A 115343-nucleotide genomic window follows, 5' to 3' on the forward strand; every position below is an offset into this window, starting at 1 on the left:
CGTGTATAGCACCATTATCACCATCGGGTATTTGTTCACAGGCTTCAATGAGGTGTCTTTTTATATCGCGTGCCTTCATTCCTATAGCTTCTTCTGCATCACATCCCCACTTAACCCCATATACTTGTTTGACGTAATCAATGTACTGCCCGTTTCCGGTTCCTGAACCGCGATTAATAAAATGCCCATAACAACCGATTGTGTAGCCGGTCGAATCAACATCTTCACCTGTGATTAGGCGTTTAAAAGTCTCTGATGGGTATTTAACATCCCACCTGGATAAGTGATCATTAACACGACCCACGTCAACAAAATTGAGCTTTACAATCCAAGTATCATTATCAATTAATATTCCTGCTTGCGTAGCTAATGGTATTTTAAGAGAGAGTTTTTTTTCCAAAAAGTCATCAGGTAAGTCCGATAACTCAATATGAAAAGTAATCTCCATCAATGCATTGTGCGCCCTTAAAATCTCACGTATTGGTGAAATTAAATTGAGCCATTTTTCACGTTCAAGTTCACTGTATTTGGAACTTTTGCTGAGCCGTTTACATTCGATATAATAGTGGGTCTTGTCTTTTTCAGCAAACAAATCTGGTGATTTCCCCTTTTTTTTATCTTCCGGTATAATTTTAACCTTCCAACCATTTTTCGTCCATAACAAGGCAACAAGCAGTTCAAATAGAATATTATCGGCGGCAGGTCGCCCGTCTCTCACAAGAAAGCGCATCTTTTTTTCCAAACCCTCAACTTGTAACAATAAGTCAAGATCGGCTCCAATGCGTTTGAAAATCGGAATTACCCGTGCACCTTGGATTGGTTCGTACTGTGCACGATCTGTTAAATATTTTTCCGTCAAATATAGATACCAGCCAATTGTATCCACCTTATCTGACAGGCTTATCATCTTGCTCAAGGGTTGATCATCCGGACCATCGAAGACAAAGTCAATTTTTTTTTCTATGGCTTTCTTCCTTTTTTCCCAATCTTTAGGATTAAAATAAGAAAGAAACCAATCTAAAGATCTTTTTATATCATTATCGATCTTCCCGAAATAAGGATTTCCTTCTAAATCTGTTATCATAGTGTAAATAAATGAAAAAACACGGACGATATCTGCATATCAAGATGATAGCCGACAAACAGATCAAAATAGACTTGCTTGTGCCTCTGAAGGCGAATCATTGCTATACACCGGCAACTTGCCTCCCCAATCATAATAAGCGTCCCGTTCTTTTCCTTCAGGCTGCTCTTTGCCGCCACGAATAGAAAATACCGGATGATGTACGATATCATCTGATGGAATGCTGTAATTGAAAATTTCAGTCATATCGTTGTCACTCAAATCGCCCAATACCCAGGCGTGTTCCATTTCTGGGGTAAGAAACAGCGGCATCCGATGCTTGTTTTCGCCGTCATTGTGTATCCACATCATCTTTTCGTTGGCACCACGCGTGATCATTGTGAAACTGGCGAAGTTGAATATTTCTCCGGTTGACTGATCTACCTCCTGGCTCACCTGGTATAAAGCAGGCACATAGAAGCCCTGGCGGTTGGCCAGACTTATGTGGTAAGGTATTTTGTTTTTGAAGCCTTTGACTTTCTGGTGCTCATAAATGCCGGTAGCAGGAATAAGGCAACGATTGTTACGCAATCTATACCAATATGATTTCTTGTCTCCTATAATCCGTTCCGATCTGGCATTAACCATATTCCGGCGCTGTAATTCCCGTTCCCTTGGATCATCAATGTAAGTAGGCACAACGCCCCAGCTCATATTGGCCAACACGAGGTCTTTCCGGTTGACTACAATTGGGTGAGTAGGCAATATTTCGCAGGTCACATGCACCATTTTTTCCGGGTAATGAGCCAGGCTGGGTGCCAGTTTAATTCCTTGGAAATCTTTAGTGATGATCTGAATTTCTGAATGAAAGCTGATATCTCTGCACATAACCGATCTTATATTTAGTTGAAGATAGTACAATTTGTTGACTCTTCAGTTTGTTGGTTACCAACGATTTCATGAATTATATACGTCACATTTGAAATTGGTAACTGCATTGTATTCTTAAAATATGAAAGTCTTAACGGAGCAACGAATAAATGTTTAACTACTATAAGGCAATAACAAGATTGTTTCTATCAACTCTTTATGTAATTTAGTTTTTTAATAAAACGGAAACCAAAACCTCTAATGGATAAAATAATTGTACCTGGTAAATTAGATGATAAAATTTTGGAGGGTATATTTTTAGAATTGGTAAATGCGCCTGGCGATATCAATTTAGAGTTGCCACTAGAAATTGACTACCGCGGTTTTGGGATATTACCGAAGTTATTACTTGTTGTGTTTACTTGGACAAGAAGAAAACGGGGGAAGCTAATATTGCCAATTGACTCGAATAGCCAAAATGAACTGTCCCAATTCGCGCAAAGTTATTTTGGTTATGTGGTGCTTTTGACTATTTGGAAAAACACCGAGATAGAGAATCAATTAAATGAGCCTCTTAAAAAATCGTTTCGGCCCTATACTTCACAGTTCCATGATAAAATAGATTTTCTTAAAGGCTTGCCACACGAGGCAATATTGATCCCAAATTTCGATCATTATTCAAAATCGCAAGGATGGTCACATTGGTTTTATACTTTAGGACAGGAGCTTTTCGAAGTACCTTCCGGTTTAAATAATACTGTTTATAGGGTTTTTGAGTGTCTCAGTATCAATTTAAAAAGTAAAATTGTTAGCTCAAATAGTGACATTATCGAAGACTTGCAATCTATATTATGGGAATTGATGCGAAACACTCATGAGCATGCCATCAAAGACCATTTAAACCTTGTAAATCTATCTCCGAATACGCGTGGAGTATATTTTAGAATTCAAAGAAGTTCAAAACGAAATTTCATCAAGGCCGCGAAAACACATCGAGGATTAATAAACTACTACGAGAATGCATTAGAAGAAGGTGAAAATTTTATGCTGGAAGTATCTGTATTTGATAGTGGCCCGGGCTTGGTCAAGCGTTTTTTAGGAGCAAAATGGGAAGATGACCTAAATATTCGTGAAGACATTAATACAATAAAGAAATGTTTAATAAAAGGCCAAACCTCTGTTGTTACTTCTAAAGGGGCCAGTAAAGGATTTGGATTAGATCACGTTTTAAAGTTGTTAAATAAAAAGCGTGGATTTCTAAAAATACGTACCGGACGTGCTAGTTTATATAGAGATTTAATTCAAGCCCCATACCTTGAAACTCAGAACCTTTCAGAAGTCGTTTTGAATGATTGGACAAGCAGTTCAAATAGCACGTACGTTAATATGAACAGTACGGAAGGAACTATGATTACTATGGTTTACCCTATAAATGAGATTAGATGAAAAAATGTTACATTTTTAGTTTCATTCATGAAATTTCAATTCCCAAACAAGGTAAGAAGCAAATCAACTCTTTAATTTTATTTTTTCCGTATAAAAACATAGAGCGCGACAGAGAGGACATACAAGTTCAATTAAGAGAGTATTTTTATAAAAATGTGCCGCCAGATAGGATTATCGTTATATGCCCGGAATTTAATCGGCCAGATGTTACTAGTATATTTAATAAAACCTCGACAATCTATTCCTATATCCCACATTTTGATGGTGACACATTTGATGATAATGTAACCGCTGTTTCGATTGACAAAAACGGTATTTTCACCACTTTTATTGGTGCTGAATTACCAGTCGATCAAATCAACGAGATCTATGACCGCGGATTAACGAAGATTTTTAACGCTAATGGTGGATTGATAATATCTAAGTCGGCGCACCATTTTGTTTTTCCTTCCGGCAAACATTGTGACAGATTTTTAAGGACCGGTAACGTACTTATTCATGGCGCAGATATACTTTTTATAGTATCTGCGTTAATTAAGAAATTTCAGGGGCGGAGATTTGAAAATATTTACTGCGATACTTCATCAATAAACTCTTTAGCCTATTCATACATTACCTTTCTCAAGGAGTTAGACAATGACTACACGACCTGTGTGAGGGTAGAGAGTTTTGGGAGCTACAAATTATTTGAAGAATCAAAATTTACTTCTGAACGAGGTAGCTTGTTTTTAATTTCAAGCAGCACATCTGGTAGTATTATCAGAAGAATGATAGACGATAAGAGACGAAATATTGAGCTTGAAAATATCGCTATTATTTACGGGCTAAGCGTTGAAGATAGTTTTAGTGGACAGGTGATATGCGATCTGTCATTCGACAAGATAAAAAATCCAGAAGGCTTAGCTGAGTTTAAAAGCTTTAACCCCTTGAAAGGTGTACAATGTGATCTTTGTAAGGATAGTTCGAAACCAATTGAAGTCCAAGGGGATGTGTTCTTACTTGAAAAACCAAATGTAGTTGGACAATTGGTTTCAAAACCTGACGCTCCGGCATTCTTAAGTAAGATGAGTCCATTCTTTGAGAAGCCGCCAAAGTCTAAAAACTCTATACTGAAGTGTTATTTTAAAGACGACGGAGAGGATAAAAAATATGATGTCTATATTGATGTGGCCCAAATGCTTGATGAATGGAAGAATAGAAACACGGATAAAGCATTATTCACAAAAATATTTGATAAGCTAGAAAAGTATGTTTTACAAAATGTACCCGCCTCTATAAAATATATGATTGTTTTGTCGGACAAGGCTTCAACTACGCTTGCCGAAATTATTTCTGAAATATTAAATCAAAACGGGCTAGCTTTTAACAACGATAATATAATCAAAGATTATGATTTGACAAAAATTGATAAAACGCAGAAAGGCACCATTGCTGTAATAAGTTCCTCAATAGTCTCTGGCAGGAACCTATTATTCTTGAGCAGAGCATTAAGAGAGTTTGAAACCACCTACCAACGTATGTTTTTTACGTTTGTAAACCGTACACAAAACCCGAAGCATTTTGACTTTTTAGAGTCTAATTTGGGTTTAGGAGAGTTTGGCAAGGGGACAAATCGTATAATAAACGTAGAAAAAATGTTCTGCACCGATCAGGCCTATGAGACTTCTTGGCATGCGGAATTAGATTTTATTAAGGAAATCGAACAATTTTGTGATTCAAAAGATGACGAGTTTTCCAAAACGTTAGAGTATTGTCGCCAGAGAGTGCGGCTTTTGAACGAAAGTGGTTTGTACAGGGGGCTAATTAATAATCTTTTTTTCCCTTCGACCGTTAATGATAAGATATTAGAAATTCGTAAAGGATTTGCATTCGCGCCCAGCTATCAATATTTTACCTCTAGGTCAACTCAATCTGAGATTTACTTTATTATTTCTTGCATAATAAACGAATTACGAATTCAGGGTAGATTAGATCAAAGCGAATATGTCAGAAACGTGTTAGATCCCGGAAACTTCATTAGATATAATGATGGAATAATACAAGCTTGCTTTTTGAGAGCGGCAACAAATGATGAGTTAAGATATGACCTAAATGATGAAATGGGCGCTCAAATGAAAAGGGTATTGGGTGATATGATCATTCATTTTGGTGACAGCCACTCAGAGGGACTAAATGAATTTTTTTATGCTATTGCTATAAAAAAGCTAAGGCTAAAAGAAAGTATATTAATAGACTGTATCATGCTACTGCAAGACCAAAAAACTTATCTCAATAAAGATTCGATTTTAAAAGGGCTAATCGGTTTTATAAAAGAAAAAGTATTAGCAGGAAAAAATGTAACAGAAGAATATGCAGATTTTAGAGAAAAACAATACGTCGCAGAATAATGCCCTTTAATTTTTTTTTGAAAACGGAATATCGATTTACGTCATTCTCTATTTTTAAAATGGTAAAATTTAACATCCACTCCGCTTGTTGAATTTGCGTCTAATTTGAAACAAATTTTAGTTAAGTTTTCATTTGCTGTAGATAACCACCATATCAGATCAGCTGTTTTTGTTTTAAAATCCGGCGAGTGCATCCAAAAGAAATCTTTTATTCCTGGTTGAGTTTTCATGGTTTTCAGTTTGTCCGAAAAAGCACCTGCTGCTAAATCTGGTATAGCGCATAGATCTTCTATTAAAAGCGTCCCATCATCCGACTTAGTGGTGCCAACACGAATATGTCCCATATCGTGCGGTATATATTGAGAAAGTACGCTTCCAAAGAGTTTTGTCAGATCCCCCAATCTTTCAGCGTTTGGCGTGATTTTATCATCATCCGTTATCCAGAAAACGTTTTGTAATTCATTTGATAAGCCAGCGATACAAAAGCCAATTAAATGTAAAATTCTGAATGTCTTTTCTTTTGTATCTGGAGTCCAATTTTGAGAATTAACTCCAAGCCCAAGTGTGTCGTTACGCGGTGCTTGTGAAGCAAATATTGATTTGATACTTTTATCAAATGCGAAAGTAAAAAGAAAACCATGCAGTTCATCTGCCAACCCCAAATACTTTTTTATGTAATTGGCACTTAGCTTATCTCTATAGTTTTTAAATGAAACCCGACGGCCATCTGCTAAAATTTCGCTTCTTAGCTTCTTTCTCTTGCCATCCCACTCCTGAAGTTGTTCGCCGCTAATAATAATGAAAGAGTACATGGCATAGTCTGCTTCGGCTTCTTCGCCACTATAATCAGAAAAACAAAATAAAGTTTTTGAAGATCGCAGATTAGAAATTTCAGCTTTATATGCGTCGCAATAATTATTGACCTGGCGGTTAATTATATCAAATAAACTACCGGCTGTCACAGTTGGGTTGTTCCAAATATTGCTCAAGCCTTTACGACACTAATGATAACTTTTGAGGCAGTTGCCTGAAAATCTGCCCGTTTAATTCACAACCACCTTTCGCGTGTTGAGGATGTTGGGGACTTATGGTAGGGTCATTTTGATTGACATTAAATTTAGGTTTGCCCCATTGTTTGAAAAAAAATGGTGTTTGCGTTTCTAAACATACCTTTTGAATAGATTCAATCCATATTTTTTTTATCGGCCGCGCTTTATGCCCTGATTCTCCACCTACGATTACCCAGTCAATTTTATTTATGTTTAAAAATTTAATAGCGCCAATTAAAGGTTCAATTGAAACAAACTTTATATACGCACCGGTTGATGTTAAATCCTGAATTCTAAAAGTGTAATCGTCTGATTCTACAGAAACTCCCATCCAAATATTAGGTGTCCAACTAAGCTGATCGGATAATTCTAAAAGCCTGTCTGAACGTTTTGTTAATATTTGATAGGTGTGTTTTTGGGTTTGGTTCATCACCAGAAATACCGCCTTAATAAATTCTACCGGTACATCCGGATGAAAAAGGTCGCTCATTGAGTTCACAAATACCACTTTAGGTTTTTTCCAAGTAAACGGAATATTCAGTGAGTCTGGATGAGTTCGAATATTAAAGCCCTCTTTATATTTTTCGATGCCCATTGCTTTAAGTCTTTTAGACATAACTTCTGCATAGCAATACTTACAACCAGGACTTATCTTGTTGCAGCCAGTGACCGGATTCCAGGTCAACTCGGTCCATTCTATGTTTGATTGTGCCATACTTAAGTGCTAAAAATTAGGCTAAAAATTAAAAGCTAACAAAATTAGCATAATATAACAAAGATATATAACTTATTTGCTTAGGACTATGTAATTTAAAATACGTGATTTTTGATATACATTGACATAATTGGCTAATGGCGATGGGCTGTCAAAGGTTATTTGTTTGTCTTTCTTCAGTCCTTTCAGAGCATCTGAGGAATGGCTGCTAATATGACCTTCTTCCAAGGTGAAATCATATAACTGTTTATTGTTAACTATTTGCTTGCTCAATATTTTGTCACAGACTAATTCCTGAAAAGCTTCAATCCGTTTTTTTCTTTTAGGTGCGAAAAATTCCAGTTGATCTTTCGAGGCATCATCGTCAATATCAAAATTTGCCTGACCATTAGTTGTGTTTTTTTCCCAAGCAACTCTAAGAAATTTATCTACAGCTCTGGGATGTGAAGCTCCAAATATTATTCCATGGATATTTTGGTCACGTTTAAGGGAAAAAGGATATAGTTTTAATTTGGTATTGATTGGAAGCTTTTTCCTGATTTGGGCAATTACGTTACGATGTATAAATTTATATTGATCTTTTTTTGCCTCTTCCATGTCAATTTCCAAGTGCATGGTAAATTCTCTCTTTTTTCCAAACCGCCAAAAATAAGAGGATGATATAAAATATAAAAAATCTGTCTGAAACGTTTTTTCTAATTCGAGAAAATATTTTTCCGAAGTGAACTTAATTCCATTTTGATCCAGAAAAACCAATGACGGAGCTTTTTTTATCTCAGGTAACAATTTGGGGAACAGTGTTTCAAAGTCTTCATTGTATAATTTTATCTCGACTGCGCTTTTTAGACCGGGGTTCTCATTTTCAAAAGTCTGGCATGCAGCTTTGAGCAGCTCAAATTTTTCCTGCACCTTTTTTACGGGCTCAAACTCATTCAAAAACAAGGTAATATGAACGCTTTTTTGAAATATGTGACCACGTTGTTCTTTGATTTTATTTAATATTCTAATTGGGCTACCTGGTATGCCGGCCACATCATATCCGGTTCCTGCAAAGAAATCAAATATATAAAGATGTGGGATGCCTTGCATTATAAATGTTGGTAACCATTCTTGGGCATAATTTTCAAATATTTCAAGTTTGAATATGGTTTCTTCGTCAAAAGGCTTACTATGAAGATTTTTCGCTGCCATTGGTTTTTCTGCGAATTTGTATAAGGTTAAGGAATTTATTCCAGTTGGTTACGATAGCTTTATAAAGCTATGTAATTCCGTTGATAAACAATTATAAATGACAATATTAAAACTGTTGAAGGGCTTACAAGTTTTGAACTCTCCACCTAGACTACAGAAGTATCCTTATTTGACCATGTTATAAAAAAGAGCCGTATGGCTTTGATCACCTGATGTGATCTCCGCCTTTAGCCGGCCGTATTCAACAAAGATACGCACATCGTAGTGATCCTCCTTTTTCATACGGATTGCATAAATATACGCAGAAACGGCTTTCGCATACGCCTTCTGTAATCTTTTTTCATGGCGAGTGTCCAGGGTGCCATTAAAGAAAACCGAAATGCCGGATTCGTTTTTCAAAAGGTTTACAACCGTCTGATATTGGCTCAAATCCAGCAAATTTTGCGCTTTCCCTTCTTTAGGTGCTAATTCCTGTTCATGGTAACGTGCTTCCTGCTCATCTGCATAAGCAGACAGTAAAAAGGTTTTTTGCAGTGGTTGGCCGGGCCATTGAAAGCGCTGGATGACCACATAAGGTTTGCTTGCACCCATCAGCTTTCGGAGGGTATCTTCTTTTATACGCAGAAAAGGGTTATAAAACAAGCTATCAGTCATTTAGCCCAGCTTTAAAAATATTTTCAAATATAAACAAAATGCTAATATTTTTAGTATTAGTTTTGTTGTCCGTTTTCGAAGCGAATAAAAGCAAAATCTTGATGTGATTTAAATTGATGGTTTACTAAATATTTTTCAAGGCATAATGAGCACAGACCGCCAAATCATCCACATGGACCAGGATGCATTTTTTGTATCAGTAGAAGTCCGTAAAAATCCAGAGCTGATAGGTAAACCGGTGATCATTGGTAGTCTGTCAGATCGTGGTGTGGTGGCATCTTGCAGCTACGAAGCTCGGAAATTTGGTATCCATTCGGCTATGCCTGCCCGGATGGCGCGGATGCTTTGTCCGCACGGAATTTGGATACGGGGAAACATGGATGAATATTCAAAAGCCTCACACGAAATCACGGAAATACTAAAAGAAAATGTGCCGCTGATTGAAAAAGCCAGTATCGATGAACATTATATCGATATGACCGGCATGGACAGGCATTTCGGCACACTCCGGTATGCCAAAGAACTACGCGCAAAAGTGATGAAAGAAACAGCCTTGCCTATCTCTTTCGGTCTTTCAGTCAACAAGACTGTCTCCAAAATGGCTACGAATGAATGTAAGCCGAACGGTGAACTGAATATCGAAAAGTCGGTTGTTCGGCCATTCTTAAATCCATTATCTATCCGTAAAATCCCAGGGTTAGGTGAAAAGACCTTTATTAAGTTGAGCGACATGGGTATCAAACGTATCTATGAGCTTTCACAGGTACATCCTGAATATATGAATAGCATACTCGGTAAGAATGGCATTTGGTTGTTGCAAAAAGCAAAAGGCATTGACGATTCTCCGATCATTCCTTATCAGGAACAAAAATCCATCGGCACGCAAACGACTTTCAAAAATGACAGTATTGATTTGGTGTCCATCAATTATCTCCTGACCTCTATGGTGATGGAGCTGGCCTTCGAATTACGTCAGAAAAAAAAGCAAACCGCTTGCTTGACGGTGACCGTCCGGTACTCTACGCGAGAGGATGTAACCAAGCAAGCAACCATCCCATATACATCGTTGGATGGCCCGCTTATCAAAAAAGTAAAAGAGCTATTTAAACAGGCTTATCAAAAAAGACTACTAATCCGTCTGGTTGGCGTTCGCTTATCTAATCTGGTGAATGGTTTTGAGCAGATTGACCTTTATTCGGAATCCGAGGAACAATATAGCCTCTGCCAGGCGATGGATAAAATCCGCAGGCGCTTCGGCCCGGACTCCATTAAACTGGCTTCAGGTATCAATCTTAACCTTTAAGTAGCCATGTATCTGAACGTTCACTCCCAGTACAGCCTCCGCTATGGTACCATGTCGATCCCGGCACTGGTGGAGGAAGCTATTGCCTGTGGTGTGACCCAAATGGCGTTGACCGATATTAATAACTCCACCGGCATCATGGAATTTATGCGGGAGTGCGACGAGAAAGGCATTAAGCCCGTCGCGGGGTTGGAATTCAGGCGGGATAAACGCTTCATTTACTTTGGCATCGCCCGAAATAAAGAAGGTATGAAGGAGCTAAATGATTTCCTGTCGGAACATAACCTGGAACAAAAACCCTTACCTGATCTCGCGCCGGCATTTGTAAACGCTTATATTGTTTATCCCTATGGTCATCAGGAGCCACTGAAGGAAAACGAATATCTGGGCATCCGGTATGATCAGCTCAATAGTTTATTTAACAAAGACCTCAGCGGCATCCGGGAAAAACTCCTGGCTTTACAGCCTGTCTTTATCGCCGACAAAATTGAATACAGGTTACATGAATACCTGCGGGGTATCGATTTGAACGTGGTACTGACAGAGGTTACCGCTGAAGATAAATGCGCGCCGACTGATAAGTTTTTGGCACCGGGCCAATTAGAAGCTAAATTTTCACGGTATGCCTTTATACTGGACAATACCCGGAACCTGATGAACGGCTGTGTGATGAATTATCCCAAAGGCAGGGTTAATTTAAACCGCAGGACCTTTACTGGTAACAAGAAAAATGACCAGGAGCTTTTGCAAAAACTGGCGCTAAGCGGTATGGAATACCGTTATGGCAAATCGAACAAAGAAGCGCTGCGCAGGGTCAAACATGAACTGAAGGTTATTTACGAACTCGACTTCTGTGCTTATTTCCTTATCACCTGGGATATTATCCGCTACTCCAGCTCGCAGGGCTATTATCATGTGGGCCGGGGTTCCGGGGCCAATAGCATCGTGGCCTATTGTCTCAAAATAACGGATGTTGACCCTATTGAACTGGACTTGTATTTTGAACGGTTCCTGAACGCGCAGCGAACATCACCGCCCGACTTCGATATTGATTACTCCTGGGATGAGCGGGAAGATGTGCAGGATTATATTTTTAAGCGTTACGGCAGCCAGCATACCGCATTACTTGGTACCATGTCCACTTTTAAGGATCGCAGCATTATCCGCGAAATCGGCAAGGTGATAGGTTTACCTAAATCTGAGATCGACGGATTTACAGACACCACGCGTCTGGCTTTTAACCGAAACAACGATGCCTTCAGAAAGATCACGGCTATCTATGAGCGGATGGCCAATATGCCCAATCAACGCTCTATTCATGCCGGTGGTGTGCTGATTACCGAAGAGCCGATCACATACTATACCGCGCTTGACCTACCGCCAAAAGGGATGGCAACCGTACAATGGGATATGTATGAAGCCGAAAAGATCGGTTTCGATAAATATGATATCCTGAGCCAGCGTGGTATAGGGCATATCAAAATGGCTGTCAAGCTGGTCGAAGAAAACCAGCAGCGCAAGATCGATATACACCAGGTCAAAAACTTTATGAAAGACCCGGCACTAAATGCCAATTTAAAGATCGGGAATACCAAGGGGTGCTTTTATATCGAGTCACCTGCGATGATCCAGCTCAACCGGAAACTGGGTTGCGATAATTACCTGGTGCTGGTCGCGGCCAGTTCTATCATCCGACCGGGTGTGGCCAGTTCGGGAATGATGGGAACCTATATCAAATACCACCACGCCCCTGATACCGTGAAATACCTTCACCCAGTGATGGAAGAAATATTAAAGGAAACTTACGGCGTTATGGTTTACCAGGAAGATGTGATCAAAGTTTGTATCCATTTTGCAGGGATGGATGGGACGGATGCCGATATTTTAAGGCGGGGAATGAGTGGCAAATACAGGTCTAAAAAAGAATTTGACAGGCTCGTTGAGCGATTTCATCAGGAAGCAATTGCTTTAGGCCGGCCGGAAGATATCGTTAAAGAAGTATGGCGACAGGTATCATCTTTTGCAGGTTACAGTTTCTCCAAAGCACATTCTGCAAGCTTCGCGGTAGAAAGCTACCAAAGCCTCTATTTGAAAACCTATTTTCCGCGGGAATTCATGGTCGCGGTATTAAATAATTACGGGGGATTTTATGACCGGGCGCTATATGTGCAGGAATTACAGCGTTCTGGAGGGATCGTACATCTGCCGTGCGTAAATAACAGCGATAGTATTGTCAACATTATCGGAGTGGATGTTTACCTCGGCTTTGTAGGTATCCACGGTTTAAATGAGACATTCATTGAACTGATCCCGGAGGAACGCAGGCGAAACGGGCCGTACCAAAGCCTGGAAGATTTTATCAAAAGAACCGCTATAGGTTTGGAGAACGGCATCACGCTTATCCGCGTAGGTGCGCTGCGGTTCACAGGAAAAAGTAAAAAGGAATTGTTATGGGACATACATCTTTTATTGGGAGCCAGGACAAAACCCAACAATAACGCAGAATTGTTTTGTATGGAAGTAAAAAACTATTCCTTGCCTGTGCTGGTCAATACCACTCTGGAGAACGCCTATCATGAACTGGAACTACTGGGTTTTCCATTAAGTATGACCATGTTCGATTTGTTGCAAACAGATTACCGCGGTGAAATTTGCACTAACGACCTGAGCAATCATGTCGGGCAGATCGTTCGGATGGTCGGGCAGTATGTATGCGAGAAAACCGTTCAAACCAAAAACAATCAGAAAATGTGGTTCGGCAATTTTTTGGATGTGGAGGGGAATACCTTTGACACGGTACATTTTCCTAACAATACACCAATTTACCCATTCCGTGGCGCAGGGTGCTATTTGATCCTCGGTAAGGTTGTTGCGGAGTTCGGCTTTGCCAGTCTTGAGGTACTCAAATTTGCCAAGCTGCCCATTTTGCCCAATCCTGTAATTTCTTAATCACAATAAGATGGATAGAATAAATTTAAAATGTTTAGTTTCTGGCCGGGAGGTAGAACTGCAATTAGATAAAAAAGCGATGCCAGGCGAAGTTGGGCCATGTTTTATGATTACCGAAGGAGGATGCTTTAGAGGGTATATATCATTACAAAAGAATAGCATATTTAAACATTTGGGAGTGTCCTATTTTACCGATCAGGATCTTCAAGCAATAGGCACACAATTTAAAATGCAAACTATGTTTTGATTTTAAGCCGCGCAAATAGGTTGGGTCCGGCAAATCTTATTCTATTCCAACAATAGATGACCCTCTTATGTCCAAAATTTAATTATCATAATTGTTTTTTATCTCTCTATTCCAAATCGTTAAGTATTATATCGACTCCTATACTCATCATTTTAGAATTGCGGCCCACTTGTTATTTTCCAATTTTATACGGAACTTTCAGCATCCTTGACCTAAAATTGCGATGTCCAACAGGAAAGCCTCTTTTGATTTTATACGTTTTATATTGCTATTGATCTCCATCATTGGGATCTGGTACCTGGTTAAAGATTGGCGCAGAAAAAAAGCTTTTAAACGAGCTTTGCCGGATATTATCTTTAAGGTCAGAAAAGCTAATACCCTTTTTCCTAAGTTAACCGGTTTTGAAAGGTATTTCGCCAACGCAGATGAAAAGGCATTCTTAAATAGTTACCGTGTAACTCGTGAAGCGATTGTTTCGGACTTTGATAGGATGGGTTTAGCCGACGCAGAAATTGAAGTATTAAAATTATTCTGTAATAACTTTGATTTATGCGCCGCCAAGCGGAAGGATTATAACAATGAATTTGTAAAGTTTGAACAAGCAAAATATGCCACCTTTTTTGCCGGCCTTGAAGCTTACCCTTTATCACCCGATCAAACTGAAGCAATCATCCGGGACGAGGACAACAACCTTGTGCTTGCCGGAGCAGGCACCGGAAAGACAACGACAATTTCAGGAAAAGTCGCCTACTTACTGGAAAAGAAAATTGCTACCCCCGATGAATTATTAATAATCTCTTTTACCAATAATGCTGCCCTGGAAATGCGGGAACGGTGCAGGGAATTTTGCAAGAATTTATCAGGAGCAGATAATTTAGAAGTACGCACATTTAACAGTTTTGGCTTTTTAGTTTGCCGCACTTGTTCTGATCAGGAAATACGCCTGGCCTTTGATGACAGTGATAAAGCGAAATCCTTTTTGCAGGAGAAATTTGATGAATTGTTCATCAATGATCTGTCCTTTCAGCGAAAGGCGATCAATTACCTTTCTTTCTTTAATCGGCCTCCTAAAGACGAATCGGAATTTGGGACAAGGAATGATTACCTGATTTACGAACAGGGCTTTAAAAATATTACGCTGGATGGCAAAAAGGTAAAAAGCCAACAGGAAATGGAAATTGCCAATTTCTTTTGCCTTTTTAACATCAATTATGAGTATGAACGGCATTACCCGCTCGAAGGTGAGGATCGGAACCCAACCTTTGGTGTCTATCAACCCGACTTTTATCTGGCAGACTACCAGATTTGGCATGAACATTACGGAATCGCCAGAAATGGTGATGTGGCAAAAAGTTTCACTACCAGGCCTCCATATAAGACTGCACGTGAATACTATCATGCAGGTATGGCTTGGAAGGATGGGATTCACGAGAAATACAAAACCCGATTACTAAAATCGTATGCTTACGAAGCATCCGAAGGTAACCTGATTCGTAACTTAAAAGAAAGACTGCTTGCCGAAGGAGTGGAAATGCGTGAGCGTAGCCCCGAGGATATATTGGAACTCATCAAAAAATCGGCTGATTATGAAGATTTCATAAACCTGATTCACGTATTTCTTGGTTTAATGAAATCTTGTGGCAAATTACCGGACGAATTACTGCCTAAGAAAGGCGATAAACGCTTTCGTGTATTCCTGGATGTGATCGGGCCACTTTTCCATGCTTACGATAAACATTTGAAAGGGATACCAGCGGTGGATTTTAACGATATGATTAATCATGCAGCCCGGCATTTCAGAAACGGAGCGTTCAATAAGCCCTATAAATATATCCTGGTAGATGAGTTCCAGGATATGTCTCTCGGACGTTATGAGTTACTCAAGGCTATCCGCGTACAAAATCCCGGTGTTAAACTTTATGCAGTCGGTGACGACTGGCAATCCATCTTCCGTTTTACCGGAAGTGATTTATCAATTATTACTCAGTTTGAAAAACAATTCGGGGTAACGAGCCAGACGGCTGTTTTGAAAACCTATCGCTTTAATGATCAAATACTAAATGTAAGCAGCGCATTTGTACAGAAAAATCCGTCCCAGATCTCAAAGCAATTAACGGCTCACCAGCCGACTCCGGAGGGACATATGAGTTTTGAATTCATTAAAATCACAGGGGCAGGCGGACGGGAACATTATCTACGGCACAGAACGCAGCACCTTTCAGAAATATTAGGAAAGATAAACGCCCAGAAACCCAACGCCAGTGTTTTTATGATAGGCCGGTACAAACTTAATGCCCCCAGGGACATGCGCTATCTGCAAAATCAGTATCCTAAGCTTAGCATTAAATTCTTTACCGCTCATGGCGTAAAAGGCATGACTTGTGATTACGCTATACTACTGGATCTTGATTCCGGTATACTTGGATTTCCTTCAGAAATGGCAGATGACCCTATGCTTAACTATTTACTTCAGGAAGGAGATGATTTTGAAAATGCAGAAGAACGACGAGTCTTTTACGTGGCCATAACAAGAGCGCGGTATCAGAATTACTTGATTTACAACGAGAACCAGCCGAGTAAATTTATAACGGAATTGCTTCTGGCTAATAATACGACAAATCAGGCTGCAATCAAATGCCCTGAATGCGACGGGCCAATGATTAAACGTACTGGACCTCACAGCGAATTTTATGGTTGCCTTCACTACCCGAAATGCACAGGGAAAGTTGCTTTAAGCAGCGTTGTTATTTCTTAGATGAGCATCTGGAGAAGGTAATTTTATCTATCCAAAGTCCCTCATGTCAGTTTTAGATGGTTATTTATCAACATGAGTTTCAATTCGATGCCAGTTCACCTTAATAATCGGATCTGTCATAATATTCAGTTTTAAGGTAATTTGAGTATAATATGGGTTCGTTAGAAAAATATTTTACACTGCGCAGATAGGTTGCGCAGTGCGAATTTACCTTTGGTTTATAATAATTTTAAGAATGATAATGGATATTGATATTTGGCCACCACACGAGGTTTTTTACATTGAAAGCCTCCTTTCCATAACAAGGACAGCTTTAATAAATCTTTCTCAGTTACAATACTGCCTGGATGAATTATATTACGAAAGGACTGTCAATGAAGACCAGATGCTTGACTTTGTTCAAAACATTATCAGTAATGCTGGTGCTCTATCGCGGTATTTCTGGCCATCGTCAAACAAGCCAATTCATCAGAAGCGTGCTGCAAAATTACGGGAGTCCTGCGGTATAGCTGACGATAACCCGTTGAAAGACCGTAAGGTTAGAAATTTCGTTGAACATTTCGATGAAAACCTCGATAGCTTTTTGGCAAAAATGCTTGCTGGAATGATTGTCCCATCTTATGTTGGTACCGAACCTCAAAATCAACAGGTGCCGCCAAAATTTTTCAGGGCTTACTACCTAGAGAAAGCTACATTTTGCTCTTTGGATATGGAATATGATATGTTGCCCATAGTTAAGGAAATTAATGACCTGCATAAAAGATTAGAGCAATTTAAGAATACCGGAGGCAGGCTCCCGGCAAAGAAAGAACCTGAGATGAATAATAATACTCCTAATTAAAAGGCTATGTCGAAAGTAATTGAAAAATTTGTATCTGATTTTAATGCGGAATATGATTTTACTGAAGTGAAAGTTCCGAAAGAATTTACCGGTTCACTGATCACGAAAGTTAGCTTGTCACCAACCAAAGTTTTTGAATTGATGGAGGTAATCTTCGACCATTATGACGATCCTCATGGGGATATCACCTTCCTTGATAATAAGACTAATTGGGAAAGGTATATCGTTGGCAAGCATGGTACCTACCGCGTTTATGAATTCCGTGGTTCTACTTCCATCGGTTCCAATGGTTCAACTTTTTTAATCCAGCCTTCGGAGGAATACCGTAATGAAGGCATGGAGTTGAAAAAAGCACTTGAAGCATCGTGGCCGAAATATGAGGTTGCTAAGGCGGACCACCTTAAAGAAGAGTTAGCGGAACGGCCTATGGCAAACTTTAGCAGGGCTTTTCTTTCGACAAAAATTTTATTGGAGCGGGCAACTAAAGCCGGATCGTTATTGGAATTACTGGTAATGAACGCGGCCTTACTGGATGGTACACTCAGATTAGGAATTATTCTCGCTACTCAGCTCAGAGAAAGAAACGACCATGTTAACCAGGATCTCATTTTTCAGGGCGGCAAAAAACATATCAGCGAGCGGGAAATTTACCGGATGGCTAAAGATGAAGGAATTTTAACGGAGGATGATTCTACAGAAATTAACGCCTTGTATGATTTCAGGAATATGGCTATACATAGGTTTTTTATTTCCGGGATTGAATACAATGAAATCAATCCGGTTTTAAAACGCTATGAAGCTGTTCTTGACAAAATTCGCGTTCCCATTCATGCCATGGAAGAACGGCAGGTAAAGGAAGGCATTGGTATGACTAAAAAAGAACATTTGGAATTGGATGATGAAACGGTTAAACAGATATATCGTGAACAATATCTGAAAATTGACTCTAAAAAGCCGGTTGCTGTTGTACCCATCAGAAAATTTCTGTTCGACAAGGGCGAGTAATACTGATCAGGGTATATTGTCTTGGCTGTTTCTTTTACTTTTAAGGTACATCCAAAGCAAAAGCATGGCATTGATAAGTACGATAACACTGATCAGTACGGCTTTTACGGGCTCTTCTTTTAATTGCGCTGCGTATCCAATTGCGGCTGTCCAAAATGGTATTGATGTGGTAAATATTTTATCAGGTTTCATACCCTTATATTATGTTATCGGTCCTTTTTAAATTCAGTTAAGTCAAAACGAAAGGCCTATAAATCTTCGTCCTGTTCGCCGATGCTGCAATGATAAAATAGAATAGGCACTCCGTAAACGACAAGTAGCGCAGTGACTAAATGGGTGTAGAATTTTGTTGTACTTTTAGTAAAATATCATACGCTAATCGTTCTTCCATTTTTAACTTTTTGCTTCATCCAATGATAGGAATGAATAACATGGTAATAAAGGACAGGGTATTGCAGTTGACTGCTGTCTTAACAATTTTGATTTATTATTAGTAAAATAAGAAATATGCTAAAGGCTTACCGTAGTTTAAAAGATATTGAGAAGGATTTTTTTAACGATGAACGCTGCCTGGATTACATTAAATCCGTCAAATGGAAAAACGGTGTTGTATCTCCCTTTGATCCCTCGGCTCCTGTTACCCGTGTGGATGACCGATGGTATTTATGTAAATCAACCCAAAAGCGGTTTACAGTTACCACGCAAACGATATTTTCAGGTACAAAATCGGCTTTACAGGACTGGTTTAAGGTTATTTGGCTAATGACCGCTAACCCGGATATGTCTTCATCTGAAATAGCCCGAAGGGCAAGGCTCAATCAAAAAACGGTTTGGAATTTTAAGAGGAAGATTGAAATGGCTCAGAATGCTCAAAAGACACAAATTGATTAATTTATGCAAGTATTTGAAATTCAATCAGAAGGGTATTTAAAAATCGGGGTATTTCGCCTTCCTGTCTTTTTATTGAAAAACGGACGTCGCGCGGTGAGCCAAAGTGCAGTTTATGAGTTTTTAACGGGGAAGCCTGGAAGAGCCGGTGTGCGCCATTCTCTTAAACTTTCTAACCTTGCAAAACATATCCCGACCTCCATGCTGATTGCAGATGAATTTGCCGGCAAATTAGAAGATAAAGAAATCAGGCTGTTCTTTGCTGATGAGTTGGTATTACTAAGTAAAGCGGTCATGCTGGCCAGCTTTAATAAGCATCTTAGCCAAACCTGGCAGGCAGCACTTCCTAAAGCACAACAAATATTAATGGCATTTGCACAGGATGGGGTTAATTCGGTAATTGACCATGCCATTAAAAATAGCCCCGTAGTATCCGCCGCAGATTTTAAATCACAATTGTCGAAAATTCTTGATTTTAAATATTTTTAATAAACCTAAGCCCTGATTATGCAAACTAAGTCTATTCAATTAAAAACTGCGCGGCTACGGAACAATGCCATAACCAACCAAATCTATTCGCTGCTTGGTGATGGACTTTTTGATCTTAAATCCTGGGATGATCTTATATTTCATTCACTTAAGTTGATTTCACCAATTAACCGATGGATAAAGAATACGCCTGAATCCCTAGAAAAAGGTTGTGACATGGTTAATACAAAACTTGGCTTAAACCTGGAAGCGACCATTTATAAAATAACCGAAAAAGGCCAGGAAAAAATAAACAGGCCAAAACTTGATCCCGTAAGAAAGTATCGGCAAATGGTTCTTCAGCTCGACCAGTTGCCTTATGTAACTTTTTCTCTATTGAATAGTCATGTTAAGGAAGACCTTCTGGATATTAATGCGCTCATTGACCGATATGAGCAAAAACCTGTGATTAGTGCTTTTTTGAAAAAAGGCGAGGTATCCCGCAAGCATGAGGAAAGGATGCTGGTTGACTTTTATGAGCGCTGCACAGAGGAACGTGTCGTGATTTTGAAATACTACCTGGAGGGTATTAAAAAAAGGGCTTTGGATAAGGCATGGCATAAATTCCCATTAATGCCACCTGACTTTTTAAGCTTTCTACTGGACTACCCTTATTATTACGCCAGGCCTTATGGCCGGGAGTATTTTGATATCGATCAGATTGACCTCGTTAGCCACCGTCTGGGGACTTTTCCGATCCAGCCTGACCGAAAGCTTGAAATGTTATATAAAAATAACAAGGCAGGATTTTATCGCTTGTATTTTAAGCGCATTCCAGTGGAACAGCACTTTCAAAGTTTTATGTGGCACCTCGCTTATTTGCCACTTAAAAATGATAGAACATTAATTTTTAAAGAACTCAGGCTTTTATTTAACGCACGTCGCTGGGTGGGCTTCTATGCTTTAGCGCTACCTCAGATTGAAGGCTTATTTTCAGAAATGTGTACGGTTATTCGGCCTGACAGTAATTTGAGTCAGCATTCCCTAACATCTAAGGTTGAAATTGTCCGCCCGTTTTATTCCTTGAGCAGAAGTTACTTCGATTATTACCAGTATGTCATCCCCATTATGCGGAATAAGTTTGCGCATACCGGATATGATGATGACTTTAAATTAAAATCGTTTGATCTGCTAAGCGATTTACATTACCTCTTAACAGTCTTTTATGAACTGGATAACGCGATGGTTAAAGTAAAAAAACTCCATACCAATCGCGACTTCAGGAATTTTATCAATATCGTAGACTTTGCTGCTTATTTTGAATTGTTGGATCAACTTATGCCAAGTCAAAGAAATGATATTAAAGTTGAAATAAGCGATTTTGAACAGGTTTTTCTACTCAAGGAATGCAGCATAGAATACATCATCGACGATTTTAACCAGAATTTACTGGAGAAAATAGATGAATTTTTGACCGAGTTGGAGGGCAATTTAGCATATTATAAATATGATGCAAATCTATATACCCTAAAGCCAAATGAGATAACGGGAGCACTTAAAGATGAAAATCTTAAGAATAGGATAGCTATTTTTTGGGGTTCTAAATCAAATGAAATATCACAATTGCATGCCGCTCGGAACTTTCTAAAAGGTTATTCCAAACATTTGAAAAGTTTAGCCGGTGCACAAAAAACAATTTTGAAAAAACTGTCTGATGCCTTTATGAACAGCCTTGCTCAAATTACTGAGCTGGATAAATTGTTAAAGGTACTGGGTCAGGAATAATGGCATCCCTTTCGGGTGGGCTTTACGCTGTATCTTCTACGAAGGATGCCGCTGCAATCCCTGATCTGATGTTATAATAGCGCCATATAATATTTACTGAATTAAAACAAGTTACACATGAAAGACGAAGAATGGGAAGAATATAAATCACAGGCAGAATTTATTAACCTCAATGATACCGAAAAGGTATTAGAGTTTTTAACTGGCGGTGTGGAAAGTGAAATCCATTCTGGATATCCAACGATTCATACTTTAAAATGTAATATCAAAGATGATGGCGAGGAACTTGTTTATAATAGCAATGGCTTGCTTATGCCGGAAGGTGCGCCGGCACCGGCTACATACCAAAAAGATGGCTATGGTTTAGGCAAAAAGTTCTATTTAAAAATAAACGATCTCCCGTTCCTCGTACCCGAAGGCCTTTCTACGGTAAGCTTTAATTTTGGAACGGATACTATTGAAGGAAAGTTTGACAAGTTGCAAGCTGTTGTCGAAGAAGCACCTTGTTATTTACGCTCTATTCATGCTATGGTACCGTCACATACTGCTCATGCAGCAGGATTTTTTAAAACCCATCCATTTAGAGCAAAATCAAGTTACAGGGGTGCCGGCATGTTAAAGTTTAAGGTCAACGATGTTCCCTATAAACTTTTTGATTATGAATTGAACGGAACCCGATATTTTATTTTTGATGCAGAAAGCAAGCTATTAAAAAAGGAATTTGATCGCGTAATTTCAAATTTGATCATCGCCTATGCTTTTATTACAGGTTTTTATATACGTGGCAGGACCTTTACTTTTTATTCTCTTAAATCGGATTTCACAAATATTAACTGCTTTGATTATGTAAAACCGGATGCAGGAACAAAAGTGGGCATTACAGTTTTGGCCCCCCGGCATATCAAAGATTATAAGCCGAATTTTGCTGATGACCCTTATTTAGAGCCTGAAATACTAAGTAACCTAGTGGAACGCGCGATGAATAATGTCGGAATATCCAGGGCTTTAGAAATATTGGCGGAAAGCCTTGATTATCCAGAATCGGTCAGAGGTGCAGTTTACTCCGTAGTTTTAGAAACTTTGAAAGATCAAATTCTTACTAAGGAAAGTGAAAAATTTAATCCTATTAAGGATAAAGCTACGACGCAATTAATCAGGGAAGCTTTCAATAAAATAATTAATGAATTACCGGACGATGCCTTTAATGATAAAGCGTCAATTCTGAAGAAAATTACGCAGATAAACCAGGTGGGTAATCTCGATGGTTTCTACAAGATCTTCGAAGACCGGCGTATCATATTAAACGAACATGACCGGGAGACGATCAAGCACAGGAATAATTTCCTGCATGGCCGGCTTCCGGAGGATAGTTTAAAAATCCAGAGAAAAGAATACCTGCCAGGCGTGATTTTAAAAATGCATTTCCTTTTATCTGTGTTGATACTGGCAGATGCCGGATACGATGGCTATTATTTTAATAATTACAGGTTCAGGCTTAAAGACGATTCTACTGAACCATTATACCGTAAAATGAATGAATAAATCAGGTGTTCTTACATCCACGCATTATATGTATTTTCTAAAGGCATCCTATTCAACTCTCACAATATGAAATACTTTACCGACCCGAACGGACTTTTTATCATACAAATCCCAACTGACTGGCAATATATGTTTAAGCCTCTCTTTATCACTCCGCTTATTTTGGGATTAAAGAGTTGTATTTTTAAGTTTTATTAATCCGTGGCCGATGAGCATGTATAGTTTACTTGAAAACGCTATTTATAAAATTGACGCTGGCCCATTCCAAAAAATGGTAGAGTACTATTTGCTCCGAAATTTTAAAGGCGAGCTGGCTATGCCGGGCGGCATGGAAGATAAGGATAAGACGCGCACAGGACGGCCTGATATCTACATGTTGCTGGAAAATAAGCGCTATTTGCTTTGTGAAGTGACGACGCGCGATGACCAGGGTGGTCAATATGAGGGGAAGCTGAAGCAGGATTTACAGGATTGTTTGGATTTTGAAAAGCTGCGGTTGGAGAATGGAGAGGTAGAAAGAATTGTACTGGCGACCAACGGCTCACCAGATATTACCTTGCGTAAAGAACTGGAAGACATTATAAAGCCACATGGTGTTACCTTACAGGTGCTTATGTTCAAAAGGTTGGTCGAGTTCTTTTTCCACGAAGGAAGAGTTTGGGCAAGGGATAATTTAAGTATCCCATTTCCCACCGGGCAAATACTTAATAAAACCGATTTTTTGCGACTGTATGGGAAGAAACAGATCGCCGCTCCACTGGACAATCCCCTGCATGGCCGTGAAACAGAGCTGGAACATTTGTTCGGAGCAATTGAAAACCATGAGATAGTCGTTTTATCTGGAAAGCCCGGTGTCGGCAAATCAAGACTGGCCCTTTCGTCCATCGACGCTTACACCATGAAGTACCCGGAATACAAAGCGCTTTTCGTAGTGACCACGGGTGAATCGATCTCGGAAGACCTTGCTTCATTTATTGAACCAGGCAAACGTTATATTGTGCTGATTGACGACGCAAACCGGCAGTTGGAATCGCTGCGTCCGGCACTAGCGAAGGCCATGAACGATAATATCCACGTCAAATACTTGCTGACAGTAAGAGATTACGCAAAGCAAGATTTAAGGCCCTTTTTACGTGATCGGGATACAGAGACACTAACCTTAAACAAGCTGGAGGACGATGTCATTCACCGGATTCTGTATCAGGCGCCGTTCGGGATGACGGATAATACCGTGCGAAACCGGATAGTTCAGGTTGCCAAAGGCAACGCCCGTCTTGCGATCATGGCAACGGACGCCTATGTGAATGCGCAGGACATCAGTATATTAGACGATACTTCGAAAATTTATGAAGAGTATTTTAAAAGTGTGATAGAAGATAAGGATATTTTAAATGATCGGCAAACAATTCTTGTACTCGGAATGCTGTCGTTTTTTCAGAGTTTTGATAGTGAAAAACCAGAAACTGATCTCATTTTGGCCGACTTCGGCCTTACTGCCGCGGACTACAACCGGATTGTACATACCCTGAATGAGCTGGAACTCATTGAGCACCGTTTCGGCAATATTGCGAAAATTGCCGATCAGGTAATGGGTACTTACTTTTTTTATTTATGCTTCATCCAAAAGAAATATTATGCCGCGGACAAATTGCTGCAAACCTATTTTAACGGCTACGATTGGCGGGTAAAAGACACATTTATACCGGCCATCTTGGCGTTTGGTAAACAGAAAGTGATCGGTTCGCCGCCCCGCTTGCTGATGAACTTTTTAAAGTGGGCTAAAGGCAACCAGGAACTGGAGAACAAGTTCCTCGACATGTTTGCGCTTTATCTTCCGGAGCATCTTTTCGCCCACATCTATGAGACCCTGGAGCATACGCCTGAGTCGACGGACGAATATCAGTTTGACAACCATTATAAAAATTCGCAGCCAATGATCTATGAACAGCCATTGCGCCAGCTTGAATTATTCTATGAAGGCAACAACAAACATTTCATTACTGCGCTTGATCTCGCCATTGCCTATATTGATAAGCACAGGGCTTTGCTGGAAGTGTTACTGCATGAGTTACGCAATCACCTGAATTTAGGAGATGACGAGGTTCGCACAAAATTTCAGAAAATCATCGGTTTGTATGATCACCTGTTACCTAAAATTCCGGCAAGCTTTCCGCATAAAGTTTTGTTTTATTATGGTATGCAAAGGGTATTATTGACCGATTCATTCCCCATCGTCGTTTATGAGAGGCGGCAGGGTAAATTCGAGTTCCGGCCGGCATTTTCTGAACTTCGCAGCCGGTTTCTCAACGTTTTACAACAAAATTTTGTAACCGACCGCGAACTGATCTTTGGCTTGCTCATGGACTACATAGAACCCATGGAACGGAAATACCTGAAGTATCTCGAATTAGACCAGCCGCAGATCATCGGCCTGATCCAAAAATGCTTAAGCCCGGCGCGCTTGGATGACACCTATTTCGTACAGGAATATATCAATGTTTTGTTGGATAGGGGTATTCCGCTCTTACCGGCGTTAAAGGCTCTACAAAAAAAATTTGTTAACAGGGATTATGCTGTCATCCGTGATCTTGCTGCGGACAGAAACTTGGAAAGAAAACAGTTTCGGGATTACGACGACTTTAGTACGGTTGGCGAGCGCCGGATCAATTATGTAAAAAAACATGTGCAGCTCCGTTCGCAGAAAAACGTGGAACGGGTACTTACATCAATAAAACGTTTTAAAGAATTTAAGTATTGGCATAAAAAGCATGTTGAACAGGGCTTCGCCTGGGCTTTGGAGGGTGCGTTTGATCACGATATTTCATTGGGTTTTGAACTGCTGGAGGCGTACTTACGCCAAGGTAACATGGTCAGGTTTAATCCCGTGCGGCTCTTCAACACCATTTTCAATGCAGATGTTGAACATGCAGCCAGGCTTTATGATATCATTACAGGCCACGTTTACTTGGAAAAGGAAACCTGGCTGGATAATTTTTATGAATTTCACCCACTTTCAGCAGTTACTACAGACATCATTGAAAAAATGATAGGGCATTTCCAAGCCAGGGAAAAAGGCTACGACCTGCACCTGACTTGGTTTGAAAAGTACGAAAATATACAGGCGGGAACAGTTTGCCGCATTGCAGAAATCCTTTATGGTAAACACCAAAAAGATAAAGAGTTTATGTACAAGCTGGAGTATAACTTTTTCAGCGAATACCCTTTCCTTGCTGAAAATAAGCTGGAATTCGCCAAAAAATTATACCTCGATCAAGAGGATGTAAACCCATCATTTGACCCTTACGCGAGCGGTTTGTTTTTTATCATGAAGTACGATAGCAACTTTTTCACGGACTATATTGACCTCCGGGTAGAGAAATATAAAAAATATTTCACGGCTCCCCGGAATATGTTGAACAAAGTATGGGAATTTGAGGAAGCACCGGTATTGACGTATGACGCGCTCTTAAAAATCAGCCACGTTTCCCTGAGCAGCATCGGCATGGAGGATTTCGGCGGCGTATTATTTATGCAGTTGAAACCGGAAGCACAATCAATAGCTATGCCGGTGTTGGAAAAACTGCTGACCGAGTTTCCGAAAGATCGGAAAATGGTCGATCTGGTGATGAGTATCGGAAGGCGGTACCTGCCGAAAGATTTATATGCGATGCTTATTCAAGTGTGGCTAACGGTAAATAATTCACTGGAGGATTTTGAACGTATTGACTGGACGAACCATCATTTCGACTATGCGAACGGTCTGCCGGGAAATCAAAAGAAAAGAAATTATGAATGGGTGGTAAATGCAATAGAAGCTATGCCGGAGAACTACAAGTATTCCAGGCATAAATTGAGTTTGCAGGCCTGGATCGAACGCGAAGAACGCAGCGTTGCMGAAGAAGTTAAAATGATGTACCGGGGGTTGTGGTAGAGGAATATCACCTATTTGCGGACAAAGGGCCGGTGTTGTTCATAAAGGGCCTTTCGTTCATCTACCTTTGAAAAAAGCAATTGGTACAGTTCTTCAAACTCCTGCATCTTTCTTGACTCCGTATTTTCAGGAAAAAAAGCGATTCGATGTCGCTCCAAAAATACTTGAATTCCTGTGGTGATAGTATAATCCATGAAAATGCTATGTTCTGGAAGATCAAACCGTGCGCGTTTCATTAATCCTTTCAAGCGCTCGTCAGTATCAGGATGCCGAAAGCCTCCGCGCAAATCATCATCCGTCCTTAGAAAAAACATCGACAATAGTGCGATTGCTCCGCCAAGTAAATTCATGTAACGAGCTGGCTCTTTCGGAAAAGCATTCAATAGACTGTCAATTGCGTAATCGTCCGCCTGTCGCTCCATATTTAGGAAACGTCTTCGGTCATCTGCACTGTTAATGCCGTTTTTATATCGTTGCAACAGATCTCCTGAATCGTTATGTAATATGAGATGTGCAACTTCATGGTACATGATATAACGAGTCGCAAAGAGAAACAATGCATCGGTTTCCTCGCACCATTGATTTTTACTTCCAGGGATCGGTAGGCCTTGTGGCCAATCTTCGTGCGCTGTGCTAAGACCAATTGCCCAATCAAACAACTGATTGATCACCGGCGCTTCCGATGACCGGCTTAGACTTATAATATCATGATCTATAGACTGTTCAAACGCCATTCTGTTAAAGGCATTAAAACAGTAGCAGATCGCCCATAAATAGGCAAGAAAATTTTCCTGCAAAACTATTTCACGAGTCGCCAGATCTGCATAAGGTGTTTTGATGGGTTCATTCAGGACATCAATTTTTATTCCCGGATTCAATGCGCCGCTTTTGATCGCGTCATTTAGCCTCATACCCATTTCGCCCTGTGCGAAATGATTGGTAATTTGGTCATAAAGAATGGCGATTGGAGAATTCACTTTTAAATATACAAAAAATAAAAGATCACTTTTTCGGTTGATGACAGCAGACCTTGTAGCAAGATTTTTTGTAAATTCGTCTAAATGAGTATCCCGATCAACCATCATTATGTTAGCGAATGCCTGATCAGAAACTTTTATAATAACGCAGAAGGCAAGATATATCTTTACGATAAGCAACAACATCGACACTTCTTTAATTCCGGTACAAAACGAATATTTTCACAACTCCATGATAACACAACAGTCGTCGATGGTAAACTGAGTTTTCATATCGAAGCCGAATTAAATTCCCATTTTGAAAAGGATTTCCCTCATCATTACGGACAACTTTGTAAGTTCGCTCAAGGCGAATATCATTTAAATATTCACCAAGATGTCGCCTATATAGCGAAAATGGGTATGATTGGCGACATGCGTAATACCCATACAAAGGCGGGAATGGACAAAGCTATCTTTGAAACGTTCGAAAAAATATTTGACCACGCAACCCCTGAACTTAGCGCACAATGGGAGGCTGCAAAAAAGGATCGTATAGGCTTTAAAATGCGCACAAACTCAAGCTATCTTGAAATCGCCGAACAAATGTTCGAAAGAATGGGTAACTGGAATTTCTGCCTTATCGCTTCACCACCCGAACATTATTTTTTGCTATCAGATTGCACTGGTTATATTATCAAAGGTCGCATAAACGAATATTTCAATCCCGATGCATTAGACACAGTTGAGATTGGTATTCCACTGAATGGTCATTTATTTTTGGTGATTAACGCCGAGAGATTTAGAAAATACGAAAATCGTTTTATTACGGCAGATTATTCAACTTGCGAACGCATTAACAGCAATTTATTCAGATTCTCAAAAAAATGGATAGCTTGTGAAAACGAAAGCTTTCTTAAAGTCTTTATCACCAATTTAAACGACACAAAATGAATATTTATGATAATAAGAATAGTTAATTAAATAAATGCGTACACAAATAGAGGAAAAAACGGTAGTCCTATTTGGCGCCGGTGCCGTACTTGACTGGGGTGGGCCCCTTACACTGTGTTGGCGAGATGCATATACCAAGATTCCCGAACATAATACAGGTGATATCTATAATCGGCCTTGCTGTCTAACCCATTTGTTGCTTGTAATCGGTTTCAAAACTAAAACAGGAGAAAGGATCACACAAAAGATATTCGACCGACTAAAAGAGAAAGATGCTACAGCATACGTAAATTTCGAGACTATTCTGAATGTAATCGAGGACTTATATGCATATTGGTCGGCGCGAACTTCGAAAGAGAAAACAAATATTTATGCTTTGGTCGATTTGGACAAAACTCTGGCAGACCTGCATGATTTCGAGGTAACACCTCATCAACTGTCTCATTTATATAAGTTAACTGTTCCTGATTTTATTTTGCATGATAATGAAATGATATCAATCGAGATTGATCCCCATGTCAAATACTATGAACTATTACTTAACGAATTATTGTCAGGTATCATCGGCCATGTATCAAAATACGCATATGCGACACCTACGCATAAAGTTTTTGAAGCAGATGTCAACATAGCAAACAATGTCAATTTTAAGCATTGGATAAAATCTTTCACTGGTGAGGGAAAGGTAGTGAGGATGTACACGCTTAATTATGATGATATTTTTAGACAAATGCTGCAGCAAGAAGGATTTGAAGTCTTTGACGGTTTTGATGAAATTTCTGCCCCAAGTCCGTATTATGCAGAGACTGACCTAAAAAGAATTGTTACAGATTTAACCGTTGCTTGTCATTATAATTTACATGGTTCTGAGTTTTGGAAAGTTGAAGAATTGAACACGAGCCAATTGCCAGGATATCGCTACTTGAAATGCTTACCGGGAGTAATCAATAACTCCGCCGCCTCAATTGAAATAGAGAAAGGAAAACGACTATTATTGACCAACATCATATCGGGTTATCAAAAAGTTCAAAAAACTGCTATTTCACCATTTCGACAATTTTTTTCCGCGCTTGACAGAGATTGCCTTGAGGCTCAAGAATTATACCTTGTAGGTTATTCTTATGGAGATGAGCATGTTAATGATATCATTCGTAATGCTCGCCGTAATAATCCAGATTTGCGAATCACGCTAATCAATCCTGGTTTTGATGATCTTAAGTTTGCTCTGGACTTTCTATCGAATTGGGGAGAACTTGGGCCAGGGCTATATGAGAAGATGGCGGACAATGTGGATTTCTCCAAATTATTTAAGGTTTTGGCTATAAAGGATAAGTTTTCGGATTTTCTGGTTTCATTCGCTAATCGTACCATAGATCAATATTGGTAAAATGTCAAACAACTCTAAAATACAATTAACAAGTAACAAATATGTAACAACGACTTCTTGACTAAATCACAAAATAGTCTTAAATTAGCCTTTGTAGATCGTAGGACACGATTTTCCACTCACGTTACTAATAGCGAATAAAATACTCATAATCTTTTGGTCCCTGGTTCGAGCCCAGGTGGGCGCACAAAATGCGATTTTTCGCAGTGTAAAAACCCTCTAAATCGCTGATTTAGAGGGTTTTTTGTTTTATTCTGATACTTTTCAGCCCTCAAGAATTTGTTTTTAATTTTAGGCGCATTATGGATTAACGAACTGCTAAACAGTTAATTAAGTCTTGAAATACAGATCAAAAAAGACTTAAAAAGACTGCATGCAAATCTTTCCTGCCCCTTTTTGCGGCCTGAAAACTGAGGGTTTCAGGATGTAATTAATCATTAATTCAATAAAAACTGTAAAAGGATGAAGACATTGCAGTCATTTGATGTGCATTTCACCATCAAAAAAAGGCAAAAGGCGGTATCACGAATGTATGCCTTGCCGTGGCTGTTAACAGGCATAAGATACTTTTTGGCTTAAAGCATTATGTAAAGGTCAACAACTAAACAAGGGTAGCCAAGTTCTGAAGATCAAAGTTTCGGAGCCGAGGGAAACTAACGCATACCTGGAGCAGGTTAAATTTATCAGCACTATCCACTACCAGCAATTACAGATTGCCGGTAAGAAGATACCTAAAAAGCACAGGTTACTGTGCGAAGGCGAGATTTCGCGCCATATATTTTTTATCTGTAAAGGTTTCGCCAGGGCTTTCTACCTGGATGCTGACGGCCGGGAGCATACCACGTGGTTTATGGGACCCGGGGACCTAATGATCTCGGTTCGCAGCTTTTATACCCAGCAACCGGCAGCAGAAAATATCGAATTACTCGAATCCTCAGTTTTACTGTCCATGACCTGGGGCCAGCTACAGACCATTTACACTGAGTTTCCGGAATATAATTATCACGGCCGGCTATTAACCGAAAAGTATTACATCCTATCGGAGGAACGGGGCATCCTGCTCCGCACCAGGAGGCCCGCGGACCGGTACAGCCTGCTGTTGAAACAACTTCCGAAAATCACCCGGCAGGCCTCGCTCGGTCAAATCGCGTCCTTCCTGGAAATCACGCAGGAGACACTCAGCCGGGTTCGTTCAGGAAAGAGAAATTGACCAGGATCAAAACCTGAAAGCATAAACCCGCAGCTTCCGGCTGCACCATTTCGATCGCGAATCGTTTGGCAAAATTGTGATCGGAATGGCTTAGTTCAGGTTGCGAAACTCAACAGGTGTTCTACCTGTCTTTTGTTTAAATAGCTTATTAAAATATTGGGGGTATTCAAAGCCCAGCAAGTAAGCTATTTCACCAACTGATTTATCAGTGCTGACCAGGATGTTTTTGGCTTCTTCGATTAAATAATAGTGGATATGGTCTTGCGCATTCTTCCCCGTTTCTTTTTTAAGTAGATCGCTCAGATAACCCGGCGATAAATTGACTTTATCTGCCAGGTTTTTTACACTTGGTAAGCCTTGCTCTTTAAGTTCGGCCTTGCTAAAATAATCGCGTAGTATTTTTTCCACTTGCATAACGACCGAACTATTCACACCTTTTCTTGTAATAAATTGTCGCCCGTAGAAGCGTGCGCAATAATTTAAAAGCAGCTCGATATGGGAAACAATGACGGACTGGCTATGCGTATCTATATTCTCGTGTAATTCATTGTCCAGTTTCTGCACGCAATCATAAAAGATGTATTTCTCTTTTTCGGACATGTGAAGCGCCTCCCACACTTCATAAGAGAAAAAGCTATAGTCTTTCATTTTATCATGAAGACCGGTTCCTCTGATCAGGTCGGGATGAAAAAACACGCCCCAGCCTTCCTTTTCGGTGTATGCACCAGTGTCGGCTTCCAGATCCAATACCTGGTTCGGTGCCATACACATCAGGCTGCCGTTATTGAAATCAACAACCTTACGCCCGTATTTTACATTATTGCCATCATACCGCTTAAACAATAAGCAGTAGTAATCGCCGGAAATCCTGGTATCTTCTGCCACCTGCTCATCAACATTGCTAAAGTCGATCACAGCAACAAGTGGATGTTTAAGCGTCTGATCTAAGTTAAAGAACTTATAAACGTCGGTTATCCCGGAAAAATGAAGCGATATGCTCATGGCGTATTGACTATTAGCTTTAAAGTTAAGTGATTTTTGGCAATAACACAGGGCCGCAGCATTGCAGCAACCCTGTGTGCCTTATACTAATCAAGTTTAAACAAGCCTTTGATTCCCTGCAAGAAAGTTTGATCGTCAGCTTCCTTGCGTTGGGCAACGATTTCTTTTGCATCTTCTCCTGCTGTGTATCGCAGCTTATTGGTGCCATCTGTTGCTGCTTCGTAAATAACTTCGGCAACTACGCGGGCAGGAGAAGCGTTCTCAAAGAAGGCAGGCATTCCTTCGTTTACTTTCTCCACAATACCTTTGTATTCAGTCAACGATTCATCGTTACTGAAGTCAAGCGAACGGCCGACAAAATCTGTAGCGATGGCGCCAGGTTCAACGATCTTAATTTTCGCACCGAATTGTTCCAGTTCATAGCTCATAGCCTCTGATATCCCTTCTACGGCAAATTTGGTACCATGATATAAGGCACCCAGGGGGAAAGCCATCTTGCCGCCGATAGACGATATATTGACGATTACGCCGCTTCTATTGCTGCGAAAGTGAGGCAATATCGAACGGGTTACATCCAAAAGCCCTATCACATTGGTATTAAACTGGCGGGTAATATTTTCCCTTGAAAATGCTTCCAACGGTCCGAATGCGCCATACCCTGCGTTATTGACAATGACGTCAATCTTTCCGAATTGTTTAATACCTTCAGTTATTGCAAGTTCAATACTATCAAGATCAAGAACGTCCAGCCTGGTCAGCACCACATTATCCAGGTCTTTAAGTTCTGATTCACCTTCGGGATTTCTCATGGTAGCTATCACATTCCAACCTTTTTCCTGAAACAATATAGCTGTGGCTTTACCTATACCGCTGCTTGCACCGGTAATTAAAATTGTGTTTTTCATGTTGTAATTATTTGATGAGGTAAAGGTCAGCGTAAATTGATAGCGGCAGATAACACAAATTGCGGTAAGTTGTATACTTATTACGGTTCGCTAAACCAGGTAAAGAAGTATTCATTTCGGTTACAACTCTCCTTGATTCGGTTACAGCTGCATAAAATCAAACGCAGACATTTGTTTCATAACAGTTAATCAAAATCTTATGGAAGATCAAATAACATCTGCGAACAAACCGGTTGCCTTAGTGACCGGCGCCAACCAGGGTGTGGGTAACGAAATTGCCAAAGCGCTTGCCGCTAACGGTTATGCAGTGTATGTAGGCTCGCGTAAACTCGAAAACGGGGAGAAAGCAGCCGCTGCGATCGGGCAAAATGCAAAGGCCATACAGCTGGATGTTACGCAACAACAAAGCATCAATGCAGCAATAGCGCGCATTGAAAACGAACACGGCCACCTCGACCTGCTGGTGAATAACGCAGGTATATCACATGGCGGAACATCTCCTAAAAACCCGGAAGAACTTATGAGCACCGGGCGTGCCGTTAATGTATCGCTGGACGAAGTGCACACCGTATGGGAAACCAATGTTTTCGGCGTTATAGCCGTAACACAGGCTGCTTTACCTTTGCTGCGTAAATCGTCGGCTGCACGCATAGTCAATGTATCAAGCGGGCTGGGTTCACTCACCTGGATAGCTGACCCGGCTTGCTGGGCAAGAGAACATTTCGGTATTGTTTATGCTGCCTCTAAAACTGCACTTAACGCGGTTACACTTGCCTTTGCCCTGGAGCTTGAAAAGGAGAATATCAAAGTGAACGCTACCAGTCCGGGCTATACAGCTACTGCACTGAATAATTTCCAGGGAACCGACAGCCTGGAAGTCGGGTCGCGTGAGCCGGTTAGGGTAGCCCTGGAAACAGACGGCCCCACTGGCGGCTTTACCGGCCCCGACGGTCCACTGCCCTGGTAATTCCGCTTATTCGGCACCAAAGTATTCTTATTTACAAATCAATTATGACCGGAAGCTGAAACAGCATCCGGTCATAATTATTATCTTTCAACATGAAAAACGACATGCCAAAACTTGTTAAACTCGGATCGATAACGGAAATACACCGTTTGCTCGGTATCCCGGGGCCTGCTCATCCGCTGATCAGTTTACTGGATACCAGGGATGAACGGATCAACCTAAGCCGCCTGCCGGTTAGCTACGTAACAACGCTTTACAAGATCTCCTTTATAAATAAATTAGGCGGTAAATTCAGATATGGCCAGGGCTTTTATGATTTTGACGAAGGAGGTATGGTTTTTACAGCACCGAATCAGATTGTAGGAAGCACAGCGATTTACAAGGGAAACGAGGGCTATTCTTTGATCTTTCATCAGGATTTCCTCCATGGTTATCCGCTCGCGGCTAAGATCAAACAATATGGATTTTTTTCCTACGCTTCAAACGAGGCCCTGCACCTTTCTGAGCAGGAAAGGTGTACCGTTTCCTCTGTTTTTACCATTATCCAGGAAGAATTGAGCAATCGGATAGACGATTTTAGCCACGAAGTAGTTATCGCACAGATAGAATTGCTATTGAGTTACGCCAGGCGCTTTTACAAACGACAATTTCTGACCCGGCAGGCAGCCAGCAGTGATCTGCTACAGCGACTGGAAGAATTGCTCGACGCTTATTTCAAGGAAGATAAGCCAGCCAATCGGGGTTTGCCTACTGTACAATACCTGGCAGAGCAGTTAAACTATACACCCAACTATTTAAGTGATATGCTGCGTTCGCTCACCGGACTGAACGTACAGCAGCATATCCATGAAAAGTTGATCGGGCGATCTAAAGAATTGCTCTCTACTACTACCCTTACCATTAGTGAAATAGCCTATCAATTAGGTTTTGAGCATTCCCAATCCTTCAGCAGACTTTTTAAAACCAAGACCAGGCTTTCGCCGGTACAGTTCAGGCAAACTTTTAATTAATTTTTTAGATGAGTGAATCAATGGTAGTGAATATTCGGCAACGGGCACGACACTTTTTGTTTCTTCCAGTAATAAGGCCGCTGGCTATTTTGATTTCCAACCAAACGACGCTCATTAAAACGCTATCTCAAGTTTATCGGCAATAAATTTGCAAACTGTTTTTGATGGTACCGCAATACTAACTGCCCTGCTGTATCGCCCTATATTAACACCATAAAAACGACCATAGTTATCAAATACCGGTCCACCGCACCTTTGGGGAGTTAGCCTTGAATCATGTGCAAATACTTCTTTAAAACCATCCCTCCTGCCGCTTTTGCCACCTGTAAACAATTCTGCCGGGTGGTCAAAATGTATCGCGGGGACAGTGCCAAGCGCCAAAGTTTTAGTGAACAAAGCGCCTGCTCTTTTTACCTTTAACGTTAAGGTATCTCCCGGCCAGTGATTTTGCATCTCAACTTTAAAATCACCTGCGGTAGGTATGGCTAAACCGTTTATTTCGGTTACCTCGTCTTTTGCAAGCAAACCATTTTGGGCCGCGGGCGAAAGTGGCTTTATCCATAAAGCAGATGCAGCCGCGTTGTTATCACCCACAAATACACCAAGATAACCTGCATTTACTACCTTTGGCAACAAAAACAGCTTGCTTCCCAAAACTCCGGTAATGTCTGCAGTGTCGGGCTGCGGCGAGCGCAAAAAGGTGCCAGGCGCTAAATCAGACGATGTATCTTTTCGTATTGCCTGATAGCTTATTCCTCCCTTAATATCAGCGGCAAGCGCTAAAAGTACAAGGTCGTTTTCTTTATCACGGGAAATAACCGTAGCGCCAACCATTTTTTTGCCTATCATCACCATCGGTGCATCAGCTACTATGGAACTTTTACTTACAATGATGGTATGGCTTTTAATTTTTTTCAAATGCAATCCATCAACAGAAAAAAGCGCACCTAAAGCCTGTTGGCTAACACCATTAAAACTGCTGCGGATAGCTACACAGGTACCGGTATGTTTTGATGAATTAGCAGTGGGAAGCTCTTTAAACAAGTTTTTATTAACAGGCGTAACAGATACCAGCACGCTATCGGGCAACGCATGATAAACCGTTGGGAGCATTAAGCTTTTCCAATATTTTTTATAAAGATCAACCGGTACATCGTAGTTGGCATCTTCAGGAACTTCTATCGCGCTGTGCAAACCAACTACTTTTCCTGAAAGATCAAACAACGGGCCTCCAGAATCTCCTGGTTCCATCATACAGGTTGATTTGATAAATCCACGGCTATTTCTCGCTTCGGTTACATGACCAAATCTTATGGTAGGTTTGTTCTGGTTCAAAGTTTCGGGATAGGCAATGCTGATTAATGGTTCAGATATGATAAGCGCGGTTGAACTCCCCATATCGGCATATGGCCAGTCGCCTTTGGTAACGATCTGCATTATTGCTACATCGGGGCGGGCTTTATCGGCTGCTAATTCTATCTTACCTAAAGCTACAGCAATGGCCTCTCTCCCATCGGGGAACATTACTTTATAGGTAAGGCCGGGCCAGGTAACATGCGCGGCTGTTAGGATATGGCGATCTTTATCCACCACAACCCCGCTAAACTGCCCGCCGGTACGCTTATTGGCCGATGTATCGTAACTCCACATACGTACACAGGCCGGGTAAGCTTTTTGAATACCCGCTTTCAACGCTTCTTCGGTTTTGTTGGGTTTGTTTTGCTGAGCATAGGCATATTGCGTTAGCAACACAGCTGCCAGGAAAACGAAATGAAATTTCTTCATTAGTTGTTTATAAGATTGCACATCGGGTATGTGTTAAAAACCCAGGTATACAATTTTCAAAGCAAATCATAAACCTTGCATTGTTGTATAGCCTGGGTTTTAAATTAGTTTTTAAATGTTTCGGCCAGTTTTTTATTTAGTTCTTCTCCTATCAGGTTAACACCTATTACTTTACCATCTTTATCAAGTAAAAAGTTTTGCGGTACTGCCCTTACACCATATAGGTGGCCAACGGCATTGTTCCAACCCTTTAAATCTGATACGTGGGTCCACGTAAGATTATCGGCAGCAATGGCATTTACCCACTTGCCGTGATCGCTATCGAGGGATACAGAAAGGATCTCAAAACCTTTGGCTTTGTATATTTTATACTGATCAACCAGGTTAGGGTTTTCGGCGCGGCATGGCGAGCACCAGCTTGCCCAAAAATCTACCAACACATATTTACCTTTGTAGCTGGCTAAAGAAACCGGTTTACCGTTTACATCATTTTGAGTAAATGCCGGGGCCTGCGCGCCAATAACAATGTTTTCCATTGCCTCAATACGTTGTTTTAGTTCCTTACCGGCATCTGTTAACTGGTATTCTTTTTTGAGGGAATTGAAAATAGGTTTAACTGTTTTAGGATCGAATTTATTTCCTATACCTTCAGACAACCCCACCAAACCGAAGTAAGAATCAGGATGATCTTTTGCAAACTGGATTTGCTTAGCAAAATGCTCGTCCATTTTTTTATGGTACCGCTCGCCTACTTCCTTTACAAACTCCTGGTCGTTTTGTAATTCCGGCGAGCTGCTGATCTCGGCGTTGGCTTCTTTTGCAAACTGCATTACCGTGCCACCAGTGGTTTTTACGTATGCCTGGAACTCGTCATAAACTTTTGATCCGGTGAAAACAGCATTGGCCAGCGAATCTTTAGAGGTGATCTCAACATTTTCTTTACCAAAGTAAATATAGATCACGTCGGAAGTTGGCATGTAAATAGCCCGGTCTTTACCGCTGCCATCGTGAGATAGCGCCATACGTGCAGTAGCATAGCCCGAGTTATGACCGGTAAACTTAAAAGTACCGTTAACCACCAATGCCGAATCGGTATGATTTGCACCATTGTCCATGTTATCCATATAGTCAAGATAAGCTTTGGCTGGCGCGTTTAGCGTACCGATATGACCGGTAATTGTAAAATTGTTGGTTGCTTGGGCCGATGCCAGGCATGGTGCCAAAGCGGTAAGAATCATTAAAATTCCTTTTTTCATTTTTATGTGTTTTAGATGTTTCATTTTGATATTTTTTTAAACAAACTAATGGATGGCCGCCAACGCTTTCCGTCGACAATATTTCGTTCTCACCGAAACTGCTTGCCGGGAGCTTTTTTGACGGCCTTTCCAAAAGCTAACTATTACTGATTTTTAGTTTTCAATAAGGGTATTTTACAGCAGGAAAATCTTCCTGCGCATTTTTAAACTCCTGCTCCCACTCCATGCTCCAACCAAATGCCAGGGTAGCCTGCGCTTTTAGGTTTACACCGGCGGCTCCGCTCCAGAAGTGAATAAACTCGCCCCAGTTTAAGTTGCGGGTGTATTCATAGCCGATGGCATTTTTCTTTTTGGGGAAATTTGCAGCCAACAACTTGAAATACTTGCTCAACACTGCCGCGTGGCCGTATTTTGTATAAATAGGGTAAAACCAGTTTTTAAACCACTGCGAGTTTGCCCGCGGAAAATTATCATACTGTGACTGCATTTGCGTAAATACACGGCCGGCTTCATCCTCCATCCCGACATTCATCAGTACATCGTAGTTATATATCTCCATAAACTTACTATCGCCCCAAAGCACATCAGAGGGCGAGCCCTGTACGCCGTTGTTGGCACCGCAAATAATGTGACCGGTTTCATGTACCGGGATGCCGATAATTTGCCCCGTTGGGGTCGACCAATCACCCAGGCCGCAATCAATAGCATTACGGTAATCGTGACTGGCGTCAAAATACGATGCCGGGTGACCGCCTCCTAACGCTTCATCAAAAGGGGTTACTATACCGTGTAATACCACATATAGGCGCGATGAATCGCCAAAAGCACCATACGTTTTCTTGGCATATTGCCAAACTTTCGACATTGTTTTGTATGGCCAGGTAACCGTAGTGTCCATATTGGCGTCATAGTAAATGGCGTCGTCAGCGTCATAATACACTCTTTTTAACAGGTAAACATGTGGGCCACCCCAATGCTCCTGCCATGTTTTTGGCGGCGCCCCCCCATAAGCTATCCCTGTGCTTTTAGCTAAGTCTTTTTTACAGGCGCTTAATAAGGCAAGACATGCCAGGCATATTAATATGCTCAAATTATTAATGGCTTTCATTGTTATAATTTCTTGTTATTAAAAATCTAATACGTGTACTTCACATTAGGAAAATCTTTTTGGGCCTGCCTGAATTGCTGCTCCCACTCATCAGTCCAGCCGAAGGCAAAAGTTGCCTGGGCTTTCATGTTATCGCCGGTAGCACCGCTCCAAAAATGGACAAACTCGCCCCAATTTAAATTCTGGGTATATTCTGCGCCGTGTGGATTTGGTATTTTAGGATAGTTGGCAGCCAGCAGCTTAAAGTATTTGCTAAGCACAGCAGCATGGCCATATTTCGCATAAATGGGGTAAAACCAATTCTTAAACCATTGCGAGCCGGCACGGGGAAAGGTATCCACCTGTGCCTTAAGCTGATCATATACCCTTGCGGCCTCATCCTGCCTGCCGATGTTCATGAGCACATCATAATTGTAGATTTCCATAAACTTACTATCACCCCACAACACATCCGACGGAGAACCTTTTACCCCATTATTAGCGCCGCAAACAATGTGACCCGTTTCATGAATAGGAATCCCTATTTGCTGGCCTGTAGGATATTTCCAATCGCCCAGCCCGCAATCTATCGCATTGCGATAGTCATGGCTTTCATCAAAATAAGATGCCGGATGGCCACCGCCAAGAATTTCTTCAAATGGCGTAGATATCCCGTGTAAAACCACGTATAGCCTGGCCGAATCGCCGAAAGCCCCATACGTTTTTTTAACATACTTCCAGGTATCTGACATGGTTTTGTAAGGCCAGGTTACCGATTTATCCATTGACGGATCATAGTATACCGCTACATCGCTATCAAAATAAACCCGGTTCAGCAAAAATGTGTGCGGCCCTCCCCAGTGCTCCTGCCAGGTTTTAGGCGGTGATCCCGGGGGATCATTTTGTATCACATTGGTAGTTTGTTTATTTTTTTTACATGAAGCAGCCAAAAAAAGCAAAAGCACAGCCGAAACACAGAATATGTTTTTTAAAAATTTCATGATCTTAATTTTTTGTTTACTTGATCACGATATCAACCGGCGAGCCGGGAATGCCATCAAGCTGTTTAATTATAACACCGTTTTTACCTACACTAACATCAAGGGTATACAGGCTCCCGGCCACACCGGCTGTAAGCGTATTACCATCCGCACTTAGCTTTATCATGCTTACTTTTTTGCCGCCCATGCTGGCATCCAAAGTCCGCAAATCCTGATTTAAGGGATTGTAGCGATATATTTTATCATCAGAGGTGAAGTAGAAGATATCAACCGCCGATTTTTGCCATTTGGTATCGGCTTTTACATACGCCTCTGCTTTAAATTCCCGCTTATAATAGGTTTCTATAGCCCGTTGCGAATAATCGTCCATATCGATATAAAAGGAAAGCTCATAGATCTTGCCATCGGTATCCCTGAAATAAGCGTAAGACTGCCCCGGCTGTGCCAGCATAAACACCAGGTCGGTCATACCCGTGTTAAGCGGGCTAAAGGCTTTGCCTTTTACGGTATAGTCGGCTCCCATATAGTTACCGCCGCCATCAAAAGAAACAAAGGCTTTGGTTGTTAAGTCGAACCCAAAAAAGTAACCGGGCGTACGGGTAAAAAACTTAGATAGTGTGTATGTTCCGGATTGCGGGTTTGAAAACTTCCCAAAATCGGGTGCAAACGGCGCAGTTGAAGTAATGGACAAATAAAGCTTATTATTGATAACACCTGTTGGTACCCCCATTGAGGCTTCAAAACCCTGCGGGGTTATGGTAGCAGGTGCAACAAAGAATTGTTCATTAAAATACCTTTTCCTTAGCATGGTATTGCCATCAATAGTAACGCTATTTTTGGTTGGGTCCTGGCAAATAACCCAATAATCTTCGGCCGTACCGGGCTGATAAGCCAGAGGCTTGGCAAACAACTGTATTGGATTGGCCGGCAGGTTTTCGCCCGTGAGCGAAAAATAAAGGTTGCTTAATACAGATCTGTCGGGTTTTATAAACGAGAGCTTAGTAACGCCATTATCAACACTTAATACTGTTGTACCGGTTGAAAACTGGGTATTACCCTGGATTTTGAACGGGAAAAAGTACTTGATGCCGTTACGTTTATCGGTAACCGTTAATTTAGCGTTACGCAACTTTGGCGGCAGTTTATATACTATTGCAAGCGGATAGCCGGTATAAGTATCTGTACGGGCGTCTTCATCAACGTAAATGTCCCATTGATAGGAAAGATCTTTCAGGTAATCGGCACCATCAAACTGTACATAGGGTTCAAGTCGCAGGGTATCGCCAACCAGTGCATTAAACGTGCCATCGGTAAAATTCACCACAATAGGCTGCGATGGCGGATTATACTTATAGTTACCCAAATCCTTTTTGCAGGAGCAAAAGAACAAGGCAATCATCATAGGTATATATAATATTTTGTACTTCATTGCTTTTTAATTAATTGTTATATCAGAATCTGATTTTTATTCTCATCCATAAAAATGAGTTGCTTAACCGTTGGGAAGTACTTGAGCCAGAACTTTTTATTGGGCGCCGCTTGATTATAAAAATCATAATCGCCGGTATTATCGTTCCGTGGAGTAAGTACAAATCCCTTGCTTGGGTTTTGCTTGATCCAGTTAAAAGGGTCTATCAAAAACTCATGCATATTGTTGATGTAGTACAAATCGCGGGGGATATATAAGAAATAATTAGGATCAACCTGTGGATTAAGCTGTACCAGGTCTGTAGTGCCCGATGAAATTAAAAACAGTTGGTGCTTTACCCTGCTGTAACCTCCTAATTGTCCCCAATATGGCCACCATGCGGGTTCCTCTAACCTGTTGGAGAAAACAATTTGCTTGGAACGGATATCCAGCGGCAGGTTTGACGAAAAATCTGTACCACCCGAAACCTGGATAGCGAGTTTCACCGAATAGTTAGACAAGCCTGTATCCGTATTTAAAATAATAACCGGCACATGTACCGTACCCGAATCCGCAGGCATGGTATATGACGGTTTTAGTGGCTGATAATGCAGTATCCGCACAGCCGACGAATTGGCCACATCCACGCTCAACACAAAGTTGCGGGAATGGTTAACCCTGTTGCCCGATATTTTTACAGGCACCCAAACGGTATCCTGATTCAGGGTTGGGTTATAAGCAAAGGAATAAACCACACTATCGGTATTGGCATATCCAAGGTAAATATTGTCCTTGCCACCTGGTGCATTATATGTAGTTAAAGTCTCTTTTTTACAACTGGCCAGGGCCGCGCAAATAAGAAAGGCAAATAATATATTTCTTTTCATATCTGTTTCTTTTAGTTGGTTCTGTAAGCCTGTTCATCTTGTGGCAACGGGAACATAAACACCCCATTTGATGGCTGTATGTTTTGTGTTGATGACACCACTACCGCATGGTTTAAGCGTTTATACATATAAAACATCTGGTTCTCGGCGTAAAACTCTTTGCGGGCTTCGGCAAGCAGTAAATCGATGAACGCATCTTTGCCAGGTATATCAACAAGCGTGTTGCCTATTCCACGTTTTGCCCTTATGGTATTATAATAGCCTATCGCCTTAACCGGGTCCGTGTCGTAGCTTGCTTCGGCAGCTATATAATACATTTCACTTAGGCGAATAGCCGGTGCAACCAATGGATGAAGATTAGGTTCGGGATCAAGATTGGTGATGTATTTTTGCAACACAGCACGGTTTGGACCACCTGTAGTGGCCGCGGTTGATAAAAACCATTGCTTATAGCGCCAGTCTTCGGCTCCATCCTGGCCTACCTGGTAAATGTCATTAACCTGGTCAACCGTGGCACTGTAAAGCGGGTTACTTACAGTAAACAGGCTTTGAAGCTGGCCGTTAATGCCTTTAGTGTCAATAAACCAGGCGGCAATTAGCTCTTTATAAAAGATCCTGTCCTTTTTCTGAATGTCGCTATTAAAAAAATCGTCCTGGTCTGTAAAAGGGAATCTTTTAGCGTTGATAACTTCTAATGCATTGGCAAGGCTGTTAACCTGGTCGCTTTTATACAAATAAACCCGGGCCAACTCGCCGCAAACGGCGTAATAATTAAGCCGATGACGCCTGTTTTGCAAAAACAGATCATTACTTGCTGTTTCGGTACTACCAACGGTTGATGGATAGCCAATTACATAAGCCGATGAAATGATAGGATCAGACATCAGCAATGTTTTTGCCGCAGTAAGGTCGGCAATGATCTTCGTGATTGCGTCGGCAGTAGTCGAAAACGGCGTACTGGTAACGCCTACGGTGGTAACGTATGGTATCGCTTTTATATTTGGCCCCACTTTATACGATGGACCAAACATGCGGAGTATATCAAAATGCAGGTAAGCCCTTAATGCCAGGGTTTCGCCTTTAATCAATTGGTAATCCTTATCGGCAAACAGTCCTTTTTTATCGTCAATAGCTGCCAGGATATAATTACAGTTGGCTATTGCACGATAGGCCGACGACCACGTGTTGTCGTTTTTTGATACCACACCGCCAAGGGTATAATTAAAATTGGCGGTAGATTGCAGAATTACGTTGTTAAACTGGTAGTTCTGCGATAGTATATCATTGGTAAAGGTTAGGGTGCCACCATATAATGATGAAGAAGCACAGAGTGTATAAACCCCGTTTAAGGCCTCTTTAAATCCCTGTTCTGTAGTAAAAAGATCGTCCTTATTGATTTGTGACTGCGGCTTAACATCCAAAAACTTCTTGCATGATGTAAGCAACATGATAACCACTATGGTGTATAAATATTTTTTCATGTTAGTCATTATTAAAATGTGGCTTGTATTGAACATGTTAAACTGCGGGCATAAGGGTAAGTAATACCCCGCTCCGTTTCAATGCTTGATGTATGGAACACATCGTTGACCGTAAGCGTAGCCCTAACCATTTGCATCCCTATCTTTTTGGCAATGCTTTTTTTGATATCGTACGATAGATTGAAAGAAGGAAGATCGAAAGTGTTTTCCTTTTGCACAAAGCGCGAGGTAGCATAAGACGTACCCAGATCGGCAATGTTTTTATACAAGGCCACGTCGCCGGGTTTCTGCCACCTTTGTGCCAGGGCGCGGCTATCCACATTAAAACGAGGATCAGCGTTTTCAACCCGATCAATCAAGGTTTGGTTAAACTGTTGGCCGCCAAATCTGTAATGAAAAGTAAAACTCAGCAAGAATTGTTTATAGGTGATATTGCTGCCTATGTACCCTTCAACCTTTGGTTCAGAATCGCCAATGGGTTGTGTATCGGCAATATCATAAGTGTAAGTTAAGGAGCCATCCCTTTTAACCAGGATCTCTTTACCGTTTTCAGGATCGATACCTAATGATTTTACACCCCAGATGGTATTGATGGATTGACCTTCTGCAAAGCGCAACAAAGGGGTACCCTGTACACCGTTACTGGCGTTTGACTGGTAATCATCGACACTTTTGTTATAAGCTTTTAACGCGTTAGATATCTTAACAATTTTATTGGTATTGTGCGATAAGTTGCCGATGATATTGATGTTCAATTCTTTTGACCGGTAAGCATTCGCAGTTAAATAAAGCTCGTAACCACGGTTGCCCATATCACCTAAATTGGCTTTATAAGTACTGTAACCTGTAGATGGTGCAATGTTGATATCAGACAGTAAGCCCTTGGTAAGTTTATAATAGTAATGGGGATTAAGTACAATGCGGTCTTTAAATAAGCCTAACTCCAATGACAAATCAAAATTGTTGGTTTTTTGCCATTTGAGGTCGGAGTTCCCATACCCGTTAACCGTTGCGCCAACACCTGTTGAGTACCAGTTTGATGTTTGATAAGTATAAGTGGTATTGGACAACGATGGTGGAAAATCAACAGAGCCGGTAATACCTGTTGACGCCGTTATTTTTAATCTTGAAATAGATGGAAAGTTGTTTTTAATAAAATCCTCATAATGCATATTCCAACCAATACCGGTAGCCCAGAAAGGTGCAAAACGTTGATTTGAACCAAAAGCCGAAGAACCATCAAGGCGGAACGTAGCATCAAACAAATACTTGTTTTTGAAGGAATAGCTACCACTAAAAAAGGAGCCTATCAACCTGCTTGCAGCATCATCCCCACCTGGCGCTGCATCGGGCGCATAAGTACGGGCAAAACCAATGTTGGTAAATTTGTCATTTGAAAAACCGCGGGCCTCAAACGCTTTATAACTTGAAGTAGCCGAGGTGATATTTGAACCTAAAGTGGCATTTACGGAATGATCGCCAAGTTGCGCATTGTAAACAAACCTTAAGTTACCGTCAAGCTTTAAAGAGTTGTTAGCCACGTAATCGTAACTGCCCCTGTTTTGAATATCGGCAGTGGGGCCGTAAAAAAAGCTATTGCTTAAGGGCGATACAAATGCATCTGAGGTTTGTTTGGTATCGGTAACGCTCATTAAACCAATTAACCGCAAGCCTTTAAAAATCTTCCAATCGATTGAAATGTTATCCAGAAGTTCCAGGTATGCCGACTTGTTGAAATTACCCAGGCTGGCTTCAAATAACGGATTATAAACAGGTTCGTTCCTATATTGGCCGTTTACTGGATCATTATAATGGGTGTCTATCACCCAATTGGCTATTTCCCTGATGTAATTGCCGTTTGCATCCTTTATAGGATAGTAAGGGTTCATACTTACGTAAGTAGAAAAATCGCCGTATTTTGATACAACAGAGTTCACCTGGCTTACAGTAACCTCATTTTTTATTAAAACATTGCGGCTGGGATTGTAAAAGAAACTCATTCCGCCGGTATACTGGTTACGTGACGACCCTTTCATTACACCTGGATTGGTTTGATACCGTAAATTGATACCGTACCTGAAGGTTGAATCGCCGCCTTCGGCATATAGTGAATGTTTATGCCCATATGAATTAATAAGCGGTTGTGATAACCAGTAGGTATTTATCCCACTTACTACATTGCGCAGTTTGCTGTAATATTCATTATCTAACTGATCCTGGCTTGATGCCGTGTTATTCACAGCACTATATAAGCCTGCAAGCTTTTCGTATTGTAGTTTGTCGGCAGCGTTTAATACGTGGTACCCGGTAAGGTCTGGCGCTTGTACTGTAAGCTGGTAGTTGTATGAAAGCTGCAGTTTACCCGGTATTGGCGCTTTAGTTGTAATTACAATTACGCCATTTGCCGCCCTTGAGCCGTATACTGCAGTTGCAGCAGCGTCTTTTAGAATGGTTACCGACGAGATGCGGTTCATATCCAAATCCACCACTTTTTCTAAAGAAACCTCAAATCCATCCAATAAAAAAACAGGCAGATTATAGGCGCTTGAAAGGTTATTTCGATCAATGATTTCGCCATTTACCGATGGCAAAGTGGTTGAACCACGAACGGTGATCTTTGGCAAAGAGTTAGGATCGGATCCGAGCAGGTTATTATCCGCAATTCTTAGTGAAGGGTCAAAGGTTGCTATACTTTTAATCAGGTTTTGAGGGTTTACCCGCTGTAAGTCGTCGCCCTTGATCACAATGGCACTACCTGTATAGTTGTCTTTTTTAATAACCTGGTAACCGGTGATTACCACATCGCTAATGGTGCTGTTTTTAGATAACAGGTTTATCTTTAGATACCCGCCATTTTTAATGGTTACTTCTTTAGTTTGGTAACCAACATATGAGAATGACAATACGTCGCCCTGCAAAACACTTAACGTAAACTCCCCGCTGGCGTTAGTCTGGGTGTATTGGGCTTTATTTTTTACACTGATGTTAACACCGATTAACGGAATATTTGCCACCGAGTCGATCACTTTGCCCTGGATAATTACAGGAACGGCAAAGCTGCCTGTTGCGGCACCCGGAGCACGTTTTTCAGGAACCTTGCGACTGATCACAACGGTTTTATTGATAATGGTGTAATTCAGGTCGAGTCCTTTTAAACAGGTCGTTAGAGCCATTTCCAGGGAGGTGTTATCGATATCAATGTCCTGAGTTTGTTTCAGGCTGATCTTTTCCGGGTAAAAGAACATATACCCTGTTTGTTTTTTAATGTCTTTAAAAATAGTTTCGAGCGATGCATTATGCCTTTTGATGGTTACATTTTGCGCAAAAGTCGCCGCAGATAAGTGTAAGGCACAAATGAATACAAATATTGTAGTTAGTTTGATGATAGCGTGTTTTTGCTTTAACCCCCGTAATAAGCAAAGAAGAGGGTAAAGAAATTTTAATTTCATACTTTTGATTTAGAAATAGGTGATAATTAAGCAGGACACCGGTCAAAGTTTACTGCTTGCCTTTTTGATAGCCGGGAGATTAGCGTCTTTCGGCTTTTCTTTCTTTTTGCGGAGGTTTTTAGTATGATTTTATCATAGGCGATTTTTCGTTTTAGGGTTTAGTTTAATCATTAGTTGAATGTGGGTTATAGGATACGATAAGGTTGTTATCTTTTTGTTCGAAATGTACCTGGTAAAGCTCCAGGATTTTTAACACATCACTTAAATTGCTGAACCTGGAAATTTCGCCATGAAATTTCTCATCAGAGATGGTTCCTGAGTAGCTTACATCAACATTGTACCAGCGTGATACCTGGCGCATAATTGTTTTAAGATCATCGCCGTCAAAAGAAAAAATGCCATTTTTCCAGGCTACTTCTTTTTCAGTATCTACCTCTCTTTTCAGCAAACCACCCTGATCTCCGGATACACTTTGCTGCCCGGGCGCAATAATGGTTTTAGCATATTGGTTACTAACTTCGACAGAGCCCTCAAGCAGGGTTGTTTTAATACTGCTCTCATCAGTATATGCATTTACATCAAAATGGGTACCCAGTACCCGCACGGCTTGAAAACCCGATTTAACTATAAATGGCATGGCCTTGTTTTTGGCCACTTCAAAGTAAGCCTCGCCCGTCAATTCCACCTGCCGTTCTACGCCTTTAAATACAGCAGGAAAACGAAGGGACGACATTGCGTTTAGCCAAACTTTGGTACCATCTGCCAGAATAAGCTGGTATTGACCGCCTTTGGGGGTTGTTATCGTATTAAAACCTGCCTCAGTATCTTCTTTTCCTTTCGCAGCGTAGCTAAGTTGTCCATCGGCAACTTTAAGCACGGTTACATTGCCTTGTGTAGCTATATTGCCGTTTTTGGCACTGTTAAGTATAATTTTATTGCCGTTTGCAAGGGTTAAGAAAGCTTTATTACCACCAGGCGGAATATTAGCTACCTGCATATTAGTTTGCTTAACATCCTGTTTATTTAAAAGCAGATAAAAGCCGAGCGATAATAAAATTAATACAGACGCAGCTATAGGCATCCATAATTTCGCAGGATGTAATTTTTTAACCTTATTACCTTCCTCCTCTTTTCCCGGTGATCCCAATTCTTCGTCCATCGATTCCGAAAGGTATTGGTCGAGTTCGCCTTTTTCGGCCAGGTGAAAAAAAACTTCCAATTCTTCGTCGGTCGACTTTTTCTCCAGGTACCGTTTTACAAGCTCTTTGTAATGATCTTTATCCATAAAAACAGATTTCTATGCCTAAGACAACGAAAAGTCGCCTGTAGGGTAGCTGAATTTTATAAAAAGTTAAAAAAAAGTTAATATTGACGAGAATGGTGGCCAAATCACAGCGCGACGACAGAAAAATCAGGTATATAATAAGGATTACCTGCCAAGAACAGGAATAATTGACAAAGTCGGTCGATACCAACGGTTAATAGCGGGAGACTATTGCAAAAAAAACAGTCAAAGAGATACCAAGTTCTTTTTTTAAGGAAAAACTCAGCGCTTTCATAGAGGCTACCATATGATTTTTTACCGCATTCCTTGAAATTCCCAGTTCCTGTGCTACTTCGTCATAAGTTTTTTCCTGTTCACGGCACATATAAAATATTTCCCTTGTTCTTGGCGGCAGGCTTTCTAATATCCGCCTTAAAAATGCAAGGTATTCCTGGTGTATCAATTCATCTTCGGTACTATTTCTGGCCGCAATAAAGCTATTTACAACCAGTCCCAGCGCAGCTTCGGAGCGAAAAGCCGCCTTCATGCTATTCAGGGTATGATTTTTTGCTACTGTAAATAAATAGCTTTTAAAAGAGGTGACGGCCAAAAGGTTAGTCCTGTTTTCCCATATTTTTATAAATACTTCCTGCGTAAGGTCTTCTGCCAGTAATGGCGAGTTAACATACTTCATTACAAAGTGATAAATCAACCCTTTATAATTTCCAAATAAGCGGGCAAATGCCAATTCATCACCTGCAATCATTTTTTGCAGAAGTTGCTGATCATCATACATATGGCCTAATCTCACGAGACATCAGAAATACCAATTTAACAATAAAACATACAGTAAATTCAAATTTAGTTAAATAAACAGGATTTTTAGTAATAAATATACCAATAAAAACACTAAATATATCCATGAGCGCGAAACAGGGTCAGCCGGCGCAATAGTTGCCCGTTCCTGCACGGGTTATGAGTAAAAAACACGTTGAATATGGACGATACCGGCTAAGCCCAATCCAGCCGCCAATCTCTAAACGCTTTAGAACTTTATCTGCTAACAATTTGGTAGACACTGCCAAGGTGCCAGGCTGCAAATTCTTCCATTACTAACGAGATACCATGGTCAACAAACTTCGTCTTTCATCGAATGGAAATATCCATTGAGGTCCGACTCTCCGGCATAGCAGCATGTGGTAGGAATTTTACCTGATCACTTCCCATTTTGCAATATGGTACCTGCTGCCTTTGAAAGAACCGGCTTTTTTTACCACGCCCCTACCGTTCTGATAGTTTAAACTAAGAGTGTTGTATTTTCCCTTTTCAAAGTCGAAGGTAACGCCATCGTCTTCGAATAAGGAGAAAGGCTTCGCTTGATCGCCATACACATAGCAGGTAAGTTCGAAACGGGTTTCCGGGCTTATGTATTCAACCGGCCTTGCCAAAGGCAATATGGTGCCCTCTTTCACAAATATTGGCAAATCGGTATAGTTGGTTTTTATTACATATTCCTGACCGCCAGGATATTTTTTACCGGTGTTGAAATCGTACCAGTTACCTGCAGGAAGGTAAACCTTGCGCTCGTCGCTATTTTCGGTAAGCGGAGCAGCCAAAATTCCCTGACCGATCATATATTCATCGTCTATATTGAACACTTTCGGGTCGGTTGGATAATCAACAACCAGGGCTCTGAACGGCGGGATTCCCTTTGTATGGTAGTCGGCAAAAGCACTATACAGATAAGGAACCAGGCTCATCCTGAAATTAAGGAGTTTACGCACATCAGCCTCCACAGCTTTCGCGTTCTCCATAAACTCGTTTTTATTATTTTTATCTCTGTTGATTTGCAGCCATGGCGGATTTTGCAGGTACCAGGAATTGTAAAGTGTTTGAGCAGAAAGTACCGCCGTTTGACTACGCCGCATCAGGTCGGCAATCGACCTGGATTCCCTCACTTCGGGCGACCAGATCAAGCCTGAAAACCCGGAATTACTGATCATCTGGATATATTCATGATGATCGTAGGTATCACTATAAAGCGATGCAGGATAAGAGGAGGCAAATGCATTGGAAGCCCGCACATCCAGAAAAGTACGGGTGTTAAGTTCTTTATAAATATTATAAACTGTTTTTTGATATACAACACCGAAAACCTGGTGCATTTGCTCGCCGTTAATTCCTGAGGGAAAACGACTATGTTCAGGGAAGCTCCAGGTGGAATTTCCCGTCGTCAGGTTGGAATTATCACACTCATCCATTTTAAAGCCCGAAATACCTTTCAGAACAAAGGTTTCCTTATGATAGTCGGCAAATAATTTACTGGCGCCAGGATCAACAAAATCCGGGACAAGGCCATTCCAAACCAGGTAATCTCCCGATTTATTTTTAAGGGGCATATAAAGCGGCGATTTAGGATTTACGAACGCATGTTCCCACAGGTTAATGTGAAATCCTTTAGCTTTCATGGTATCTATAAACTTGTCGTGATCAGGGAAAAAATCTTTATTCCACACATACGAACAGGAATAGGCGGTTGTTTGCCATTTCGGTTCCAGGCCCAGCACATCGCAGGGAATATCATTCGCCCGGAAATAATCGGCCATCTTTTCTACCTGCTGTTGGTTAAAGTCTGCTTTTACGCGGTACTTAACGCCGAGGCCCCACATAGCAGGCAAGGCGCCGCCGCCCGAAAATAAGTTATAACGCTGTAAAACATTGATCAATTCAGGACCTTCAAATATATAAACCTCAACGCCCTGCACACCCGGAACATCTACAGCAACATAGCCGGAGGCCGGGCGATCATTTTTATACAGTTCTTCAACAGAGTTACCGCTTTTGCCATCATTTACATGAACCGCACCCGTATTTTTAGCGGTGCTGCCGCAGTAAAAGGTGGTGTAATGAGAGGTATTCACCAGGATGCCATAACCCTTGTTCGATACGTAGAATGGCATGGGTGCATGGGTATATCCCAGATCGTGTGAAGGGTTATCATTAACTATCGGCTTTTTTCTAAGGCCTTTTTGATTAAAAGACCCCATTTGCAGGCCGAATCCATAAAGCTGTTCTTCGTTGTCTAAAGGTATCTCAACAAGCACCCCGCGATCAGAAATATTGATCTTAATATCATTGACATTGAACGGCAGTTTGGCTTCAGGCAATTCGCTCATCTCTGCTACCATCGGTTTTTCATCACAGAAGCTATATGGGGAAAATTTTTCCGGCTGGCCCGATGTTAGTTTTTTTACGCCCGGTGAAACAGTTGCTACCTGCGCCGGCTGTTGTGCGACAGCAAAAAAGCAAATATTGTGAAGTAAAACAAGCAGCAGCAAGCTAATCCGGGTTGTAAATTTCATAAACAAATATACAATTGTTAGTCACTTGTGATGGCTTGGAGTTTGCTATCGGGTCTCGAAAATGCATTCAATCAGTTTTAAACAGCAGCGACCGGAATTGGGGTATAAAAAATTATCAAAGTGCAGGCTTTTCACTGCCAATGTCAATTGCCTGTATTATCTAACACAACAGCAAAAAACCTGCACCTGAAGATGTAACGCTTACTATTGGATTAACCAACGTTGGGCAGCCCCACCGTTCCAACCCCATTGAACAAGTTTATAACCATTTACAGATGAGCTGGAATTGTCCAACGCTCCGTTTGTAGCCTGGTTCCATATTTTGTAAGTACCATCCGATTGCTTGTCAACCCACCAGCGCTGGTTGGTATTCCTGGCTGGCGTGTACTGGATAAGCTGCAGCCCGTTGGTTGTGGCACCTCCCGGCACATCTAATGCAAGCCAACTGTATTGACTAACAATATTCCACGAATTATCTTCGTTTTGGGTAAAGTTCCACTTTTGGCTCAGCCCGTTATTCAATCCCCATTGTACCACTCCGGTTCCGTTGCCGCTCAGGCTGCCGTTATCTACTGCGATACCATTTTGACTGCTCACAATAACATGTACACCGGCAAGGTTATCGGGTTGCGAACCTGGCGTGTATTGCAACCACGCCACTGCGCTGGCAAACTTACTTGTGGTTAAGCTATTATCTGTTGGCGTAGCCTGGTCCCAACCGTTCCAGGTAATATTATAGTCGGTGCGGCGGTTGTTCCAAATAGCGGTTGCGTTTTGCGCCATCCATGGGTAATAGGTGCTCCACATGTGGTTATCGCGTACAAAATGGCCAAGTCCGCGGGCAAACTCATCGCCCCAGGTATTCAGGTAGCCTGCGTTGTTGGTGATGATACCATTGGTGGTCATATTGTTTTTCACATAGTCGATAGATCGTTTGGCATCATTGTAATAATTAATATTGCCGGTTACCTGGTACAGCAGGTTGGCAAAATCAACAAACGTACCCTGGTTATAAACGGCCGCCCCATGATCTACCACATTGTTACGATCTATCCCCGTGTAAACCTGCCCGGTACTTGAATTGTAAATATGATTCCAAACCCAGTCATATATCTGGGTAGCTTTGGTCAGGTATGCCTGGTCATGCGTGCTTTGGTAAATAAGACAAGCCACCTTACCTAAGCTATTATTTGATAAAGCCTCCTTGTTTATAGGCTGCCCTGCCGGTGTCATATTGGGTTGTTGCTCCCAAATGCCACCGCCATTATATTGGGTATCCCAACCGCGGGCGTAGGCCATATCAAAACCATATTTGGCCTGCGTTAGAAAATTAGCGGTACCTGTCATCTGGTAACCACGAATAAGCGCCAAAGAAAACCAGCCAATATCATCATTCCAGCCATCCCATGTCCATGGTGGTTGGGTGTTTTGCAGCCAGGTATTACATAAGTTATTTACCAACGTTTTATGTGCGGCGCTCCCAGTGCGCTCGTAGGCATCTTCGGCCACTAAAATATCCAGCGATGCAACCCAGGTACCGTCGGCAGTACCATCATTAATGGCTTTTTTGTAATAAGTTTGCCCGCCCGAGTTTACCAGGAACGCGTTATTATATGCGTTAAAGGCGGCATCGGCATTGCCGGCATTGGCCGCGCTGGTGTGTACAGCCAGCTTTGCCCCACCCGCCGTTTGCCCGGCGTCTGTTTTAGGGGTTTCTGTTTTCTTACAAGCCGAAAACATAACGGCTACCCCGGCTGCAATCGGGATAATGCCCCTCATCAGCTTGTTGTTTTTCAAATGGTTTTTCTTCATAACATTGTTTTTATAGATTGTTTAAAATGGTGCTGGTTAATAATGGCAGCAACAGGCAACAGGAATGCCTGCCGGGATTTTCCCGGAAAAGATGTTTTTTCATATAGTGTAGGGTCACAATTTAAATTTTACTCACAAATAGCCGCCCCCCCAACATTGCAATTATGGGTTGATCAGTAATACCTGTTATCAAACTTAAAATGGCAGAAACCTATAGGTGGACGGCAGCATTCCACCTATAGGGTATTATTTTTAAAAAGCGTTCAATTCTGCTACCTGCATGTAGGATGCGTTGTAGGCCGAATTGATGGTCACTTTAAAGTACCGCGCGTCTTTGAACCCGCCCGGGAGAAATTGTTGTTGCAGGTCCTTATTATTCAGCAGGTTAAACGTGCCCGCGTCAACCCACTTAATATTATCAACACTTACCTGTACATTAACCTCATTGGGTTTGCCACCGCCATCGCCCTGCCTGCCTACAAATGATAAGCCGTGTAAGGTAGCTACCGCGCCCATATCAATAATAATATAATGTGGAGGCCCCGGTGACGCGCCCGACCAATTGGAATGCCAAAACGTGTTTACATTACCATCCAGTGCAAATATCGCGCGGCCATTGTTGGGCCCTTCGCCGCTTGCCTCCTGTGATGAAAAACCTATAACCTGCCATTTTGATCTGTCGTAATTTGGGTAGTCATTAAAATCTGGCTGGGCCTTTACCTGGTAAAAGGTAGTACGTAGTGTTTGATTTACCTTCGCAGTTGTAGTGGAGACACTTACAGGCAATAGGTATGTTTTTAAAGCATCCATAGCATCCGCGCCTTTGGTTTTAAAGGATATAGTGAACGGACTTGTGCTTAACTGCCCTTTAAGAATAGTAGCAGTTGGGTTTGATAGTGTATAACTCCTGGCTGGCAAAAGTGTATAATCGGTTTTGTTTACCACATTGAAACTATCAACCATGGCGCTATTTACGGTAAAATTGATTGGTATATCGGTTGTTGGATAGTTTTGCCCGCCAAAATTTGCTCCGTAAATAGCGGTTTGTGCGCTATCGGTTATTTTAAAAGTTTTAACTACCGGGTTATTTACAGCTTCGGGCATATAAACCTGGCTATAGCTATCAACAGGCTGGTTTGGTAAATCAACTTTATCCTTACAGCTATAAAGCAAGCTGCTGCCGGCCAGGCCGGCAAACAATATAAACATTGAAATATTTTTAGTTAACATAACTTGAATTTTTAAGGTGAATAACTTGATTACCATCCTGGATTTTGAACAACCAGTTTTGATCTGTCCATATCATACTGGCTTATAGGGAACCAATAAGATGCCGGGGTGCGGAAAAGATGGTTGCTTGCTACAACACGATTAAAAAAATCATTGCCATCCTTGTTGATATTCATACCATGAACGGCGCCCATAACCTGGGGTGCAATTTTCCACCGGCGGATATCAAACCAGCGTTGCTGTTCAAAAGCAAGCTCAACCCTTCGCTCGGCCCAGATACGTGTACGCATATCTGCCTGGCTTGGCGGTACAGGGATAGGTTTTGCACCACTTCCATATAGCGGGATGCCTGCCCTATCTCTTATCAAATTCAGGTATTTGACAATATCGGCGCTGCCGGGTGCATATTCGTTCAGTGCCTCGACATAGTTTAAATAAATTTCGCCAAGCCTAAAAAGAATTTCGGGCCGTGACTGGGCAGCGCCGTTACCGCCCGACCCTCCGTTGGTTTGCGTACCAATATTTTTCCTGACCAGATAGCCGGTTTTCGACCAATCTGTAGGGTGCCCGTTTTTGCCGTTGGGCCCGCTTACAAAAAACGAGATAGGTGCCGCACTTTTCATATTACCACCCTGGAAAATACTGTTGTTATAAGTAACCGACGCATAAAAACGCGGCTCGCGATTCACATACATATTGTAAACCGAAACACCATTCACCGTGGTAAAACCAGTTTCTGAATAGGCAGATGATTCATGAATAGGCAAACCATCGTTCATATAATAAGAATCTACCTGCTCCTGTGTTACGGCTACACCATTCCAGCCGCCGGCCTGGCGGGGCATCGAGTTTACATCATATGATGGTAAATTGTTGTCCTTACGCACAAATATCTGCTCGGAGTTCCACGGAATAAGGAATATATTCTGGTATGATTTTACCGGATCGCCAACAGGGTCTTTATATAATGAGTACAAACCCAAGTCAATTACGGCTTTGGCAGCATCGGCAGCCTTTTTCCATTTGGCAACGTCATAACTTTGGTTAATCATTGGTTTGCCATCCTTATTTTTAAAGCTGGCTAAATCGGTATTGCCGTTATATAACGGGCTTGCCGCATATAGCAACAACCGCGACTTAACCGCAAGCGCCATGCCTATCGTAGCGCGGCCGTACTGCACATCGCTTGCCTGCCCATTGTTTGAAGGCACCTGCGGCAACACCGCCGCGGCTTTATCCAGTTCGCTGCTCACGTAGTTTACACAATCATCAAAAGAACTGCGCGGTATTTGCATATCATTGGCTGTGGCATCGGCAGGAATTTCTTTATCCCCCATCAATACTACCGGGCCATATTGCCGCATCAGTAAGAAGTAGTAGTAAGCCCGTAAAAACCTGGCCTCGGCGATATATTGACCTATCAGTTGTTGGCCGTTAAGGGCTAAAATTTCTGCATTGCCCGTAATATGATTTATAAAATAAGTAGCTGAGCGGATGCCGTTGTAATAATGGTTCCATTTATCAAAAAGCGCGTTGCCTGCGCTAATGTTACCAATATTAAGATCGTAAATGGTGTATTTAGACCACGTTACATCAGCCTCGTCGGCATTGCCAAGCCATGGATTTTGTGTCCATTGATCAGCCTCGTCATCAACATAGCTGTATACGTTGGCCAGGTATTGCTCCGACGGTCCCTTTTTTTGAAAAATCTGTTCTATCGTAACACGGTCGTTAGGCACCTGGTCAAGGTATTTTTTGCACCCGGTACATGGCAATATTAAAATGAGCATTGCCACGCTATATTTTATGATTGTATTTTTCATATCTGTTTATATTTGATAATAACCACTATTTAAAGGTGCATTTTAAACCCAGGTTATAGGTTTTAAGCAATGGGTACTGCGCACCCCGGCCGTCTCCCAATTCAACATCCCATAGTTTAAATCCACTTACAGTCCACAAATTGTAGCCGATAAAATAAATGCTCAGATTTGACATTCCTGTAGGTTTTAACCAACTTGCGTGCGCAAAATCATAGCTTAGCTCCAGTGTCTGCATCCGCATAAAGGCACCATTTTTAACCCACCATGTACTGTTTACATAGTTCATATTATCGTTGCCATAGGTAAGTCTTGGGTAAAGTGGATGAGGGTTGGTGTTGGTAGGTGTCCAGCGGTCTGTTATCTGGGCTAAAAGGTTGCCACGTTCGCCACCCTGGCTAAAGGGCTGCAGGCCATCGCCATTCAATGAAATATCCACATCACTAATTCCCTTAAACCATGCTCCAAGTGCAAAACCCTTATAGTTTATAGTAGGCCCAAAGCCGTAAACAATTGAGGGAATACTACCATGGCCAATAGGCCCCTGGTCATAGCTGTCAATTTTTCCGTCGCCATTTAAATCCTTGTATTTAATATCTCCGGCTTTGTTTGTGCCTGTTTGATAAGGGCTGTTTGCCACATCGGCATCATTCTGAAATAGCCCCAAAGCGGTATAGCCAAACCGCTGACCAACAGGGCGGCCAATCCGTTGCTGCCATGGGTATGGCCACGGAGCGTTGGCATCATTAATGTTGATAGCTTTATTATAGGTAAAGTTTCCGCGAAGCCCCAATTGCCAATCTTCTCCAAGGCGTTTGGTAACCTCCAGCGAGGCATCTACTCCCCTGTTGTGTATTTCGCCCAGGTTGGCATATGGAAGTGATAATAAACCTGTGTAGGTAGGCACATCGCCACGCTGGCGGAATATGCCGGTACGATATTCCTGGAAAACATCGGCTGTAAGGGATATCAGGTTATCCAGCATTTTTACCTCTAAACCTAAATTTTGTTTTTTTGCTTTTTCCCAGGTCACGCTTACGGCATAATCGCCAATATCCAGTCCGTTGATGGTTTGATTGGTTCCGTTTTGGCCGTAAGAGTAATTGCCGTTACCACCGCCTACCGTTGATATATAAGCGAAACGACGGCCGCCAATATTACTGTTACCAACAACGCCATAGGAGTAACGCAGCTTCAGAAACTGAAACACATCCGAAAGTGGTTTAAAAAACTTCTCTTCAGATACTACCCATCCGGCGCCGAATGAAGGGAAGAAACCAAAGCGATGATCGGGTGCAAAGGTTTCTGAACCGTTGTATCCAAAATTGGCTTCGGCCAGGTATTTATTATCGTAAGCATAGGTAACGCGCCCTGCCAGGCCCATGTACCGGTAAGGTATCGAGCTAATAAAATCGCCGGCAAAAGCATCTTCTTTATCCGATTGATTAAACAGCACCAAACCTGTAAAACTATGCTTACCTACGTTGTTACTGTAGTTTATTGCAGCTTCGTCATAAAACTGGCGGGTGCCCCCATTGCTGCGGCCGTAACCCAAAAAGCTGGTACCGATGGATGTTTTATCGAGCAAAAGATTGCCTTGTGCATCGCGCCCGGTGGCTAAATAGCCATCTACCGTTTTGGTACGGCTGATGATATGGGCATTGTAATTATCAAATGAGAACATGCCCGTTATTGACAACCCTTTCAACCAAAAGCCCAAATCCTGAGTAACGCGAATATTGCTCCACAGCTGGCTTTTAAACTCGGTTACGTAGCCGCTTTGGGTGAGCAGGTTATAGGGGTTTAATACATCGCCCGTACGGATCTGTGAATGCAGTCCATTTGAATATACCGGTGGAATGATAATTGGCGGTAATAAATATGCCGAGCTCCAGATGGCATCTACGGAACTACCCGGATAATTACCATTGCTTATCCAGCCCGAAGCGCCAAAATCAACCTTGGTGGTTTTGGTAACTTTGAGCGTTAAGTTTGATGTAAAATTGTACCTGTTAAACTTAATGGCCGAGTTATAGTTAGCCAACTGGTCTGTTTTATACAAACCGGTTTCATCGTAGTAGCCTAAAGACAGGTAATACTGTGCGCTCTCCGACCCGCCGTTGGCGTTAACGCGGGCGCGGCGGTTTTGGCCTGTTTTGTTAAACAGTGTTTTAAACCAATCCACATTGGGATAAAGGTCTGGATCCGAGCCATCGGCCGTTTTTTGGATCCTGTCCTGCGAATACTTAGGTAACGGATCATTGGGGTTACTGTTCCTGTTGGCCTCATTGGCCATCTCCATATAAGTTACCCCATCAGCAAACTTCGGAATTTTGGTAAATTGGGTAATTCCCTGGTCGTACTGGGCATTAATGATAGGCTTACCAACCCTGCCTTTTTTTGTTTGAATAAGAATTACCCCGTTGGCACCCCGCACGCCATACACAGCCGTTGCCGATGCATCTTTCAGGATACTGAAACTGGCTATATCTTCAGGATCTACATTACCAAAATCACGCTCTACCCCATCTACCAAAACAAGCGGACTGCTATTGGTAAAGGTAGAGATACCGCGGATGTAGATCTCGGCATTATCATAACCAGGCTGCCCGCTGCGTTGCACGCCTATAATGCCCGCTACGCGCCCGGCAAGCACATCGGTAATATTGGCAACCGGCATTTTCAAATCTTCGGCCTTTACGGTACTTATAGCGCCAATAACGCTTACCTTTTTCTGTTGCCCGTAAGCTACCACCACCACATCGCTTAGGCCTGTTGATGATTCTTTAAGGGTTACATTGATCCGGGTAGCATTATTTACAGGAATTTCCTGCGGGCTATAGCCAACAAAAGTAAAAACCAGGGTACCTGTACCATCCGGAAGTTTGATTGTGTAGGTGCCATCGCCCCTGGTTGATGTACTTATGTTACCATCTTTTAACTTAACGGTTACTGCCGGTATGGGCAAGCCTTTTTCATCAACAACCTTACCGGTTACGGTTAATGACAGAACCTGTTGTGCAATAACAGCTGTATGGCTGCTAACAGCCCTTCGCTTAATAACAATCATGTTCTGGATCATTTCGTAGCTTAATGGTTGCTGCGAAAAGCATTTATCAAGGACTTTTGTTAAGGGCTCGTTTACAACGTTTATACTGATGGGCTTAGCCTCCTTCAGCATTTTATCATCGTACACAAATTCAACACCGGCCTGGCGGTGCAATTGTTTAAACACATCTAAAAGCGAAACATCTTTCACTTTCAGGCTAATGTTTTGCGAATAAGTAGCGGCACTTACATGAAGCAATGCCGCTATTAATAAAACAAACGTGAGTTTCATTATCAGCAAAAATTTTGATAGGATACGGGAACCCCTTTTGCACGGGAATGCAATAGAAAATTTATACATTTGGTTAAGGTTAGTAATTAATTGGTTGTAAGAAATAATCAGTTATTGATCCTTAATGCCGAAAGGTGTTTTGACCGGGGGTACTTCGACCTACTCCTGGTCTCTTTTGTTTTAAGGATCGTTATGAAGTTTAAATAGGTAAGGGTTAATCCATCACAACTACCCTCCTTCCGTCTATTTTAAAGTGAACAGATCCGGTTGCTTCCAAAGCCTTCAGCACAACATCAATATTTTTATATCGTGAAATAGTGCCTCCAAAACTGCTTTGGTTGGTGATGTGTTGAAAAACGATATCTACATTATACCATCGCCCAATTTTTAACATAATATTGTGCAGACTTTCGTTATCAAACACAAAAAAGCCATCCTTCCAGGCCACAACATCGGCCGTATTTACATCTTTGATGCTAAAGCCTGCATTATGAACACCGCAGGTACCCTGTTGCCCGGGGGCAAGCAGCGCGTTGCCTGCCGGCGAATGCAGCTTAACCGCACCCTCCAGTAATGTGGTTTTAATTTCGTTGTCTTCGGGGTAACCCATTACATTAAAATGAGTACCTAATACCCGCACATCGGTACCGTTAACAGATACCTTAAATGGCATGGCCTTATTTTTGGCAACCTCAAAATAAGCCTCGCCAATGAGTACAACCTTACGCTCTGTACCGGCAAATGCAACCGGATATTTTAATGACGATGCCGAGTTAAGCCACACTTTTGTACCATCGGCCAGTACTGTTTGAAAAATACCGCCACGGGGTATTGTCAGTAAATTACTATCTGGAGCGGCAGTTATTTTTTGTTTATTATTATTTTTATTATTTTTAAAATAAGCCAAAACTCCATTATTTATTTTTTTTATAATAACATTACCACTACCTGCTATCTGCCCGTTTTTAGCGTATTGAAGTATGATAGATTTACCATTGGCTAATGTAAGATAGGCCATGTTTTTTCCGGGGCGAATACTACTTACAACCTGTTTTTTATCGCCATGTTTGGCAACGTAATGCCATCCCCAAAAACCTATGGCAAACAAAAATACTATCGATGCGGCATAACCCATCCAGGTGTATGACCGGCGTTTAGAAATAGCGATTACATGTTGAAAATCAACACTATCTGCCATTTTATCCAAAATCAGCTTTCGTGTTTGTTCCTTATCGCCCAAGGTATCATCCCAATCGTTGTTTAACAGTTTTATCTCCTCATAATAACGCTCCAAAAGGGCCTTTTCCTCATCGGTACATTGCCCCGAAAGAAACTTTTCGTAAAGTGAAATAAAATCCTGTTTTGACATTTGGCGGTTTATATAAGTATAGTACCTCATCCTTAAAAAAACTCACATACTTTTTTTGACTTTTTTTTATTTTATTGTATGATTATAAATTTTTTTTGATTATTTTTAAGATACCAATTATAATGTTAGAGCCTATCAAAACAGATATCCAACTATGGCACGCCGTACGTAAGGACGATGAAATAGCATTCAATATGCTGTTTGATCGTTACTGGGTAAGCCTGTACAAAACAGCCCATTATTACCTGGATGATCACGAGGTTTGTGCCGAGGCCGTAAACGATGTTTTTGTAAGTATCTGGAACCGGCGAAAGGAACTGGAAATTGAATCCTTTTTTAATTTCATGCAAACTTCGGTTCGGTTTCAAATTTACAAACGCCGCAAGGCGGCTAAACTCGATATTGTTTTTAACGACAGCCTGATTGCCGATGTTAGCTATCAATCAAACGAAGGAGAGATACGCATACAGCAAACAGAAATTAACAACCAGCTAAACGGTCACCTGGATAAGCTGCCCAAAAGATGCCAGGAAATTTTTGAATTGAGTCGATTTGACAATTTATCGAACCAGGAAATTGCAGATAGGCTGCAGATATCCAAACGCACCGTCGAAAATCAACTGGCGTTGGCCGTAAAACACCTTAAAGTTTGCTTTAAGCACATTTACCTTTTGATATTCATCCACCTCATGTAATTTAGGATGTGCTTATCCAAAAATACGGTAAAAGAAAAAGGCTGCCCAGTTGAGCAGCCTTTTTCTTTTAGTATTAGTTCTTCACTATTTTATAAACGCCTCCTTTAACAGCGCCTGGCCCGGTATCGGCGTTGGTGAGCATAAATAATTCTCCGGCGGCATCTTCCCCAAAACCGGTGATCTTTAAATCGGGTGGAAGGTTTTGCAGGCTTACCTTACTCCTTTCCCATTTAGTACCTGCCTTTTGCAGGTAGTAAATCGGCCCGGCCCAGTCGGCAAAAAAGTATTTGCCTTTTAAAACAGGTACTTGCCTGCCGTTGTAAACATAGCCGCCGATAACAGATACGCCTTCTTTGTGGGGATACTCTGATATGGGCATGGTGATACCCCTGGTATCAGAACCGTTAGCAGGATTGTAAGGATGTGTTCCTTCAAATAACCTCCAGCCATAATTGCCGCCCTTTTTTACAATATCAACCTCTTCCCATAAATCCTGGCCAACATCACCGGCAAATAATTGGTTGGATGCTTTGTCAAAAGAAAACCGGTAAGGGTTACGGAAACCGTAGGCCCATATTTCGCCCCTTGCATCTTTACGTCCTACAAAAGGATTATCTTTTGGTACTAAATACCCCTGTGGTGTGTTGATATCAATACGTAATATTTTACCCAGCATGATATCCATTTTTTGGCCGTTACCTATTTCGCCATGCTTATCGCCCTGGCCGCCGCCATCGCCAAATGAAAAATACAGGTAGCCATCGGGCCCAAACTGTAAACAACCGCCATCGTGGTTACCGTCTGGCTTTTCCTGTGTAAGTATGATACGGCCACTGGCTGGCTCAATGGGGCCTGTGTTTGCGGGTGCCTGATATTCGGCTATCACATCCATATGGTCGGATTTATTTGCCGATGGCGCGCTATAAAAAACATAAAATTTGTGGTTGATTTTAAATTTGGGATGCAGGGCTATCCCCAACAAGCCGCGTTCCTCGTAACCATTGTTCACTTTTATCATTTTGCTTTTTAAATCGAGCAAAGGTTCATCAAGCAATTTACCGTTCCTAATGATGCGGATCTTTCCCTTTTGCTCCAACACCCAGGTATCCCCATTGCCCGGAAAAACAATGGCAGTAGGTGCTTCCAGGTTATTAGTAACCAATTGCACTTTCAGGGTTATGGGCGTAGGATCGGCCTTTACTTTAACAGGTTTTAATTTAGGAACTATGTAGGATGGACAAATAATAACAGCAACGCCCAAGGCAAGTAATGCAAAAGCGCCTTTGCGGATTGCCGGATATGCAGGTAGAAGTTTATTGATTAATACTTTTTTCATAATAGTTTGTTGGCAGGTGTGTAAGTTTAAGTGGTATACTTTGCAAATAAAGGGAGCAACGTATAGTCGCTCCCCAAGCATTTGCAATTATAAACAATTAACCAGATTGTTACTTTTTACCCAATAGTTCTATACAGTAACTGAAGGCAGTAGTTTTTGCGTGTACCCGGTACTGCTCTAAAGGGCGCGGACCGCAGCCATATGAGCCCACACCCAAGGTTTGATGGCTAATACACAACACAGTTCCCTTACTTTTTGGCAAGTCTATTTTATACTCCACATCCGTCATTTCTTCATCGCTGTAAGGCAATGCTGTTACCTGGAACAGGTCGGTTTGTTTTTTTATAGCTATACCCAAACCATTTGCTGCGCTTACATTAGCCCATCTTACATCCTCGTGGTTACCGCAATCCATCGGTTTTTCATATGGGGTAAGCTGTTGGGCTATGCTGCTAAAGTAATGGCCTACATCAAACCCGCTTTTTCTATCGCCATAGTTTTCCATCGGGCCGCGGCCAAAGTATTCAAATTGATTAAGGTCTTCCTTTAAAAACATCCGTACGCCCAACCTGGCTAATATTAGTTTAGCATCGGCATTAAAACTGACGTTATTATCAACCTTGATAATGCCATTACTGTTAATGGTATAAACTACCTGGTGGTGTACAACAAATGCGTTTTTACCGGTGCCGGTAAGGTTTGCTGTTATAGCCACATCGCCGTTAGCAAGTTGCGCGGCCTTCGCCTCTTCGGTTTTCCAGGCTATTTCTTTTAAGCCATATTTAACCCAATCGTCGTAAGCCCACATATCATCTTTACGATGCGGGGCACGCCACAGGTGCAACATTGGGCCGCCGTTGTCGCGTAAAACGTTTTGGCCATCTTTTTCCATTTTTGAAAAAGTGCCTTTCTCTTTATCAAACTCCAACTTAAAACCTGCACCTTTTACCTTGATATCGTTTTTTGAATCAGATAGGGTTAGTTTGCCGGCTACCGGGCGTACCACGGCGGCAGGGATAGCTACTGGTAATTCTAATTGCTGGGCCGCAACTTCAAATCCTTTTTTGGCCCATAATTTATCGGCTGCCAGATCAAATGATACCCTTAAAAAGTATTCGGCGCCAGCTTTTGGGGTGATATTGTACGGAATTTTTATATCCTGCTCCTGTCCTGGCTTAATTTCTTTTAAAGCTAAATTGCCAGATGATATGGTGGTACCGTTTTCTGTTACCTCCCATTTAGCAGTTAAACCATTCAGGTTGATGAACTGGTAACGGTTTTTGATGGTAACCTCGCCGTTTCTCAGATCTTTTGCTTTGATGCTGATCCATTGGTAAGCATGCTTCAACTCGGGGTAGTGTGGTTTTAAAGAACGATCGGAAAACACCACACCTTTATGAATAAAATATTGATCATTTGGATACTCGCCAAAGCCACCACCAAAAGCGGTTATGGGGTGTTTAGGATCGCGGTTGTTGTAAATACCCTGATCCTGCCATTCCCAAATGGCACCGCCCAGTAGCTGCGGATATTTATCAAACAGGTCATTATAAATATCTACCGACCCCATGGAGTTGAACATGGCATGCGCGTATTCGCACAGGTAAAAAGGTTTGGTGAGCGTTTTATCATTGGCATGTTTTTCAAGGTTCTCTACATCGGTATACATTTCGCTGTCCATATCGGCCGGATTGTTATTGCCAATGCCAAAACCTTGGTAATGCGTTGGGCGGGTTGGGTCGATGTCCTTAATCACCTTTAATATAGCCCGGAAGTTTGAGCCGCCGCTGCCGCACTCATTACCCAGCGACCAGATAATAACCGATGGGTGATTTTTAAAATTCTCCACGTTGGCCACGTTACGGTCAATCAACGCGGCTTTGATCCTTGGTTCTTCGTTAAATTCATCCCAGGCTCCATGGCTCTCCAGGTTAGCTTCGGCAACCAGGTAAATACCATACTGGTCGCACAGTTCGTACCAACGCGGATCGTCAGAATAATGGCAGGTGCGCACATGGTTACAATTGGCTTGTTTAATCAATACAATATCCCGTATCATTTGCTCTTCGGTAACCGCATGGCCATCGTTTGGCCAGTTTTCATGCCGGTTAACGCCTTTTAGTTTGATAGGCACGCCATTCACCAAAAACAAACGTCCTTTAATCTCGATGTTCCTGAAACCGGTGCGTGACGATATGGTTTCTACCGTTTGGTTTCCGTCGGCTATTTTAACAACGGCGGTATAAAGCTTAGGTGTTTCCGCGGTCCACTTTTGTGGATTGTTTACATGGAAGGTAGCTTCAACCACCGCTTCCTCACCGGGTTTTAATGCAGGGATAGCCTTTTTGGTAGTGGCTCCCGGTACAGGTACCAAACCGTTGTACAAAGCCACATCCAGTAACCTGGCTTTAACAGGTGTGGTACCATAGTTTTTAATCTTGGCCGATACTACTACATCGGCATTCTTGTATTGTTTATCTAAATTGGTTTTTACAAAGTAATCACGGATATGCTCCTGCGGTGTGCTCCAAAGGGTTACGTTTCTGAAAATGCCGCTTAAGCGCCACATATCCTGGTCTTCCAGGTAGCTACCCGTGGTGAAGCGGTAAACCTCAACAGCTAAAACGTTTTTGCCTGATTTAATGTATTTGGTTAAATCAAATTCGGCGGCGTTGCGGCTATTTACGCTGTAACCTACCTTTTTACCATTTACCCAAATGAAGAAACCAGCGTCGACACCATCAAAGGTGATAAAGATATGACGCCCGGCCCAATCTGCGGGTACTGTAAAATCGCGGCGATAGCTGCCTACCGGATTACGTTCTTTAAACGCCGTATATTTTTCGGGCGGAGTGCTCATCACCCTCGGGAAATCCTTTTGAAAAATGTAGGTAAAGTTGCTATAGTATGGTGTACCATAACCTTCCACCTGCCAGTTTGAAGGCACTTTGATATCTTTCCAACCCGATACATCATAATCGGTTTTATAAAAGTTAACGGGACGTTTTTGAGGCCAATCTACCCAGTTAAATTTCCACAATCCGTTCAGGCTACGGCTAAACGATGATGCATGGCGGTTTGCCGCCAGCGCTTCTTTTAAAGATGCATAGGGCATCAGCGTAGCATGACTGGCCTCTTTGTTTATACCGATATTTTCGGGATCTTCAATTTCTTTGGGCACAAAAGCAGTATCAGATTTTGAAAGCCCGGTGCTTTGTTGTTGCTGAAAACCCCGGCTTATTTTAAAGGTAAGAATAAAAATGGAGATCAATAAAAGTTTAGCAAGTTGTTTACTAAAAAGAAGGTTACGCATAGGTATTTATAATAAATTGAAATTGGTTACAGGACACGATATTAACAGCAAAGAAATATAAATTTCGGCTGCATAAATTGTCATTATATACATATTTATTGCCGTTATGTACATTTAAATGACCGGTTTGTTAAATTATCCGGTATATAAAAGCATTTTTGTGAAGGGTATAATGTGACAATGAAAACCAGGGCAAATAGTTGCCCGTTTTTTTGATATTAACTCAAAACCAATTATAATTACCCTTGGTCATCGTTAAAATAAAACCTTAATTCAAAGCGGATAGAGCTAAACTTTTTACGGCGTTAAATGAATATCAGTATTAATGAAAATTAAAACACCCTTTGAATTGATTTGTGGTAAGTTTATAAAGGCATTGTTTTTTCTTACGGTTTTTGCCTGCCTGGTTCCGGATGTAACGCTGGCTCAGCAGTACCCCTATAAGTTTCATTATTTAACCGTTGACGAAGGATTATCGCATACTGATGCTAATGATGTTGCACAGGATAAACAGGGATATATTTGGGTAGCCACTTTTTTTGGCCTGGATAGGTTTGACGGTTATTCGGTTAAAAAATTTTATAATACCAACACACCACTAAACAACGCCTTTAAAAACAGGCTGGTAACTATTTATCCTGATGACGATGGAAATATTTGGCTGGCCACAGAAGGCGGCCTGCAATGTTTTAACCCAAGCCTGGAAAAGTATACTGATTATACCGAGACAAAAAAAAACAGCAACACAAGTTTTCAAAAAATATTTAAACCCAGGGGTAACCTCATTTATATTTTTACCGGCAACCAGCTCAAAGTATTCCGGATTAACGGGACTAATATTGAGGAGCAAAATTTAGTTACCCCTCCCGGTGTACAGTTTTCCGATATGGTGCAAGACCATAAAGGCCAGCTTTACTTAACAAGTAATAAGGGTATGTGGGCGCTTGATAAAAACAACCGTTTAAAAAAGGTACCTATTGCAGGCCTTACAAATGAAAACATATCGCGGGTGTATTTTAACAATAACGATAGCCCGGTGCTATCTACAGAAAACAAAATATTACTTGTAGAAACAAGACAGGGTGCTACAGGGCAGGTTTGGGCTGTAGGAAAACAATTGGCTTGCCCCAGCTTTATAAGAAATATTACCGAAGGCGAAAAAGGCGATTATTGGCTAAATATTGGCCCCAGCCTGCTCAGGCTTGACCATAACTTAAACCTGGTACAAACGGTGAGTGATAAAAACTCACCCCACGGCTTAAATTCGGGTTCATTAAGCAAGGTATTTGTTGACCGTACCGATTGCTTATGGGTTTGTACATTTGGCGGAGGGTTAAATTATTGCGATTTAAATGAAAAACCATTTTATACCCTTCAGCATAACCCCGAAGTCGCCAATTCACTTGCGGGCAATCACATCCGGTCTGTAATGGCCGATGGCGATAACCTTTGGATAGGTACCACCGCCAACGGGCTTAACCTGTACAATTTAAAAACTCAAAAATTCACTTATTACAATACCAATAATTCTCGCTTAAGATTAAAAAGCGATGTTATTACGGCTTTAACAATTGATAGCGACCATAATTTATGGATAGGCAGCTCGGCAGGTATCGAAATATTAAGACCCAACGGTACCGAATTGTGGAAACCCAACGGATATCAAAACTTCCCCTCCCACGTAATAGATACCTTTGTTAAAGATTATTACGGCAATATTTGGTTTGGCAATCATCAGGACAAATACGGAGTTATATGGAAGGATGCTAAAAATATTTACCAGGTAAAATACTACGACGAGGGCTTTTTTATTTTTGCGGATAAAAGCACGCCGCAGCTCCTTGTATCCAGCACGCATGGGTTAAAGCGGGTACTAATTGACGCGCAGGGCAATATTAAACAAACGTTCATTTACAGGGCATCTGGACAGCCAAATTCTTTAAGCTCAGATTATACCTACCCTATCAGCAAACAAAATGACAGTACTTATTGGATAGGCACCATTGGCGGCGGGGTTAACAGGCTTGTTTTGCGCGCCGCTAACAACTCATATACCATAAAGCAATACGCAGGCAGTTATGGTATTTTTAACGATGTAGAGAGCCTTGAAATTGATAATGCCGGCAATATATGGATGGGAGGCAATGGACTGGAGTGCCTTAACCCATCAACTGGCAAATTGATCCGGTATGATAAAAACGACGGCCTGCAGGGTAATAGTTTCAAGGTAGGCTCATCATACAAAGGCCCCGATGGCCGTTTATATTTCGGCGGCATTAACGGACTCAATTATTTTTACCCGGACCAGATCAGGGCCAACAGCATTGCAGCTATGCCCGTTTTAACTGATATTTTGATCAACAATCAAAAGCCGGGTTATGGGTTAGATGATTCATCGAAAAACAATATAAACCAGGCTATCGGTTACGGCAAAAAACTAACGCTTAGCTACCTCCAAAACAATTTTGTTATCTTTTTTTCATCTATGCATTTTGCCAACCCGTTAAAATGCAAATATCGCTATAAACTGGTTGGGTTTGATAAAGACTGGCAATACACCGATGGTAAAAACCCAAGCGCGGCCTACAGCAACCTCGATTACAGCAATTTTAGATTTGTGGTGGAAGCCACAAATAATGACGGGGTATGGAGCAAAAGTGAGGCCGGCACAAGCATCACCATTACCCCGCCCTGGTGGAAATCGGGCATGGCTAAAACCATTTATATCCTGCTTATCATATCGGCGCTGCTGGGAATTTATATTTACCAGGCTCGTTGGTACCGCCTTAAGCGTGAGGTTGAAATTCGTAAAGTAAACGAGGCTCAACGCGAGGAGATACACCTGCAACGTGAGGAACTTTACCAACAGCAGCTAATGTTCTTCACCAATGTATCGCACGAGTTTCGTACACCGCTAACTTTAATTTTAGGTCCGCTGGAAAGCTTGATAAGCCAGAATAAGAACAAGGCGCTTGATTATTCCTACCAACTCATGTTCAGGAATGCCAAACGCCTCATGAACCTGATAAGCGAGCTGATGAACTTTAAAAAAGTTGCTGATAGTATTGTAAAGCTACAGGTGCAGCCGTTGGCAGTCAACCAATTTTGCAGGGACCTGGCCTGGGAATTTCAAAACCTGGCCGTTAATAAGGGGATAAATTTCGAACTTAACTACCATACCGATAGCCAGGACGCACTTGCACAAACCGGATACTTTGATGTGCAGGTACTGGAAAAGATATTGTTTAACCTTTTGAATAACTCGTTCAAATACACCAACGCCGGCGGGCGCGTTTCCTTCGAGATCTTTTTTGATATCGAACGGTTTACGCCATCCTTTAACACCGGCTTCGAATTGTTGGCCAGGGAACACCAGGCAAAAAAATACATTTTTTTTCGCGTAGCCGATACCGGCATAGGCATTTCCAGCGACTCTATCACCCGTATTTTTGACCGTTATTACCGTATCAGCAAAAATCACCTTGGCTCGGGGGTGGGCCTGGCACTGGTTAAAAGCCTTACACAGCTGCACAAGGGTAACATTTATGTTTACAGCGAGCGGTATAAAGGCACCGAAATAATTATAGGCATTCCCTGGGGCGAAGAAAATTACCTACCGTCAGAAAAAACAGCTTCCGGACTGGTAGAGACACAGCTGGAAGTTATTGATAATGCCATTCAATTGCCATTGCCAGAATATGAAAACGAAGGCATTGGAGTTCAAACTAAAAACCGCAAACACATTTTACTGGTAGAAGATAACCAGGAACTGCGTACCTTTTTAAAACAGGCTTTTGAAAAACACTACCAAATTTACGAGGCCGAAGATGGCCACTCCGGGATGGAATTAGCGGCCAAAAAAGTACCGGACATGATTATCAGCGATGTTATGATGCCGGGAATGAGCGGTATTGAGCTTTGTAAGGCCATCAAAGAAACCTTTGAAACCAGCCACATCCCTTTTATCATCCTATCGGCCAAGGATGCCTTAGATACCAAAATTGAGGGAATGGAATCGGGCGCCGACTTTTATTTTGCCAAACCTTTAAGCATCGATCTTTTGCTGCTTACCGTACACAATATTTTTGAACAGGGCGAAAAGCTCAAACAACGCTATACCAAGGATTACCTGGTAAAAGCCACCGAGCTTGTACACTCCGAAAAAGACAAGGAATTTTTTAATAAATTATTAAAGTTGATCGAGGACAACATCCAGGATTTGAATCTTGATGTCGATTTTTTATGCAGGCATTTGTATATAAGCCGCACTAAGCTCTATCAAAAAATAAAGGGAATATCTGACCAATCAGTTGGTGAATTTATCCGGACCATCCGGCTAAAAAAGGCTATCCAGATTATGACGCATGAGGACGTTGCTATGAATGAAGTAGCCGACAGGATTGGCCTGCAAAGCAATTCAAATTTTTCGCGGGCCTTTAAAAAGGAATACGGCAAATCGCCCTTGCAGTTTATGCAGGCTTTAAAAAAGAGCTAAGTACCACATCTGGCATATCAAAAAGCTCCAGGTAAATCGCGGCGTTCATACGCTCTATGGCTCGTCACGTCCAGCATTCACAAATAAATATCATTATAAACCAAAAACACTTCACAGCGTAGTTGTACTACTCTACCCGGCGCACATCCACATTTACATACATACGTTGGCCGGCGCCGCTGTAAACTACACCTTTTAATGGTACTATGTCGGCAAAATCGCGGCCGATGGCAGTACGGATATGCCGGTCGTTAACCAGCAGGTTATTGGTGGCGTCAAACTCCGTCCACCCAATGTCGGGAATGTATAATGCTATCCAGGCGTGCGAGGCATCGGAGCCAAACAGTTTTGATTTTCCTGGTGGCGGCAGCGTTTCGATATATCCGCTTACGTACCTAGCCGATAAGCCTATCGACCGTAAACAGGCCAGCGAGAAATGCGCAAAATCCTGGCAAACACCTTTTTTATGTAAAAAAACTTCTTCCAGCTTGGTAGTAACATCTGTAAAGCCGGGGGTGAAATCGAAATCATTAAATATGCGCGAGTTGAGATCAAGCATGGCTGCCATAATTGGCCTGCCGGGCGTGAATGATTTTAATGCATACTCCCTGATGCCCTGTATAAACACCACATGGTCCGATTCAAGGTAAAATTGCCTGATGTCACTTTCGGCATCGGTACTTTTCAGCCAGATCACCACGTTTTCCCAGGGTGTCGTATTTTGGGGCGCAGCGCTTATCCATACCGGCTCGGAAATTTTAACCTCGCTTTTTATCTCGACGGTTAACCGTTGATGAAACTCTTCTATCGAAAAATAGATGAATTTATTACTAAAAAAGTCCTCCCTCGTCACTACCAAATGTGGTACGGGATGAATTTGGTAGTTCACCTTCTCCACTTCCTGAAAACTGTGGTTAACCGGCACCTGGTACACCAGGTTATGGCATAACGATGCCGGCAACTGGTATTCATATTTGGTAATATGGGTTACCTGGTATTTCATAATCTTTGGCTGTTGTGAAAACACCTGTTAAAAAATGCCTTTGTATTAGCGGTTCTCATAATTCGGGTAGCGCGTTATTATTTTTCACAAAACTGTACTGGCTTTGTGTTGGGCTAAAATAGCTTTCAAATATAATGGTTGATGCCTGGCTCAATAAGGTAATCAGGTGGTGTAAAAAGCCGTTAAGCTCTTTTTTGCCAAAGCCATTGGCATTGGCCGATGGTACCATCTTGTTTACATCGCAAAGCCTGATCATGGTTAACGCCTCCAGCAGTTTTTTGTGTGCCGGGCTAAGGCCGCCTTCTTTATGATTATCTGGCAAATGCGCCAGGTGCTCATCAATTTTGGCAATCAAAAAGGCCACCGATTTTGGATTATCCTCGTTTACAAGCAGCAAATTAAGCACACCCGGCAATTGCAGCGTCGACCGGTATAGGTATCGGTAGGTAACCAAACTCTCGTTGCACATCAGCACCAGTTCCATCAATTGCTTCTCCACCTCTGGTGTTACGTTATTAGCCAACGCCGCCTGTAAAATGATGCATGTATTTAACGATGACTCTAAAAAACGGCCTATGTTAAGCAACCGCCAGCTGGATGCCCTGGTCATGTTATCGTTATTAAGGCCGATAAAAGCCATCAGCTTAATGATAAACTGATCGAGGTTATGGTAAATCTTGCGTAAATCATCGCCGTTTTCCTTCATCAACTCAAATTCTTCGGATATACTATCCAGAATCCTCCATGTATCGAGGCTTAAACGATCGCGTACGGCAAATCCGTTTGTTAAAAATGATTGCAAGGATTGCGCCAAAGTACCCGCCCTGCCTGTTTCAACAGCCAGCGACAATAACTCTTTTTCGGGCTGCCGTAACCTGGTCTGATCGGCTGAGGCAAAACCGGGTAAAGTACCCGTTACCGCGCTTAATGTTTTAAGCAGTATTACCAGCGTCTGGTTGGTTTCGGGGTGAATTTCATCATCGCGCTCGTTGTAAATTTTAAGCACAATACGCATTAACCGCACGTTTATAACTGCCCTGTCAAGGTACCGGCCCAACCAAAACAAGCTCTCGCCGGTGCGGCTTGGCAAAATATTTTTTACCTGCCGCAATACCGGCTGATTAACGGCGAGCTTTGCCTGGCTCTGGGGCGATGGGCCCAGCACCCAGGTATCCTTACTGATACCACCCGATTGGTTAGAAATAATAAACTCGCCTTTTGTAGGAAAGCTCCTTGATAAACCGCCTGGCATTACATGGTAAACCTCTTTGTCCATATCGGCTACAATGTAACTCCTGAAAACGGCGTTACAGGCTTCCAGGTTGTTGCCAATTAATGAGGGCGTGGTACTGAAGCTTACTACCTCCTGGGCCACATATAAATAGGGCCGGGTGTTTATTTCCGTCCTCAAATCTTCTATCTGCTTTTTGCTCAGTTCGCTGCCGATGTATGGGCGGTTCTCGTTACTCCGGTAAATAGACCGGATAATGAGGAAGGGCAGATTATCCAGCACATACTTTTTCTCTTTCTCGTGCCCGCACCACCAGGTGGCTACGGATGGTAATATCAGTTCTTCGTTTAACAGATGCTTGCACAGGCGCGGCAGAAAAGCCATCAAGCCCGGGTTCTCCAATATTCGGCCGCCTAATGGGTTAATAATCGTCACCTTTTTTTGCCGCACGGCTTCCATCAACCCAACCACACCTAAGTGCGAATCGCCTAAAAACTCCAGCGGATCGCAAAAAATATCGTCAACACGGCGTACAATAACGTCTACTTTCTCTAACCCTTTTAAGGTTTTTAGCCATACATAGCCATCGCTCACGGTTAAATCCTGCCCAAAAACAAGGGTAAAACCTAATGACGATGCCAGGTAGGCGTGCTCAAAATAAGTTTCGTTGGCCGTACCCGGCGATAAAAGCACCACCCTCGGGTTCTCTTTATTTTGTAAAGCGAGCCTTGTAAGCGTATTTTTTAATGTTTGATAATAAGACGAAATTTTACGCACCTGGTTTTCGCGGATCAAATCCGGGAAAACCCTGGTCATGGCGGCCCTGTTTTCCAGCGTATAGCCGGCACCCGACGGGGCGTCGGCACGGTCATGCAGTACCCACATTTTGCCCAGGGGGCCACGTACCAGATCGGCAGAGTATTGAATAAGCTGAAATTTGCCGGGTATTTTAATTTTATCGGCCTGCCTTAAAAAACCTTTATGGCTAAATACCAGCTCAAAGGGGATAAACCCCTCTTTAATCAGCCTGCGTTCGCCATAAATATCAGCTATGATCAGGTTAAGCAATTCAGCACGTTGTACTAAGCCTTTTTCAATGTTCTCCCATTCCTGCTGGCTAAATACCATTGGCACAGGGTCAAGCTTCCAGGGGCGGTTAATGCCGTCGGGATCGCTGTACACGTTATAAGTAACCCCATTATCGCGCAACTCCTGGCTAATTTCCCGGCTCCGCTGCTCCATTTTTTCAAGGCCCAGCTCGTCATAAGCATGGGCAAGCTTTTTCCAATGCTCACGCACTACGCCTTCGGGCGCGGCAAGCTCATCAAAAAAAGGTTTGGCAGTTTTACCGTTCCGCTCCAGGTAAGTTTCAATCATTTTCCAAATGTCTGATTTTTCTGCTATAAATTCTTGGCATTTTTATATCGCCTCAAATCCATGGTATACGGGTATTCCGGGCTAACTACTTCATTGGTGATGGTATATTGTGGTAATATATTCATTTTGGTAACAAACCTCCCTCCTGCTGTTTGCTGGGCAACAGCCGGCTCAACCAGGTTAACCGAATGGCCAAAATCAAAAAAGCGGGAAATTATGCGCGATTCGGCTTCATAGCTGTTTACCGGGAAGGTATCATAGCTGCGGCCTCCGGGATGCGATACATGGTACTGGCATGCTGCCACTGATTTTTGCGTCCAGGTGTCAAACAAATCAAACACCAGCGGCGTATCTGTACCGATGGTTGGATGCAGTGCCGATGGCGGTTGCCAGGCCCTATAGCGAACCCCTGCAATATACTCGCCTTGTACACCTGTGCTTTTTAGCGGTATTTTTAAGCCGTTACATAAAAAGGTGTAGCGCGAATCGGTAAGGCCAGATATTTTAACCTGGATACGTTCCAGCGAAGAATCCACAAAACGCGATGTGCCGGTGCTCGACATTTCTTCGCCCAATACATGCCATGGTTCAATGGCCATCTTAATTTCGATATTGATATCATCTACCTGCAACTCGCCCAGGAAAGGGAAACGGAAGCTGAAGAAAGGCTCAAACCACGAGATATCAAAACCATAACCGGCATCGCGCAGGCTGTTTACCACCTCGGTCATATCTTTATAGCAATAGTGCGGTAGCAGGAAACGGTCGTGCAGTTCGGTTCCCCAACGTACCAGTTTATGGTTGTATGGGGTTTTCCAGAACCAGGCCAGTAACGTGCGGATCAGCAGGAACTGCACCATACTCATGCGGTAATGCGGTGGCATATCAAATCCCCTGAACTCCAGGATGCCCAAGCGGCCGCTTGATGAATCGGGCGAGTAAAGCTTATCGATACAAAACTCCGACCGGTGTGTATTGCCGGTAATATCTGTTAAAAAGTGACGAAAAATCCTATCAACCAGCCAAAAAGGAACTTCATTTTCGGCCCGGTCGGGAACTTGCTGAAACGCTATTTCCAGTTCATAAAGCGTTTCCATCCTTCCCTCGTCAACCCGTGGCGCCTGGCTGGTAGGGCCTATAAACTGGGTAGAGAACAGGTATGACAAGCAAGGGTGATGCTGCCAAAAGGTTATAAAACTGCGCAAAATATCAGGACGGCGCAATAGCGGGCTATCAGCCGGTGTTTCGCCGCCCAGGGTTACGTGGTTACCGCCACCAGTGCCTGTATGCCTGCCATCGATGTTGAATTTTTCTGTCGCCAGGCGAGATTCTGCTGCCTTTTTATATAGAACATCATAATTTTTTGCCAGTTCGCGCCAGCTTGCCGCCGGGTGAATATTAACCTCGATAACGCCGGGATCGGGCGTTATCATCATTTTGGTTACCCGATTGTCTGTCGGCGGATCGTAGCCTTCAATTAATACCGGCATCTTTAGCTTCTCTGCTGTACGCTCAACGGCATTCACCAGGTATAAATAATGCTCAAAATAACTGGTAGGCGGGAAAAATATAAACAGTTTGCCCTGCCGCACTTCAACCACCATCGCCGTTTTAAAAATGGTTTTGCTGTTATTGAATTTGGTGCCGGTTACTGGAATCAAATGATCGCCATCGGGCAAGGCATCCACATCGGCAAAAAGGCTTCTTTCCGGTAGCTCTTCCTGCTCTGCCGGGTCAAAATACTGCACCGAATCCAATGGCAGGCGCAAGCCAACCGGCGAATTACCCGGTACCAGGAACAGGTTTTGCCGCCTGAACGACCATTTACAACTTTGCCAGTTGCTTTGCTCCAGGTCCCATTTAATAGGCACCACATAGCCAACAGGCTCATTCAGGCCAGTATTCAGCAACTCGGCCAGTTTTTGCCGCTCCAGCGGAGATTTCAGGTCAACTTTCAGCGGATCGACATTGATGGGCGTTTTACTCTCTTCCCACAAAAAGTAAAAAGGGTCTTCGTAAGTTGGATTAATATTTTTAGGGTCGATGTGCAATTCTTTGGTAAGCAGCTTCATGAAGCTTTTGGCATCCTTAGGGCCAAGGCCGTAATCTTTCGACAGGTCGGCCATTAAGGTATCGTTGTTCCATAAAGGCACATTATCCTTACGCCAATAGCAAGCAAGTTTCCAGCGGGGCAGCGGCTCTCCTGGGTACCATTTGCCTTGCCCGTACTGCATTAACGCGCCTTCACCATACTCATTTTTAAGCTTGTGGAACAAGATATTGGATAAGCGGCGCTTATGCTCGCCATCGGCAGCCGAGTTCCACTCAGGTGCTTCATTATTATCTACCGATACAAAAGTGGGCTCGCCTCCCATAGTAAGGCGTACGTTGTTGGCGGCAAATTCCTCATCAACCTTATCGCCAAGGGCCATAATATCTTCCCATTGCTCGTCAGAAAATGGTTTGGTTACCCGTGGCTTTTCTTCAATACGGGTGATGGTATTTTCAAAATGAAACTCTGTTTCGATGGGGTCGTTTGTATCGCTGATGATACCACCACTAATTGGGGCTGCGCTCTGCGGATCAGGCGTACAGGCCAATGGGATATGTCCCTCGCCGGCAAATAATCCAGATGTCGGGTCAAGCCCTATCCAGCCAGCGCCAGGCAGGTAAACTTCTGTCCAGGCATGCAGGTCGGTAAAATCCTGCTCGGGGCCTGATGGGCCATCTAATGATTTAATGTCGGGCTTTAACTGCACCAGGTAACCCGATGCAAAACGCGCAGCCAAACCAAAATGCCTTAACAATTGTACAAACAACCACGCGGTATCACGGCATGAACCCGATTTAAGCTCCAGCGTTTCCTCGCAGGATTGTACGCCCGGCTCCATGCGGATATTGTAGGATATTTCAAGATAAAGCAGCCTGTTTAGGGTAACCAAAAAATCCTGGGTAACTGCATTTTTCTTCAGTAACTCGGCGGCTTTCTCTGTTAAATCCATTAACAGCGGGCCACGCTCGGTTATCTCCAGGTATGGCACCAGGTTCTTTTTTAATGAATCCTCATACTCAAAAGGATAGTGATTAGCATACTCCTCCACAAAAAAATCAAAAGGGTTTATCACCACCATATCGGCAATCACCTCTACATCAATCACAAATTCATTTACCTTCTCGGGGAAAACAATCCGGGCAAGGTAATTACCAAAGGGGTCCTGCTGCCAGTTTATAAAATGCTTTTCGGGTAATATTTTTAGCGAGTAGCCTTTAATCATGGTACGCGAGTGCGCAGCAGGCCGTAAACGGATAACTTGTGGCGAAAGCGTGATATGTTTATCGTACTTGTAACTTGTAAAATGACGAATTGCTACTTTTATTGACATCGGCTATGTTTTATGTTATAAACATAGCCTATTTACAGTAAAATATTCAACAAAACCGGCAATTATTTATAGATTTTTTAATATTTATAAAATTCAGTCCCACTGGTATCAATAACGCTGTTGGCTGCAGTTAAGCCGCGGCTGTAAGTTGTGTACTTATCGGGCGTCCTAATTCAAAAACACCTCGTCCATAAAAACCCAGGCTGGTTTGCCTTTTGCCGGGTGCCAGGCAGGGACACTTTTAAGCGGCCTGGCAACCAGTTTTATACAGGATATGGGCTGGCCGCTTTTCAATTTACAATCCAGGTTCATGATGCTGTAAGTATCTTTTTTAAGCGGCGCGGCAGGTGTAACACTCCCTAACAGTTTGAGATGAGATTGATCGGTGCCGCCCCACACCTCTACCTTCGCGGGCAAAAATATCTGAGGGCCAGTATTGCGCATCACGTTAATGTTAACGGTATGTAAATCGACTGGCTTATTAAACCACATCAGCAATTCCAGGTCTTTTTGTGAGGCCAGCCATTTGCCATCGCCAAAATTACCGCTGCCCAGTTCCTTATCTATCATTGTTTTGGCGCCCTCGCCTTTGTATTTACTATCGGGATAGGTTGAAAAACTGATGCTATCAGGGGTATAGGTTGATTTATAAATATTAAACTGAACCGTATCGCTGCCTATCCAACCGGCTTTAAATGCCCTGGCGCGAATTACCGTGCTTTGCGTAAATGAAACGCCTGGTTTATAGGATATAGCATGAATACTATCCGGCGCGCTACCATCGGTAGTATACCGGATATCGGTTCCTTTTATCGGGTTGCCGAGCTGTAACAGGTAACTTTGCTTAAATATTACCGCAGTGTTTTTTAACTGCGGACTGGTAAGTTTTAAAGGCTTGCCATCATCTTTAAAACCGGTTAATAGGGTAACGTGCTTATTTGCTTTTTGTAGTGGCGCAAGATCGGCGGTTTTAAGGCCTGTATCCCAGATGGCCAGTTCGGTAAGGCTCTTGATGGCTGCCAGTTGCTTTACATCGGCGGCGTTTAATTTTACGCCTGCCAGCGAGAGGCTTTTAAGCAACTTAAGCGAAGTCAGTTCTTTTAGCCCCGCGCCGGTAACATCGCTAAAATTGAGGTTAAGCCTGCGCAGGTTTTCAAATTGGGCTATTGTTTTCAAATCAGCGTCCTTCACCGGCATTTTATTCAGGTCGAGCGATACCACCTGTTTTTTAATGGGACTAAGCTCGTCAAGCGCCTTGATGTTGTAGGTGCTTTTGTTGTAAATATTAACGGCCAAAGCGGGCGATTCCTTAGCCAGCGGATAAATTACCCGGTAATTATTGTTTAGTTTTTTAATCTCCTTATCGTCGGCTGCCGAAAAATCGTATGTCTCCTCCGCGCTTTCGGCGGGCTTTAATAATGTTGCTGCAATCATCCGGAGCGAATCGGTTGCGGGCAGGTCAATAACTTTTTTCTTAAAGTCGGGCTTGTTTTTTACCCAAAGGTAAAGCAGTACTTTTTCTTCGTCGGTTAGTTGGGGTTTACCGGTAGGCGGCATGTGCTTCTTCTCAGTTTCGGGCATGTGTACCCGTTGCAGCAGCAGGCTCATAGCCGGATCGCCGGGGATAAAAAGTTTACCATTTTTGCCGCCTTTTAACATTGCCGACTGGCTGGTGAGCATTAGTCCGCCTTTCATTTTATCGGCATTGTGGCAGCTTTGGCATTTGGCTTCGAAAATTGGCCTGATAACGTCCTGGTAAACAAAGGCTTTATCAATTGGGACTTTATTTTTTTCTTTATCCATCACTGGCCCTAAAACAAAATCGTCGCCGTGGGTAAGGTTTGCGCCAAAATGCCCGGCCACTATTAAACAGAAAACCGTAACCAAAGCCCCTGTTTTGGCCAGCGTAGCGGTGTATTTTGTTGTGTTACGAATAAGATAAACGCCGTAGCCCACAAACGCCACACTGACACCAAACCACTTATGCCATAACAAATTGCCTCCCTCGTAACCCGGCTCGCGCGACAACAGCAGGCCCATAATTACCGTTAACGACGATAAAAGCGCGCCCAGTACCAGTAAATAATTGGTAAAGTTTTGGTAAAACCTTTCGTTAACAAACCCGGCCCTGAACCGGAAAAACTCCAGCACCATAGCCAGCATCAATATGACGATAGGGAAATGCAAAATTAAGGGGTGCAACCGCCCAACCGGCTGTAACCATTGCGGCACAACCAGGCTATCGCCTGCTACCAGTAAAACTAAAATGAAAATATTAAGCGCAAACAACGCTCCGTCTGCAAAACCTTTATGGCTGCTCTTCATACCAGCAACAATATTTTATTTATCAAAACTAAATAAGCTAAAACGTTTTAAATACATCGATAAAAAGATATCAGCAGTCAAATCTATCAAAACCGGATAAGCTAAAACGTTTTAAGCATATCACTAAAAAGATACCAGCCGTAAAAATCAAAATCCTGTTAATCCTGTAAAATCCTAAAATCGTGTTAAGTGATAATCCCCTTTACCACATTTCCAGCCACATCCGTCAGCCTGTACCTCCGGCCTAAGCTTTTAAACGTAAGCTTTTTATGATCGATACCTAACTGATTAAGCATGGTAGCATGAAAATCATGCACATGCACAGGATCTTTAACAATGTTATACCCAAAATCGTCCGATTCGCCGTAAACCATGCCCGGTTTAATACCACCGCCGGCCATCCACACACTAAAGCAGCGCGGGTGATGATCGCGCCCATAGTTTGCTTTCTCCAACTTGCCCTGGCTGTAATTGGTACGGCCAAATTCGCCGCCCCATATTACCAGGGTTTCATCCAGCAGGCCACGTTGTTTTAAATCGGTAACCAAAGCGGCCGAAGCCTGGTCTACGTCCTTAGCCTGCCCGGCCATTTCCTGTGGCAGGTTGCTATGCTGATCCCACCCCTGGTGGTAAAGCTGCACAAAGCGAACGCCGTTTTCTGATAGCTTCCTGGCCAGCAAACAATTGGCCGCGTAAGTACCGGGAATCAAACATTCGGGGCCGTACATTTTAACGATGTCGTCCGATTCTTTGGATACATCCATAATTTCGGGCACGGCCGTTTGCATGCGGTAGGCCATTTCGTACTGCTGTATCTTGGTGTTTATCTCCGGATCGCCGAATTGTTTATAGTTGATATCATTTAAAGCAGCCAGGTTATCCAGCATTTTGCGGCGTTCGTGCCGGTTTAATCCTTCGGGATCGTTCAGGTACAATATCGGATTTTCGCCGCTACTGAATTGTACCCCCTGGTGAATAGAATCTAAGAAACCATTACTCCACAATTTGGAGTAAACCCCCTGTCCATTGCCTTTCCCTTTGGATAATAATACCGTAAAGGCCGGCAGGTTTTTATTCTCGCTGCCAAGGCCATAGCTCACCCACGATCCCATACTTGGGCGGTTACCCTGCTGTGCACCGGTCTGGAAAAAAGTAAGCGCAGGATCATGGTTTATGGCATCGGTGTTCATCGAGCGGATGATACAAATATCGTCCGCAATTTTGCCTATATGGGGGAACAGGTCGCTTACCCATGCTCCCGATTCGCCGTATTGTTTAAAATCGTAAAATGAACCTACCAGCGGGAACGAGGCCTGCTTAGCCGTCATCCCGGTAAGTATCTGGTTACCACGCACCGAAGCAGGCAACTCCTGCCCCATCATCTCGCGCAATTTGGGCTTGTAATCAAACGATTCCAGTTGTGAAGGGGCGCCGTCCTGGAAAAGATAGATCACCCTTTTTGCCTTGGGCGCAAAATTGGGGATGCCCGGTACAAAATCAGCTTCGGCATCGGCACCACTGCCACTAAAAAGATCGGGAATAAGTAATGACCCTAATGCAACACTACCTATCCCCAGGCTTAACCTGGAGAGGAACTTGCGCCGGTTTATATTGAGCCTGCTCTCTAAAAAATCTTTCTCCATATCAGGTTTTTGTTATCGCTTCTTCTACATTGTACATAGCATCAACCACTTTCATCATAGCTGCCAATGTTACTTTATCAAGGTTAGCAGGTATCGGGTATTCGCCAACGCTTAACAGCTTTTGGGCATCAGCTTTGTTCATCCCTTTCAGCTCATCGTTATAATACGCTGTAAGTATAGCCAGTTCTTTTTCCTGCGGATGGCGGCACATAATCAACCGGAACGCTTTGGTTATTTTATCCTGCATACGGCTGTTATCCTGCAATAACTTTGCGGCCAAAACACGGGATGCCTCCAGTACGGTAGGGTCATTAAGCATCACCAAAGCCTGTAAGGGCGTATTGGTGCGCAGGCGTTTTACTTCGCACTGATCGCGGTTGCTGGCATCAAAAATACCCAGCGAGGCTGGCGGCACAGTACGTTTGATAAGTGTATACATCCCCCTGCGATAAAGATTGGGGCCATGTACCTGTTTATAGCTGGCCAACTGCCCGCGGCCGGATGTCGCGTTTTCCCACAAGCCGGGCGGCTGGTACGGGTTAACACTTGGGCCGCCAATGGTATGGTTAAGTAAACCACTGCTGGCCAAAACCAAATCGCGCACAAACTCGGCAGGCAAGCGGCTACGGGGGCCGCGCGCCAGCCAGGTATTTTCAGGATCGTCCTTTAACTTTTCGGGGCTGATTACGGCTGATTGCCTGTAGGTAGCGGACATAACAATTTGTTTTACCAGCCGTTTGATATCCCAGCCATGATCCCTGAAATCAACAGCAAGCCAATCCAATAATTCGGGATGCGAAGGCAAATCGCCCTGCATGCCAAAGTCACCGGAGCTTTTTACGATGCCTTTACCAAAAAACTCCTGCCAAACCTGGTTTACAAATACCCTTGCCGCAAGCGGGTTGTTTTTATTAAACAGCCATTCGGCCAAACCGAGGCGATTTTTAGGATAGTTCGCGGTAAATGGTAATATAGCTTTGGGCGTACCCGGCTCAACAACATCACCATGAGCGTCGTAATTGCCGCGTTTGAGGATATAGGTTGGCCGTACTTTGTCGCTATCGGTCATGATAGATACAATAAGTTTATCCGTATCCTGCTTATTGATAAACTTCATCACCTTTTTAACTTCATCGTTACTTATCTGCATCAATGGCCGCTTGGCATAAGTTTCGGGACCGCCTACAACCGACTCAATGCCTACTTCTTTTACATTATTAAAAAAGGCAAACATTTGGTAATAATCTTTTTGCGAAAACGGATCATATTTATGATCGTGGCAATGGGCGCACTCCAACGTAACCCCAAGCAGCGCTTTGCCGAAGGTATTGGTACGATCTGTTACGTAGCTTACCCGATACTCTTCATCAATTACGCCACCTTCTTCGGTAATTTTGTGGTTGCGGTTAAAACCTGTTGCCAGCAATTGCTCGGTGGTGGCATTAGGCAGCTGGTCGCCGGCTATTTGCCAGGTAATGAATTTATCGTAGGGCAGGTTTTCATTAAAGGCATGAATTACCCAATCTCGCCAGGGCCACTGGCTGCGGTAATTATCGTCCTGGTAACCGTGCGAATCTGCGTAACGGGCTACATCCAGCCAATGCAGGGTCATTTTTTCGCCGTACTGCGGGGTTGCTATTAACTGGTCGACTACCTTTTGGTAAGCGTTGGCGCTGTTATCGGCCAAAAAGTTATCCATCATTTGCAATGTTGGCGGCAAGCCTGTCAAGTCAAGTGATACGCGTTTTAGCAAACGTTCTTTATCGGCTTCGGGGTTAGGATCAAAACCCTTTTGCTCCATTTTTTGAAGCACAAAATTATCTATCGGATTTTTTGGCCAGGCGGTATTTTGCACCTGCGGAACCGCATAAGAACGCGGTGGTACAAAAGCCCAATGTTTTTCATAGCGGGCGCCTTGTTTAATCCACTGCTTAATCAGGGCGACTTCAAAAGGGGTTAATTTTTTGAGGTTGGACGAGGGCGGGGGCATTTGTTCCGAAGTATCTTTGGTTGAGATGCGCCGGTAAACTTCAGACATCACCGGATCGCCGGCAACAAGCGCATGGGCTGTTGGGTTATCTTTTAACGCTTTAAAAGCACTTTCGGGAATATCAAGCCTTAAATCGGCCTGGCGGTGTGCCGCATCGGGCCCGTGGCATTTAAAACATTTGTCAGATAATATAGGGCGGATGTTGAAGTTGTAGCTGATGGTATCGGGCATTTGCTCCGCATCTGTTTTACCAGCCCGGTTGCAGGCATCCAAGGTATACAAAACACAGGCGGCTATTACAAGCCACACTAAATACAACTTCCGGAACATCAATCTACTAATTGGTTAATTAAGAAATTAAAGTTATTAATTTCAATCGTAATTTGCAATTTGATTTCCGGGCCGTTGGTAACATTTCAACTACAGTAATCAAGACACAAGAAAAAACGGGCCTGACAATAATGCCAGGCCCGTTTTTTCTTGTGTCTTGATTCTTATCTCTTGACTCTTATTGTTTAACCGGTGTAGTATCCGGTGCTTTACCTATCAAATCCATAAATTGATCAAGTTTTGGTGTGATAATAATTTGTGTACGCCTGTTTTGGTTTTTGCCAGCCTGGGTACCATTATCGGCAATGGGGTTATACTCGCCCCTTCCACCAGCTGTTAACCGCTTAGGATCTACATTATAGGTAGTTTGCAAAGCCTGTACTACAGACGAGGCCCTTAAAGCACTTAAATCCCAGTTGTTACGGATGTTGGTTTGTTTAATTGGTACATTATCGGTATTACCTTCAATCAACACATCGTAGGTTGAATAATCCGTAATGATTTTAGCAATCTTGGCCAACGATGATCCTGCTTTATCAGAAATTTCATAGCTCCCAGATTTATATAACATATTATCAGACAATGAGATATACACAACACCTTTAAGCACCTGTACATCTACTCCCTGAGCTTCTTCCTTACTCAAAGAACGGGTAAGGTTATTAGTTAACACCATATTAAGTGAGTCGCTTTTGTTTTTGGTAGCTACCAGGTATTGAATGTATTTGTTGGAAGCATTTATTTCATCAACCAGCTTTGAAATGTTTGCACCACCCTGGTTATTGCCGGCCAAACATTTATTCAAGGCATCTTTGAGCGAATTGTTATTCGACCTCTCGGAAGCCAGCTGTTCTTCAAGGCTGACGATGCGCCCGTTTGATACGGCCAATGCCTGCTCACTTCTTTGATATTTTACACTTAAGTCTTGTGTGCTATTTTGCAATTGCGTGTAATTGCCCTCCAGTTCCTTGTATTTTTTGCTGCTAACGCAACTTTGGGTCACGGTTGCTACAATAAGTACCAACGGTATTAAATGGTAAATTTTCATATCTGTTATTGTTTAATAGCCGACTACAATTATTTATAGTTAGCATAGCATCTACAACAACATTTTGAGTAAAAAGTTTACAATGCAAAATTTATGAGGGCAGCAATTTTAAAAAAGTTTTTTTGTTTAACTTTAAATTTCACTCAACTTTTCCACTTTCAAAAAAACCGAAGGATCACTACTCTGTCATCTGACTACTGTGTGGGCGGATAAGGAATAAACTTTTATATTTGGTTATGCCAAATTATACCCCACCCGTTACCGGGAAATACATCGACCCCTTAGTTGATTTCGCTTTCAAAAAAATATTCGGCAGTGAGCCTAATAAAGACCTGCTGACCGCTTTTTTAAATGAAGTATTCAGAGGACGGAAGCATATTGTAGACTTAATTTACAATAAAAACGAATACCCAGGCGATTTAAAAGATGAAGGATCGGCCATATTTGATCTGCTTTGCACGGGAGATAACGGTGAACATTTTATAATTGAGGTTCAGCGGGCAAAACAGGGGTATTTTAAGGAAAGGGCCTTATTTTATACTTCCCGCCTTATAAGCGACCAGGCGCCAAAAGGCAGACGGAGTGCCTGGGGTTATAAGATTACCGAAGTATATTTAATAGCCTTGTTAGAAGATTTTACATTGGAAGATAGCCCGGCAAATAGCTATCTGCATGATATTTACTTATGCAACAGGGATACCGGTGAAATTTTTTACGATAAACTGGGTTATACCTATGTAGAATTGAGTAAATTTGTTAAAACGGAAACCGAACTGGAAACCGATTTAGATAAATGGCTCCATGTATTAAAAAACATGAGCCGGATGGAAAAAATTCCGGTTTATCTTCGGAAACCCATATTTGAGAAATTGTTCAGTATTGCAGAATATACAAACCTGACAAAGGAGGAGAAAACGATGTACGATAGCAGCTTAAAATACAAATGGGATAATAAAAATGTGATTGATTATGCCCGACAGGAAGGTATGGAAAAAGGCATGGTAAAAGGTATAGAAAAAGGCAAACGTGAAGAAGCCTTGGATATTGCCCGTGAAATGAAAATGGACGGCTTGCCATTGGCCCAAATTTCAAAATTTACTAAACTTTCTGCTGAAGAAATAGAAAAACTTTAAATACTCCCATCTTAACAGGGATCAATACTTTTGTCAGATTTGGAGGCTATTAGCTGCGCCCATTCAAATTAGATTACTTTAGTAATCGGCAAATTTCTGCTTATGCAAAGTCATATCCTTACCAACAATCGTGCTTAATTTTTTCGAGCAAAAAAACGATTATCGCTTCTGTTGAAAAAGGGGCACCCAACCAACATTGCTAATTAATTGAGGAAGATGAAGAAAGATGGAGAAATTTATCTCACGGTATGAAAAGTAGTTGTTTAAGGGGCTGGATAGCGGTATTGTTGCTCATGGCAACAGCAGGCTGTGGTTTGGTAAGGTCAATGGGTAAAAGTCCGCAGGGAGAAGAGCTTGCCCGTTTGGATACTTTGTCTAATTACAAAAACGGGAGTTTTGAAAACGTAGCCGAGCGTTCCGACTCCACTATCAAGCGTAAATTTCTTTTCCTGCACAGCCGCCCTAAAACCATTCGCCCTTCTCACGCATTGCCCTGGGTTAAAACTAATTTGAATACACTGGCCGCGCCAGCGCCAACCATCGTATGGTTTGGGCATTCCTCTCTGCTCATCAAAACCGGGCAGGGTAATGTACTTATTGATCCTATTTTTAGCAACCATGCAGGGCCAGTACCTGGATTAATTACCGCATTTGCCGGCACGATGAATTACCATGCTGAGGATATGCCGCCAATTGATGTGCTGATCATTTCCCATGACCACTATGATCATTTGGATTACCGCACCCTGAAAAAATTAAAAGATAAAATCAAAATGGCTGTAGTGCCCATGGGCGTTGGCTCGGATTTGGTTTACTGGGGATTTGATCCCAAAAAGATCACCGAACTGAATTGGGGCCAATCTATCACGCTGCCTGGTGGCCTCCAGGTTACCGCTACCCCGGCGCAGCACCGCAGCAACCGCTCATATACACAAGAAAATAAAACGCTTTGGGCATCATACGTGATACAGGCGGGCCATTACCGGTTGTTTTACAGCGGCGATAGCGGCTATGGGCCACACTTCAAAAAAATAGGCCGGCAGTATGGCCCCTTCGACCTGGCGCTGATGGAATGCGGGCAATACAGCCCGAATTGGCCATGGACACATCTGCTGCTGGGGCAAACCGCCCAGGCGGCCGTTGACCTGCAGGCTTGTTTGATACAGCCCATCCACTGGGGTAAGTTTGTGGAAGCTAACCATCCCTGGAACGAACCCATTGAAAAGTTGCTGCCAGCTGCTGAAAAGCTGGGAGTTGTGGTAAACGTTCCGCGTATCGGGGAGCCTTATACGTTGGGTGATCCGCTCAGGACCAAAATATGGTGGGATTTTAAGTAAATTATTGGGCCGATTGCCTAACGTGCAGCCTATGGCCCGCCCTGTAATATTGTCAACGTTTTTGGTAAACTGACTTGATGAAAATGAATCACACAAGCGTAGGGCACCCGGATACACACCCTTTTTCAAACATCGGGACTTTTCCGCCAGAGAGTTTAAACCGGGGAATGTGTATTTGAAATGCCACATGCCTGCGTGATACGCAATAAAATTAGTCAACGTTAAATGTAACGCCTGTTAACCCTTCAGTCAACTTCCATAACCTTTTGGCACCGGCCTCATCCAGAGAATACGGTTTTACACCATTTGATATTGAAGGATTGATGGCCAACTCAGCAACGTCAACATCTTCAAGATAAACACCGCCTATTTGATTTAACAGCGGGTTGGTGGCAGCCCATATGGTTGTTGCCGCCCCTTGTGGAATAGTTTTTAACGATTCAATAACTTCCTGCACAGGGTTTCCTTTATCATCCAAAAAACCAAATTGTTGTAGAATTTCTATGGGGGCTTCCCGGGTTAATTCTGTTCCCCAAATACTACCGGGATGTATCGAATATACATTTACGCCGAATGGTTTTGCACGATTGTCCAATTCAACTGAAAACAGGTTGATAGCGGTTTTTGATTGTCCGTAAGCCTGCAAGGTTTCATAATCACGCTGTTCAAAATTCGGATCGTCGAAATTGAAAGGCGCAAAATGGTGGCCCAGGGATGATACATTGACCACCCTTGCGCCATCGGCCATTTTTAACGCTCCCCACAACCCGGCAGTAAGCCGAAACACCGACAAATAATTGGTAGCGAGCTGTGATTCGTTTCCTTTGGCATCACGGCGTAATGGCACAAACATAATCCCGGCGTTATTAATGAGCAAGTGTAGCAGGCGACCCGAAGCCATAAACTTTTCGGCAAAGGCGTCGACAGATCCAAGATTGATCAAATCCAATTCTTCTATCTCAACATTTGTAACTCCCTTCAAGTTTTCCTTAGCTTTTTCTACATTCCTTGCGGGTACAATAACCGTTGCCCCTGCTTTTGATAGCGTTTTAACCGTTTCTAAACCAATGCCTGTACTACCGCCTGTAACAATGGCGATTTTCCCTGTAAGGTTAATTCCTCTGATTACATCAGTGGTAGTTGAAGCGGCGTTAAACCCAGAACCCATTGTTTGCTGTAACGCGCCGTTATAATTATTCTTTTTCATGTTGATGTTTTCTTGATGAACGGTGAATTTGTTATTTCATCAGGCTAATGTTGGTGAGGCCTCCGTCTGAAAGAATTTCAGTACCAACGATAAAAGAAGAGTCGTCAGAGGCGAGAAAAACAGCTGCATTTCCAATGTCTGCCGGTAATCCTTGTCTGCCCACAGGTGTAATATCTATCCAGATTTGTTTCACCTGCTCCAATTGTGCCTCCGGTACTATTTTGCCAAATACCGGCGTATCAATTGAGCCGGGCGAGAGCGTATTTACCCTGATTTTACGCTCTAACAAGTCGAGCGACAATCCCTTGGCCAAAGATATCATGGCCGCCTTTGCCGCACCGTAGATAGTCATTCCCGGTGCTGCGCGGTGTGCAGCACTTGATCCGATCAGGATGATGGAAGCGCCATTATTTAAATAAGGAAGCGCTTTTTGTACAGTGAAATAGGCGCTTTTTAAATTCAAATCCATGTAACGGTCATAATTTTCTTCCGTTGCCTCGTTTATAGCGGTCAATGGCATACCATCAACTACGCCTCCCGCATTAACAACCACCGTATCAATTTTGCCGAACCTATCAAAGGTTTCTTTAAAAACCTGTTCCAGGTCTTCCATCTTTGTTACATCGCCTTTGATGCCCATAAAACCCGTTCCAAGTTCCTTAACGCACTGGTCGAGTGTTTCCTGGTTTCTTCCTGTGATGGTGCCCACTGCACCTTCATTCCTGAATGCTTCGGCAATGCCAAAGCCAATGCCGCTATTACCGCCGGTTACTACGGCTACTTTATTTTTTAACTTGTTCATTTTTTGTTCAATTTTAATTTGATAAAAATTTAAATACCGTAAATACCGCCCGAAACAGCAATCTTTTCTCCGGTGATCCAAGCTGAGTCATCAGAAGCAAGAAAGACGGCCACTTTTGCAATGTCTTCGGGTTGACCTGTACGACCAAGAGGTGTGTTGGCAACCAATTTTGCTTCAAAATCGCTGCCGATAAAGCCAGCACTATGCGAACCTTCTGTTTCGACAACGCCGGGCAAAATAGAATTGATGCGAATATTTTTACCGCTAAATTCTTTGGACAAGGCGACGGTAACAGCATCTAAAGCCGCTTTGGTTGCAGAATACACCGAGCCAGTAGCCAAGGGCGTATTGCTGGCGCCCGAACTGATGTTAATGATGTTCCCACCTTTATCGCCAAACAGCTTTACAGCTTCGCGAATGGCCAGTAAAGATCCTAATACATTAATATTGAAATGCTGTTGGATGGATTCGGCAGATACCTGTTCGATAGGTGCATAATGATAAATGCCAGCATTGTTTACCAGGATATCCAACAAGCCGAAAGTGTTTTTCGTTTCGTTAAACAACCTTATCACATCAGCTTCTTTCGATACATCGGCCTGCACCGAAATTGCCGTACCGCCATTATCGGTTATGGATTTTACAACTTTATCTGCATCTTCCCGGCTTGAAGCATAATTTACAACAACCTTTGCCCCTTCGGCCGCAAGGTATTTAGCGATTGATGCTCCTATCCCTTTTGATGCACCGGTAACTATCGCTACTTTGTTTTTTAGTTTACTCATTTTTCTTTATTGATTGAATATTGAGCAGCAAAGGTAGATCAGTTAGATATATATTAGTAACTTTGTATCAAAAAGTAACAGTAACCTAGAAGTAACAAAGTAACATATGGAGTGCAACCCAGAGTTTCAAACGGATCGAAAAAAGGAGATGATGGCTGTCCACGATGCGATGGACGTGCTGAGCGGGAAATGGAAGATTTATATCATTTCATCAATCTGTCATTATAATAAAAGACGATTTTCTGATATCTTAAACGATGTTGTAGGTATCTCCAACAAAATGCTGAGCAAGGAATTAAAAGAACTGGAAATAAACAAGCTGGTTGAACGTACAGTTTTAAATACCCACCCTGTAACTGTTCACTATGAACTCACCAAACATGGCAAAACGCTACAAACCATCATCAACAACCTGACAGATTGGGGAATAGCGCACCGGAAAGAAATTATTGGGGAAAAATAAGGCGTGTTACCAGCGGATGGGCATTCATTGAATTTAATCATTTTTACCAATGATCATTAAAAGTTCCCGTGCCGAACGATGGTCATCATCAGCATTGGCAAGCCGCAAAAAAGCGCGAGCATTAGTAATAGATTTTTCAACTATTTCTCCATCTAAATATATTCGTCCTAAAAAATAGTTTGCCTCATCAATATCATATTGATAATTTCCAGCCTTCGATTTGTCTTTTGAAATATTCTTAAATATCTCAAAAGCCATCTTCGCGTCTTTTACTGTTCCAATACCAAAATAATAACACAGCGCCAAAGACAGCGAATCTGAATTATAAAGATGCTGTGCAATTTTATAAAGTTCAAACGCTTCTTTATAATTTTGCTTATCCCTATAAAATGCGGCCAAATTATTGGCCGCTATACCGCTGCCATCATCAATTCCTTTTCGATAAAGTTCAATAGCTAATTCAATGTTTTGTTTACAATGAATCCCTTCAATTAAAAAATCCGCAATACGGATACTTGCATCAACATTCCCATTTTCATAAGCACTATAGTACCATTTAAAAGCTATTGGTTGACTTTCATCGACAATCTTAATACCATTTACAACTAGCCCGCCATCATAATGTATGGCAACTTCATATTGAGCGATGTTATCACCGGTATTAGCAAGCGCTAACAGCTGAATCCAATCCTCATAAGTAGTTAGCTCCGACCTCATTTCTAATTTATTTAGTTTCCATCCTATTAGATTAGCTATAGACCAATAAACATTTACATGCCTTCGATCACGCCCGCATCTGAACCGTCAATCGGTCGCCTATAATACGACAAAAAGGTCTGGTTGAGCTATTATTGATTCAAATCCGGCTTGATTAACCACCATCTGAAATACTTCAGCCATGCATTTAAGCTCTGATAGTACCTGTTTTAATTTCTCCGGCGCGCTTGTAATTGGCAAAAATTACGCCGCCCGGCGTAACCACACTCGCTGTTAAGATAAATGCAGCTGGCGTTATGCCGTTGCTAAACAACTTCTTTCCTTCGCCAAGCAGCACGGGGTAAATCTTGAGCCAAAGTTCGTCTACCAAATCATGCTTAAGCAACAAACGAACAAGCTCGCTGCTGCCCCATACTTTAATGTCGGTACCGTCTGAATTTTTGAGTTTTTCGATATCACCCACGCTGGTAAGGAACTCTGTGTTTTGCCAATCCGACTTTTGCATGGTGCCCGACAAAACATATTTTGTTACCTCATTAATACCTGGCCAATAGCTGGCATGTTGGGGCCAATAACCGGCAAATATTTCGAATGTTTTCCGGCCAAGCAAAAGATCTGCCGGCTCCATCTGTTTTTGCATAGCCTTACCAGAAACTTCGTCGCCATAAGGTGCCGACCAACCACCATATTTAAAACCACCTGAAGTATCTTCCTCAGGACTGCCGGGTGCCTGCATCACACCGTCTAATGTCATAAATGTTGTAACGATGATTTTTCTCATGTTTATATTGCCGGTGATTATAGTGCTGACCCCGCACTTTTACGCTTGTATAATTGGCCGGTTTTTACCGGCCCAAATGTTTTACTCCTAATCCAATGGCTCGAACCCAAATCCATAGTTTTTTACAAGTTTAATTAAAAAAAATGCTACGTCGTGGCAAGCGGACTGATGCTATTTTAAAAAACATGCGGCAACACTCACGCAATAATTCGGGCGACAAACAATACGCGGATATCACTCTAAAGCCCGCTGCCACATTTCGCCTCGTACAATCAATTTACACTAAAATTGTTTCGTCCATGCCGAAATAAATTAACCATTAATAAATTATAATTTAATTTATTTAATTAGAACAATATTATCGCATAGTGCGTTATTCCAGTACATTTTATAAAAACCCACACATCTTTTAAATTAACACACTATGTTTCATCACGTTAAAGACCTACAATTTAATGCCAGGGTATCGCGCCCTGACCCCCGCTTTGCCAACCTGTTATTGGAGCAATTTGGAGGGGAAAACGGCGAACTGGCCGCGGCCATGCAGTATTTTACGCAGGCATTTGGCGCTAAGGCTGCTCATCCGGATAAATACGATATGCTGATGGATATCGCCACCGAGGAGTTTAGTCACCTGGAAATTGTTGGTGCTACTATCCAGATGTTATTAAAAGGCGTAAACGGCGATTTGAAAAACGCTGCAGATAGCTCTGAGATTATGCAGGTAATGGATGGCAAAGCGGCAAAAGAGAACATTATACACCAGGCACTTACGGCTAACCCGCAGTTTGTTATCATTACGGGCGGTGGTGTTACACCGCGTAATAGCCAGGGCATACCTTGGTGCGCATCTTACGTAAACTCCAACGGCGACCTGACGGTTGACCTGCGGACCAATTTAGCATCAGAATCGCGGGCTAAATTGGTGTATGAGCACCTGATGAAATTTACCGACGACCCTTACATTCACGAAACGCTATCATTTTTAATGACCAGGGAAGTTACCCATTACAAAATGTTCGAGGCGGCTTTAAACAGCATTCCCGACAATTTCCCTCCTGGCGTTTTGGCGGCAGATCCGCGTTTTTTACAAAACACCTATAACCTATCAGCAGGTACCGTACGCGGCCCATGGAATGACGGCGAAATGCCCGGATTAGGAAAAGATTTTGCCTACGTAGCCGACCCTATTGCCCAGGCAAGGGATACAAAAGGAAACACCGAATTGCCCGATCCGATGAAAAAAGAATTACAGGCAACCGAAAAGTTAAATAAAGAAATGAGCGCGCTGAAAAGCGGCGAGGAAAAAAAGGCCGAACCGGCGGGCGTAGCGCAATGGAGTACCTATGCCGACCCACAGGATTAGTACTATGATTTATAAAGCAGGCCGGGTTCGGTCTGCTTTATTATTGACGCCTGTTGTTGTATGCCCGTTTACAGTTATTTACCATTTGCTTAACCTTAACGCAGTCTCGTCAATTTTTCAGCCGGCAAAAACAATTCTCAGCTAACTTTTATTTGCTTATACACATCATCGCTACACCATCAACTTGAGAAATAAAAAACGAATAGCCATTATTGGCGGTGGCCCAAGCGGGCTCTTTATGTTTAAAAGACTGGTAGAAACCAGCAATATAGATATTGAGGTAACCATATTTGAGCGCAAAAAGAAATTAGGTGCCGGAATGCCTTACAGTGCCGAAGGCGCTAATGACGAGCACATAACCAACGTATCCGGAAATGAAATTCCGCCGCTGGTTACTTCGTTAAACGACTGGGTTAAAAACGTTCCGAAAGATACGCTGGATAAATACCACATGGATGCCGGCCGTTTTAACGAATACAAAGTGCTGCCACGCTTGTTGTTTGGCCAATATTTAACCGCGCAGTTTGATCTGCTTCAAAAAAAGGCACGGGAAATTGGTATTGAATACACCGTTCATTATAACAGCAACGTAACCGATATTATAGACCAGCCCGAAAAAGGGACAATTTTGGTAGAGGCAGATGGGCAGGACCAATTTGAATTTGACCAGGTTGTTATTTGTACCGGGCATAACTGGCCCCGTAAACATGAAGGCAGGGTTCCTAACTATTTCGATTCGCCCTACCCCCCTGCTAAGCTGGGCCTACAGCTTAACCACGCTGTTGCTATCAAAGGCTCATCACTCACCGCGGTAGATGCAATCAGGACGTTGGCCCGCCATAACGGAGTTTTTGATAAAGACCAAAGCGGCAAGCTGCATTATAAAGTATTGGACCAAAGTGCTGGTTTTAAAATGGTGCTGCACACGCGCAATGGCATGTTGCCCGCGGTTCGTTTTCACCTCGAAGACTCGCACCTGGCAAATGACAGCCTGCTAAGCAAAGATGAGATTAAGGCGCACATTAAAGCTAATAACGGTTTTTTATCCTTAGATTATATCTTCGAGCGGGATTTTAAACTGCCCATACAAGCAAAGCAACCGGAGTTTTACCAGCAAATTAAACACATGCGGCTGGAGGAATTTGTAGCCGCAATGATGGAACTGCGCGAACGACTTGATCCATTCCAGCTGTTAAAAGCCGAATATGCCGAAGCGGAAAAATCAATCAAACGGAAGGAATCTGTTTACTGGAAAGAGATGCTGGGCGTGCTAAGCTTTGCCTTAAATTATCCGGCAAAACATCTTTCGGCCGAAGACATGCAAAGGCTTCAAAATTCGTTAACCCCGCTTATATCAATTGTGATAGCTTATATCCCCCAAAGTTCAAGCGAAGAATTATTGGCGCTACACCAGGCCGGCGTATTGGAGCTGATTCCCGTAGGCGACGACAGCGAGGTAGAACCTGATGAACGTGGCGGCGCCATTTATCATTATACCGATGAATCAGGCGTTGAACAGGCCGTACATTTTAACACCTATGTTGATTGCGTAGGCCAGCCGCACCTGGCTTTTAAAGATTTTCCTTTCAAAAGTTTGTTGGACCACCGTACGGTGAGCCCCGCCAAACTTAAATTCAGCAGTGCGGGGGAAGGGCTTAAAGCTTTAAATGAAGGTAAACCGGTAACCCAGGACAGTAATGGCGATTATTACCTTACGGTTGCAGGCATTGCCATTAATGATCAGTTCCAGGTAGTAGATGCCTACGGGGCTTATAACGACCGGATATACATGATGGCGGTGCCATACATCGGCGGATATAACCCGGACTATTCTGGATTGGATTTTAGCGAGGAGGCTTCTGGTACCATTATTGAACGGTTAATGGCATGAAGCTTTATTTGTTATTGTTAGGAGCCGAAGCACCCGGACGAGTAGTTGAACAGCATGATTATTTTTTTGGCATTGCCGAAAACCTGGCAGCGCTGGTGCCCGATGTGAAAGCCTTTTGGCCCGAAGCCGGCGGCAGCCTGCACATTGACGGCTGGCGGGAAGTAACCAGGGTAGATGATTATTCCGTGCGCATCGTTGGCACAGATGATGCCACCCCGGGCTCAGTCCATAAATTATTCTTTTTAAACCTTGGCGGTTATACCTCCGGAAAACTGGAAGAACAACACTATACGGTACTCACCGTTCAGTCCGACCGGCTAAAAGCGGTGCAGGCGGCAAAGAAAAGCCTGTTCTTTAAAACAAACTCGTTAAAGGGTATTGCTACCGCGCATATCGACGAAAAATACGGTGTTGATGTAGATAACGTATACCAAATTGATGACCTGATATCCCCCGCCATAAAAGCCCAATATAAGATAGTATTTGGCGACGGGACTGGTTTACCTGAAGACGAGATCCATTTAGGTTATTTAAAACTTGATAAAATCAAATGAGTCGCGAAAACAAATTACTTACCTGGGTAAAACAACAGCATAAGGGGCAACTTATAAAACGCACAACCGAGCCCTACATTAACCATTTGACGGCAGTTGCCCAAATGGCTGCCGTAACTCCCCTGGGATACGAGATAGGCTTATGCCACGATTTAATAGAAAAGACAGAAACAACTGCACAGCAATTGCAGGCGGCACTGGAGGGCTTTGGTTACGCCGGCGAGGATGCTGCCTTTATTACTACAGGTGCTATACACCTTACTAATGTTTTCACCAAAAAAGCCTACCCGGAATTAACCAAAACCATACGCAAAGAAAAAGAAGCCGTTAGATTGGCCACCATAAGCCCTACAGCGCAAACCGTTAAATACGCCGACCTCATCTACAATATTGGCTGGCTGCTGCAACATGGCCGAAAAAAGCCAAAGAAATACCTGCAAAAAAAACGACTGCTTGTGGCGGAAATGACAGGTGGAGATGAAGGCTTACGCCAGCATCTTTTATATATAATTGATAAAGAGCTTGTTACTGCCTAAAATTTCCGCATCGGTGTTGCTGTGATCACAGCAGCACTTCCGGTTGACGTGTCCTATTTCAGCCGCAGGCCGGCTCGGACACTGCCCACTTTAATTACAAATTAACAAACTAAGTAAAATTATCTTTTTAAATAAAATTACAACTAATTATACCGGGTATTGTTAACCCATAAACACCATGCTATGAAAAACCCATTTAAACAACAAGATTATACAGGCCTTTTGATTGCTGCGGCTATTACCGGCACACTGGCCGCAGGCGCGGGCATTTGGTTTTATTTGCGTGGCAAACGCGCCGCCGAGGCAGAAGCTTACCGGCACCAACATGCACAAGATTACCTGGCGAATAAACGACAGGGCAAGAAAAAACACAAAACAGATATAGGCGAACTGGCCGATATTGTACATCATCAGCAGGCTTAAATTAAATAACCACGCTGCACCAGGGTTGAATACACCGGGCAGCGTGGTTAAATTTTCGGCTTGTTATAAACTAAAGTCCCACAGTCTTTTTTAAACTTTCCCTGTCTAAAGCCTCCATCCTGGTAATTTTTGACTTGTTTACTTTTCCATTAACGTCAATAACCACGTAAGTTGGGAATCCCCCTTCTGCATTAAGCACCGTTTTTAGCCTGGCGATGATTTTATCATTCACGTAAATATGCGTACCGGGGATTTGCATCTCACCTACCCTGTTTTTCCATATATCAACACTTGAACTGCTGGTGGTACACAGATAAATGTATTCAACAGGCAGGTCTTTATTTTTTTCGTGCAAACTTTTGCTGAACGGCATATCGGCTATGCATGGGGCACACCAGGTAGCCCAAAAATCAATAATAAGCGCCTTGTTTGCGAATTTTGACTTTAGGTTTAATATAAAGTTATCGATGTTTGCAACCGTATCTAACTGGTATAAGCCGGCATCAAAAGGTAGCCGCATTAGCGGGGTACCAATATCCGCATTTTCTAATTTTGTTGATAAAGCTAAAACACTGTCTATTCTCTTTTGGTTAGCATCAACCTTAGTCATTTGGTCCGCAGCGATTTTTTTGCACCATGCTGTTTTGATACTGTTGATGATAATGGGGTAACTGCGGGCATAATTATCTTTCTCCGATTCTAAAAGAAATAGTTTTAAAAGGTCTGATCGCTGCCGCGTATATAAACTATCAAACAGCATCAAGGTGCCGTTAAGCGCCGATTCTTTTTTAAAGCGCTTGTTAGCCACGGTATAAATGCCCAGGTACTTGTAAAACATCACACCATCGTTACTTGTAAAAAAAGGCTGATGGACATTTAGCCGTTTAAAAAGCGGGGCGGGCATAGTGTCATTCCAATAGGCGATGCAAATTTCGCCGTAAAACTCCGACAAGGTTTCATTGTTAACAGCCCAGCCGTATTTAGGGTAACCGGTAATAAATTCGCTATCTATACTTTTCAATAGCTTTAAAACAGAATCGGTTTTAAAAGTGAAGGCATCTGCGGCATATTTTTTTCTTGAATTACATATGGCCCGCAGATTATCAATCAAACTCTCCTTTTCTTGCTTTTTAAACAGTACTTTTTTGTTCATCACCGTGTTTAATTCCCCATCGTAACCAGAATAGGTTACCCCCTCGCCTATCATATACGCGCCGTCTTTGGGTACTTTCTGCGCGTCTACCGTTACAGTAAGCCCTTTATCCACATATATCCCAGCATATAGGTAGTTGCCCGCAGCTAACCATATTTGCTGGTAAGGTAAATTCCCGTCAAGAATTATTTTTACCAGGCCGGCGGCATTTGTTTCTGCATATTTAGTAGCCTGGATACTTCCGCCGAGTTGTACAAGGGTATATTTGATATTTACTTTTTTAACGCTATCCGGCAGGTTTTTTATTTGCACGGTTAATATTGCGGGTTTCCGGTTGATCAGATAGGCGTCCATTTTTTTATCCTCGATGGCGATAGCAGGTAAATTTTGGGCACTTAAGTAGCTGCTGCAGCACATTAATGCTGCCAGTAATAGTTTTTTCATGATATGATTTTTTTTATTTTTTTATAGTGTGTAAGCGTTTTACTACGTTCTCTTTTTTGTTCCTGGAGATGGGGATGCGGGTATTATCATCCATTAACAAATAGCCCGAATCTTCCTTGAGTAAGCTTTTGATAAACTTTATGTTCACCAGGTGCGATTGATGGCACCGGATAAAATCGTAGCTGCTTAATAACTCCTCGTATTCAAAAATTGGTTTTGATACCATGATATTTGTTCCATCCGATAAAAAGAACTGGGTGTAAGCATTTGATGATTCGCAGCGGATGATATCCCCGGTATGTACAAACCTGATCTCCTTGGTTGAAGACAGGGCCAGTTTGTGTTCCTTTTTGGCGTCCTTATCCTTTATAAATTCCATTAAATTTTCAAGCTGCAGGTTGGCCTTCTTTTGCATCAGCTTAGCCTCTACCTTGCTTACCGATGCTTTTAATTCTTCCGGATCTATCGGCTTCAGCAAATAATCTATAGCCGAAAATTTGACGGCTTGTATGCCGTAATTATCAAAGGCGGTAACAAAAACAACTTCAAACTGGTGGTGCGGCACAGCCTTAAGCACTTCAAAACCGTTCTTATCTGGCATCTGGATATCTAAGAACAACAAATCGGGATTGCTTGCCATAATTAAACCAACGGCGTCATCTGCATTGGTAGCTGTGCCCACAACTGTTACCGGCAGCTCATGCTTTTTTAACAGGTGCACAATATTTTCGATATTGTTTTTTTCGTCGTCAATAATTACCGCTCGTATCATATAAGCCAATTTTTAAAATTGATAATTACCTGGGTTACCTTATCCGTCCTTTTTACCAAAAATTCGATGTGCTGCCCGTTCAATGTCTGGTTTAATAATTTTATGCGCTCTTTGGTTAGCTGAAGGCCAAAGCCGTTAGCGTTGTCATCAGGGTTAAAACCTTTGCCATTATCATTTACGCTAACCACCATGTCGTTATCCAATTTCTCAAACAGTACAATGAGTTGCCCATTTTGCTGCAGGGCCGATATACCATGCTTTACCGCATTCTCTACCAGGGGTTGTAAAAACAAAGCTGGTATTTCAATGGCACTGGCATCAATCTCCCCGCTCACTTTAATTTGATAATTGAAGCCAAACCGCAGTTTTTCGAGTGCCAGGTAATTCTCCAGTATCTTTATTTCGGTAAAAATATTTACAAATTCCCGGTCACTGGCTTTTAGTGAATCGCGCATTAGGTTGCTAAACTCAATTAAATACTTCGATGCATTCTGCGAATCGTTTTTGGTGATGAGGCCTTGTATGGAGCTAAGGGCATTAAACACAAAATGCGGGTTAAATTGCGACCGTATGGACCTGAGTTCGGTTTGTACCAATTGCTTTAAGGTACTTTCTTCTTTAAGTTTTGCCGCCTGCTTCCTTGATCGCCACAGTAACAGCACAAACCCCACGGCCAATACACCAAGCAAACTTAAGGCTACTTTTGCCCATACCGTTTGATACCAGGCCGCCGTTACGGTAAATGCATAGCTGCAAATATTATTACGCTGTACACTGTAACGTATTTTTAACTGGTAATGCCCGGGCGACAGGTTTTTGAGCCAAACTAAGTTAAAATCAAAATCATTAACCGCCCAGCCGGTGCTGTCCCTGCCGTTCACCAGGTTATATTCAATGATACTTCTTGATTTAATAATGTCATCTAAATAAAAAATCAGGTTATTTTCGTTGTACCGGAAGTCTTTTTTCAACTTTAACAAAACGGTGTCTTTACTCCAATCGCTTTGATTAGGGTCTTCAATTGGACTTCTCCATTGCTTTTTAAAAAGACTCAAAAAATCGGGAAGCTGCGAAAATGTGAATACGCCTACAACCCTTGGCTGCCATTTTACCCAATACGCCGAGATCGAAGATTCAATACTGTCGGGCGCATTAATCCTGCGTACCTGGAAGGTAAGCGCTTTGCCATAGGCTTCTTTAAATTGGCCTAAATATGCAGATAACTCATCTATCTTACCGGCTTCGGCAATTTGAGTCATCAGATAGGCTTTGCAAAACAACTTTGGCTTTGTCCATGGTAATACCACTTTCTGCTTATCCTCTATAACCCTGAATTGAAATTCGTTTACGTTTTGCGGGTTGATGCCGTTAACAGTTATAACTATTCCCGACGAATCAAAAATAGGGATGGCATATTTGCCGGCGTAGCCGTCTACCATTTGGAGATAAGCTTGCGACCTGGAGTTGTCGTATTCTTTTAACCGGGGTATTTTTTGTATAGCCTGGCGATAGTTTACCGCCAGTTTATTGGAGTAAAATGCGGTAAGCACCACCTTTTTATTTTTAGGGTGAAAGCTTTGATAATTAAAAAATGTAAAAGAAAAATACTTTCGGATAGAGTCGCCATGACTATCGTATCGAATCACCGGGTTGATACTATCCAGGTACATTACCGGCTTTTGCGCCTGGCAGCAAAGCCCCAGGAAACCAAAAAATATAAATATGATGATACCGCGCATCAGCTCCGTTTGATTTTATAAACCAAAGTAAAGCTTTTAAACCATGGTTAAGATACGCCGATTTGAATATGGCAGGTGTTATTTTGAATTGGGTGGTATGTAGTGGTTTTGCGGCTGGTTATTTGGCGTTGGTGGGTTGCGCCGATAGGTATCCGGTAGATTTTTTTTATTCCCTCCCAACGGGAGGGGTGCGGCCGAAAATGAGCGCAAAGGCAGGGAGGGCTTTCACCGCGCGACGAACCTAAACGCCTCATTAACCCCTACCTCCCCTTCCCAAGGGAAGGAATCGCACATTGCCCTACTTTTTCTTCCCAATACTCATAACTTTCTTCATCGCCAACCCAATGCCGGGGCAACGTGTTCTAAAATGGCCGATAGTACATGTACATTGTACTCCACCCCCAGCGTGTTCGGTATGGTAAGCAGCAAGGTATCCGCTTCTTGTATCGCTTCGTCCCGGGCCAGTTCTTTGATGAGCTGGTCGGGCTCGGCTGCGTAGCTTTTACCGAAGACTGCACGTTTATCCGCTTCGATGTAACCAAAACTATCGGCGCCTTTTCCTTGCTGACCAAAGTAAAGCCTGTCCTGCTCGGTTACCAATGCAAAAATGGAGCGGCTTACTGATACCCTTGCCTCACGCTGGTACCCGGCGTTTTTCCAGGCTTCTTTGTATAGCCTGATTTGTTCTGCCTGCTGGATATGGAAAGGCTTGCCGCTTTCGTCAAATTTCAGGGTCGAACTTTGCAGGTGCATGCCGTTCTCGGCAGCCCAAACGGCGGTTGCGTTTGATGCAGCTCCCCACCAGATGCGTTCCCGCAATCCTTCCGAATGTGGCTCCAGGCGTAACAAACCCGGCGGGTTCGGGAACATCGGGTAAGGGTTAGGCTGTGCAAACCCCTCTCCTTTTAATTTATCCAAAAAGTCCAGCGCCTTTTTTCGTCCCATATCTGCATCATTTTCCCCGGCAGCAGGCTCGTAACCAAAATAACGCCAGCCCTCAATCACCTGCTCGGGCGAACCGCGACTGATACCCAATTGCAAGCGCCCGCCCGAAATCAGGTCGGCAGCGCCGGCATCTTCTACCATATACATTGGGTTTTCATAGCGCATATCGATAACGCCAGTCCCAATCTCAATTTTGCTGGTTTTTGCCCCAATGGCCGAAAGCAGCGGAAACGGCGATGCCAACTGCCGCGCAAAATGATGAACCCGGAAATAGGCCCCGTCCAACCCAATTTCTTCCGCGGCAACAGCCAGGTCGATAGACTGCAGCAAAGTATCACTGGCGGTACGCGCCTGGTACGCAGGATGGTTGGACCAATGCCCGAATGATAAAAATCCTATTTTCTTCATCATTAATTCGATTATTTACCTGCAAATGTAAGTAAACGGGTGGTGGGCGGAGGTCACGGGTTGGTAATAATGAGTTGGTATGAGATTGGCGGATAATGTGCTGTAAATAGCTCTCGGCAACCCGGATAACCATCATGGCTTATCGATTATCCGTGTATCTAACCACTATTCCTGTTTACCCAAAACTTTTTACATTTTTCAGATCAAATGATACGTTGAGGGGTGGCAAGGCTGCTTAGTTTTTTGAACTGAGCAGCCGGGTGATCTTTTCGATGTCCTCATTTACAAGTCCCACCTTTTTTAATTCTCCAAAATCCTCCAGAAATTCTTCTTTATAGGTTGCATGGGTTTTATCAAAGGGCTGGTCTTTGTATTTCAAATAAAGGGCCTCTGCCTCGGGATAGTGGCCTTGTAATAATAGTAGCAGGGGCAAATTAGCTTGTGGATATACATAGCCTGGTTCAAATTTTAAACTTTGATCCAGGTAGTTTTTTACGTTATCGAGTTTTTGGGTAACAATGCTGTACCAGGCAAGGCTGTTGTAGTGATTCGCCATTTGCGACCGGGTAAGGCTGTCGGGAGCAATATGGTAAAAAGCGGAGTCGAGCGCGACCAGCGTGCGGTAGTGTTCCCGTATATCCGAATCGGATTTTAAGTTTGAGGTTCCTTGTTTCAAAACGCTTTCCCGGTATTTTTTCAATTGGGCTACGCCAGGGAAAAATTCATCATAAGCTGCTTTGGCAATATCTGCGATCAGCAAATCCCTTTTCTTGGCGTCGCTATAAGAATCCATTAAAAAAATGGCGATAGCCAGGTGTTTGCTATCAGGCAACGTGATAATGCCCACATCGTTTGTAGCCGGCGACAAACCTTGTTCGTTAGTGCCCGATGTACCGCTCCTGTGCGCAAGCGGTGTCCCCTTTGGCAGCCCGGCCCTGATGCGACCAGGCGCTACATAGGTTGATAACATAAGTCGCATCAACAAATCGTTACTTTTTTTTGAAAGTACTGCTTGTCTGAAAATTAAACCCAACAATTGCACCTGGGCCGATGGCGTTGACCAGCTTTTGTATTGAAGCCCCCAATCGGCCTGCATGTTGGCTTCATTGCCTTTAATCTGTAACCCGCTCACTCCTATGGCATGTATATCGTTTGTAATTTTTTGGGGGCCTCCTAAAAGCTTCATTAAAATATCACAAGCATTATTGTCGCTAAGGGTGACCATATCGGTTAGTATCTCTCTAACGGAAACTTTAACATTGCCTTCGGGATATTTTTCCTGTAGTGCGCTTACGGTTTTAAGCAGCTCTGCTTTGGTGATCAGCACTTTTTGATCAAGGCTGATATCGCCCCTGTCAACAGCGCGCAGTAAACTCACGGCGATTGGAAATTTAAAAACACTTTGCATTGGGTAATGCTGTGCATCATTAAAGCCGAGGGTATCATTATTTTCAAGTAATTTGATAGAAACGCCTATTTTACCAGACGATAATTTTGCCAGCCGCTTTATTTCGGCCCGTAAGCGGTTATGGTTTAAATCCTGTGCAGAAGCAATAAAAGATAATAACAGCAGCAGAAAAGCCGCGGAGTATGATTTGCAATGATGCATTTGCTTTATAATATATTATCGGCAAATATAGGTTTTCAATAGGATTGACTATCCCCCGCCGTCCAAATATTGAGCTTAAAGCGCTTTTAGGTATGAGGGTTTACGACGAATTTGGTCGGAGTATAAGATCTCGAATTACATCCTGCAGTCAGCCGCACAAAACTAAAATAGGCTCCCGTAGTATGCTTCGGATAAATTTCCGTCGAAATTCAAACACATTTTATAGGGTTTGCGTTTGGTATTTTTATAAAAAATCATTTGCCTGTTATCAAGGCTGGCATCAAGGGTAAATGTTGTTGCAGACATGGGGCTTATCCCGGTTGCATAACCATCAGCCGCCTTATAAAACAGGTGCCCTTTGATTATTGAAATTTCATTGGCTCCGTACTTACCTATGAACCTTTTAAGTTCGCCCGCCCTCATTTTATAGGGATTAAGTTTGGCTTTAAAAATACGATACATCCACCTTGCATTATTAGCTATTAACGTATCAACCGAATTAATCTGTTGTTTGTAAAAAATCCCTATTGCCGCATCCAAAGCAAAATTCGCATTTACCATCACATCCGGTTTTACGCCGCAAGCTTCCCAATTAGTTTTTGTTACAGGGTTGATAGGCCTGGCAAAAGGAATATGAGCTGAAAGCCCGTTACCGATATCAATAATTTGCATGGGATGTGCAGCCCCCGCTGTTACCTCACCTATTATTATTGCCCGGTGTAAACACTGCATATCATAAGCAAACTCTTCGGCGGCGGATGCTGTATACCCACTTACTATAATATAAATTGGTTTGGCAAACCATATATCTGATTGGGGCCGTGGCTCTGTCCAGGTTTGGTAGAATTCATTTGTCCGTTTTATATAAAAATCATTGATGTGGGTCGGTTCTTTAAAAAACAAACTACTGATATACTTAACCATATCGGCCTGCCCGCCACCGTTAAGCCTCAGATCAATAATGAGTGCATTTGTATTTATCAGAAAATCAAATGCGCTGTTAACGGCACGTTTTGACGGTTCGTTCAAATCAAAAAAAACATTTAAAGCGAGGTAACCAATATTGCCGCTCAATATTTCTGCTTTTGATAAGCCATAATTCTGTTGCCTGTTTTGTTCCGCTATCTTCATCCTTTTTGCAGCTTCCTCTATATATGAAGTGTATGGTACCCCATTTTGTAACGGAGGCTGGTATACCACATTAAGGTGTTTATCTCTGTAAACAGCGCGCAGGTCTGTGGTCAGTTGCCGGGCAAAACCGGCAAGGTCAGCAATTTGATTATAGCCGCCTGCAGCATATATTTTCCTAATCCGCGATACCATTCGGGCGGCAGTATCCGGAAAAATATAGTTGGAAGTTAGTATACCGGCTAAGTTGTCAATAACAGCTGCTTCAACGGTAGGTGGTAATGCGGTTCTGTTAACCTGGCCGTACAGCAATTTAGGTAACAGGCACGATACGAAGAGCAAGCAAAAAACCTTTTTGAATAACATAAATAAAAGTTGAGCGTGCAGTAAAGTTTAGTTTAGCGTTTTGGTAAACAAATCGTGGTTATTAAGCAACAATTGTACAACCTGGTTATGCTTATCCCTGATAAAACCTAGCGGCATACTCAATGCAGAAACATTGAAGTGATCGGCAGAAACAAAATCCAATGTGCTGGCTCCGCCATCCCACAATTGCGTTGCGTATAAGGCTCCGTTTTTTAAGGAAACCTCTATTTTAAGCACCTGGCCATTGACTGTTATTTGATATTTGCCCAAAAAGTCGTTTGCGTTAAATGATGTTTTCTCGGTTGTTAAGGTTTTAAAATTATTATCTGCCCTTGTCCAGGCAACGCTGCCGTTTACCATTATTTCAAATACCTTGTTATTCTTATCCCTGATAAATTTAACGGGTAAATTTTGGCTGGTTATTTTAAAATCGTCTCCGCCTACATGGTCTAAAGTCAACACCTGCCCGGTGGTAGATTTGGCCGTTAACTTTCCTTTTTCAACATACACATCTGCAAAAACAGTTTGCCCCGGTTGTTGCGCCTGGTATTTACCGGTATAAGCCGAAAATGCATCTTGTAGGTTACGACAGCTTGCCCCGTTTGCCTCAAACACAGTTAAACAAATAAATAATAAAAGTAGTGACGACGATAGTTTAAAATTGTTCATGATTTGTAAAGTGAATAAATGGTTAAAATTTGGATTAATGCAGCGGCTTTAAAAAAGCACTGCTTGCACAAAACAAGTCACTTTACTATTTTTCACCTACTCAAATCGGGATTTGAGTATCATTTAACGGGCGACAATGTAACGTTTAAATCCTTTTGATAGCCACTGGGTGTTACGCCGGTAAATTGTTTGAAGCAGCGTTGAAAAGTTGCCAATGAGTTGAAGCCGCAATCGAAGGCGATGGCAGCAATAGTAAATTTGGAGAGTGAGGCATCAGCCAATTTCTTTCGGGCTTCCATCACCCGGTATTCGTTAATAAAGTCGTTAAAGCTTTTACCAAGGTGCTGGTTAAGCAAATTGGAAAGTTGCTTTTCTGGCAAAGCCATTTTTGCCGACAAAACATCGAGTTTTAACGCCGGGTTAAGGTACAGCCTATCTGTTTCCATTAACCCCAAAAGTTGGGTTTGGTACCTCTCTATTTCATCCTCCGCAAAGTAAGCTTTTGCGGGTATTTTATGATACTCCACCAAATCATCTACCGACATTTTGGCCTGGCGGGCATAAGCGGCCATTCCTAACCAGTAGGCAAACCCAATTGCCAGTAAGGCCATTACAAACCTTACCGGGTAAACCAGCTGTGGTACCGGCAAATAATTCAGGATAATGGTAATTAACCATATGGCCACAATGAGAAACAAAACAACTATCAATGTTTTTAGCCAACGAACATCTTTAAGCTTAAAGCCCGAAAGTTGCTGATTATCGGCTGACCTTACCATTTTAAGGGATAAGCCTAAGTAAATGAGGAAAGAAAAGAAAAATGGCAGCGTGGCCGAACTACCCGCTTCAAAATTCATTACCCAGGTTTCAAATGGCTGGTACCAGCTTCTGATAGCCGGAACGGATAGCAGCCTGAAAAAATGAAAGATAAAGGCAACTTGCGGCCCCATTTCAAATAGTAACGGCGCAAAATGAAATCTATCCTTCCTGCTTAGCTGTTGCTTTTCTGACAAAAGACTTCGCGTATAAAAATAAAGTAACGGGCCTAATGCTAACCTGAGCTGCGGTATCACAAAATACACCCATGGATATTTATTGGGGATACCAGAATTTAGGATTACAGCTGTCAACGTAGAATACGACAGTAAGAAGATTACAGCCGCCAGCCACTTGTTGCTTTTAATTTTTTTTGAAGAGTAAAATAATATTACCGAAAGTACCAGGCCATGAAATGTGAGGCACAAAAGCAAAAAATTTCCGATGACAGGTAGTACGCTCAATATTAATTTGCTGATTAAAAAGTGAATTTACGAATTAGTCCCGTTGGGTAAAGTATTCTATATAAATTGTTTTTTTAGCGGTTTTACTTTGTGTGTTGAGTGGCGGATGTCTTGTGTTTTACTAAGTGATTAAGTTACAAAAGTCACAAGTGATCTTCCTGCATGCAGCCGCACAACACTTGCGCTAAAGTGGGCAAGTATGGTGTTGTGGATTGTGCAACGGCTGACTTGTGCTTGCGATGTAATTTGTTTACAAAAATGATAGGTGATCCTCCCGCATGCAGTTGCGCAATACTTGCGCTAAAGTGGTGAACTGTTTAATTAACCCACCATACTATTGAGCATCATTGAAAAATATCGTATCTCTTCGATTCGCCGGGATTAATTTAAGGCGGAGATCGCCCTTATTTTTAATCAAAGTATCCCCCTTGTGAATTATGCAGTCCCGGTGCCACGTCATCCAATAAATATCCCGTTTTTTATGGTTTACAGATACAGACGGATTTCCTTTTGCATCGTAAGAAACATCATCGACCGGTCCCTTAAAATGCACTTTAAGCGCGTTGCGAGGACCAGAGTACGACTGATAGTATTGGCTGGCAAGTATCAGAAAGATAAAGATGATTAAACTATATTTATACCAGCCCATATGGTTACCCAAAATCATAATGTTTTACTTATAACTGCTATTTGTAGCTTCGACCCTGTTGTACGTAGTGTTCCACTGTTTGATTTCTGAACGGCATTGCCTACTCTATTTGCGAAAATAATTGCTTTAAATACCTTGTAGTCTGGAAACTACAAGCATATTCGTCCAAAGTCAGAGACTTTGGACAGCCTTTTTTTGCTAACTGAGTTTCTTTTATTCAACCCTGCTGTTCGTAGTATTCAGCTGTTCGATTTCCGAACAGTATTACACACACTATTCGCGAAAATGATTGCTTTAAATATCCTGTAATTTGGAGACTTCAGGCACGGCTGTTGAAAAGCTATTTTACCCCATAAAACCGCGCGGCGTTGTTATAAAAAATATTTTGTTTTTGTTGTTCGCTTAAAAATGGCGCTGTTTCAACAGTTTTGATAGACAGCGGGATGGCATCCTCCCATATCATTTGGTCGGACCCATACATGATCCTTTTTTCGAGGCCGGCAGTGATCATTGCCTTTAAATATTGATAAAATTCCGCTTTGGGTATTATCCAATCAATAACGGATATGTCTGTATAAACCTGCGGGTATACCAACATAATAGATTTCATTTCTTGCAGATAAGGATACCCCATATGCATAATTTGCAGTTTCAGCCTGGGGTGTTTTTTGAGTACCGGCTCGAGGGTTAAAGGGTTGCCCGCCGAGATGGTGAAATTGGGGGAGCCATGATACGGTGTTTCCGGCGGGGCCAAGCCCAGGTGGATGGCTATCGGAATGCTCAATTGTTCGCAAATGGCGATGTAGGGCTCAAATTCGGGCTGGTCGAGCGTTTTACCTTCGTACTGCAAACCCAATTCGCCAAAAACAACAAATTTCTTTTCGGTGATCAGCTTTCTGAAGGTGGCAGTGTCGGGTAGAGGGTTGTTTTGGTGGTCGGGATATTCGAGCGAGCTGATAAAGCGCTTCGGGTCGGTTGCTAAAAAATCAATGTTACGCAAAAGCGTTCCGGAACAAATAGCCTTTACAACATTATACTGCTTTAGCAACCTGTAATTATTGCGGAATATGGCCTCATTTGTAGCGGCATCGGGAGCTTTGCCGGTAACCGGGTTTGGCGGCGGCGGCACGCCATAATCGCCAGCAGAGCGTGTGTGAAAATGCACATCAATTATTTTGCGCTGCTGCGCCTGGCTGCTGATACAGAAGTATATAAGGGCAGCAATTATGAGATAAGGTTTAAACATTACCAAATATAAAAAATCTTAATTAAATTCAACCGGGTGGATTAGCAGGAAAAACGCTTCGCCTGCTGTTGGAAGTGTTTCGTAGTTCGAGTCCCCCCGCAAACAGCGGAACACTTCAAAAACAGCTACTTCATTAACGATAACTTCACTGCATCCTGTAGTCTGGAGACTACAGGCATAACCGACCAAAGTCAGAGACTTTGGACAGCTTTTTTTTTGCCAACTGAGTTTCATTTATTCAACCTGTAGTTTACGACTTTCTGATTTTCAGTTGCTCTATATCAATTATATCTTTTGATCTGCCACTTTCCTGTTTTTCATTTATCAGGTCTTCATAGCTGATGAAACAAATCTGTGTGCCTTCCAGCCCCACAGTCTCCCTTTTTTGCAAAGGCGATCCCAAACTTTTTTAAACTCAATAACTCGGGGAGAAAATCGAAGGAAAAGCTGTCTGCTTCAAATTTGAAGTAAGATTTTTTGAGGGTGGGAGCAATTTCTTGTTCGTATGGAGCAGTGTCAAGACCTAACTCTTTCAGCGCTTTTAAAAGGCTGAAATAATTTCCATACGTAGGATTATACCAAATATCAAGATCATGTTTTTCATTGGGTATTCATTGCCATCCATCGTAATTCGGAAATACCCATGTAATGCAACTGCAGTCCCTCCGACAATTAGATATTCAATGCCATAATTTTGGAGCACTTTGCAAACCTTAACGAGGTCGGCAATCAATTCATTTTCCATAACCCCGCGTCATGTTATAATGTCTTTTTTATCAACAAATTGCTTCTCAATAATTCGAAAAACTTTTCCAACTCTTTGACTTTCTCGGAATCAATAATGTTTGATTTTGGGTTGGCCTTTGGAGCCAACTTCAAAGCAGCAAAATCAGCATAACGTTTTAACTCTGCCATAACATCCTTTTATATTTAATAAATGCGAAAGAAAATGGTCGGCAACCCTCTTCTCTATCAAATATATAAACAATTGGTAACGAACTAAAGTTTTTAGTAGTTAATTTGCTTTAGTTAAAAACCCTTTGTTCTCTAATGAACAGCACCGGGTTTCCTTTATGCGACTCATAAGTCATCAATGGAGATTAGAAATTTATCCCAGCCGACGTCTTCAATTTCCTTTAAAGAGGGAGCTTCATTTATTTTAATTTGAATTCGCGGAACTGTCGGTTCGCCCAGTATTAGATATTCGGGATCTCGCCATATAGTATCACATTCATCGCATAATAGAAAAAGCCTATTGTCCAACGCATTTTTTTGAATGTCAATCCACCCCCGATCACAATAAGGGCACCATCCTACATGATAACATTGATGTTCCATATCTTTTTATTTATAAGAATAAGCTGGGATAACAGTGTTTATGCCTCCGCAATTCGAAATCTTCGACTTCAAATAGCGGTCGTGCATTTATTCCGCCTCCAACCCCATCCGCATCTCCACCATATGCTTCCCAAACCCAACTTTTTCATAAGCCCGTACCGCGCCCTCGTTACCGGCATAAACCTGAAGGCGCAGTTCGGTGAGGCCTTGTGCTTTGACCCATTCCTTTAGCTTGTCGATGATGAGCTTATTGATGCCTTTGCCCCTGTGTTGCGGCAAAACGTACATAAAGCCAAGGTAGGCAAAGCGTTCAAAATCAAAATAAATTTTTTCGCTTTGTTTAATGCGGACGTAGCCGCTGCCTACGAGCTGGCCGTCGAGTTCGGCAACTAACAGTTCCACATCGGGCGAGGTAATAAACATTTCCAGGTCGTAATATTTGATAGCGCCGGGCACCAGGGTTGGATCGAAGGGGCGCTCGGCGGTGATAACGCCCTGCTCAAATTGCAGCAGGGTTGGGATATCGTTGAGGATGGCTGGGCGGATTTGCATGGGGTGGGATGTTTAGTTTTGTTAAGTATAAGAAATTTAGAAAGATATAATATCGAACACCGAATGTCCAATGTCGAATAATGAACCGAAAAACTTCGGCGTTCGATATTCAAAATTCATTATTCGATATTACTTTAACTTCTGCATTTCGGGTTAATGATATTCTATTACACCCTAAAATGCTCACAGCCCTTCAAAAACTCCTCATCAGCATCGGCGCCAATGCCTATCGCATCGTCAATATTCAATTTATAGCTGTCATAAGTAACACCACCTACGCAGGGATCAACCAGGTGGCCCAGCATGCAGGTGTCCATATCATAAAATTTGACGTTGGGGCTGGCGTATACAAAATGCAGTTTGGCGCTCAAGGCTATACGGCTTTCCAGCATCCCGCCCATCATACAGGCAATGCCTTTTGATTGGGCCTCGTCGTGGATGGCTTTAGCCTCCAGAATTCCGCCCGATTTGGCCATTTTGATGTTGATGTAGTGGCAGCTGCCGCTGTTGATCTGTTTGCGGGCGTCGTGGCGGTTGTATACGCTTTCGTCGGCCATAATTTTTACGGGCGATAGCTGCATCAGTTCGGGCAGCCGATCATCGTACCAGGTGCGCATCGGCTGTTCGCAAAACTCAACGTTGTACTCTCCCATGGCCTGCAGGGCAAAAACGGCATCGTCAAAGCTCCAGCCCTGGTTGGCATCAATACGGATGCGCATTCCGGGGCCTACCGCTTCGCGGATCTGGTTAACCCGTTCCACGTCGGCGGCGGCATTTTTGCCCAGTTTCACCTTCAGGATGTTTGCCCCCGAGGCTTTAAAGTACAAAGCCTTCATGGCCATAGTTGGCGGGCTATCAATACCAATAGTAATATCCGACTCGACCACACGTTTCTCCCCGCCCAAAAACCGGTACAAGGGCAAGCCAGCATTTTTAGCGGCAATATCATGCAGGGCAATATCAAAGGCGCTTTTGATGGTGGTATTGCCCGCGGCGGCGGCATGCAACTGCTGCATGCGGGCGGGGATGTCAAGCGCATCTTTACCAATCCACAGCCGGGCAAAATCTTTAGCCATTACCAGGCAGGTATCCTGTGTTTCGCCCACAATCATGGGGAAGGCCGAGCACTCGCCCACCCCATAAAAGCCGGCATCGGTATGCACCCGGATAAACACATTCTGCGCATGATCCATGGTGCCTGTAGCAATGGTAAAGGGCTCCATGGGGATGCTAAAACGATAAACGTCGATATGGGTAATTAATAGTTTGTGTTGCATGGAAACGGTATTTCTTTTCTCTGCCCACCTGTCATGCTGAGGTACGAAGCATCTATTCCCGAACTTTGCATGTTGGCCATGCTTGGTGGTTAACAGATGCTTCGTACCTCAGCATGACAGGTGGCTATGTAGTCGCAAATTACGATTTTTCAAGCCATCGGCGATTCCGGAACTATTCTTTTTTAAGCCCTCTCCTTTGGAGAGGGTTTGGGTGAGGCTGCTTTTTTTATTTGCACATTATATAACTATAATGTTATATTTGCATTACTACTATTCAAATACAATTCAATTTTAGCCTCCTGGGCCCTTGTTACACAGGGAAAAGACGCATGGCTAACTTAAAACTTTCTTAAAAACATTATTAATTGCATGGCACAAGACAACACGCCTATATTTGACTATAATTCAACCAGGAATAAATTAATCCTGACAGAATACGGCCGCAACGTACAAAACATGGTTAAGTACATTATTGCGCTGCCCACTAAAGAAGAACGTAACCGCTACGCACAGGTGGTAATTGACCTGATGGGTTTTTTAAACCCGCACCTGCGCGATGTGGCCGATTTTAAACACAAACTTTGGGATCACCTGCACATTATATCTGACTACCAGATTGATGTAGATGCCCCCTACCCCAAACCGACACCTGAGGCTATTCATCTGAAACCACAGCCACTGCGTTACCCGCACCAGCGCATTAAATACAAGCACTATGGCAAAACCATTGAGCTGATGATTGAAAAAGCCAAAGCCATTGATGAGCCCGAGCGCAAACGCCACATGGTACAGGCCATAGCCAATTTTATGAAAATGGCCTATGTGCAATGGAACAAAGATTCTGTTACCGACGAAAGCATTATTGCCGATTTGTACGCCTTATCTGGCGGCACCCTAAAACTGGACGAAAATGTTAACCTTAACCGTGTTGAGTTTAGACCTAACAATAACCAGCAAAGCACCAACAATAACAACCGCGGCCGTAACAACCAGCAAAACAACAATAACAACAACCGCGGCGGTGGTGGCGGTGGCCGTACCAACAATAACCAAAATAACAACGGCCCGCGCAACAATAACCAAAACAACCGTAACCGTAACCAGGGCGCTAAAAAATATTAGTTTATTGATTCACTGGTTCATTAATTCATTGGTCTTGTCTGGTGAATTTTTTGGGGCGATTATTTTTACAATCGGTGGTTGGTGCACCGGTTAATTATTGCGACAAATACTACAACCCTGTTCTTTGTAAAAAAGAATGGGGTTGTTTGTTTGCTAACTTTTTAAATTAAAAAAAGTGGCATCTTTTTGTACTATTTGTGCGAATTTTTGGCTCATTAATAGTGTATTATTAGCAGTTTTTTGAGCATTTATGGCGTTTTTGGCCACAAAAAAACCTGTTTAAAAAGTTTAACACCAACAAAGCGCCCAAATTCGCCGCAAAAGGCCAATGAACTAATGAACTAATGAACCAATGAACTAATGAACAATCAGGAAAAATTATAATCTTTGCCGGATATAAAAACACATTTAACACTTTCGGGTGTTCACAACATTTGAAGCATTTGACCTA

81 protein-coding genes are annotated in these 115343 nt (G+C 42.5%); 29 read left to right on the plus strand and 52 right to left on the minus strand.

The annotated features are described in order from the left end of the window. On the minus strand, positions 1-1084 hold a 1084-nt coding region (locus AC1DU2_RS17260; protein ID WP_477385481.1), incomplete at its 3' end, for a hypothetical protein. Positions 1085-1147: 63 nt separating this feature from the next. Further along, on the minus strand, positions 1148-1951 hold the full coding sequence (locus tag AC1DU2_RS17265) for an SOS response-associated peptidase (RefSeq protein WP_477385483.1): 804 nt from the start codon (positions 1949-1951) through the stop codon (positions 1148-1150). A 243-nt stretch (positions 1952-2194) separates the two neighbouring features. Between AC1DU2_RS17265 and AC1DU2_RS17270 the strand changes: the two genes are divergently transcribed. After that, positions 2195-3379 carry a hypothetical protein gene (locus tag AC1DU2_RS17270; protein WP_477385485.1) on the plus strand — a complete coding sequence of 395 codons (1185 nt, stop codon included), beginning with the start codon at positions 2195-2197 and terminating at the stop codon, positions 3377-3379. Beyond that, on the plus strand, positions 3376-5766 hold the full coding sequence (locus tag AC1DU2_RS17275; RefSeq protein WP_477385487.1) for a hypothetical protein: 2391 nt from the start codon (positions 3376-3378) through the stop codon (positions 5764-5766). Before AC1DU2_RS17270 ends, AC1DU2_RS17275 begins: the two co-directional genes overlap by 4 nt. 41 nt (positions 5767-5807) lie before the next feature. On the opposite strand, the gene AC1DU2_RS17280 is transcribed toward AC1DU2_RS17275, so the two are convergent. The 4 genes from AC1DU2_RS17280 to AC1DU2_RS17295 all read right to left on the minus strand — a co-directional run bounded on the left by AC1DU2_RS17280 (position 5808) and on the right by AC1DU2_RS17295 (position 9375). Then, positions 5808-6755 carry a hypothetical protein gene (locus tag AC1DU2_RS17280; RefSeq protein WP_477385489.1) on the minus strand — a complete coding sequence of 316 codons (948 nt, stop codon included), beginning with the start codon at positions 6753-6755 and terminating at the stop codon, positions 5808-5810. A gap of 4 nt (positions 6756-6759) precedes the next feature. Then, a complete protein-coding gene (locus AC1DU2_RS17285) occupies positions 6760-7530 on the minus strand; it encodes a DUF5131 family protein (RefSeq protein ID WP_477385491.1) in 771 nt (256 codons plus the stop codon). Positions 7531-7602: 72 nt separating this feature from the next. Beyond that, positions 7603-8721 carry a three-Cys-motif partner protein TcmP gene (gene tcmP / locus AC1DU2_RS17290; RefSeq protein WP_477385493.1) on the minus strand — a complete coding sequence of 373 codons (1119 nt, stop codon included), beginning with the start codon at positions 8719-8721 and terminating at the stop codon, positions 7603-7605. A 165-nt stretch (positions 8722-8886) separates the two neighbouring features. Continuing rightward, positions 8887-9375, minus strand: coding sequence for a hypothetical protein (locus AC1DU2_RS17295; RefSeq protein WP_477385495.1), 489 nt, complete (start codon positions 9373-9375; stop codon positions 8887-8889). 145 nt (positions 9376-9520) lie between these two features. Between AC1DU2_RS17295 and dinB the strand changes: the two genes are divergently transcribed. The 6 genes from dinB to AC1DU2_RS17325 all read left to right on the plus strand — a co-directional run bounded on the left by dinB (position 9521) and on the right by AC1DU2_RS17325 (position 18475). Next, a complete protein-coding gene (dinB, locus tag AC1DU2_RS17300; protein ID WP_477385497.1) occupies positions 9521-10678 on the plus strand; it encodes a DNA polymerase IV in 1158 nt (385 codons plus the stop codon). Positions 10679-10684: 6 nt separating this feature from the next. After that, the gene (gene dnaE / locus AC1DU2_RS17305) at positions 10685-13627 is read left to right on the plus strand and encodes a DNA polymerase III subunit alpha (protein ID WP_477385499.1); all 2943 of its coding nucleotides are present in this window, start codon (positions 10685-10687) and stop codon (positions 13625-13627) included. A 10-nt stretch (positions 13628-13637) separates the two neighbouring features. After that, a complete protein-coding gene (locus AC1DU2_RS17310; protein ID WP_477385501.1) occupies positions 13638-13874 on the plus strand; it encodes a hypothetical protein in 237 nt (78 codons plus the stop codon). Between the two features lie 223 nt (positions 13875-14097). Next, the gene (locus AC1DU2_RS17315) at positions 14098-16629 is read left to right on the plus strand and encodes a UvrD-helicase domain-containing protein (RefSeq protein WP_477385503.1); all 2532 of its coding nucleotides are present in this window, start codon (positions 14098-14100) and stop codon (positions 16627-16629) included. Between the two features lie 241 nt (positions 16630-16870). After that, positions 16871-17470, plus strand: coding sequence for a hypothetical protein (locus AC1DU2_RS17320; protein WP_477385505.1), 600 nt, complete (start codon positions 16871-16873; stop codon positions 17468-17470). Between the two features lie 6 nt (positions 17471-17476). Beyond that, positions 17477-18475: a hypothetical protein gene (locus tag AC1DU2_RS17325; RefSeq protein WP_477385507.1), complete on the plus strand. Its 999-nt coding sequence runs from the start codon at positions 17477-17479 to the stop codon at positions 18473-18475. A 6-nt stretch (positions 18476-18481) separates the two neighbouring features. Here the strand turns inward: AC1DU2_RS17325 and AC1DU2_RS17330 are convergent, their stop codons facing one another. Beyond that, positions 18482-18667 (minus strand): hypothetical protein, encoded by a 186-nt coding sequence (locus tag AC1DU2_RS17330; protein ID WP_477385509.1) that lies wholly within the window; start codon positions 18665-18667, stop codon positions 18482-18484. Positions 18668-18982: 315 nt separating this feature from the next. Between AC1DU2_RS17330 and AC1DU2_RS17335 the strand changes: the two genes are divergently transcribed. The 5 genes from AC1DU2_RS17335 to AC1DU2_RS17355 all read left to right on the plus strand — a co-directional run bounded on the left by AC1DU2_RS17335 (position 18983) and on the right by AC1DU2_RS17355 (position 27089). Then, positions 18983-19366 (plus strand): transposase, encoded by a 384-nt coding sequence (locus AC1DU2_RS17335; RefSeq protein ID WP_477385511.1) that lies wholly within the window; start codon positions 18983-18985, stop codon positions 19364-19366. 3 nt (positions 19367-19369) lie between these two features. After that, on the plus strand, positions 19370-19852 hold the full coding sequence (locus AC1DU2_RS17340; protein WP_477385513.1) for a hypothetical protein: 483 nt from the start codon (positions 19370-19372) through the stop codon (positions 19850-19852). Positions 19853-19870: 18 nt separating this feature from the next. Further along, entirely contained in the window at positions 19871-21616 is a 1746-nt protein-coding gene (locus AC1DU2_RS17345) for a hypothetical protein (protein WP_477385515.1), read from the plus strand. A gap of 117 nt (positions 21617-21733) precedes the next feature. Beyond that, positions 21734-23158, plus strand: coding sequence for a hypothetical protein (locus AC1DU2_RS17350; RefSeq protein ID WP_477385517.1), 1425 nt, complete (start codon positions 21734-21736; stop codon positions 23156-23158). Between the two features lie 214 nt (positions 23159-23372). Further along, positions 23373-27089, plus strand: coding sequence for a hypothetical protein (locus AC1DU2_RS17355; protein ID WP_477385519.1), 3717 nt, complete (start codon positions 23373-23375; stop codon positions 27087-27089). Between the two features lie 11 nt (positions 27090-27100). On the opposite strand, the gene AC1DU2_RS17360 is transcribed toward AC1DU2_RS17355, so the two are convergent. Beyond that, the gene (locus AC1DU2_RS17360; RefSeq protein ID WP_477385521.1) at positions 27101-28174 is read right to left on the minus strand and encodes a phage exclusion protein Lit family protein; all 1074 of its coding nucleotides are present in this window, start codon (positions 28172-28174) and stop codon (positions 27101-27103) included. On the opposite strand from AC1DU2_RS17360, the gene AC1DU2_RS17365 reads away from it, so the two are divergent. From AC1DU2_RS17365 to AC1DU2_RS17375, 3 genes are all read left to right on the plus strand, one after another. After that, positions 28151-28999 (plus strand): DUF4238 domain-containing protein, encoded by an 849-nt coding sequence (locus tag AC1DU2_RS17365; RefSeq protein ID WP_477385523.1) that lies wholly within the window; start codon positions 28151-28153, stop codon positions 28997-28999. The two genes, AC1DU2_RS17360 and AC1DU2_RS17365, sit on opposite strands and share 24 nt — an antisense overlap. A 34-nt stretch (positions 29000-29033) precedes the next feature. Further along, complete coding sequence (locus AC1DU2_RS17370; protein ID WP_477385525.1) at positions 29034-30386, plus strand: SIR2 family protein; 1353 nt, start codon at positions 29034-29036, stop codon at positions 30384-30386. Between the two features lie 727 nt (positions 30387-31113). Next, entirely contained in the window at positions 31114-31596 is a 483-nt protein-coding gene (locus AC1DU2_RS17375) for a Crp/Fnr family transcriptional regulator (RefSeq protein WP_477385679.1), read from the plus strand. A gap of 90 nt (positions 31597-31686) precedes the next feature. Here AC1DU2_RS17375 and AC1DU2_RS17380 read toward each other — a convergent pair whose 3' ends face one another. Together AC1DU2_RS17380 and AC1DU2_RS17385 are read right to left on the minus strand one after the other, a co-directional pair. After that, the gene (locus AC1DU2_RS17380) at positions 31687-32598 is read right to left on the minus strand and encodes a helix-turn-helix domain-containing protein (RefSeq protein ID WP_477385527.1); all 912 of its coding nucleotides are present in this window, start codon (positions 32596-32598) and stop codon (positions 31687-31689) included. A gap of 86 nt (positions 32599-32684) precedes the next feature. Continuing rightward, the gene (locus tag AC1DU2_RS17385; RefSeq protein WP_477385529.1) at positions 32685-33503 is read right to left on the minus strand and encodes an SDR family oxidoreductase; all 819 of its coding nucleotides are present in this window, start codon (positions 33501-33503) and stop codon (positions 32685-32687) included. Between the two features lie 199 nt (positions 33504-33702). Here AC1DU2_RS17385 and AC1DU2_RS17390 point away from each other — a divergent pair, with 199 nt between their 5' ends. Next, a complete protein-coding gene (locus AC1DU2_RS17390) occupies positions 33703-34470 on the plus strand; it encodes an SDR family NAD(P)-dependent oxidoreductase (RefSeq protein ID WP_477385531.1) in 768 nt (255 codons plus the stop codon). A 92-nt stretch (positions 34471-34562) separates the two neighbouring features. After that, complete coding sequence (locus AC1DU2_RS17395; protein ID WP_477385533.1) at positions 34563-35480, plus strand: helix-turn-helix domain-containing protein; 918 nt, start codon at positions 34563-34565, stop codon at positions 35478-35480. A gap of 114 nt (positions 35481-35594) precedes the next feature. On the opposite strand, the gene AC1DU2_RS17400 is transcribed toward AC1DU2_RS17395, so the two are convergent. The 16 genes from AC1DU2_RS17400 to AC1DU2_RS17475 all read right to left on the minus strand — a co-directional run bounded on the left by AC1DU2_RS17400 (position 35595) and on the right by AC1DU2_RS17475 (position 62031). Next, entirely contained in the window at positions 35595-37265 is a 1671-nt protein-coding gene (locus AC1DU2_RS17400) for a trypsin-like peptidase domain-containing protein (protein ID WP_477385535.1), read from the minus strand. A gap of 104 nt (positions 37266-37369) precedes the next feature. Further along, positions 37370-38521, minus strand: coding sequence for a redoxin domain-containing protein (locus tag AC1DU2_RS17405; protein WP_477385537.1), 1152 nt, complete (start codon positions 38519-38521; stop codon positions 37370-37372). A gap of 160 nt (positions 38522-38681) precedes the next feature. Continuing rightward, positions 38682-39629, minus strand: coding sequence for a hypothetical protein (locus AC1DU2_RS17410; RefSeq protein ID WP_477364555.1), 948 nt, complete (start codon positions 39627-39629; stop codon positions 38682-38684). A gap of 26 nt (positions 39630-39655) precedes the next feature. After that, positions 39656-40609: a hypothetical protein gene (locus tag AC1DU2_RS17415; protein WP_477385539.1), complete on the minus strand. Its 954-nt coding sequence runs from the start codon at positions 40607-40609 to the stop codon at positions 39656-39658. A 16-nt stretch (positions 40610-40625) separates the two neighbouring features. Continuing rightward, positions 40626-42038 (minus strand): PKD-like family lipoprotein, encoded by a 1413-nt coding sequence (locus AC1DU2_RS17420; RefSeq protein ID WP_477385541.1) that lies wholly within the window; start codon positions 42036-42038, stop codon positions 40626-40628. A gap of 17 nt (positions 42039-42055) precedes the next feature. Then, positions 42056-42904, minus strand: coding sequence for a DUF4843 domain-containing protein (locus tag AC1DU2_RS17425; protein ID WP_477385543.1), 849 nt, complete (start codon positions 42902-42904; stop codon positions 42056-42058). 11 nt (positions 42905-42915) lie between these two features. Beyond that, complete coding sequence (locus tag AC1DU2_RS17430; protein WP_477385545.1) at positions 42916-44385, minus strand: RagB/SusD family nutrient uptake outer membrane protein; 1470 nt, start codon at positions 44383-44385, stop codon at positions 42916-42918. 11 nt (positions 44386-44396) lie between these two features. Further along, on the minus strand, positions 44397-47834 hold the full coding sequence (locus AC1DU2_RS17435; protein WP_477385547.1) for a SusC/RagA family TonB-linked outer membrane protein: 3438 nt from the start codon (positions 47832-47834) through the stop codon (positions 44397-44399). Between the two features lie 163 nt (positions 47835-47997). Further along, positions 47998-49119 (minus strand): FecR family protein, encoded by a 1122-nt coding sequence (locus AC1DU2_RS17440; protein WP_477385549.1) that lies wholly within the window; start codon positions 49117-49119, stop codon positions 47998-48000. Positions 49120-49312: 193 nt separating this feature from the next. Continuing rightward, on the minus strand, positions 49313-49864 hold the full coding sequence (locus AC1DU2_RS17445; RefSeq protein ID WP_477385551.1) for an RNA polymerase sigma factor: 552 nt from the start codon (positions 49862-49864) through the stop codon (positions 49313-49315). Positions 49865-50306: 442 nt separating this feature from the next. Then, positions 50307-52460 carry a glycoside hydrolase family 31 protein gene (locus tag AC1DU2_RS17450; RefSeq protein ID WP_477385553.1) on the minus strand — a complete coding sequence of 718 codons (2154 nt, stop codon included), beginning with the start codon at positions 52458-52460 and terminating at the stop codon, positions 50307-50309. Between the two features lie 204 nt (positions 52461-52664). Continuing rightward, a complete protein-coding gene (locus AC1DU2_RS17455) occupies positions 52665-54272 on the minus strand; it encodes an RICIN domain-containing protein (RefSeq protein ID WP_477364582.1) in 1608 nt (535 codons plus the stop codon). A 252-nt stretch (positions 54273-54524) separates the two neighbouring features. Next, positions 54525-55502 carry a BT_3987 domain-containing protein gene (locus tag AC1DU2_RS17460; RefSeq protein WP_477385555.1) on the minus strand — a complete coding sequence of 326 codons (978 nt, stop codon included), beginning with the start codon at positions 55500-55502 and terminating at the stop codon, positions 54525-54527. A 29-nt stretch (positions 55503-55531) separates the two neighbouring features. Then, on the minus strand, positions 55532-57325 hold the full coding sequence (locus AC1DU2_RS17465) for a RagB/SusD family nutrient uptake outer membrane protein (protein ID WP_477385557.1): 1794 nt from the start codon (positions 57323-57325) through the stop codon (positions 55532-55534). Between the two features lie 25 nt (positions 57326-57350). Further along, positions 57351-60662 (minus strand): TonB-dependent receptor, encoded by a 3312-nt coding sequence (locus tag AC1DU2_RS17470; protein WP_477385559.1) that lies wholly within the window; start codon positions 60660-60662, stop codon positions 57351-57353. Between the two features lie 214 nt (positions 60663-60876). Then, positions 60877-62031, minus strand: coding sequence for a FecR family protein (locus AC1DU2_RS17475; protein WP_477385561.1), 1155 nt, complete (start codon positions 62029-62031; stop codon positions 60877-60879). 122 nt (positions 62032-62153) lie between these two features. Between AC1DU2_RS17475 and AC1DU2_RS17480 the strand changes: the two genes are divergently transcribed. Next, positions 62154-62726, plus strand: coding sequence for an RNA polymerase sigma factor (locus AC1DU2_RS17480; RefSeq protein WP_477385563.1), 573 nt, complete (start codon positions 62154-62156; stop codon positions 62724-62726). Between the two features lie 73 nt (positions 62727-62799). Here AC1DU2_RS17480 and AC1DU2_RS17485 read toward each other — a convergent pair whose 3' ends face one another. Both AC1DU2_RS17485 and AC1DU2_RS17490 read right to left on the minus strand, forming a co-directional pair. Continuing rightward, positions 62800-64062 (minus strand): PQQ-dependent sugar dehydrogenase, encoded by a 1263-nt coding sequence (locus tag AC1DU2_RS17485; protein ID WP_477385565.1) that lies wholly within the window; start codon positions 64060-64062, stop codon positions 62800-62802. A gap of 109 nt (positions 64063-64171) precedes the next feature. After that, positions 64172-67375 carry a glycoside hydrolase family 2 TIM barrel-domain containing protein gene (locus tag AC1DU2_RS17490; protein ID WP_477385567.1) on the minus strand — a complete coding sequence of 1068 codons (3204 nt, stop codon included), beginning with the start codon at positions 67373-67375 and terminating at the stop codon, positions 64172-64174. Between the two features lie 325 nt (positions 67376-67700). On the opposite strand from AC1DU2_RS17490, the gene AC1DU2_RS17495 reads away from it, so the two are divergent. Next, positions 67701-71870: a hybrid sensor histidine kinase/response regulator transcription factor gene (locus AC1DU2_RS17495; RefSeq protein ID WP_477385569.1), complete on the plus strand. Its 4170-nt coding sequence runs from the start codon at positions 67701-67703 to the stop codon at positions 71868-71870. A 127-nt stretch (positions 71871-71997) separates the two neighbouring features. On the opposite strand, the gene AC1DU2_RS17500 is transcribed toward AC1DU2_RS17495, so the two are convergent. The 7 genes from AC1DU2_RS17500 to AC1DU2_RS17530 form a co-directional block, all read right to left on the minus strand. Further along, on the minus strand, positions 71998-72873 hold the full coding sequence (locus tag AC1DU2_RS17500; protein ID WP_477385571.1) for a transglutaminase family protein: 876 nt from the start codon (positions 72871-72873) through the stop codon (positions 71998-72000). A gap of 55 nt (positions 72874-72928) precedes the next feature. Then, positions 72929-75481, minus strand: coding sequence for a circularly permuted type 2 ATP-grasp protein (locus AC1DU2_RS17505; protein ID WP_477385573.1), 2553 nt, complete (start codon positions 75479-75481; stop codon positions 72929-72931). Positions 75482-75504: 23 nt separating this feature from the next. Continuing rightward, entirely contained in the window at positions 75505-78864 is a 3360-nt protein-coding gene (locus AC1DU2_RS17510; protein ID WP_477385575.1) for a transglutaminase family protein, read from the minus strand. A 168-nt stretch (positions 78865-79032) separates the two neighbouring features. Further along, the gene (locus tag AC1DU2_RS17515; RefSeq protein ID WP_477385577.1) at positions 79033-81189 is read right to left on the minus strand and encodes a c-type cytochrome domain-containing protein; all 2157 of its coding nucleotides are present in this window, start codon (positions 81187-81189) and stop codon (positions 79033-79035) included. A gap of 185 nt (positions 81190-81374) precedes the next feature. Beyond that, entirely contained in the window at positions 81375-82832 is a 1458-nt protein-coding gene (locus tag AC1DU2_RS17520; RefSeq protein ID WP_274213284.1) for a DUF1501 domain-containing protein, read from the minus strand. A gap of 1 nt (position 82833) precedes the next feature. Further along, a complete protein-coding gene (locus AC1DU2_RS17525; RefSeq protein WP_477385580.1) occupies positions 82834-85152 on the minus strand; it encodes a PSD1 and planctomycete cytochrome C domain-containing protein in 2319 nt (772 codons plus the stop codon). A 178-nt stretch (positions 85153-85330) separates the two neighbouring features. Then, complete coding sequence (locus AC1DU2_RS17530) at positions 85331-86200, minus strand: OmpA/MotB family protein (protein ID WP_477385582.1); 870 nt, start codon at positions 86198-86200, stop codon at positions 85331-85333. Positions 86201-86436: 236 nt separating this feature from the next. On the opposite strand from AC1DU2_RS17530, the gene AC1DU2_RS17535 reads away from it, so the two are divergent. Continuing rightward, positions 86437-87333 carry an Rpn family recombination-promoting nuclease/putative transposase gene (locus AC1DU2_RS17535; protein WP_477385584.1) on the plus strand — a complete coding sequence of 299 codons (897 nt, stop codon included), beginning with the start codon at positions 86437-86439 and terminating at the stop codon, positions 87331-87333. A 248-nt stretch (positions 87334-87581) separates the two neighbouring features. Beyond that, entirely contained in the window at positions 87582-88670 is a 1089-nt protein-coding gene (locus AC1DU2_RS17540; protein ID WP_477385586.1) for an MBL fold metallo-hydrolase, read from the plus strand. Between the two features lie 211 nt (positions 88671-88881). Here the strand turns inward: AC1DU2_RS17540 and AC1DU2_RS17545 are convergent, their stop codons facing one another. Genes AC1DU2_RS17545 through AC1DU2_RS17555 form a run of 3 tightly spaced genes read right to left on the minus strand, consistent with a single transcriptional unit; the run spans position 88882 to position 91464 of the window. After that, a complete protein-coding gene (locus tag AC1DU2_RS17545; protein WP_477385588.1) occupies positions 88882-89877 on the minus strand; it encodes an SDR family NAD(P)-dependent oxidoreductase in 996 nt (331 codons plus the stop codon). 31 nt (positions 89878-89908) lie between these two features. After that, positions 89909-90679 (minus strand): SDR family oxidoreductase, encoded by a 771-nt coding sequence (locus tag AC1DU2_RS17550; protein WP_477385590.1) that lies wholly within the window; start codon positions 90677-90679, stop codon positions 89909-89911. Positions 90680-90708: 29 nt separating this feature from the next. After that, positions 90709-91464 carry an SDR family NAD(P)-dependent oxidoreductase gene (locus AC1DU2_RS17555; protein ID WP_477385592.1) on the minus strand — a complete coding sequence of 252 codons (756 nt, stop codon included), beginning with the start codon at positions 91462-91464 and terminating at the stop codon, positions 90709-90711. 106 nt (positions 91465-91570) lie between these two features. On the opposite strand from AC1DU2_RS17555, the gene AC1DU2_RS17560 reads away from it, so the two are divergent. Beyond that, positions 91571-91927: a winged helix-turn-helix transcriptional regulator gene (locus AC1DU2_RS17560; protein ID WP_477359386.1), complete on the plus strand. Its 357-nt coding sequence runs from the start codon at positions 91571-91573 to the stop codon at positions 91925-91927. Between the two features lie 33 nt (positions 91928-91960). On the opposite strand, the gene AC1DU2_RS17565 is transcribed toward AC1DU2_RS17560, so the two are convergent. Beyond that, positions 91961-92644: a tetratricopeptide repeat protein gene (locus AC1DU2_RS17565; protein WP_477359389.1), complete on the minus strand. Its 684-nt coding sequence runs from the start codon at positions 92642-92644 to the stop codon at positions 91961-91963. Between the two features lie 187 nt (positions 92645-92831). Next, positions 92832-93425 carry a dihydrofolate reductase family protein gene (locus AC1DU2_RS17570; RefSeq protein WP_477385594.1) on the minus strand — a complete coding sequence of 198 codons (594 nt, stop codon included), beginning with the start codon at positions 93423-93425 and terminating at the stop codon, positions 92832-92834. A gap of 424 nt (positions 93426-93849) precedes the next feature. On the opposite strand from AC1DU2_RS17570, the gene AC1DU2_RS17575 reads away from it, so the two are divergent. From AC1DU2_RS17575 to AC1DU2_RS17595, 5 genes are all read left to right on the plus strand, one after another. Continuing rightward, positions 93850-94791, plus strand: coding sequence for a manganese catalase family protein (locus AC1DU2_RS17575; RefSeq protein ID WP_477359395.1), 942 nt, complete (start codon positions 93850-93852; stop codon positions 94789-94791). A 184-nt stretch (positions 94792-94975) separates the two neighbouring features. Then, entirely contained in the window at positions 94976-96682 is a 1707-nt protein-coding gene (locus AC1DU2_RS17580; protein WP_477385596.1) for an FAD/NAD(P)-binding protein, read from the plus strand. Then, on the plus strand, positions 96679-97236 hold the full coding sequence (locus tag AC1DU2_RS17585; RefSeq protein WP_477385598.1) for a DUF1543 domain-containing protein: 558 nt from the start codon (positions 96679-96681) through the stop codon (positions 97234-97236). Before AC1DU2_RS17580 ends, AC1DU2_RS17585 begins: the two co-directional genes overlap by 4 nt. Then, entirely contained in the window at positions 97233-97772 is a 540-nt protein-coding gene (locus AC1DU2_RS17590; protein WP_477359404.1) for a hypothetical protein, read from the plus strand. The genes AC1DU2_RS17585 and AC1DU2_RS17590 overlap by 4 nt, the downstream gene beginning before the upstream one ends. A 183-nt stretch (positions 97773-97955) precedes the next feature. Continuing rightward, complete coding sequence (locus AC1DU2_RS17595) at positions 97956-98195, plus strand: hypothetical protein (RefSeq protein WP_477359407.1); 240 nt, start codon at positions 97956-97958, stop codon at positions 98193-98195. Positions 98196-98265: 70 nt separating this feature from the next. Here AC1DU2_RS17595 and AC1DU2_RS17600 read toward each other — a convergent pair whose 3' ends face one another. The 12 genes from AC1DU2_RS17600 to AC1DU2_RS17655 all read right to left on the minus strand — a co-directional run bounded on the left by AC1DU2_RS17600 (position 98266) and on the right by AC1DU2_RS17655 (position 113770). Then, complete coding sequence (locus AC1DU2_RS17600) at positions 98266-99792, minus strand: TlpA family protein disulfide reductase (RefSeq protein WP_477385600.1); 1527 nt, start codon at positions 99790-99792, stop codon at positions 98266-98268. Between the two features lie 13 nt (positions 99793-99805). Then, positions 99806-100564 carry a LytR/AlgR family response regulator transcription factor gene (locus AC1DU2_RS17605; RefSeq protein WP_477385602.1) on the minus strand — a complete coding sequence of 253 codons (759 nt, stop codon included), beginning with the start codon at positions 100562-100564 and terminating at the stop codon, positions 99806-99808. After that, positions 100561-102303 carry a sensor histidine kinase gene (locus tag AC1DU2_RS17610; RefSeq protein ID WP_477385604.1) on the minus strand — a complete coding sequence of 581 codons (1743 nt, stop codon included), beginning with the start codon at positions 102301-102303 and terminating at the stop codon, positions 100561-100563. Before AC1DU2_RS17610 ends, AC1DU2_RS17605 begins: the two co-directional genes overlap by 4 nt. 330 nt (positions 102304-102633) lie before the next feature. Beyond that, positions 102634-103656, minus strand: a complete 1023-nt coding sequence (locus tag AC1DU2_RS17615) for an LLM class flavin-dependent oxidoreductase (protein ID WP_477385681.1) — start codon at positions 103654-103656, stop codon at positions 102634-102636. A gap of 235 nt (positions 103657-103891) precedes the next feature. Beyond that, entirely contained in the window at positions 103892-105265 is a 1374-nt protein-coding gene (bla, locus tag AC1DU2_RS17620; RefSeq protein ID WP_477385606.1) for a class A beta-lactamase, read from the minus strand. A gap of 162 nt (positions 105266-105427) precedes the next feature. Further along, positions 105428-106759 (minus strand): S41 family peptidase, encoded by a 1332-nt coding sequence (locus AC1DU2_RS17625; RefSeq protein WP_477385608.1) that lies wholly within the window; start codon positions 106757-106759, stop codon positions 105428-105430. 27 nt (positions 106760-106786) lie between these two features. Next, complete coding sequence (locus AC1DU2_RS17630) at positions 106787-107428, minus strand: hypothetical protein (protein ID WP_477385610.1); 642 nt, start codon at positions 107426-107428, stop codon at positions 106787-106789. A gap of 119 nt (positions 107429-107547) precedes the next feature. Then, positions 107548-108441, minus strand: coding sequence for a helix-turn-helix domain-containing protein (locus AC1DU2_RS17635; protein WP_477359430.1), 894 nt, complete (start codon positions 108439-108441; stop codon positions 107548-107550). Positions 108442-109697: 1256 nt separating this feature from the next. Continuing rightward, positions 109698-110603, minus strand: a complete 906-nt coding sequence (locus AC1DU2_RS17640) for an amidohydrolase family protein (protein ID WP_477385612.1) — start codon at positions 110601-110603, stop codon at positions 109698-109700. A 759-nt stretch (positions 110604-111362) separates the two neighbouring features. Continuing rightward, positions 111363-111518, minus strand: a complete 156-nt coding sequence (locus AC1DU2_RS17645) for a hypothetical protein (protein WP_477385614.1) — start codon at positions 111516-111518, stop codon at positions 111363-111365. A 510-nt stretch (positions 111519-112028) separates the two neighbouring features. Continuing rightward, positions 112029-112493, minus strand: coding sequence for an N-acetyltransferase family protein (locus tag AC1DU2_RS17650; RefSeq protein ID WP_477385616.1), 465 nt, complete (start codon positions 112491-112493; stop codon positions 112029-112031). Between the two features lie 167 nt (positions 112494-112660). Continuing rightward, complete coding sequence (locus tag AC1DU2_RS17655; protein ID WP_477385618.1) at positions 112661-113770, minus strand: mandelate racemase/muconate lactonizing enzyme family protein; 1110 nt, start codon at positions 113768-113770, stop codon at positions 112661-112663. A 369-nt stretch (positions 113771-114139) separates the two neighbouring features. Here AC1DU2_RS17655 and AC1DU2_RS17660 point away from each other — a divergent pair, with 369 nt between their 5' ends. Next, complete coding sequence (locus AC1DU2_RS17660; RefSeq protein WP_477359442.1) at positions 114140-114892, plus strand: DUF4290 domain-containing protein; 753 nt, start codon at positions 114140-114142, stop codon at positions 114890-114892. Positions 114893-115343: the final 451 nt, after the last annotated feature.

This window comes from Mucilaginibacter sp. P4_C11 (genome assembly GCF_056402115.1).

What these genes read in the sequence shown, in the direction of transcription:
- AC1DU2_RS17265 (WP_477385483.1), bottom strand. Translation starts at nt 1,951, where the DNA reads ATGTGCAGAGATATCAGCTTTCATTCAGAAATTCAGATCATCACTAAA.
- AC1DU2_RS17270 (WP_477385485.1), top strand. Translation starts at nt 2,195, where the DNA reads ATGGATAAAATAATTGTACCTGGTAAATTAGATGATAAAATTTTGGAG.
- AC1DU2_RS17275 (WP_477385487.1), top strand. Translation starts at nt 3,376, where the DNA reads ATGAAAAAATGTTACATTTTTAGTTTCATTCATGAAATTTCAATTCCC.
- AC1DU2_RS17285 (WP_477385491.1), bottom strand. Translation starts at nt 7,530, where the DNA reads ATGGCACAATCAAACATAGAATGGACCGAGTTGACCTGGAATCCGGTC.
- tcmP (WP_477385493.1), bottom strand. Translation starts at nt 8,721, where the DNA reads ATGGCAGCGAAAAATCTTCATAGTAAGCCTTTTGACGAAGAAACCATA.
- AC1DU2_RS17295 (WP_477385495.1), bottom strand. Translation starts at nt 9,375, where the DNA reads ATGACTGATAGCTTGTTTTATAACCCTTTTCTGCGTATAAAAGAAGAT.
- dinB (WP_477385497.1), top strand. Translation starts at nt 9,521, where the DNA reads ATGAGCACAGACCGCCAAATCATCCACATGGACCAGGATGCATTTTTT.
- dnaE (WP_477385499.1), top strand. Translation starts at nt 10,685, where the DNA reads ATGTATCTGAACGTTCACTCCCAGTACAGCCTCCGCTATGGTACCATG.
- AC1DU2_RS17310 (WP_477385501.1), top strand. Translation starts at nt 13,638, where the DNA reads ATGGATAGAATAAATTTAAAATGTTTAGTTTCTGGCCGGGAGGTAGAA.
- AC1DU2_RS17315 (WP_477385503.1), top strand. Translation starts at nt 14,098, where the DNA reads ATGTCCAACAGGAAAGCCTCTTTTGATTTTATACGTTTTATATTGCTA.
- AC1DU2_RS17320 (WP_477385505.1), top strand. Translation starts at nt 16,871, where the DNA reads ATGGATATTGATATTTGGCCACCACACGAGGTTTTTTACATTGAAAGC.
- AC1DU2_RS17325 (WP_477385507.1), top strand. Translation starts at nt 17,477, where the DNA reads ATGTCGAAAGTAATTGAAAAATTTGTATCTGATTTTAATGCGGAATAT.
- AC1DU2_RS17330 (WP_477385509.1), bottom strand. Translation starts at nt 18,667, where the DNA reads ATGAAACCTGATAAAATATTTACCACATCAATACCATTTTGGACAGCC.
- AC1DU2_RS17335 (WP_477385511.1), top strand. Translation starts at nt 18,983, where the DNA reads ATGCTAAAGGCTTACCGTAGTTTAAAAGATATTGAGAAGGATTTTTTT.
- AC1DU2_RS17340 (WP_477385513.1), top strand. Translation starts at nt 19,370, where the DNA reads ATGCAAGTATTTGAAATTCAATCAGAAGGGTATTTAAAAATCGGGGTA.
- AC1DU2_RS17345 (WP_477385515.1), top strand. Translation starts at nt 19,871, where the DNA reads ATGCAAACTAAGTCTATTCAATTAAAAACTGCGCGGCTACGGAACAAT.
- AC1DU2_RS17350 (WP_477385517.1), top strand. Translation starts at nt 21,734, where the DNA reads ATGAAAGACGAAGAATGGGAAGAATATAAATCACAGGCAGAATTTATT.
- AC1DU2_RS17365 (WP_477385523.1), top strand. Translation starts at nt 28,151, where the DNA reads ATGAGTATCCCGATCAACCATCATTATGTTAGCGAATGCCTGATCAGA.
- AC1DU2_RS17360 (WP_477385521.1), bottom strand. Translation starts at nt 28,174, where the DNA reads ATGATGGTTGATCGGGATACTCATTTAGACGAATTTACAAAAAATCTT.
- AC1DU2_RS17370 (WP_477385525.1), top strand. Translation starts at nt 29,034, where the DNA reads ATGCGTACACAAATAGAGGAAAAAACGGTAGTCCTATTTGGCGCCGGT.
- AC1DU2_RS17380 (WP_477385527.1), bottom strand. Translation starts at nt 32,598, where the DNA reads ATGAGCATATCGCTTCATTTTTCCGGGATAACCGACGTTTATAAGTTC.
- AC1DU2_RS17385 (WP_477385529.1), bottom strand. Translation starts at nt 33,503, where the DNA reads ATGAAAAACACAATTTTAATTACCGGTGCAAGCAGCGGTATAGGTAAA.
- AC1DU2_RS17390 (WP_477385531.1), top strand. Translation starts at nt 33,703, where the DNA reads ATGGAAGATCAAATAACATCTGCGAACAAACCGGTTGCCTTAGTGACC.
- AC1DU2_RS17395 (WP_477385533.1), top strand. Translation starts at nt 34,563, where the DNA reads ATGAAAAACGACATGCCAAAACTTGTTAAACTCGGATCGATAACGGAA.
- AC1DU2_RS17400 (WP_477385535.1), bottom strand. Translation starts at nt 37,265, where the DNA reads ATGAAGAAATTTCATTTCGTTTTCCTGGCAGCTGTGTTGCTAACGCAA.
- AC1DU2_RS17405 (WP_477385537.1), bottom strand. Translation starts at nt 38,521, where the DNA reads ATGAAAAAAGGAATTTTAATGATTCTTACCGCTTTGGCACCATGCCTG.
- AC1DU2_RS17410 (WP_477364555.1), bottom strand. Translation starts at nt 39,629, where the DNA reads ATGAAAGCCATTAATAATTTGAGCATATTAATATGCCTGGCATGTCTT.
- AC1DU2_RS17415 (WP_477385539.1), bottom strand. Translation starts at nt 40,609, where the DNA reads ATGAAATTTTTAAAAAACATATTCTGTGTTTCGGCTGTGCTTTTGCTT.
- AC1DU2_RS17420 (WP_477385541.1), bottom strand. Translation starts at nt 42,038, where the DNA reads ATGAAGTACAAAATATTATATATACCTATGATGATTGCCTTGTTCTTT.
- AC1DU2_RS17425 (WP_477385543.1), bottom strand. Translation starts at nt 42,904, where the DNA reads ATGAAAAGAAATATATTATTTGCCTTTCTTATTTGCGCGGCCCTGGCC.
- AC1DU2_RS17430 (WP_477385545.1), bottom strand. Translation starts at nt 44,385, where the DNA reads ATGAAAAAATATTTATACACCATAGTGGTTATCATGTTGCTTACATCA.
- AC1DU2_RS17435 (WP_477385547.1), bottom strand. Translation starts at nt 47,834, where the DNA reads ATGAAATTAAAATTTCTTTACCCTCTTCTTTGCTTATTACGGGGGTTA.
- AC1DU2_RS17440 (WP_477385549.1), bottom strand. Translation starts at nt 49,119, where the DNA reads ATGGATAAAGATCATTACAAAGAGCTTGTAAAACGGTACCTGGAGAAA.
- AC1DU2_RS17445 (WP_477385551.1), bottom strand. Translation starts at nt 49,864, where the DNA reads ATGATTGCAGGTGATGAATTGGCATTTGCCCGCTTATTTGGAAATTAT.
- AC1DU2_RS17450 (WP_477385553.1), bottom strand. Translation starts at nt 52,460, where the DNA reads ATGAAATTTACAACCCGGATTAGCTTGCTGCTGCTTGTTTTACTTCAC.
- AC1DU2_RS17455 (WP_477364582.1), bottom strand. Translation starts at nt 54,272, where the DNA reads ATGAAGAAAAACCATTTGAAAAACAACAAGCTGATGAGGGGCATTATC.
- AC1DU2_RS17460 (WP_477385555.1), bottom strand. Translation starts at nt 55,502, where the DNA reads ATGTTAACTAAAAATATTTCAATGTTTATATTGTTTGCCGGCCTGGCC.
- AC1DU2_RS17465 (WP_477385557.1), bottom strand. Translation starts at nt 57,325, where the DNA reads ATGAAAAATACAATCATAAAATATAGCGTGGCAATGCTCATTTTAATA.
- AC1DU2_RS17470 (WP_477385559.1), bottom strand. Translation starts at nt 60,662, where the DNA reads ATGAAACTCACGTTTGTTTTATTAATAGCGGCATTGCTTCATGTAAGT.
- AC1DU2_RS17475 (WP_477385561.1), bottom strand. Translation starts at nt 62,031, where the DNA reads ATGTCAAAACAGGATTTTATTTCACTTTACGAAAAGTTTCTTTCGGGG.
- AC1DU2_RS17480 (WP_477385563.1), top strand. Translation starts at nt 62,154, where the DNA reads ATGTTAGAGCCTATCAAAACAGATATCCAACTATGGCACGCCGTACGT.
- AC1DU2_RS17485 (WP_477385565.1), bottom strand. Translation starts at nt 64,062, where the DNA reads ATGAAAAAAGTATTAATCAATAAACTTCTACCTGCATATCCGGCAATC.
- AC1DU2_RS17490 (WP_477385567.1), bottom strand. Translation starts at nt 67,375, where the DNA reads ATGCGTAACCTTCTTTTTAGTAAACAACTTGCTAAACTTTTATTGATC.
- AC1DU2_RS17495 (WP_477385569.1), top strand. Translation starts at nt 67,701, where the DNA reads ATGAAAATTAAAACACCCTTTGAATTGATTTGTGGTAAGTTTATAAAG.
- AC1DU2_RS17500 (WP_477385571.1), bottom strand. Translation starts at nt 72,873, where the DNA reads ATGAAATACCAGGTAACCCATATTACCAAATATGAATACCAGTTGCCG.
- AC1DU2_RS17505 (WP_477385573.1), bottom strand. Translation starts at nt 75,481, where the DNA reads ATGATTGAAACTTACCTGGAGCGGAACGGTAAAACTGCCAAACCTTTT.
- AC1DU2_RS17510 (WP_477385575.1), bottom strand. Translation starts at nt 78,864, where the DNA reads ATGTCAATAAAAGTAGCAATTCGTCATTTTACAAGTTACAAGTACGAT.
- AC1DU2_RS17515 (WP_477385577.1), bottom strand. Translation starts at nt 81,189, where the DNA reads ATGAAGAGCAGCCATAAAGGTTTTGCAGACGGAGCGTTGTTTGCGCTT.
- AC1DU2_RS17520 (WP_274213284.1), bottom strand. Translation starts at nt 82,832, where the DNA reads ATGGAGAAAGATTTTTTAGAGAGCAGGCTCAATATAAACCGGCGCAAG.
- AC1DU2_RS17525 (WP_477385580.1), bottom strand. Translation starts at nt 85,152, where the DNA reads ATGTTCCGGAAGTTGTATTTAGTGTGGCTTGTAATAGCCGCCTGTGTT.
- AC1DU2_RS17530 (WP_477385582.1), bottom strand. Translation starts at nt 86,200, where the DNA reads ATGAAAATTTACCATTTAATACCGTTGGTACTTATTGTAGCAACCGTG.
- AC1DU2_RS17535 (WP_477385584.1), top strand. Translation starts at nt 86,437, where the DNA reads ATGCCAAATTATACCCCACCCGTTACCGGGAAATACATCGACCCCTTA.
- AC1DU2_RS17540 (WP_477385586.1), top strand. Translation starts at nt 87,582, where the DNA reads ATGAAAAGTAGTTGTTTAAGGGGCTGGATAGCGGTATTGTTGCTCATG.
- AC1DU2_RS17545 (WP_477385588.1), bottom strand. Translation starts at nt 89,877, where the DNA reads ATGAAAAAGAATAATTATAACGGCGCGTTACAGCAAACAATGGGTTCT.
- AC1DU2_RS17550 (WP_477385590.1), bottom strand. Translation starts at nt 90,679, where the DNA reads ATGAACAAGTTAAAAAATAAAGTAGCCGTAGTAACCGGCGGTAATAGC.
- AC1DU2_RS17555 (WP_477385592.1), bottom strand. Translation starts at nt 91,464, where the DNA reads ATGAGTAAACTAAAAAACAAAGTAGCGATAGTTACCGGTGCATCAAAA.
- AC1DU2_RS17560 (WP_477359386.1), top strand. Translation starts at nt 91,571, where the DNA reads ATGGAGTGCAACCCAGAGTTTCAAACGGATCGAAAAAAGGAGATGATG.
- AC1DU2_RS17565 (WP_477359389.1), bottom strand. Translation starts at nt 92,644, where the DNA reads ATGAGGTCGGAGCTAACTACTTATGAGGATTGGATTCAGCTGTTAGCG.
- AC1DU2_RS17570 (WP_477385594.1), bottom strand. Translation starts at nt 93,425, where the DNA reads ATGAGAAAAATCATCGTTACAACATTTATGACATTAGACGGTGTGATG.
- AC1DU2_RS17575 (WP_477359395.1), top strand. Translation starts at nt 93,850, where the DNA reads ATGTTTCATCACGTTAAAGACCTACAATTTAATGCCAGGGTATCGCGC.
- AC1DU2_RS17585 (WP_477385598.1), top strand. Translation starts at nt 96,679, where the DNA reads ATGAAGCTTTATTTGTTATTGTTAGGAGCCGAAGCACCCGGACGAGTA.
- AC1DU2_RS17590 (WP_477359404.1), top strand. Translation starts at nt 97,233, where the DNA reads ATGAGTCGCGAAAACAAATTACTTACCTGGGTAAAACAACAGCATAAG.
- AC1DU2_RS17595 (WP_477359407.1), top strand. Translation starts at nt 97,956, where the DNA reads ATGAAAAACCCATTTAAACAACAAGATTATACAGGCCTTTTGATTGCT.
- AC1DU2_RS17600 (WP_477385600.1), bottom strand. Translation starts at nt 99,792, where the DNA reads ATGAAAAAACTATTACTGGCAGCATTAATGTGCTGCAGCAGCTACTTA.
- AC1DU2_RS17605 (WP_477385602.1), bottom strand. Translation starts at nt 100,564, where the DNA reads ATGATACGAGCGGTAATTATTGACGACGAAAAAAACAATATCGAAAAT.
- AC1DU2_RS17610 (WP_477385604.1), bottom strand. Translation starts at nt 102,303, where the DNA reads ATGCGCGGTATCATCATATTTATATTTTTTGGTTTCCTGGGGCTTTGC.
- AC1DU2_RS17615 (WP_477385681.1), bottom strand. Translation starts at nt 103,656, where the DNA reads ATGAAGAAAATAGGATTTTTATCATTCGGGCATTGGTCCAACCATCCT.
- bla (WP_477385606.1), bottom strand. Translation starts at nt 105,265, where the DNA reads ATGCATCATTGCAAATCATACTCCGCGGCTTTTCTGCTGCTGTTATTA.
- AC1DU2_RS17625 (WP_477385608.1), bottom strand. Translation starts at nt 106,759, where the DNA reads ATGTTATTCAAAAAGGTTTTTTGCTTGCTCTTCGTATCGTGCCTGTTA.
- AC1DU2_RS17630 (WP_477385610.1), bottom strand. Translation starts at nt 107,428, where the DNA reads ATGAACAATTTTAAACTATCGTCGTCACTACTTTTATTATTTATTTGT.
- AC1DU2_RS17640 (WP_477385612.1), bottom strand. Translation starts at nt 110,603, where the DNA reads ATGTTTAAACCTTATCTCATAATTGCTGCCCTTATATACTTCTGTATC.
- AC1DU2_RS17645 (WP_477385614.1), bottom strand. Translation starts at nt 111,518, where the DNA reads ATGGCAGAGTTAAAACGTTATGCTGATTTTGCTGCTTTGAAGTTGGCT.
- AC1DU2_RS17650 (WP_477385616.1), bottom strand. Translation starts at nt 112,493, where the DNA reads ATGCAAATCCGCCCAGCCATCCTCAACGATATCCCAACCCTGCTGCAA.
- AC1DU2_RS17655 (WP_477385618.1), bottom strand. Translation starts at nt 113,770, where the DNA reads ATGCAACACAAACTATTAATTACCCATATCGACGTTTATCGTTTTAGC.
- AC1DU2_RS17660 (WP_477359442.1), top strand. Translation starts at nt 114,140, where the DNA reads ATGGCACAAGACAACACGCCTATATTTGACTATAATTCAACCAGGAAT.